Origin of the sequence: Polaribacter haliotis (genome assembly GCF_014784055.1) — a bacterium.
GTDB lineage: Bacteria > Bacteroidota > Bacteroidia > Flavobacteriales > Flavobacteriaceae > Polaribacter > Polaribacter haliotis.
On sequence record NZ_CP061813.1, the window covers coordinates 3520832 to 3636174 of the forward strand.

The 115343-nt window shown below is 29.6% G+C and carries 91 protein-coding genes and 1 tRNA gene (2 of these 92 running past the window's edge); 59 read left to right on the forward strand and 33 right to left on the reverse strand.

Going from position 1 to position 115343, the window contains the following annotated elements:
* The 10 genes from H9I45_RS15170 to H9I45_RS15215 form a co-directional block, all read left to right on the forward strand.
* Positions 1-1135, forward strand: partial view of a beta strand repeat-containing protein gene (locus H9I45_RS15170; protein WP_088354283.1) — the end only. The gene continues 1982 nt to the left of window position 1, outside the view; the window shows 1135 of its 3117 coding nt (coding positions 1983-3117); its start codon lies beyond the left edge, outside the window; the stop codon is at positions 1133-1135.
* A gap of 54 nt (positions 1136-1189) precedes the next feature.
* Complete coding sequence (locus H9I45_RS15175; RefSeq protein ID WP_088354282.1) at positions 1190-1546, forward strand: hypothetical protein; 357 nt, start codon at positions 1190-1192, stop codon at positions 1544-1546.
* 4 nt (positions 1547-1550) lie between these two features.
* Entirely contained in the window at positions 1551-1814 is a 264-nt protein-coding gene (locus H9I45_RS15180) for a hypothetical protein (RefSeq protein WP_088354281.1), read from the forward strand.
* On the forward strand, positions 1798-2394 hold the full coding sequence (locus H9I45_RS15185; protein ID WP_088354280.1) for a hypothetical protein: 597 nt from the start codon (positions 1798-1800) through the stop codon (positions 2392-2394). Before H9I45_RS15180 ends, H9I45_RS15185 begins: the two co-directional genes overlap by 17 nt.
* Entirely contained in the window at positions 2387-2674 is a 288-nt protein-coding gene (locus tag H9I45_RS15190; RefSeq protein ID WP_088354279.1) for a hypothetical protein, read from the forward strand. Before H9I45_RS15185 ends, H9I45_RS15190 begins: the two co-directional genes overlap by 8 nt.
* 14 nt (positions 2675-2688) lie before the next feature.
* Positions 2689-3045 carry a M15 family metallopeptidase domain-containing protein gene (locus H9I45_RS15195; RefSeq protein ID WP_088354278.1) on the forward strand — a complete coding sequence of 119 codons (357 nt, stop codon included), beginning with the start codon at positions 2689-2691 and terminating at the stop codon, positions 3043-3045.
* A gap of 12 nt (positions 3046-3057) precedes the next feature.
* Positions 3058-3501: a hypothetical protein gene (locus H9I45_RS15200; protein WP_088354277.1), complete on the forward strand. Its 444-nt coding sequence runs from the start codon at positions 3058-3060 to the stop codon at positions 3499-3501.
* A gap of 373 nt (positions 3502-3874) precedes the next feature.
* Complete coding sequence (locus H9I45_RS15205) at positions 3875-5068, forward strand: site-specific integrase (RefSeq protein WP_088354276.1); 1194 nt, start codon at positions 3875-3877, stop codon at positions 5066-5068.
* Between the two features lie 213 nt (positions 5069-5281).
* Positions 5282-6088: a hypothetical protein gene (locus H9I45_RS15210; protein ID WP_140422758.1), complete on the forward strand. Its 807-nt coding sequence runs from the start codon at positions 5282-5284 to the stop codon at positions 6086-6088.
* A gap of 127 nt (positions 6089-6215) precedes the next feature.
* A complete protein-coding gene (locus tag H9I45_RS15215; protein ID WP_088354274.1) occupies positions 6216-6554 on the forward strand; it encodes a hypothetical protein in 339 nt (112 codons plus the stop codon).
* Positions 6555-6665: 111 nt separating this feature from the next.
* Here the strand turns inward: H9I45_RS15215 and H9I45_RS15220 are convergent, their stop codons facing one another.
* Positions 6666-6998: an HIRAN domain-containing protein gene (locus tag H9I45_RS15220; RefSeq protein ID WP_088354273.1), complete on the reverse strand. Its 333-nt coding sequence runs from the start codon at positions 6996-6998 to the stop codon at positions 6666-6668.
* A gap of 100 nt (positions 6999-7098) precedes the next feature.
* Between H9I45_RS15220 and H9I45_RS15225 the strand changes: the two genes are divergently transcribed.
* The 21 genes from H9I45_RS15225 (at position 7099) to H9I45_RS15325 (ending at position 36191) form a co-directional block, all read left to right on the forward strand.
* Positions 7099-8109 carry a helix-turn-helix transcriptional regulator gene (locus tag H9I45_RS15225; RefSeq protein WP_088354272.1) on the forward strand — a complete coding sequence of 337 codons (1011 nt, stop codon included), beginning with the start codon at positions 7099-7101 and terminating at the stop codon, positions 8107-8109.
* A gap of 84 nt (positions 8110-8193) precedes the next feature.
* Positions 8194-10704, forward strand: coding sequence for an N-6 DNA methylase (locus H9I45_RS15230; protein ID WP_088354271.1), 2511 nt, complete (start codon positions 8194-8196; stop codon positions 10702-10704).
* Positions 10705-10706: 2 nt separating this feature from the next.
* Positions 10707-11633 (forward strand): hypothetical protein, encoded by a 927-nt coding sequence (locus tag H9I45_RS15235; protein ID WP_088354270.1) that lies wholly within the window; start codon positions 10707-10709, stop codon positions 11631-11633.
* 72 nt (positions 11634-11705) lie between these two features.
* On the forward strand, positions 11706-13304 hold the full coding sequence (locus H9I45_RS15240; RefSeq protein WP_228454932.1) for a class I SAM-dependent DNA methyltransferase: 1599 nt from the start codon (positions 11706-11708) through the stop codon (positions 13302-13304).
* Between the two features lie 32 nt (positions 13305-13336).
* Positions 13337-14509, forward strand: a complete 1173-nt coding sequence (locus H9I45_RS15245) for a restriction endonuclease subunit S (protein WP_176397561.1) — start codon at positions 13337-13339, stop codon at positions 14507-14509.
* Positions 14510-14661: 152 nt separating this feature from the next.
* Positions 14662-17508 (forward strand): hypothetical protein, encoded by a 2847-nt coding sequence (locus H9I45_RS15250; protein WP_088354268.1) that lies wholly within the window; start codon positions 14662-14664, stop codon positions 17506-17508.
* 5 nt (positions 17509-17513) lie between these two features.
* Positions 17514-18773 (forward strand): PDDEXK-like family protein, encoded by a 1260-nt coding sequence (locus H9I45_RS15255; protein ID WP_088354267.1) that lies wholly within the window; start codon positions 17514-17516, stop codon positions 18771-18773.
* 8 nt (positions 18774-18781) lie between these two features.
* Positions 18782-19306, forward strand: coding sequence for a hypothetical protein (locus H9I45_RS15260; RefSeq protein ID WP_088354266.1), 525 nt, complete (start codon positions 18782-18784; stop codon positions 19304-19306).
* A 13-nt stretch (positions 19307-19319) separates the two neighbouring features.
* Positions 19320-20909: a hypothetical protein gene (locus tag H9I45_RS15265; RefSeq protein WP_088354265.1), complete on the forward strand. Its 1590-nt coding sequence runs from the start codon at positions 19320-19322 to the stop codon at positions 20907-20909.
* Positions 20906-23536 carry a phospholipase D-like domain-containing protein gene (locus H9I45_RS15270; protein ID WP_088354264.1) on the forward strand — a complete coding sequence of 877 codons (2631 nt, stop codon included), beginning with the start codon at positions 20906-20908 and terminating at the stop codon, positions 23534-23536. The genes H9I45_RS15265 and H9I45_RS15270 overlap by 4 nt, the downstream gene beginning before the upstream one ends.
* Positions 23537-23547: 11 nt before the next feature.
* Positions 23548-27000: a DEAD/DEAH box helicase family protein gene (locus H9I45_RS15275; protein ID WP_088354263.1), complete on the forward strand. Its 3453-nt coding sequence runs from the start codon at positions 23548-23550 to the stop codon at positions 26998-27000.
* Positions 27001-27195: 195 nt separating this feature from the next.
* Entirely contained in the window at positions 27196-27540 is a 345-nt protein-coding gene (locus tag H9I45_RS15280) for a hypothetical protein (protein ID WP_088354311.1), read from the forward strand.
* A gap of 80 nt (positions 27541-27620) precedes the next feature.
* Positions 27621-28523: an AAA family ATPase gene (locus H9I45_RS15285; protein WP_088354262.1), complete on the forward strand. Its 903-nt coding sequence runs from the start codon at positions 27621-27623 to the stop codon at positions 28521-28523.
* Positions 28486-29472 carry a DUF3871 family protein gene (locus H9I45_RS15290; protein WP_088354261.1) on the forward strand — a complete coding sequence of 329 codons (987 nt, stop codon included), beginning with the start codon at positions 28486-28488 and terminating at the stop codon, positions 29470-29472. The genes H9I45_RS15285 and H9I45_RS15290 overlap by 38 nt, the downstream gene beginning before the upstream one ends.
* Before the next feature lie 43 nt (positions 29473-29515).
* Entirely contained in the window at positions 29516-29773 is a 258-nt protein-coding gene (locus H9I45_RS15295) for a hypothetical protein (RefSeq protein ID WP_088354260.1), read from the forward strand.
* Between the two features lie 157 nt (positions 29774-29930).
* Positions 29931-30677, forward strand: a complete 747-nt coding sequence (locus H9I45_RS15300; RefSeq protein WP_088354259.1) for a hypothetical protein — start codon at positions 29931-29933, stop codon at positions 30675-30677.
* 171 nt (positions 30678-30848) lie between these two features.
* On the forward strand, positions 30849-32255 hold the full coding sequence (locus tag H9I45_RS15305; RefSeq protein ID WP_140422757.1) for a hypothetical protein: 1407 nt from the start codon (positions 30849-30851) through the stop codon (positions 32253-32255).
* Positions 32245-32937, forward strand: a complete 693-nt coding sequence (locus H9I45_RS15310) for a GIY-YIG nuclease family protein (protein WP_088354257.1) — start codon at positions 32245-32247, stop codon at positions 32935-32937. Before H9I45_RS15305 ends, H9I45_RS15310 begins: the two co-directional genes overlap by 11 nt.
* Entirely contained in the window at positions 32927-33412 is a 486-nt protein-coding gene (locus H9I45_RS15315; RefSeq protein WP_088354256.1) for a nucleotidyltransferase family protein, read from the forward strand. Before H9I45_RS15310 ends, H9I45_RS15315 begins: the two co-directional genes overlap by 11 nt.
* Before the next feature lie 385 nt (positions 33413-33797).
* Positions 33798-34979, forward strand: a complete 1182-nt coding sequence (locus tag H9I45_RS15320) for a glycoside hydrolase family 88 protein (protein WP_088354255.1) — start codon at positions 33798-33800, stop codon at positions 34977-34979.
* 6 nt (positions 34980-34985) lie between these two features.
* Complete coding sequence (locus H9I45_RS15325) at positions 34986-36191, forward strand: DUF2264 domain-containing protein (RefSeq protein ID WP_088354254.1); 1206 nt, start codon at positions 34986-34988, stop codon at positions 36189-36191.
* A gap of 95 nt (positions 36192-36286) precedes the next feature.
* Here the strand turns inward: H9I45_RS15325 and H9I45_RS15330 are convergent, their stop codons facing one another.
* From H9I45_RS15330 to H9I45_RS15350, 5 genes are all read right to left on the reverse strand, one after another.
* Entirely contained in the window at positions 36287-37750 is a 1464-nt protein-coding gene (locus tag H9I45_RS15330) for a glutamate synthase subunit beta (RefSeq protein WP_088354253.1), read from the reverse strand.
* 4 nt (positions 37751-37754) lie between these two features.
* Positions 37755-42266: a glutamate synthase large subunit gene (gltB, locus tag H9I45_RS15335; protein WP_088354252.1), complete on the reverse strand. Its 4512-nt coding sequence runs from the start codon at positions 42264-42266 to the stop codon at positions 37755-37757.
* 214 nt (positions 42267-42480) lie between these two features.
* Positions 42481-43707 (reverse strand): ammonium transporter, encoded by a 1227-nt coding sequence (locus H9I45_RS15340; protein ID WP_088354251.1) that lies wholly within the window; start codon positions 43705-43707, stop codon positions 42481-42483.
* A 6-nt stretch (positions 43708-43713) separates the two neighbouring features.
* Positions 43714-44064 carry a P-II family nitrogen regulator gene (locus tag H9I45_RS15345; RefSeq protein ID WP_088354250.1) on the reverse strand — a complete coding sequence of 117 codons (351 nt, stop codon included), beginning with the start codon at positions 44062-44064 and terminating at the stop codon, positions 43714-43716.
* Positions 44065-44092: 28 nt separating this feature from the next.
* On the reverse strand, positions 44093-45082 hold the full coding sequence (locus H9I45_RS15350) for an outer membrane beta-barrel protein (RefSeq protein WP_088354249.1): 990 nt from the start codon (positions 45080-45082) through the stop codon (positions 44093-44095).
* 269 nt (positions 45083-45351) lie between these two features.
* Here H9I45_RS15350 and H9I45_RS15355 point away from each other — a divergent pair, with 269 nt between their 5' ends.
* Positions 45352-46134, forward strand: a complete 783-nt coding sequence (locus H9I45_RS15355) for a tRNA pseudouridine synthase A (protein ID WP_088354248.1) — start codon at positions 45352-45354, stop codon at positions 46132-46134.
* Positions 46135-46297: 163 nt separating this feature from the next.
* On the opposite strand, the gene H9I45_RS15360 is transcribed toward H9I45_RS15355, so the two are convergent.
* Positions 46298-47440 (reverse strand): acyl-CoA dehydrogenase, encoded by a 1143-nt coding sequence (locus tag H9I45_RS15360; protein WP_088354247.1) that lies wholly within the window; start codon positions 47438-47440, stop codon positions 46298-46300.
* A 90-nt stretch (positions 47441-47530) separates the two neighbouring features.
* On the opposite strand from H9I45_RS15360, the gene H9I45_RS15365 reads away from it, so the two are divergent.
* From H9I45_RS15365 to H9I45_RS16490, 10 genes are all read left to right on the forward strand, one after another.
* Positions 47531-48589, forward strand: coding sequence for an anhydro-N-acetylmuramic acid kinase (locus H9I45_RS15365; RefSeq protein ID WP_088354246.1), 1059 nt, complete (start codon positions 47531-47533; stop codon positions 48587-48589).
* 181 nt (positions 48590-48770) lie between these two features.
* A complete protein-coding gene (locus H9I45_RS15370; protein WP_088354245.1) occupies positions 48771-50003 on the forward strand; it encodes a Glu/Leu/Phe/Val dehydrogenase dimerization domain-containing protein in 1233 nt (410 codons plus the stop codon).
* Positions 50004-50017: 14 nt separating this feature from the next.
* The gene (nhaD, locus tag H9I45_RS15375; protein ID WP_088354244.1) at positions 50018-51427 is read left to right on the forward strand and encodes a sodium:proton antiporter NhaD; all 1410 of its coding nucleotides are present in this window, start codon (positions 50018-50020) and stop codon (positions 51425-51427) included.
* 138 nt (positions 51428-51565) lie between these two features.
* Complete coding sequence (locus H9I45_RS15380; RefSeq protein WP_088354243.1) at positions 51566-52255, forward strand: MotA/TolQ/ExbB proton channel family protein; 690 nt, start codon at positions 51566-51568, stop codon at positions 52253-52255.
* An 88-nt stretch (positions 52256-52343) separates the two neighbouring features.
* Positions 52344-52739, forward strand: coding sequence for an ExbD/TolR family protein (locus tag H9I45_RS15385; protein WP_088354242.1), 396 nt, complete (start codon positions 52344-52346; stop codon positions 52737-52739).
* Between the two features lie 149 nt (positions 52740-52888).
* Positions 52889-53719, forward strand: a complete 831-nt coding sequence (locus tag H9I45_RS15390) for an energy transducer TonB (RefSeq protein WP_088354241.1) — start codon at positions 52889-52891, stop codon at positions 53717-53719.
* 64 nt (positions 53720-53783) lie between these two features.
* Entirely contained in the window at positions 53784-54215 is a 432-nt protein-coding gene (locus tag H9I45_RS15395; RefSeq protein WP_088354240.1) for an adenylyltransferase/cytidyltransferase family protein, read from the forward strand.
* A gap of 22 nt (positions 54216-54237) precedes the next feature.
* Entirely contained in the window at positions 54238-55446 is a 1209-nt protein-coding gene (locus H9I45_RS15400; RefSeq protein WP_088354239.1) for a bifunctional folylpolyglutamate synthase/dihydrofolate synthase, read from the forward strand.
* Between the two features lie 59 nt (positions 55447-55505).
* Positions 55506-55583, forward strand: a tRNA-Val gene (locus H9I45_RS15405).
* Positions 55584-55725: 142 nt separating this feature from the next.
* On the forward strand, positions 55726-55983 hold the full coding sequence (locus H9I45_RS16490) for a CBU_0592 family membrane protein (RefSeq protein WP_088354238.1): 258 nt from the start codon (positions 55726-55728) through the stop codon (positions 55981-55983).
* Here the strand turns inward: H9I45_RS16490 and H9I45_RS15410 are convergent.
* Positions 55980-56588: a TetR family transcriptional regulator gene (locus H9I45_RS15410; RefSeq protein ID WP_088354237.1), complete on the reverse strand. Its 609-nt coding sequence runs from the start codon at positions 56586-56588 to the stop codon at positions 55980-55982. The genes H9I45_RS16490 and H9I45_RS15410 overlap by 4 nt on opposite strands.
* A gap of 198 nt (positions 56589-56786) precedes the next feature.
* On the opposite strand from H9I45_RS15410, the gene H9I45_RS15415 reads away from it, so the two are divergent.
* From H9I45_RS15415 to dcm, 6 genes are all read left to right on the forward strand, one after another.
* On the forward strand, positions 56787-59999 hold the full coding sequence (locus tag H9I45_RS15415; RefSeq protein WP_228454936.1) for a SusC/RagA family TonB-linked outer membrane protein: 3213 nt from the start codon (positions 56787-56789) through the stop codon (positions 59997-59999).
* Positions 60000-60025: 26 nt separating this feature from the next.
* The gene (locus H9I45_RS15420; RefSeq protein ID WP_088354235.1) at positions 60026-61804 is read left to right on the forward strand and encodes a RagB/SusD family nutrient uptake outer membrane protein; all 1779 of its coding nucleotides are present in this window, start codon (positions 60026-60028) and stop codon (positions 61802-61804) included.
* A gap of 30 nt (positions 61805-61834) precedes the next feature.
* Positions 61835-62683: a Calx-beta domain-containing protein gene (locus H9I45_RS15425; RefSeq protein ID WP_088354234.1), complete on the forward strand. Its 849-nt coding sequence runs from the start codon at positions 61835-61837 to the stop codon at positions 62681-62683.
* Between the two features lie 94 nt (positions 62684-62777).
* Positions 62778-64007: an alkaline phosphatase family protein gene (locus H9I45_RS15430; RefSeq protein ID WP_088354310.1), complete on the forward strand. Its 1230-nt coding sequence runs from the start codon at positions 62778-62780 to the stop codon at positions 64005-64007.
* A gap of 10 nt (positions 64008-64017) precedes the next feature.
* Positions 64018-64944, forward strand: coding sequence for a metallophosphoesterase family protein (locus tag H9I45_RS15435; protein WP_088354233.1), 927 nt, complete (start codon positions 64018-64020; stop codon positions 64942-64944).
* A 451-nt stretch (positions 64945-65395) separates the two neighbouring features.
* Entirely contained in the window at positions 65396-66382 is a 987-nt protein-coding gene (dcm, locus tag H9I45_RS15440; RefSeq protein WP_088354232.1) for a DNA (cytosine-5-)-methyltransferase, read from the forward strand.
* A 65-nt stretch (positions 66383-66447) separates the two neighbouring features.
* On the opposite strand, the gene H9I45_RS15445 is transcribed toward dcm, so the two are convergent.
* On the reverse strand, positions 66448-67170 hold the full coding sequence (locus H9I45_RS15445) for a hypothetical protein (RefSeq protein ID WP_088354231.1): 723 nt from the start codon (positions 67168-67170) through the stop codon (positions 66448-66450).
* Between the two features lie 179 nt (positions 67171-67349).
* Here H9I45_RS15445 and H9I45_RS15450 point away from each other — a divergent pair, with 179 nt between their 5' ends.
* Genes H9I45_RS15450 through H9I45_RS15460 form a run of 3 tightly spaced genes read left to right on the forward strand, consistent with a single transcriptional unit; the run spans position 67350 to position 73519 of the window.
* A complete protein-coding gene (locus H9I45_RS15450; RefSeq protein WP_088354230.1) occupies positions 67350-69608 on the forward strand; it encodes a beta-galactosidase in 2259 nt (752 codons plus the stop codon).
* Between the two features lie 16 nt (positions 69609-69624).
* Positions 69625-71646 (forward strand): MGH1-like glycoside hydrolase domain-containing protein, encoded by a 2022-nt coding sequence (locus tag H9I45_RS15455; RefSeq protein WP_088354229.1) that lies wholly within the window; start codon positions 69625-69627, stop codon positions 71644-71646.
* Positions 71647-71656: 10 nt separating this feature from the next.
* The gene (locus tag H9I45_RS15460) at positions 71657-73519 is read left to right on the forward strand and encodes a right-handed parallel beta-helix repeat-containing protein (protein WP_088354228.1); all 1863 of its coding nucleotides are present in this window, start codon (positions 71657-71659) and stop codon (positions 73517-73519) included.
* 76 nt (positions 73520-73595) lie between these two features.
* On the opposite strand, the gene H9I45_RS15465 is transcribed toward H9I45_RS15460, so the two are convergent.
* From H9I45_RS15465 to H9I45_RS15520, 12 genes are all read right to left on the reverse strand, one after another.
* Complete coding sequence (locus H9I45_RS15465) at positions 73596-73859, reverse strand: hypothetical protein (protein ID WP_088354227.1); 264 nt, start codon at positions 73857-73859, stop codon at positions 73596-73598.
* Positions 73860-74116: 257 nt separating this feature from the next.
* Complete coding sequence (locus H9I45_RS15470) at positions 74117-75658, reverse strand: hypothetical protein (protein ID WP_088354226.1); 1542 nt, start codon at positions 75656-75658, stop codon at positions 74117-74119.
* Between the two features lies 1 nt (position 75659).
* Positions 75660-77951 (reverse strand): FdhF/YdeP family oxidoreductase, encoded by a 2292-nt coding sequence (locus tag H9I45_RS15475; protein ID WP_088354225.1) that lies wholly within the window; start codon positions 77949-77951, stop codon positions 75660-75662.
* Position 77952: 1 nt separating this feature from the next.
* The gene (fdhD, locus tag H9I45_RS15480; RefSeq protein ID WP_088354224.1) at positions 77953-78750 is read right to left on the reverse strand and encodes a formate dehydrogenase accessory sulfurtransferase FdhD; all 798 of its coding nucleotides are present in this window, start codon (positions 78748-78750) and stop codon (positions 77953-77955) included.
* Between the two features lie 202 nt (positions 78751-78952).
* The gene (locus tag H9I45_RS15485) at positions 78953-80128 is read right to left on the reverse strand and encodes a class I SAM-dependent methyltransferase (protein WP_088354223.1); all 1176 of its coding nucleotides are present in this window, start codon (positions 80126-80128) and stop codon (positions 78953-78955) included.
* Positions 80129-80133: 5 nt separating this feature from the next.
* A complete protein-coding gene (locus tag H9I45_RS15490; RefSeq protein ID WP_088354222.1) occupies positions 80134-81216 on the reverse strand; it encodes an AI-2E family transporter in 1083 nt (360 codons plus the stop codon).
* Complete coding sequence (locus H9I45_RS15495; RefSeq protein WP_088354221.1) at positions 81217-82494, reverse strand: hypothetical protein; 1278 nt, start codon at positions 82492-82494, stop codon at positions 81217-81219.
* 48 nt (positions 82495-82542) lie between these two features.
* Positions 82543-83202 carry a pyridoxamine 5'-phosphate oxidase family protein gene (locus H9I45_RS15500; protein WP_088354220.1) on the reverse strand — a complete coding sequence of 220 codons (660 nt, stop codon included), beginning with the start codon at positions 83200-83202 and terminating at the stop codon, positions 82543-82545.
* Positions 83203-83204: 2 nt separating this feature from the next.
* Positions 83205-83720 (reverse strand): GNAT family N-acetyltransferase, encoded by a 516-nt coding sequence (locus H9I45_RS15505; RefSeq protein WP_088354219.1) that lies wholly within the window; start codon positions 83718-83720, stop codon positions 83205-83207.
* 3 nt (positions 83721-83723) lie between these two features.
* Positions 83724-84014: a DUF1272 domain-containing protein gene (locus H9I45_RS15510; protein ID WP_088354218.1), complete on the reverse strand. Its 291-nt coding sequence runs from the start codon at positions 84012-84014 to the stop codon at positions 83724-83726.
* Entirely contained in the window at positions 84014-84532 is a 519-nt protein-coding gene (locus H9I45_RS15515; RefSeq protein ID WP_088354217.1) for a DinB family protein, read from the reverse strand. The genes H9I45_RS15510 and H9I45_RS15515 overlap by 1 nt, the downstream gene beginning before the upstream one ends.
* Before the next feature lie 25 nt (positions 84533-84557).
* Positions 84558-85064 (reverse strand): hypothetical protein, encoded by a 507-nt coding sequence (locus H9I45_RS15520; protein ID WP_140422756.1) that lies wholly within the window; start codon positions 85062-85064, stop codon positions 84558-84560.
* A gap of 93 nt (positions 85065-85157) precedes the next feature.
* Here H9I45_RS15520 and pdxR point away from each other — a divergent pair, with 93 nt between their 5' ends.
* Positions 85158-86633, forward strand: coding sequence for a MocR-like pyridoxine biosynthesis transcription factor PdxR (gene pdxR, locus H9I45_RS15525; protein WP_088354215.1), 1476 nt, complete (start codon positions 85158-85160; stop codon positions 86631-86633).
* Between the two features lie 130 nt (positions 86634-86763).
* Here the strand turns inward: pdxR and H9I45_RS15530 are convergent, their stop codons facing one another.
* The 5 genes from H9I45_RS15530 to dnaN all read right to left on the reverse strand — a co-directional run bounded on the left by H9I45_RS15530 (position 86764) and on the right by dnaN (position 92129).
* Positions 86764-87636 carry an RluA family pseudouridine synthase gene (locus H9I45_RS15530; protein WP_088354214.1) on the reverse strand — a complete coding sequence of 291 codons (873 nt, stop codon included), beginning with the start codon at positions 87634-87636 and terminating at the stop codon, positions 86764-86766.
* A 306-nt stretch (positions 87637-87942) separates the two neighbouring features.
* The gene (locus H9I45_RS15535) at positions 87943-88368 is read right to left on the reverse strand and encodes a VOC family protein (protein ID WP_088354212.1); all 426 of its coding nucleotides are present in this window, start codon (positions 88366-88368) and stop codon (positions 87943-87945) included.
* 176 nt (positions 88369-88544) lie between these two features.
* A complete protein-coding gene (gene ggt, locus H9I45_RS15540; protein WP_088354309.1) occupies positions 88545-90245 on the reverse strand; it encodes a gamma-glutamyltransferase in 1701 nt (566 codons plus the stop codon).
* Between the two features lie 89 nt (positions 90246-90334).
* Positions 90335-90892 carry an acyl carrier protein phosphodiesterase gene (locus H9I45_RS15545; protein WP_088354211.1) on the reverse strand — a complete coding sequence of 186 codons (558 nt, stop codon included), beginning with the start codon at positions 90890-90892 and terminating at the stop codon, positions 90335-90337.
* Positions 90893-91010: 118 nt separating this feature from the next.
* Positions 91011-92129, reverse strand: a complete 1119-nt coding sequence (gene dnaN, locus H9I45_RS15550) for a DNA polymerase III subunit beta (RefSeq protein WP_088354210.1) — start codon at positions 92127-92129, stop codon at positions 91011-91013.
* A gap of 177 nt (positions 92130-92306) precedes the next feature.
* Here dnaN and H9I45_RS15555 point away from each other — a divergent pair, with 177 nt between their 5' ends.
* The 3 genes from H9I45_RS15555 (at position 92307) to H9I45_RS15565 (ending at position 97841) form a co-directional block, all read left to right on the forward strand.
* On the forward strand, positions 92307-94805 hold the full coding sequence (locus H9I45_RS15555) for a PIG-L family deacetylase (RefSeq protein WP_088354209.1): 2499 nt from the start codon (positions 92307-92309) through the stop codon (positions 94803-94805).
* Positions 94806-95150: 345 nt separating this feature from the next.
* On the forward strand, positions 95151-96863 hold the full coding sequence (locus H9I45_RS15560) for a sodium:solute symporter family protein (protein ID WP_088354208.1): 1713 nt from the start codon (positions 95151-95153) through the stop codon (positions 96861-96863).
* Positions 96864-96875: 12 nt separating this feature from the next.
* On the forward strand, positions 96876-97841 hold the full coding sequence (locus H9I45_RS15565) for a Gfo/Idh/MocA family protein (RefSeq protein ID WP_088354207.1): 966 nt from the start codon (positions 96876-96878) through the stop codon (positions 97839-97841).
* Between the two features lie 20 nt (positions 97842-97861).
* On the opposite strand, the gene H9I45_RS15570 is transcribed toward H9I45_RS15565, so the two are convergent.
* The 5 genes from H9I45_RS15570 to tsaD all read right to left on the reverse strand — a co-directional run bounded on the left by H9I45_RS15570 (position 97862) and on the right by tsaD (position 104746).
* Positions 97862-99436, reverse strand: coding sequence for an MGH1-like glycoside hydrolase domain-containing protein (locus H9I45_RS15570; protein WP_088354206.1), 1575 nt, complete (start codon positions 99434-99436; stop codon positions 97862-97864).
* A 71-nt stretch (positions 99437-99507) separates the two neighbouring features.
* Entirely contained in the window at positions 99508-101004 is a 1497-nt protein-coding gene (locus tag H9I45_RS15575) for an alpha-L-fucosidase (RefSeq protein WP_176397560.1), read from the reverse strand.
* A 146-nt stretch (positions 101005-101150) separates the two neighbouring features.
* A complete protein-coding gene (locus H9I45_RS15580; RefSeq protein WP_088354205.1) occupies positions 101151-101792 on the reverse strand; it encodes a YdeI/OmpD-associated family protein in 642 nt (213 codons plus the stop codon).
* A gap of 45 nt (positions 101793-101837) precedes the next feature.
* Positions 101838-103694, reverse strand: coding sequence for an LTA synthase family protein (locus H9I45_RS15585; protein ID WP_088354204.1), 1857 nt, complete (start codon positions 103692-103694; stop codon positions 101838-101840).
* Between the two features lie 26 nt (positions 103695-103720).
* Complete coding sequence (gene tsaD / locus H9I45_RS15590) at positions 103721-104746, reverse strand: tRNA (adenosine(37)-N6)-threonylcarbamoyltransferase complex transferase subunit TsaD (RefSeq protein WP_088354203.1); 1026 nt, start codon at positions 104744-104746, stop codon at positions 103721-103723.
* Positions 104747-105003: 257 nt separating this feature from the next.
* On the opposite strand from tsaD, the gene H9I45_RS15595 reads away from it, so the two are divergent.
* The 3 genes from H9I45_RS15595 (at position 105004) to gap (ending at position 111620) form a co-directional block, all read left to right on the forward strand.
* Positions 105004-109371: a translocation/assembly module TamB domain-containing protein gene (locus tag H9I45_RS15595; protein ID WP_228454939.1), complete on the forward strand. Its 4368-nt coding sequence runs from the start codon at positions 105004-105006 to the stop codon at positions 109369-109371.
* A 232-nt stretch (positions 109372-109603) separates the two neighbouring features.
* Complete coding sequence (gene pfkA / locus H9I45_RS15600; RefSeq protein ID WP_217896859.1) at positions 109604-110590, forward strand: 6-phosphofructokinase; 987 nt, start codon at positions 109604-109606, stop codon at positions 110588-110590.
* Positions 110591-110618: 28 nt separating this feature from the next.
* Positions 110619-111620 (forward strand): type I glyceraldehyde-3-phosphate dehydrogenase, encoded by a 1002-nt coding sequence (gene gap, locus H9I45_RS15605; protein WP_088354200.1) that lies wholly within the window; start codon positions 110619-110621, stop codon positions 111618-111620.
* A gap of 117 nt (positions 111621-111737) precedes the next feature.
* On the opposite strand, the gene H9I45_RS15610 is transcribed toward gap, so the two are convergent.
* Together H9I45_RS15610 and H9I45_RS15615 are read right to left on the reverse strand one after the other, a co-directional pair.
* Positions 111738-112118 (reverse strand): Rid family detoxifying hydrolase, encoded by a 381-nt coding sequence (locus H9I45_RS15610; RefSeq protein ID WP_088354199.1) that lies wholly within the window; start codon positions 112116-112118, stop codon positions 111738-111740.
* 127 nt (positions 112119-112245) lie between these two features.
* Complete coding sequence (locus tag H9I45_RS15615) at positions 112246-114939, reverse strand: putative LPS assembly protein LptD (RefSeq protein WP_176397559.1); 2694 nt, start codon at positions 114937-114939, stop codon at positions 112246-112248.
* A 93-nt stretch (positions 114940-115032) separates the two neighbouring features.
* Between H9I45_RS15615 and H9I45_RS15620 the strand changes: the two genes are divergently transcribed.
* Positions 115033-115343: the 5' end (the start) of an N-acetylmuramoyl-L-alanine amidase family protein gene (locus tag H9I45_RS15620; protein ID WP_088354198.1), read on the forward strand. The gene runs 781 nt beyond the window's last position; 311 of the gene's 1092 nt are visible here — the first part of the coding sequence; its start codon is at positions 115033-115035; its stop codon lies off the right edge, out of view.

Consider the following 115343-nt stretch of genomic DNA (forward strand, 5'->3'; position numbering starts at 1 on the left):
TTCCCAATTGTTTAACGGCAATATTGGAATTGGCACTTCAACGTTAAATAAGTCTAAATTACATATTTCGAATGCAGGAAATAGCACTTTTACAGAATCTAACCAACATATAATTTTTGAAGATGAAGCAGAAACTTCTTTTTATGGAATAAGTTTAGATGAAAATAAATCTTTATCTTTTGTAGCGAGAGATGGTTCTAACTGGACGGAAACCTTGACGTTATCGCAATCAAATGGTGCAATTTTTTATGACAATGTATCAGCAATATCATTTTCAGGAAACGGAAGTCAATTAACAAATCTAACAAAATCGCAAATAACAGATTTTGGAACGTATGATAATTACGATTATTTTCAATTACAAACAAACTCAATTAACAGAAAGCAAATAGGTTCTGAAAACGTTTTAAACTTTATTGAAGGTGCTGGAATAGATATTACATATTCATCAAATGGAAGTGTAAATATTGCAACAAATTTTAATATTTCAGACTATTTTAAGAATGATGGTAGCACTTGGTTAACCGATGATTTAGTTTTTAATATTGGAGCATCTTTTACAACTTTAAAAGCACAAAATTTAGGAATTTCGGCTATTTCGCTAAACTTACCAACAACAAGTGGAACAATTGCGTTAACATCAGATATTCCAAGCCTATCTGGGTACGCAACAGAATCTTATGTAAATAGTCAAGGTTTTTTAACAACGCATCAAGATTTAAGTAATTATGCACTAACATCTTCTATACCAACCAACAACAATGCATTAACGAATGGTGCTAATTATATTACAAATTCTGCATTAAGTGGATTAGCTACAGAAACCTATGTAGATAATAAGATTAATAATGTTGTTCAATCAATATCGTCAAGCGCAACAATTTCAGCATCTACAAACGTAATAGATATTTCTGGAGGAACAGGAGATGTAATTATAACTGTTCCAAGTAATTTAGAAAATGAAAATATAAGAATAATTAACAGGCAGGGTTCTTACGTTAGTTTTAATGGTGCTTCTGGCGTTACTGTTTATTCCGATACTATGGACATAGGGAATGCGAATATAAATACGTCTTCTGTATTAGTGAAAATAGCTACAAATACTTATGTTGCTACAAATCAAATTGGGCTGTAGTGTAATACCAATGAAAAAACAAATATTTAATATTAATCAATTTATAATTATAAAATGGCAAAGAGTAAAGAAGTAAAACTATCAAAATTAATAGCATTATTCGAAGAGTTAAAGTTAATAATGTTAGATGTAACAAATGGCGAATTACGTTTTGAAATTTACGAACTTTTAGGAGAGTTAAAAGATAAAGTGGAGAATTTCAACAACACAAAAAACGACTTAGTAAAGCAGTTTGGAGAAGAAGTTGAAAAAGGAAACTACGAGGTAAAAGAAGATAAATTAAAAGATTTCTACGAAGCATTAAACCCAATTTTAGCAAAGGAATATGTATTAAATAACACGATAAATAAGGAGTTGTTAAAGAAATTAGAATCTAAGCATCCTTTATTGGTGTATGAATTTGTAAAGTAGAAAAATGAGCCAACAAAACAGTAAATGGATTAATAATATTGACAAGGTTAAAACAATGCACTTTATTAGTATTGTTTTAATTTCTGTTTACTTGGTGTTGTCATTTTATCAAACAGTTCAATTAGATATAAAAATAGAAAAAGGTTTAATTCAAGCTGAACAATACGAAAGGGCAGTAAGTGATATTAATAGAAATTTACTTGGTTTAGTTACCATTGTAATTTTATTCTTTTTTAAAGAGCGTTCAAAGAATGAAGAAGATAAGTAACGTAAAAGTTAATGTTATAAAATACTGTAAATTATTCTATGGTATTGAACTTAAATATTCAGTTGTTAGAATTGTAACAATAGCAAGTTTAGTTTATACTTTAACAAATTTAAGAACAGATAATATTGCAAAAAGCGTTGAAATTGCAGAGTTAAAAGCAGAAAACGATAATTTAAAAGATAATGTAATTTATAATTATTTAGAATTTGAAGATTCGCCTATTGAAACTTGGAGTAAAAAAGTAATTAGAAGAAATGGAAAGTTAAGATTTGTAGGAAATTACTTCAATCTAAGTTACGAGAAACAATGGGGGCATTATTTTGATTATGATAGAAACAACCTTTTAGGTAAAGATAATTTTTCTTTAGGTTATCCAAACGATATTGCTTGGAGCTATTGGCGAAATGATAGTCTTGTTTATGAGATTTTAAGAAGAAGAAAAGACACTTCAAACTTTAAACAAATAGAACACGCAAAAGATAGTTTAGGAATAATGAAATATTTCGAAACTTTAAAATACCCTATAAACAGAAGAAAAGACACGTTTATAGTGGGTAAAATATTAAAATATTATGACTGATTTTGTACAATATATAATTTCAAACTTTTTAAAATACGTTTTAGGATTAAGTTTTTTAGATTTCTTTGTAGTTCTAATTATTCCTTTTTCAACAAAAGAAGATATTAATTTTATTAGGTTGATGATTGCTTTTTTTAGTTTAATTATAGGGGTTTTAATAATGTATTATAAGATTAAAGACTATAAAATTAATAAAGAAACAAAAGACCTTATAAAGAAGCATAATGAAGAAAAAGACGTGTTTAGATACGTTAGGGATTATCGAGAAAAAGAAGATTAGATAAAATAGATATTATGAGATTATCAGAAAAACAAATAATATTTAGTAAGAATGTAGCGAGTTTAATAGTCTATGCAGATATGATAGGAATAGACTTAACTTTTGGGGATGCTTTTAGAAATGATTTCACGCAAAAACAATACGTTAAATTAGGTTTAAGTAAGACTTTAAATAGTTTACATAGAAAACGATTAGCAGTCGATTTTAATTTCTTTATAGATGGTAAGTTAACTTATGATTTTAATGATATTAAAGAACTTGGTAAATTTTGGTTAACACTTCATCCAAAAAATAGATGGGGCGGGGATTTCAATAAAAATAGTATTCAAGATGGGTTTGTAGATACTCCACATTTTGAAATGCAAGAGTAAAATATATATATTATGAAAAAAATATTACTACTTATTATCTTATTAATTCTTAATAGTTGCACTGCAAAAAAAACAGTTACAGAATATAAAGAACGTATTGTAAAAGACACTGTTAATGTATTTAAAGAACGTTTAGTAACAAAACAAGTTATAGACACCTTATTAATAGAAAAGCCGTGTGATAGCCTTGGAAACTTAAAAGACTTTGAAAAGGAAATAAGAACAGAAAAAGCAAAAGTTACTTTAAAATCTGTAAACGGAAATATTCAAGTAGATGTTAACCTTGATTCGATAGTTAATCAAAGAATTGCAGAATACAAAAGTACTTACAAATCCAAAGTAGATACAAAAGAAGTAGAGATTATAAAGTTCAGATATCCTTTGTGGCTGATTATTACTGCAATAGTATCAATTCTTTTAAACTTGGTTCTTTTAAGAATTAGACTAACTTTTTAAAACAATACAACTAAATGAGCACAGCTATTTCTTGATTGAATTTAGTGAGTTGTATTGTTTTTACGTGAAAAAAACGTGTAAAATTTATTTTAGTTTTTGTAGCATCCTTTTATTAATAGGTTTTTAAAAACTTATTTAATTGTATCTTCTAAGGAGGCGGTCGAAGGTTCGAATCCTTCAGGGCTCACTTAAAGCTTCACAGAAATGTGAGGCTTTTTTGTTTTCTGTAGGTTTTAAAGTGTTTGCAAGTAGTTTCTACATATTTCTTTACAATCACAACAATCAATTTATTAATCAATGTATGCCTTTTCTGGTGTACTTTTAGGTGTACCATTTTTTCTTCAGGTGTACCCTTTTATAAAACACTAAACATATGAATAACTATAAGTTAGCAATACTTTTTTTCTTAAAAAGAAATAAGATAAATAAAATGGGTAAATGTCCAATAAGATGCAGAATTACATTTTTAAAAAGTAGAAAAGAATTCTCTACAGGAATATTTATCAATCCAGATTATTGGCATAGTGGTAAACAGAAAGCTTTACCAGATAGCAAAGAAAACAACATTTTAAACAACAAATTAAGCCTTATTCGTCAACAGATAGATAAGGCTTTTTTAATGCTTCAAATCTTACCCAATAACTTTGATGTAGATGATATTTATAGAAAATATAAAGGAGAAGATTCTAAAGAAGAAATTACAATTTTAGGAGCATATGATTTACATAACCAGAAGACAGAAAAATTAATAGGTATAGACTTTAATAAGTTGTCTTGGAGTAGGTATGTGGAAAGTAGAAGAAAAGTAGCACTATTTATTACTAAATTCTACAAAAGAAAAGACGTAAGGTTAAAAGATTTAGATTTAAAGTTTATACAAGATCTAGAATATTTCTTTAAAACAGATTTAAAACTAAAACAAGCTACTGTTTATAGGAGTATTCAAAGAGTAAAGAAAATTATTCAGTTTGCTATTTCAGAAAATTATCTGAAGAAAGACCCATTTCACTTATATAAAAATAAGAAGTTTAAAACTGTAATTATTTATTTGACTGATGAAGAATTAAAAAAGTTAGAAAAGCATAATTTTAGTCAAGAGAGATTACAACAAGTAAAAGATTTGTTTATTTTTTGCTGTTATACAGGTTTAGCGTATACAGAAATGTCAACTTTGTCGACTAAAAATATTGAAATTGGTTTTGATGGTAAAGAGTGGATTCAGATGGTTCGTAAGAAAACTGGCAGAAAAATATCCATTCCAATTTTACCAAAAGCAAGAGAGGTTTTAGATAAATACAATGACAAGTTGCCAACTTTAAGTAACCAAAAGTTCAATTCTTATTTAAAGGAGATTTCGGAATTAATTGGAATTGATAAAAAATTGACACATCATACAGCGAGAAAGACCTTTGCAACAACAGTACTCTTATTTAATAATGTACCAATGGAAATTGTATCGGAATTATTGGGGCATTCTAATATGAATGTTACACAATCTCACTATGGTAAAGTTGTACAGAAGAAAGTTAGTGATGAGGTTGAGGTTCTTAAAAAACGGTTAAAATAAATTTTTATAAGTTATAATTTTTAATATTTTTACGGAAATCCGTAATATTTTTGTAGTGTTATTTTATAATATTACAAATTGAAAAGTTCAATTTAAAAATTGTAACTTTTCTTATAAAATAAAGGTGTTTACTTAATAATAAGTAGGAGAGCACACCTTTTTTATTTAACTAACAATTCTGTTAGCTTCTCCGCAGATAAAAACAATTTTATTATGAAAAAGATTTTTTTATTTACACTATTGCTATGTCTAATTTTATTTAATTCTTGTGGTAGCAGCGATGAAGACAACGAAATGGTTGAAAACTTACCTGATGTAGAAAAATTAATTACACAAATTACGAGTAAAGAAGGACAAAAATCTAGTTTTTACAATCCAGATAAATTTATTTATGAAAATGGTAAATTAGTGAAAGCATGGTTTTATGGATGTTCAGGAGCTTTATATGAGTTTGAATATGGTTCTAATGGCAAAATATCAACAGTTTATAGTCAAAATTCTGTAAGTTATTCAGATATAAACACTTCTATAAAAAGCACAGGGAACATAATTAAGCAGATTTATGACTCTAATGATAGGTTAATTAGTCTAACAGATTCTTCTGGTAAAGTTTTAGCTAGTTTAGATTATAATTCAGAAGGTGTATTTAACAAAATTGATATTAAAGATTTAATTATAGCAAAACCAGACACCTACATCTTTACAAACTTTGATACTAATGGAAACCCTGTAAAAAATAATTTTGGATTCACTTATAGTTATGATGATAAAATAAACCCTATTTATGTTTTATTTACACAGTTCGGTTTTTTTAATATTGAAATGTGTAACTCTTTAGATGAAAGGAGAGTATTTTATATTTCACCAAATAATGTAAAAGAAATTATAGATAATGACAATAATGATGAAGTTATTTTTAGTGCTATCTATACTTATGATTCTGATGGTTATCCTATTTCAAATAGTTACAATAGTAAATCTGGTGGTAATAATAGTGATGTAGAAAATTTCAGTTATTAAAAACAAAAAGCTCCATTTCTTACTAAAGAAGTGGAGTGATTTTTTTTGAAAAGATATATGTTTTTAATATAGTTGTTTCAAATTAAATAAATTTTTTACATCAATTTCACTTATTGTAATTTAAAAAATGAATCTAATACACAAATTAGCAAAAACATACAATAATTTAAACATCAAACACATAGAGGGTTTCTTGAGCAAAGATGTAATCTATGAAAGCCAGAATGTTTTAGAACCAATACAGGGAAGAGAGAATTTAATAAATTATTTGACTCAAAAATTTGAAACAATTAAAAAATCAAATAATTTGGTTTATGCAGAATTAGGGTATTTAGATGCACAGAAAGAAAAGGCTTGTATTATTCTGTCACAAGGAGAAAAAGAAAATGAAGGAGCTTTAGTTTTAATTGAATCCGCAGATAACCTTATCACCAGAATAGATATTTGTACAGTTGCACCTCATTGAAGTAAAGCAATAGGTACTAATGAATATCCAATGTAGAAAATTTAATTTCTGTAATAAAACTTGGCAATTTGGCAAAAGTCAAGATGCCAAGTTTTTTTTAAAATTTAATAGTTATTCTTCCTTTTCAATTTCAGTAATAATATATAGAATTACACCAATTTGGTTTTCTGGATGCTCATTTTTATGAATTTTTTGCACTCTGGCATCAAAAGGATTTATTCCATTTTTTAGCAATGCAGCAATTACTTTATTATCACATTTTGGTAAATAGCCTAATTTAAAATTCTTGTAGTAAATTTCTACAGCTTTTTTATCATAGATATTTGTTGGTTCTGGTTTTAAAGTGAGTTTGCTACCAATTTTTAATTTTTGAAATGCAATTGCACCTTCATAATAGGAGAAGCCTGCAATACTAAAACGCATTAAATAATCTCTTTTTTTCATTTTTTAAACATTTTTAAATTAGAACACAATATTATGCGTGACTAATGCACTCTATATGCACAGTATTTTTTATGTTTACAAAAAGAAACTTTAAAAAGCTATGTCTACTAACAAACACGCTATTATTAGATACCAAACATTAGATAAATGTTTTTCTAATAGTGGAAAGAGATATTACATAGAAGACCTATTAGAAGCCTGTAACGATGCTATTTACAATTTTGATGAATCTTCAAATGGAATTAAAAAAAGGCAATTGTACGACGATATTAAGTTTATGGAGTCAGAACAAGGTTGGTCTATTCCGTTGGAAAAAGTAAAAGATGGTAGAAGAGCATTTTATAGATATGAAGAAGCTACTTTTTCTATAAATAGCCAGCCATTAAATAATGCAGAAGCAGAACAGCTAAAATCTGCCATTTTAGTTTTAACAAGATTTAAAGGGTTGCCACAGTTTGAGTGGGTAAATGAACTAATCCCTAAATTAGACAAGACTTTTGGTTTGTATAATAAAAACAAAGAAATTATTAGTTTCGATAATAACCAGTTTTTAAAAGGTACAGAATTTATTACACCTTTATTTAAAGCTATACAGAATAAGCAAACACTAATTATCGAGTATAAGTCATTTAAAAGTAATGTTTCACAAAATATTGTTTTTCATTCTTACCATTTAAAACAATACAACAATCGTTGGTTTTTATTTGGCAAAAATGATGAATACAAAAACTTAACCAATTTAGCTTTAGATAGAATAGAAACTGTTGAACAAAATTCTAAACCTTTTGACGAAACTGAACTCGTAAATTTTGAAGAATATTTTGATGATTTTATAGGTGTTACAAAACCTATAAATGCAGTTTTAACAAAAATAATATTAAATGCAACTGTTGCTTTAGCTCCATATATAATTACAAAGCCTTTACATGGATCTCAAAGGAAAATAAAGCTTTCGGAGAAAAACTTTATTTTTTCAATTGATGTAATACCAAACTTTGAGTTAAAGAAACAACTTTTATCTTTTGGAAATGAAATTACAGTAATAGAACCACTTGAATTAAAAAATGAAATTGTAGAAATTCTAAATAAAAATATAGATAATTACAACTAATGCAGGTGTAGTGCATAGATCAATTCTATATTTGCAGAGTAATTAAAAAACAAAGTTTAGAATTTATAATAATTAGTAGTAAAAATGGATAAAAAATACACAGAAATTGTTTCAACTATACATACAGGATATAATGTCTATAGTGGTTTATTAAGTGATTATGACTATACTTTTTTTGTGTTATCTACAATTTTATTTAGGAAGTTGGGGTGTGTTGAACTGGATGACTCTGAACATATGTTTGATTTTTCGAAAATAAAAGATAAAGAGACTTTTATTTTTTTTATAAATGAATATGTAGAAAGGTTGAATTACCTTGATATGATTGAAAAAGTAGATTTTGAAGGTGAATCTATTTATGATGTAACAGAACTGACGACATATATTTTAAAATTAGAAGAAAAAGTCTTTGATAGATATTATATACAAATGGTTGAGGTTTGTTTATCAAAATATTTTTCGAGTCATACTTTAACTATCCAAGATTCTTTGCAACCGCAAGAATTAAATCAATTAATAAATTATTTTTTACCAGAAGATAAAAACATTAGTGTTTACAATCCGTTTGCAGGAATGTGTTCTTTAGGGATGAATTTGAGTGATAATACAAATTATCTCGCAGAAGAAATAAACCCTGATGTTGCAAAATTAGCTGAATTAAGGTTTTTAATTTCAGATAAAAAGAATTTTGAAATTAAAAATACCGACTCAATAAAAAGCTTAAATGAACCATTTAATTATAAATATGATTTTATAGTTTCTACTCCTCCATTTAGCATATTGGAGACCAAAAGTATTGCATCGAGAAATGCAGATATGGAAAGAAATGATATGAAACTTTTAAATGGTTTTCTTTTTAAAGAATCTCTTAATAATTTAAATAGAGATGGAAGGATAGTTTTTACTATTCCAGAGAGTTTGTTGTATTCTAAAATTAAAGGTAATTATCAATTAAGAAAACAACTAATTTCTAATAATAATATAGAAATTTTAATCAAACTACCTAATAATTTATTTAAGTCGTCGGCTATACCTACTTATCTTATTGTACTGAGAAAAAATAGAGAAAGTAATAAGTTAATTAGATTAATAGACGCCTCGAATTTTGTTTTGAAGTCAAAATCGAAGCAAAACAGACTTGATATTGAAAAGGTTTTTAGGGTTTTAAAAAATGAAAACGAAAAAGCTTTTTGTAAACGCATTACTGTTGAGGAGGTTGAACAGAATGATTATAATTTATTAGTTAATAGATATTTTGTAGAAGATTTAAATTTAACTGAAAAGGAAGCTTCTCATTTAATAAAGTTAAATAAATTAGTTACAATTGTAAAAAGAGAGAGAGTAATTAAAGAAAAAGGGAAACTTATAAGAATAAGTGATTTATCTAAAGATAAATTAGATTATACTAAAACTTTTGAGGATTTAGAAGAGAGAGATTTAAAAAATAGTCCAAATTTATTAAGACAAAACACGTTATTATTGTCTTCTATACATACAGATTTAAAGCCAACTGCATTTATTAAAACAGATAGTAAAATCTATTACCCCCCTAATTTTATAATGGCTTGTTTAGTGGATTATTCTAAAGTAGATTTAGATTACTTGGTTTTAGAACTTCATAAAGATTATGTAATTAATCAAATAAAAGCTAAAAGAATAGGTACTGCAATCCAAAGAATTACCAGAAAAGATCTTTTAGAAATAGAAATTGTACTACCTAATATGGCAGAACAATTAAAAAAGGTAGATTTGTACAGGTCTTCTATTATCACTAAAAAGCAGGAAGATTTTAAAAAATTAGTTAAAAGCTATGGTATTGATGTTGCAGATGAAAATAGTTTTTTAAGACATCAAATTGCAGGAACTCTTAAAAATGCAAGAGGAAGTTTTAAGGCTATAAAACAGATCATTTATGAACAGATAGTCCCAAAATTGCCAGGAACATTGGATATTAAAAGAAATGAACTTTTAGAAACTACTTTATTTGATTATATTAATGTTTTAGAGAGAGATATTTTAAATATTACAAATGCTGTAAATGTAGTTGGTAAAGAATACGAATTGAAAAGTGTTAATTTACAGAGTCTGGAAATTATTGAATTTTTAAAGAATTATGTAGATGAAGTAAAAAATAGAGAAAATAATATTTTTGAAATATCTTTAAATGTGGATGATGAATTATTATCTGAAGAAAGAGTTGATAATGTTTATATAAATGGAGATGAGAAATTTTTAAGAAGAGTTTTTAATAACATTATTGATAATGCAGAAAAGCATGGTTTTAATAATAAAAATGAATCAACAAATAAAATAGAAATAGATTTTTTGTATGATTTTGATAATTTAGAACTTCAAATTGAATTTGGAAATTCTGGTTACCCATTACCTGAAAATTATTCTCATGAAGAATTTATAAGAAAAGGAAGTAAAAAAGGAGATAACTCTGGAGAAGGAATTGGAGGTTGGTATATCAATGAAATAATGAGATTGCATAATGGCAGGTTTGGTTTTACTGATGAAACTGGACCAGAAGGAGTTGGTGGAGATATGGTAACAACAATAGAATTAATATTTCCTTTTGAAATAAAAGTATAAATATGTATAAAGTATTATGGTTTGATGATAAACCAGAAGAGAATTTAGTAGACAAAGAAAATGCATTACTTCAAGGTATAAAATGTATATGTTTTAAAAATGCTGAAACAGGTTTAAAAGAACTTATTGATAATTATAAAGATTATCAAGCAGTAATTTTAGATGGTTTGTTCTACAAAAAAGCAACAGATAAAGGTACTCCAGATGATAAAGCTTTTGGTGAGGTTGCTAAAATACTGGGTAATTTAAAGGCAAAAGGTACTATTATTCCTTGGTTTATTTATTCTGGTCAACCATCCTTTGCGAAGGAAAAAAGTTCCTTATTAGATGTTTTCTCTAAAGAAGCAAATGCGAGTGGCAAAGTTTTTGATAAAAATAATGATGATGATTTTATTGAACTTTGTAATCTAATAAAAATAGAAGCAGATAAGAATCCAATTACCCAAGCAAGAAGAACTTTTCCAGAAGTTTTTATCCCTTTTCAAAATGGAATTATTGATATAAAACATGAACATCTATTATTAGATATTCTAATAAATTATATGAACGGTGATTGTCGTAAAAAAAATGTAACTGTACAAAGAGATTTATTAGAAGCGATACTTAAATCTTTAAATAATCCAATTCCTTATTTAAAAAATGAATTCTTTGATGAAAGACAAAATGGAAGACCAAATTTGGAAAACTGTGTTAAATATATTGAAGATAAAAGAATTTTTATACAAAGAGTAGAATTTAGAACAGATAAAAGAATAAAGCAAACAATACAATCTGCATTTAGAATCTTAAAAGAATCTACAAGTGAGTTATCTCATTTGAATGATAATGAAATTGTAAAATACCCATTTCTAAATAATACTTTTTTACTTTTACAAATATTGATATGGCTTCCAGGATTTGTGGACGAGCATTATGAATATTACATTTAACCCAACCAATGCAAATACACTGCACAAGTGATAATTACTTTTACATCAGTAAAATAATAAAACACAAGTGCTATGAAACTAAACGAACAAATGATTACAGGAGAATTAAAAAGTAAGATTGATAAAATTTGGAATGACTTCTGGACAGGAGGCATCTCTAATCCATTAACAGTAATAGAACAATTTACGTATCTCATATTTTTAAAACAATTAGATGCCAGACAAACCTTGGCAGAAAAAACAGAGAATTTATTAGGGATTTCTAATACAGATAAACTGTACACAGAAGCACAAAGACCTTTACGTTGGAGTTCTTTTAAAGAAAAAGATCCAGAGGTAATGTTCGATTTGTTTACAAAACAACAAAGAGATTTAGATGATTTAACAGTATTCGACTTTATGAAGAATATTGGAACACAAGGTGGTGTGTTTGCTAAATATATGAAAGGTGCCATCTTTATGATTCAATCACCTAAATTGTTAGACAAGGTTGTACAACAAATAGATGTTTTAGAATTAGATAAAAAAGATGTAAAAGGAGATTTGTACGAGTATATGCTCTCTAAAATTGCAGAAGCAGGTACAAATGGGCAGTTTAGAACGCCACGTCATATAATTCGTATGATGGTAGAAATTACCAAACCAAAACAAGATGATGTTATTTGTGATCCAAGTGCAGGAACAGCTGGTTTTTTAGTTTCAGCAGGACAATATATTTACGATAAACACCAAGATTGGTTTCAAGAAAAAGAGTTTAGAAACCATTTTAATAATAAAATGTTTAATGGTATTGAGTTTGACCCAACAATGTTACGTATTGGTGCAATGAATATGCAATTGCACGGAATGGATAACCCAACTTTAATAGGTAAAGATGCATTAAGTGAAAGTAATGGAAATATTAATGAAGCGTATTCTTTAATCTTGGCAAACCCACCATTTAAAGGAAGTTTAGATTATGATGAGGTAGAAAGTAGTTTACTTAAAGTTACCAAAACTAAAAAAACAGAATTACTCTTTTTAGCCCTAATGTTACGAATGTTAAAAACAGGAGGTAGAGCAGCAGTAATTGTACCAGATGGCGTTTTATTTGGTAGTTCTAATGCACATAAAAGTATTAGAAAAGAATTGGTAGAAAACCAACAATTACAAGGTGTTATTTCTATGCCTTCTGGTGTATTTAAGCCTTATGCAGGTGTAAGTACCGCTATTTTATTCTTTACAAAAACCAATTCTGGAGGTACAGATAATGTTTGGTTTTACGATATGAAAGCAGATGGTTTAAGTTTAGATGATAAACGAAATTTATTAGTAAATGAAGATACTTTTGAACAATGTTTTACAGAACCAGAAAATGTAAAAGAAGAAGTAAAAGGCAAATGTGATATTGCACAAATTTTATTAGATGCCAATGAAATTCTAAACAACGCGTCATTGCGAGGCACGAAGCAATCTGTTTCTGATAAATACCAAGACAGAACCCAACAATCTTTTTTAGTGCCAAAACAAGAAATTATAGACAACGATTGGGACTTGTCTATAAACCGCTACAAAGAAATTATCTATAAAGAAATTACCTATGAAAAACCAGCAACTTTAATACAACAAATTAAAGAATTAGACAGCCAAAGAAATGATGCTTTGTTGAATTTAGAAAAGATGATGCAATAATGGAGTTCGTAGAATTAAAAAAACTTTGCTCTATGAAAAGTGGAGGAACACCATCAAGAAGAAAACCAGAGTTTTATGGTGGTGATTTTCCTTGGGCTAAAATTAGTGATTTGGAAAAAAGTGCTGATGGTTATGTTTATGATACTGTTGAAAAAATAACTAAAGAAGCTTTAGATTCAATCAATAATAGAGTTTTTGAAAAAGGTACACTTTTACTTGCAATGTATGGTTCCGTTGGTAAAACTGCAATTGCTGGGATAAAACTTACTTCTAATCAAGCAATTCTTGGTTTAAATATTTTAGATGATGAGATTTTGAATATTTTCTATTTGAAATATTGGTTTCAATTGACTAAAGAAATTTTATTAAATAGAGCTGTTGGTGGTACTTTACAGAATATTTCAAAAACAATAGTTAGTAACCTTAAAGTGCCTCTACCAAAATTAGAAACTCAAAAAAAGATAGCCGCTATTTTAGATGAAGCTGATAAACTACGTCAATTAAACAAAGAACTCATTGCAAAATATGATGTGTTAACAGAAAGTTTGTTTTTAGAAATGTTTGGTGACCCTGTTACAAATCATAAAGGTTGGGAATTTAAAACAATAGAAGAACTTGTTAAAAACAAAAAATATTCTTTAAAAAGAGGTCCTTTTGGTGGTGCTTTAAAAAAAGATTGTTTTGTTGAAAAAGGATATTTAGTTTATGAACAATATCATGCATTAAATAATGATTTTTCATTTAAAAGGTACTTTATTGATGATAAAAAATTCAATGAATTAAAAGCTTTTGAAGTAAAACCAAGAGATTTAATTATCAGTTGCTCTGGAGTTTATTTAGGTAAATTAGCAATGATACCAGAAAATGCAGATAAAGGAATTATAAATCAAGCTTTGTTAAAAGTTACTTTAGATGAAGGAAAAATGAGAAATGATTTTTTTATTTTTCATTTTACTCAAAAACATTTTAGAGAAACTTTTTTTGATGCTAATAGAGGTGCAGGAATTCCTAATTTTCCTCCAATGAAAGAGTTTAAAAGGTTTCCATTTATATCACCACCAATCGAACTCCAAAATCAATTTGCAGAAAGAGTAAAAATCATAGAAAAACAAAAGCAACAAGCACAAGAAAGTTTGCAAAAAAGTGAAGACTTGTTTAATAGTTTGTTGCAAAAAGCATTTAAAGGAGAGTTGGTTAAAGAATAAATAATTATATTTAGGGAGTAAATTGAAAAAAAAGAGAATCGCTATGAAAAACGTCACTTATAACTTCAATAATTAAATTTAAGAAAGTAACTTTTAAGTAATTTTAAGTTTCATAAATGATGTAGTTTTTTTAGCATTAAAAAGATAACTTAATGCGTGTTTCAAAACTTCTTAAAGAGCTAAATCTATCTTTTGATAGGCTAAAATTGTATGAACCTTATTTAGATGTAAAAATAGAAAGTTTAAATCAAGAACTTTCAGATTTAACACGCCTAAAGATTTTGAGTATACAGGTAAATGCTAAAATCCAAATAGAAATTACTTCACAGAATTCACAGACAAATAAGATAGACTTAAGTCAATTTGAAAAACCAAAAAGACTAAGAAAGCCAAGAGAAAAAATAGCACTAAATAATTTCGAGAAATTTATAGGAAACATAGATTGGTATTATAATCACGCTACACAAGATGAATATGGTTTTGTAAAACATAGAGAATTAGGGGGTGTTTATTTTAGAGGAGATGTTGTTATTGGTATTCATCCAGAACGTTTAAGAGAAAATGAACAAGTAATTTTTGAGTTACGAAGTAGAGATTTACATGGTAAAAGAAAAAGAGCCACAAAATTATACAGAATAGAAGAAGAAACAGATATTTTATTTTTAATATCTAATGGTTTGTCAAGCTATCCAGACTTTTTAAATTATGCGTTGGTTTTGGCAAGAAAAGATAATTTTGTTTTAAAAAAGCCACAAAAAGATGAAATTACAGCTATATTTAATAGGTTTTTAAACAAGTCAGAAAATCCTGTGGATTTTTCTAAAGCCTTAAAAGTACTTAATCTAATAGAAAAATTAGAGTTAAAATTAAATACAACTGCATTTTACAAAACTTTAAATTCGAGTGAGAAATTTGCTCTTTTCTGTAACACGAATTATACAATTTCAATAGACGATATTAAAGAAAATTTAATAACATACGTTTTAGAAGATTCACAAGATAATTATGCAATATTAGAGAAACTAAAACCAGAAGAGAGAAAGAATCTTTTAGAAATAGTTTATAATCGAATTTTAGAGGGTGCAAAAGTTAAGAGTACAATAAATCTTTTAGGGTACTTAAATACTTACATTAACATTAATTTTAATAAGTTTCCACCAGAGATATTATTAAAATTATGGACTGCAAATAAATTAGATTTTTTTCCTTTAGAAGCTATTTATAAACACATTTTAGAATGTAATGAAACTATACTTTATCAAAAAAAAGAAAATCAGCCTTATAAGTGGATAGAGATAGATTTAGATAATATTTTCAATAATTTATCAGAAGAAGAAAATAGAGAGCTTTTTTTTAGATGCCTTTACGAAATTGAAGAAATAAAAGAGGTTTCTATTTTTCAAGATATATTGTTTTTTGTAAATAAAACTAAATTCGAAGAGTTACAAAAAGAGTTTCATACAATTATTTTTAATAAGTCTTCAGAATTTATAAAGTTGTATTTATTTGTAGAAGATTACACAGATGAAATAGATTTTCATAATTCAGTAATTTATACAGGTTTTCTCTCTTCGGAACAGCAAAAAGTATTTTTTAAGAAAGTATTAATGTTAATAGAAACCAATGTTTTAAATCTAAATTTAGAAGATCTATCTAAAATTATAGTATTTGAATATCAAGATAATGTTCTTGCAAAAAGCATAGATGGAGTTAGTTTAGATTTTACGTTAAGTATTATTTTAAGAATTGCCAATGACTTAAAAAATAATACTATTACCAACCAACAAACAATGTTTGAAATCATTGCAAATCAGATTAAAACCCCACAAGATTTTTTAGAAATTAATGGGTTTTTTAGTGAGTGTAGTGGAAGAACAATTTCAGAAGCTGTATTTACAGAAGTAGATGGAGAAAAAGTAATAGATTATATTACTAAAAAAACGGATTACAAACCAAGGTTTGCAACTATTTGCGATGGTAGGAAAGCAATTCATAAAATTACAAATGAACCCGTTTTATCTACAAATGAACAATTTGAATTTTGGTGGTGTGAGAACTCGCCTTGTTTTAAAATTTGCAGACATAAAACTATTCCAGAAAATTGGCGTAATTACACGTTAGAAGATGTTTTAAGAATATTAAATGTGCCATTTAGCCAACATCAATACGAAGTAGTTTTAGGTGTTATAAATAAAGTAAATAGATTTTTAGAACATTTAAAATGTACTTCTTGCAAAACTATTTTAAGACCCAAAGGGAATTCAAATTATAGTTTTTACAGAGTTTCAGAATTTTCTTGTACAAATGAAAGTTGTGTAAACCCAGATAAAGATGTGTATCTAACTCATTGCTTAAATGGAAAATGTTTAGACATAATTGATAGTAGAACTACTGTGAAGTGTAAACCTAAAAGTTTAGAAAATGTAGATAATACAGATAATTGTGGTTGGTATATTTGTAATAATTGTTTGTCTTGTTGTAGTTCAGAAAAGTTGTTGGCAAGAAAATATAATAAAGAAAAGTTTGGCGGTAATTATAATTGCCACGAAAGAGGTCATAGAGATTTGGGAATTATATGTTGTCCAAAATGTGGTTCAGAAACAGAAGAAAAAGCAATTAATTTAGAGAAATACAATAAAACTTTAGATTGGTTTAAGTCCAAAATAGGTACTGTTGCCATAGAGAAATATGGACAAAGAGATGATGGAAAATGGTGGTTTAGATGGCGACAAGGAAATATAGATAGAGATACTTTTAGAAATACTTTATTGCAACTTAAAAATAATGGTTTTCAAGTACCAAATTATAATACTTCAGATGATGTACAATTTATTTCTGAACCCTTTAATACACTAAACACAATACCAAATAATTTTGAGTGCGGAAATTGCAACCATATCATAGATTTAACAGATAAAGAAGTTTTTGATGTTTCAAGAGTTAAAGCTGTAAAATCATTCCACAATAATATTTTTCCAACTCAAGAAAAGACTAATTAAAATAAATGATAGAAAAAGAAAAAATAAAAGCATTATTAAGAAATACCAAACGAATTGTAGACCATCAAAATGAAATGATGATTGCAAAAGGAGAGAATTTTAATATATTTTCTGTATTGAGGATAGAGACTAAAGAGGATAAAACACATTCCGCATTTATAGCAGAATTATTAAACCCAAAAGGTTCTCATAAAATGGGAGCTGTTTTTTTAGAGCTTTTTTTACAAGTAATAAGCCATAGAAATAATTTAGAAAAATTAAATAAAGCTAAAGAAAATTTTGAACCAACAGGAGCAAAAGTAACCACTGAATACTATATTGGAAATGTAGACCTTAAGAAAGAAAAAGGTGGTAGAATAGATGTTTTCTTAAAAGATAAAAAAGGAAATTTTATTAGCATAGAGAATAAAATCTACGCCAAAGACCAAAACCAACAAATAAAAAGATACTACAATTTTAAAACAAATAAAAATACTGTTTATTACTTAACGTTAGATGGTAAATCTCCTTCAGATGATAGTAAGTTGGGTTTAGAAGTAGATTTAGATTTTTTTAATATAAGTTATAAAGACCATATTATAAGTTGGTTGGAACTCTGTTTAAAAGAAGTGCCTAACTTTAGTAGTTTAAGAGAAAATATCAACCAATATATTTTACTAATTAAAAAATTAACCAACACTATGGATGATAAATACCAAACCGAATTATTAGACTTAATGATGTCTAATATAGAAGAGTCTAAATTTATAGCTACCAATTACGATAATGCTGTAATGAAATTAAAAAGTAATTTCAGGAAAGATTTAAAAGTAAAGTTAGAGGATGGTTTGGGAGAGAGTTATTTTTTAGATATAGGAGGACCAACAAAATCCAATAAGATTTCACAACTCTGGATTCATCTAAAAAGTAATCCAGACTTTATATTTGGTATAGAATCATTTAGTGGGTTTGGTCATAAAGAAGGAAATATGTTTGTAGGTTTAATTTCTAAACCCGGTAAACTTTCAGAAACATTAATGAACTTACCAGAAGAAAATAAAATAAGTGATTGGTGGAGGCAGGTAAGAGTGTTAAAAACAGAAGATTTAAACCCAATCAATTTAGCTCACAGTTATACCATTAAAATTTTAAATAATAAAGGGAAAGAAAACCAAAGTTCTTATAAAAAACTGCTAAACACTTGTTATGAACAAATAATTGGTTTTGTAAGAGATTACGAAAAAGTATTGCCAGAAGAACTGTTTGTAAATGTAGAGAAATTATAAAAGAATTATTGCACAAAATACAGGAACAGCAACTTAAAACATTTACAAGTTTAAATGATTTTAGAAGACAAAAACCTTTGCCTACAAAACGTAGAGGTTTGTATTGGTTTTGGACAAATTTAAGCAACGCAGAATTAGAGCAAACAATAACTTTAGAAAACACTAAAGAAGTTCCTATTGGTAAATTAGTGAAATATAGAAAAGGGTTGAGTTGTGTCGCAGATATTAAAAAATATGATTTTAAAATAGTTTACAATGGTATTGGTGGTTACAGAACACCAACAAAAGCATTTGGTTTAAGAGAACGTATAAACCAAGAAATAAGTTGTAATGATTATAGAACAGGTACTTTAAACCTGAACAGAATGTTTTCTTTAGAAAATTGGGCAATCTCTTATTTTGATTTTGATGACAAGGAAAATATAGAAATATTGAAAGTTTTAAATTCTAATGAAACGTATATAGAATTTGCCAAAGAATTAGAAAATTTATGGAGATTAGAATTTGGTACTCCAATTTTATGCAGACATTAAATAAGAAATAAATATGTACACAATAGAATCTTATAAACAACCATTTTGGGCAAAAAGTGGAAATTTTACCAGAGGTAGAGACCCTTTAGGAATTCAAAATAGTTCTATTGCAGTTTATAGTACATTATTACCAGGAATGACGAATCTAACTTTAAGATTACGTTATTATGGTTTTTATTTATGGTTGTTAGATAAGTACCATCAATTACCAGAAGCAGATATTTTTAAACAAAACTATATTGGTCAGTATACATTTATAAGAAGAGCAGAGTTGATTTTAGCGTATCTAATGAAAAATAAATTTCCAAACGAACAAAGTGTTATTGGAAGTAATTTTGCTGAATCACACATACAGCAAAATACAAATATTGGCTATTATGATATTGAATTAGGAGCAGATAAAACAAAAACTACAGAAAAAGGAAGTGTTTATTGGGATTATACTTCTGGTGCATTAGGTCAGTATTATGCAGGTTCATTAATAAATATGAATCTGATAAATATTAAAGAGAATTTTTTTGAAAGAACTGAAGAAAAAGGAAAAGAATTAGCAGAAGCTTATGGAGTTTCAATTTCAGAAAATTGTAGTCAATTATTATTAAAAAGAATAAAAGAAGGTAAATTATACAGTAATGACTTTGATATTTTAGAAGATATTGCTTTAAATCAGAATGTGGTGAATACACCAGAAGGAGATTTTTACATCAAAATGTTATTAAATAATGATGGAGGAAAAGGTAAAACAGCTTTAGACGCTATTTCAGAACAACGTAAGGAATCTATAAAACTATTTTTATGGATTATACAAAATACGAAGGAATATAAAATGTGGGAAAATATGCCACAGCTTTCTTACCTTATGTGTACTATTTCTAAAAAAGAAGAAGTTTCTGAAGCTACTTATGGTTGGTATTACTATTATTTAAATGAAGTTACACACCATAGTTTAGAAACTATTTTTTGGGGCTTATTAGTGGAGATGGAGTTTGGAAATTATTCCTTACAACAATTTTTAAATGAAATTACTGAAAAGGTGGTGCAGAATTTTAAATTGAAAAAGGTAATTCTTAAAGATTATATAGAACAATTAAATACAGAACCATCAAATGTATCTGATAATTTAGGGGATATTTCAAACGCAGTAAAAAAGAACCTTTCTGTTGAGGGTATTTGTTATGGTATAACAACTTTACTTCATTTGTACAAAGACAATATTCCGAATGCTAAAGAAATTTCTGATTATGCAGTAAATCATTTTTTAAATACCAAAAACGGAAATGTAATTGATGTTTTTGAGAGATATATTAGAAAGAACCAAGAGTTAGAATTTAAGGAGTTTATTAAAAAAATAATTCAAACAATTCTTAATGAACATATTGCAGTTGCTTATAAAAAAATGGGTGATGGAGAAAAAAATCTATTAAAATTTTTAATTGAAGATAACTATTTAGTCCATATTGAAACGATGGAGCCTAACTTTACAAGTCCTCGTTTAAAAACACTTTTTAACTTTACAAGAGATTTAGATTTGGTAAATGATAAGGAACAATTAACAATTACTGGAGAAACTATTTTAGAGCAATTAAATAATGTTGAGGTATGATTGAAAATAAACTATTTCATGAAATACCTAAAAATGCAGATTTTCATTCTGCAATAATGACAACATATTCGTTTGATTTTTATCATTTTGAATCGCAAGTATTAAAAACGCTAAAAAGTAAAGGAGTTACAAATATTTCTGTATTTGCAGATACAACAATGTTAGACCAGAGTATTGGGTTTGCTACGTCACATTTAAAATCATTAAGTACTTCTTATAGTGTTTGTGGTGTGCCTTGCAAAGGAGCATTTCACCCAAAAATAATATTATTAGCAGGAGAGGAAGAAGTAATGTTAATTCAAGGTTCTGGAAATATTACGAGTGGAGGACATGGAAAAAATCATGAATTATTTAATGTTTTTTATGCGAATAAAGATGATAAAAAACAATTACCATTAATTCAAGAAGCTTGGTTATATCTTAAAGAACTTAACAGAAATGTTGAAGGAATATCAAAAGAAAAACTGAATTGGGTGAGTTCAAATTGCAATTTATTAAAGAAAAGTATAAAGGTAAAACATAAGTTTTATACAATTTCAGATAGTTTTAGAGCTGCACTTTTATATAATTCAGAATCTGGTATTTGGAATCAATTAAACAAATTAATTTCTTTAAAAAGAGCTACAAAGATTCATGTATTTAGTCCTTTTTATGATGAAAATGGAGCTTTGTTAAAGAAGTTTTTTGAAGCGAATAATACAATCTCAATCAACGCATTTTTACAGCCAAATAAAGGAATTCATCCTTTTAAAATGGATCAAGGAGAAAATATTCACTTTTATTCTTGGGAAAGTACTACAAGATCAAAGAAGCGTATAAATAAAATTCAAGACAGAAAATTACATAGTAAAGTGTTTCATTTTGTGATAGATGAAGAGGTTTATCTATTATTTGGAAGCCCAAATGCTACAATTTCTGCTTTTGGGAGTGAAAATTATAGAGGAATAAATGATGAGTTTGCAGTTTTAATTCATTTAAACGATAAGACAATTTTAGAAGAGTTGGGTTTAAATGGAGTTTACGAAAATGTAAAACCACAAGACAATAAACAAGCTGTTTTAGTTGAATCTGAAATTGAAGAAGAACAAAAAGAGAATCAACGTAAAATAAAACTTTTAGGAGTAGACAATAATAGAGGTGATTTAACTGTGTTTATTTATAATTCTACCGAACATGAAAAAGCAATGTTAGCAATTTATAATCATTGGGGAGAAATACTTGAAAAACATACGATAAGTCTTAAAAAAGATAAAATTAAAATTACACTTGATAAAAAAAATAATACCAATACCTCTGGTTATGTGCAGTTTTTAAATGAAGAAAATGTTATAATATCTAATAAACAAGTTATAAATAATCTTCAAGATTTATGGAATACCAACCCATCAGTAGAAAATAGAAAATTGATGAAGTTAAGTAGTTTATTAGAAACTGGAGATAATAAAGTTTTTGATGTAATTAATTTTTTCAATGATATTCATTCAAATAGGCAGACTAAAAGGAAAGAAATTGTAAATGATTCAGGGGGCATTGAAGAAAAAGAGGAAGAACATTCGCCTTCAGATATGACTTATGAACAGGCTATAGCTTTTAATGAAGAGAGCCAAAAAAACAAAGAAGTATTATCTCAACATAATACAGTTAAAGTTTGGGATGCAATTGAAAAACATTTTAGCGATCTAACTTTAAGTGAGTCTGAAGATGATATGGATGATGAGGAAGAAGCCGATGCTACTGACAGTAGGGAAAGAAAAGGCAAAAAAGAAAGAACTTCTCCTATTGAGCAGAATTCAATAAAAGTATTAGAAAATAATAGAAAGAATATTAGTAGATTTTTTGATAATTATATTATTGCTTTAAAAAAGATTAGTGCTTCAGAAAATTATGAGGTTGGTATTGTAGATTATGCAATGTTGCTAATTGTTTTAAATCATCTAATGCAGTATTCTGGCAGAAAAGTAATTTTAAAAAAGGAAGTGAAATTTGGTGGTAGCGATTTAGAAATGTTACCAACTTTAGGTAATTTATCTCAATTAGATAATTTTTCTGGAGCATTGTTAAATATTTTAGGTGCTTATGTAAATGTGTTTTCAAAATCTCAATTTAAAGTATATGATGATGATTTCCATAAGAAAAAAGCACAGCATTATATGCAGTTAGTAAAGAACAATATGTTATTTTTACTATCAATTTTTAAAAAACGTTATACTAAACATAGTAATGCAGAGCTTTGGGGAGACGTTTTAGCGTATAATATTTTAAATAAGTTTGGTGAATTAGATGTTGATTATGCAGATTCTTTAACCGAATTTTATAAAAATATAAGTATCAAAGAAGTTAATCATAATGATTCTTTAGCCGTTTTAAAGAATTGGCATATAGATTATAAAAATAATTATTCGTCAGATAATTTTTACGATTGTAAAGATTTAGGGTTGTGTTTAGTAAATAAATTTTTACCTACAAATGATAATAAGAAATTTATTAAAATAGTTAGACCAGGTTTTGATTTTGATGATGATGAAAAAGATTTCATTTTAAAAGAGTTGTATCAAATTGATACAGGCAAACTAATGATGTCTAAACAAGAACACAACAAAAGCAAGATAAAAAAAATAAGTATTTAGGGTAAATTAATATGAGCAACTTTAGTTTTCTAAAAGAAGAATTTTTACAACTCTATTACGAGTCAGCAATTGCAGAAAAATATACATTTACTGCACCAAAATACGCTGCATTACAATGTAGAATTACATTAGAGTTGGGTATTAATTGGTTATATGATAATGATGTAGAAATGGAGCGTCCTTATGATACTACTTTGTCTGCATTATTACATCATCAATCTTTTAGAAATACAATTAATAGAATGTTATTTCAAGAACTAAACTTAGTTCGTAAAATAGGGAATAACGCTGCACATGGTAAAAAAGTTTCTACTAAAGAAGCTTTAGTTTGTTTAAGAAGTATTTTTAGATTCACTACATACATCAGTAAATATTACAGTCAGTTAAATCCAGAAATTGATGTTTTTAATGAAAATTTTATAGGGAAACCAGAAGGAGCTATAAATGACAAAACTACAAAAGAATTAAAAGCCAGAGCAGAACAAGCAGAAGCAAAACTAAAAGAACTTAAAGAAGCCAAAGAAAAGCAAGAAGAGTTACAGAAAGAAAATGAACTCTTAAAATTGCAACTTAAACAACAGCAAGAGAAATTACTTGTAAGAAAACAAGAACGTACTAAAGCAATTGTTCAAGAAACAGCAATACCAATTCTTACACCAGAGTTAGAAACACGTAAGTTATTTATAGATGTTTTACTAAAAGAAGCAGGTTTTACTAATTTTAAAAACGGAGTAGATATTGAGTTTCCTGTTACAGGAATGCCAAAAGTTACAAATCCTTCAGGCGTTGGTTATGTAGATTATGTTTTATGGGGGAATAATGGTTTGCCTTTAGCAGTTGTGGAAGCTAAAAGTACATTACATAATGCAGCAAAGGGAAAACATCAAGCATTTTTATATGCAAACTGTTTAGAAAAAATGACAGGGCAAAGACCTATTATTTTCTATTCTAATGGTTTTGAAACCTTTATTTGGGATGATACTTTTTACCCATCAAGAGAAGTTTCTGGTTTTTATACAAAAGCAGAATTAGAGTTTTTAATTGAAAAAAGAAAGTCCAGAGAAGACATTAGAAATTTTACAGTAAATACAGATATAGCGGGAAGACCTTATCAATTAGAAGCAATTAAAAGAATAGGAGAATCTTTAGTAATTACAAAAGACGGAGATTTAAAAGGAAGAAACAGAGAGTCTTTATTAGTAATGGCTACAGGAAGTGGTAAAACAAGAACAGCTGCTGCTGCTGTAGATATGTTTATAAAATCTAATTGGGCAAAAAGAATTTTGTTTTTAGCAGATAGAAATGCATTAGTAACTCAAGCAAAGAATGCTTTTAAAGAGCATTTGCCACATTTATCTGCCATAGATTTAACTAAAGAAAAAGAAGATACAGGTACACGTTTGGTGTTTTCTACTTATCCAACTATCATGAATAAAATTGATAGTTTAAAAAATGAAGATGGTAGGTTTTATGGAGTTGGTCATTTTGATGTTATTATTATAGATGAAGCGCACAGATCTGTGTATCAAAAATATGGTGCAATATTTGATTATTTCGACGCTATTCTTTTAGGGTTAACAGCTACACCAAAAAAAGATATAGACCATAACACCTATTCTTTATTTGGAATTGAAGATGATGACCCAACTTTTGCTTATGAATTAACACAAGCCGTAAATGATAAGTTTTTAGTGCCTCCAAAAGCAATAGATGTTCCTGTAAAGTTTTTGCACGAAGGTATTAAATACAACCAATTATCAGAAAAAGACAAACGTAAATTTGAAGAGAAATTTGGAGATTTTACTATAGACGATACTGATGACGAAAATCCACAAATTCATAAAGGACAATTAAATAAATTTTTATTTAATACTAAAACTGTAGATACTGTTTTAGATTATGTAATGTCTAATGGTATAAAAGTAAATGGTGGAGATATGTTAGGTAAAACTATCATTTTTGCTAAAAATCATACACACGCAATTTTTATTGAAGATAGATTTAATAAAAATTATCCAGAATACAGTGGTAACTTTTTAAGAGTTATTGATAATTATGAATCTAAAGCACAAGATTTATTAGAGAAATTCTGTGATGATAAACAACACCAAATGCCACAGATAGCAGTTTCTGTAGATATGATGGATACAGGTGTAGATGCTCCACAAGTGGTTAATTTAGTGTTCTTTAAGCAAGTAAGGTCATATTCAAAATATTGGCAAATGATTGGGCGTGGAACACGTTTAAGACCTAATTTATTTGGACCAGAAAAAGATAAATCTAATTTTGTAATATTTGATTTCTGTTCCAATTTCGATTATTTTGATGAATTTCCTGATGGAATAAACCCAAGTACTGCAAAAACAATATCTCAAAATATTTTTGAAACAAAATTGCATATTATTGAAGCAATTAGAAATAGTGATGTTTCCACAGAACAAAATGATGCGTTAGCAGTAGTTTACACAAATGAATTACATAGTGATATTAATGCCCTAAACAAAGAGAGATTTGAAGTAAGAAAACATTTAAGATTAGTTACAGAGTTTAAAAGCAGAGAAAGATGGAGTAATTTATCTGTAGGTGATATTGTAGATATTTGTGCAAATTTATCCAACTTATCTGCGAAGAAAAATGAAGATGATGAATTAGCTAAACGTTTTGATTTATTGGCATTACGTTTACAATTAGCAATTTTAAAGAATGCTACATCACAAGAGAATTATATTACCAGAATACACGATATTGGTATTAAGCTTCATAAAAAAAGAAATATTCCTGTAGTAGCAGATAAACTGCCGTTAATTAATCAGATTAAAGAATTTCAATTCTGGTCAAGTGTAGATATTCAGCAAATAGAACACATTAGAATTGAATTAAGAGAACTTATAAAATTTATAGATAAAGACAGTATTGCACCTATGTATACAGATTTTGAAGATGAATTGTATGATTTGCAAGTAAGCGAAAAAGACATTTTACCAACTTATACAAGATTACAGAGTTACAAAGACAGAGTAGAATCTTTTATCAGGAAAAATAAATCTCATTTAGTAATAGATAAACTTCACAAAAACATTCCTATTACAGAAAGAGAATTAGATTTATTAGAATCTTTATTATTTGATGAAGAAAATAGAACAAAAGAAGATTACCAGAAGGAGTATGGGGAATTACCTCTAGGTAAATTTATTAGAAGTATTGTAGGTTTAGATATAGAAGTTGTAAATACGTTATTTGCAAATTATATTCAAAATGAAAATTTACAACCTGCACAAATTTCTTTTGTAAATAAATTAATTACTTACTTAAATTCAAACGGAACTCTTGATAAATCTTTACTTGTAAAACCTCCATTTACAGAAACGCACGATAATGGTATTATTGGTGTTTTTACTAATGAGGAAGATGTAAGAAAAATTATCTCTATAGTAGATTTGGTAAATAGTAATGTAATCGCATAACTCTAAAAAATACTTTCAGTAAAAAACCTGTCAACTTCACTATAGCCTAAAAGCCAACTTTATTCTCAAAAAAAATATTTTTCAATTTTTTTGAGAACTTTTCTATTTCCATAAATAATATTTAATGAGCACGACACCCCTCCCTGAATTTGCAGAGTGGGATAGTCCCCTGTGCTAAATTTAAAATTATTAAAAATGGTAACAGTAAAAGATTACAAACAAAGAGAATCTAAGGATGGCGAGAAATTTTTTGTGTTAGTTCTTCAAGGAGGAGTTTCACCTGTTAAATCTAACAAAACAGGTAGAATGTATTTTACTTCTAAAACAGCAACAGTTCCTTCCACATTTGATGAAAGTACTTGTCAGTCTATTGTAGGAGCACAATTTCCAGGAAGAATTGTAAAAGTTGAATCAGAACCTTATGAATTCACCATTAAAGAAACTGGTGAAGTAGTTAATTTAAGCCATCGTTGGGAATATCAAGATGATGTAGAAGAGGAAATTACTGAAAAAGTAATTAGTGATAGTTTAGTAAATTAATAGACTGTCAATAGTAGTAAAAAGAGCCTTTTAGGCTCTTTTTTATTTATATAAAATTAAAAATAATTCAATTCAAAATTATGAAATTACAAAAAGCTCAAAAGGAGCAGGTTAAATTAAGAGTTGGTATTAGTGGAGCATCTGGATTTGGTAAAACCTATTCTGCTTTACTATTAGCTTACGGAATGACAAATGATTGGAATAAAATAGCAGTTATAGATACAGAAAACGGTTCTGCAAATCTATATTCAGAATTAGGGAATTATAATACAGTAAATCTGCAACCACCTTATTCTCCAGAAAGATATATTGAAGCCATAGAACTGTGTGAAAAGTCGAATATTGAAGTTGTTATTGTCGATTCAATAACCCACGAGTGGAGTGGGAAAGGAGGGTGTTTACAAATTCATGAACAATTAGGTGGCAAATTTCAAGATTGGGCAAAAGTTTCTCCTCGTCATCAATCTTTTATTGATAAGATTTTACAGTCTAAATCTCATATCATAACTACTGTAAGAAGAAAAGTAGATTATTCTATGGATAAAGACCAAAGTGGAAGAACAAAAGTCACTAAACATGGTACTAAAGAGATTACTCGCGAGGGTTTTGAGTACGAATTGACAGTGAATTTTGAAATTATAAATGATAATCATTTAACACTTGCAAGTAAAGACAGAACTGGATTATTTATGAATAAACCTGAATTTATTCTTTCTTCTGGTACAGGAAAAAAACTATTGGACTGGTGCAACAATGGCAGAACTATAGATGATATTAAAACGGAAATTAAATCTTGCACAACTTTGGAAGGTTTAAGACATATCTATAGTAAGTACCCAAATCTACAAAGTAGTATTAAAGAAATCATTTTATCTCGAAAAAGAGAAATTGAAAATGTAGTAATACCAAATAAAGAAATAATAGAAACCATAAAACCAAGTAAAAATGGAATTAGCATTAACGCAGACTCAAAACCAGAGTAGAGTAATTGTACCAGAATATTATGAAGGAGATTTAAATAAAAATCATTTTATCGAAGCAAATACTAATTCAGTAACTCTTGAACATCTTACAAATGATACAATATTACCTGTATTCTCTAAAGATAATGAAGTTACTATTAGTCACGCAGAATTTATAAATGCGACACAAGAAGCTTTAAGAAATGTGTTTCCTTTTCATCAACAGACAGCTCCAAATATTAGAGTTTCTCATATAATTAAGGGAAGAGTTCCAAGTGCAATCGGGAAGCAAAAAAGCGAGTTGTTAGATGAAGATAAAACTATTTATTATGAAAGAATGGCTTTTGTGATTGGTTTGCCACAAATACAACAAGAAGTAAATGGGAATAAATTGTCTCTTGTTGTAGGTGGAGTTAGAGCTTACAATAACGAAAATCTCTATAGTAGAAAATCTATAGAGAAATTTAAGGTTTTTATTGGTTTCTCTAATTTTGTTTGTACAAACTTATGTATTTCTACTGATGGTTTTAAAGATGAAATTAGAGTAAGTAACAAAAATGAACTTGTAAGCAGAATTACAGAATTGTTTAGTAGCTATGACCAAGACAAACATCTTGGGAATATGGAAAGAATGAGTAAATTTTTTCTTACACCAGAGCAAGTTGCTCATTTGTTGGGGAAAATGAAAATGTATCAATTTTTAAGTAATGCAAGAAAAAAAGAATTATTTCCTTTAAATATAAATGATTCACAGATTAACACAATAGCCAAAAGCTATTTTAAAGATGATAATTTTAAAGTTACTACTGAGGGTGTTGTAAATCTTTGGCAATTGTATAATTTATTTACAGGTGCGGTTAAAAGTAGTTATATAGATTCTTTTTTACAACGTGAAGCCTGTGCTTACGAGTTTATCCAAGACCTATCTAATTCACTGCAAAATGAAGAATCCAATTTCTTTTTAATTTAAATACATAGCTAAAACTTACTACATAAATTTAAAATTTAAGCAGATGCCAGAAGAAGAAATTATTTCTTTTAATCAATATTATAGTCCAAATAGAATTCTTGTTATAACTTATTTTAATAAATTAGTTGAGTTGCATTGCCCATTTCCTGTTATTTTTAAGGAAAATACTTTAAATTTTAAAAAAAATGAGATTGTATATGTGACAGAAACAGGACTTACAAAAAGTGGAGATTATGTTTTTAAAATACAGAATAAATGGTTTGATCCGAAGCATTTTAAAATTTTATGTTACCAATTGTAAAGGTTTTAGCTATAAATTAAAAGAAAAGGAGTTTATATTGTATTTTGATATCCAACTTTTGAGACTGTTTTCTCCTTTATCAAAAAACTTCTGAAAACGTTAGCTAATTATTAACACAGTAATAATTATATTGCTGTGTTACTTTAATTTTATAATTATGAATGATTTAGAACTTTTTGATTTTTTTAATTTTTTTAAAAAAGATAATTTTATTGAACATTTATACGATAAGTTTGTAAGCCAAGGAGAACTTTTAAAGAATGAAAAAAATAAGGCTGTATTCAGAACGCCTGGAAATCATTTTATTGATGAAACCACAGGAGTGGAAAGTATAGTTTATCCCACAGAACGAGTTTTAGATTTTCAGAATGATTTTATTCCTAAACTTATTGAAATTAATGCAGAAAAATATTTGAATTTTTGTAAAAAAATGGAAATTAAATTATTAAACAATTTATCATCATGGTATTATTTTCTTGACTCATTAGCAGAAAACTTATTTAACGACAAACTTTTTTTTAAGCAATCAAAAAACTTAAATAATTATCCATCAATAAGAAAAAAGTTATTAGAAACAATAGAAGGATTATTGTTGAATTTTAACTCTAAGTTAGAACCTCCAACTGAAATCCATAAGATAAAATTGGGACTAAAAAAAACTGAAATTTGTTTTTTATTTTATTGGATGTTGGAAGCGGGTTATTTCCCAGAAAAGTTTGGAATAGAAAAATTGTCAAAAATTCTTCAGACGAATTTTATGCGAAAAGCTTCAATAGATAAGGATGTTTATCTGGAGATGAAAGACTCTACTTCAGAACTTTCAAAAATTAAAAAAGGTGAAATTATACCTTCTGAAAGGCTAATAAAATTTTTGAAAGATATAATTAATAAGCATGACAAATAATTCACTAAATTTTTTCTCAACTTTTTTGTTGGGTTTTTAGAACTTAATTTGATAAGGATAAGGTTATAATTTTCCAATATTTGCAATGTGATTCAGTCGCATTTTCACAAAAACAAATCTTAATGCTGTCTGAAAAGATTTAAATTTTTATTAATATAAACAATTTAAATTATGAATGTACAATCGAGCATATTTTGGTCTTTAGATGATAAGGGCAAAATCACTATCAATCAGAGTAAATTAACCAACTTTTTATCGGAATCAGGATTCAGTAAATCTATAATGCCAGATGGCAATATAATTTATTTAAAAGAAAAAGGAAATATAGTTTCTGAAGTTTATGATTCAGATATCATAGATTTTGTAAGTGAGCACCTCAAGAAAATTAAAAAGGAAGATGTTTTAGAAACATTCTCAAAAGGAGTATCAACATATTTAAGTCCAAGTAAATTAAAGTTGCTGAATACGATTTCTTTGTTGAACGATAGAGATAAAAAAAATTACAGTTTCTTTCATTTTAGAAATCAAAGTTGTCAAGTTGGCAATGGTAAAATTATTTCGACTGAATACGAAATGTTAAAAAACAAAATTTGGGATAGAAGAATTATACAAAGAGATTATACTCCTCTTCAGAGAAATGATACTTCTCAATTTGAAAGATTTTGCTTTAATATTTCAGGAAAAAATGAAGATCGTTATTTAGCTTTAAAAACTATTATAGGTTATTTATTACACAGATATCAAGACCCTAAAAATACAAAAGCAATCATTTTAGTTGATGAGAAAATTTCATTTGATGGAGAAGCAAATGGTGGTACTGGTAAAACTTTACTTATTAAAGCTATTGGTAAATGTAGAGAGATAATTATTATGAATGGAAAAGGTCTTAAATCTAAAAGTTGGTTTAAAAATCAAAGAATTGAACATACGACAGATTTAGTTTTCTATGATGATGTAAACAAAGAATTTAGTCTTGAAGAGCTGTATTCAGAAATTACAACAGGAATGGTTGTTGAGAAAAAATATAAAGGAGAATTATATATTAAACCAGAAGATTCTCCAAAATTGGTAATTTCAAGTAATTATGTGGTAAAAGGTACAGGTGGAAATACAGATGCAAGAAGAAGGTGCGATTTTGAAATTGCTAATCATTATAGTGGAGATTTAACACCTTTTGATGAGTTTGGAAACAATTTTTTTGATGACTGGGATTCAGATGAATGGAATGCATTTTATACATTTATGATTAAATGTGTTTTAGAGTACTTTGAGCATGGATTGATTACAGCCAAACCAATTAACTTAAAAATGAATGGTTTAATATATTCTACAAACCTTGAGTTTTTTTCTTTTTTAGAAACGGGTATTGTCGAACTAAATAAGTGGGAGTGTAAAAAAACTGTATTAGCATTATTTATTGAACAATATCCATTTTATAAAAATTTATCTCCACATAAGTTCACCAAATGGATGAAAATATATGCTAAAAGTGAAGGACATGTTTATGAAGATAAAAGTTCTGGAGGAAAATACACATTTTATTTAAAAACGGTTAAGGAGGTGAAAGATGAAAAATAGTAAAAAAGGTTTTGTCTACACTGTAGTTGACAAAAAAACAGATAAGGTGGTTTATGTAGGTATTACTAAAGACACCTTAAAATCTCGGAAAAATGACCACATTAAGAAGTCAAGAAGAGAAAAAAAATACCCTTTTCAAAATGCAATTGCGACTTTAGGAGTAGATGCATTTAAATGGGAAGCAAATACAACTTTACTAAATAATGATGAATTAGCAGAAAAAGAAAAAGAGTTAATTTCCCAATATATATTAAAAGGGAATAAACTTTATAATATTGATTCTGGTGGTGGAATTCAAAAAACAATTTATAAATACAAAATTGATGACGGTAGTTTATTAAAAACATTTGATTCCTTGGAAGAAGCTTCTAAAACTGTAAATTCAACAAAACAAAGTATTTCTAAAGCGTGCTTAAGTTCTACTTATAAACATCGTGGTTATTTATGGTCTTATAAATTTAAGGTGCCATTTATACAGGGTAAAGATTTAAGAAAAAAAAGAGTTGAAAAATTATCTCTTCATTCTGGTGAAATTATTGAAACATATAATTCAGTTGCTGATGCATCTAAAAAAACAGGTATTAATAAAACTTCTATTGCTAAAGTTTGTAGAGGTGAAAGAGTTTCTGCTGGTGGGTATAAATGGACTTTTTGCTTAAAAGATAAAGGTTATGGAATATGAGAAAGCTTTAAAAATAGCAACTAAAGTTAAAGAACAATTGGCTCCTCATTGCTACAGAATTGAGATTGCAGGCAGTATAAGACGGAAGAAAGCTGAAGTAAATGATATAGAAATAGTAGCAATTGCTAAAACATATGATGTAGGACTATTTCATAGTGGTATAGCGTCTATTATTAATGGATGGGTTAAAATTAAAGGCGAATTACCATGTAAATACACCCAAAGAATGTTGCCAGAAGGAATTAAATTAGATATTTTCTTTGCAGAAGAACATACTTGGGGAATGGTTTACGCATTAAGAACTGGTAGTGCAAGATTTAGCCACAAAGTATTAGCTAATTCTTGGGTAAGAAAAGGATTTAAGAGTGTAGGAAATTATTTATGGAAAGGGGAATACACTCGTGGATTTAGAGAGGAACAAGAATTATTTGATTTTTTGAAAATACCATTTATAGAACCAGAAAATAGAAATTAAAAACAATTTTGTCGTGGTAAAGGCACACTTTTAGGCACATCAAAAATAATGTAGTAACTTTACCTCTTGAAGGCAATAAGAAAACAAAAGAAGGTTCGAATCCTTCAGGGCTCACTTAAAGCTTCACAGAAATGTGAGGCTTTTTTGTTTTTATAGGTTTTGTAAGGGGTTACAGTGCTTCGCAACAATTTGTCATAATACTTCATTTTAACTAAAACCTTTAATAAAAGGGTAACTTTTAGGAGAACATTAAAAAAATATTTGTACATTTTTCTTATTTTATTTTAAACTTCAATTATTCTTTTATTCTATAACATATAATATATATAGTTATATTGTTTTATGTATTTTTATTTTCTTAAATTATTAAAATAAAATATATTATATGAAAAAAACAAAACTTGTTTTAATCGCCTCTTTTGTCTTAATTTTATTAAATAGTTGTAAGGAAGACTCAATTGCTAAAAAATCTATTCTAGAAAAAATTGAAACCCAATATTCTCAACTTTATGATTCTGCAACGACTAAATTTGATGATAACCTATTTTTACCTAAAACAATTAAAGACAATAAGCTTCGTCTTGTATCTAGTTATGAATGGACAAGTGGTTTTTACCCAGGATCACTTTGGTATTTGTATGAACTTACGAAAGATTCCAAATGGAAAGATAGAGCATTAGCTTATACTAAAAAACTAGATACGATTCAATATTGGGAGGGAAACCATGATGTTGGTTTTATTATAGAATGTAGTTATGGAAATGCAATAAAAGATACACCTTCTAAAGATTTTGATAAAATTATTGTACAAACAGCAAAATCACTTTCAACAAGATTTCGTCCTAGAGCAGGTATAATTCAGTCCTGGAAGAAAAGTAGTAAATGGGATTGTCCAGTTATTATTGATAATATGATGAATTTAGAACTCTTATTTCATGCGACTAAAATTTCAGGAGATTCTACATATTATAATATAGCAGTATCTCATGCAGATACTACAATAAAAAATCATTTTCGAAAGGACTATAGTACTTATCACGTGTTAGATTACGACAGAGAAACAGGTGGAATAGTTGCTAAGAAAACAGCGCAAGGTTATTCAGATGAATCTGCATGGGCTAGAGGACAAGCTTGGGGATTGTATGGTTATACAGTTTGCTATAGAGAAACAAAGTATCCAAAATATTTAGAACAAGCTATTAAAATTGCTGATTACCTAATAAATCATAAAAATTTACCAAATGATAAAATTCCATATTGGGATTATGATGTTCCTGTAGAAAAAGATACTCCTAGAGATGCATCAGCAGCATCAATTACAGCATCAGCTTTATATGAATTAGGTCATTTTACAAAAGATAATAAACAGTTGTATTTATCTTTCGCAGATGAAATAATGAAGAGTTTAAATTCTCCAGATTACTTTGCAGAGGAAGGAACCAATAAAGGCTTTTTATTAAAACATTCTGTAGGTAGTATCCCTCATGGAGTTGAAATAGATGTGCCACTAAATTATGCTGATTATTATTATTTAGAAGCACTTTATCGTAGTAAAAATTTAAAATAATTTATAATGAAAGTTTTAATAATTTTATTTACAATATTTACTTTTTCATACACATCAAATGCACAAACAGATAGAGATATTTGGGTTAAGGAGTTAGTAAAAATGGCTGATCCAATTCTTAGTAATTTGAGTAATAATCAATTAAAAGAAAAAATGCCTGTTGAACAAGCAGATTCTAAATCTACTGATAGAGCATTATTTGTGCATTTAGAAGGATTTGGAAGATTAATGGCAGGAATAGCACCTTGGTTAGAATTGGGTGTCGATAACACCATTGAAGGACAATTGCGTAAAAAATATTTAGATTATTCGCATAAAGCAATTTATAATGCTGTAAATCCTGAATCTGAAGACTACATGAATTTTTCTAAAGGAAAACAACCTTTAGTGGATGCAGCTTTTCTTGCACAAGCTTTTTTAAGAGCTCCTGAACAGTTGTGGAATAATTTACCAAAAACAACTAAACAATTAGTAATTGATGCTTTTAAAAAGACCTTTACAATTTCTGATATACCTTACAGTAATTGGCTTTTATTTTCTGGAACTATAGAGGCTTTTCTAATTAAGAATTCCGATTATAACGATTTTACTCGAATTGAGTTTGCTTTAAGAAAACATTTCGAATGGTATGTAGGTGATGGTCTCTATTCTGATGGTAAGTATTATCATTGGGATTACTATAATTCTTTTGTAATTCACCCAATGTTATTAGATATATTGGATGTTTTAAAAACAACAAATCATCGTTTAAAATCGATGAGTGATGTAACCTTAAAAAGAGCACAGAGATATGGAATTATTCTTGAAAGACAAATATCACCAGAAGGAACGTTTCCTGTTGTTGGTAGATCTTCAATCTATAGATTTGGTGCATTTCAAGTCTTAGCACAGCTTGCACTTATGGAAAAATTACCAAAAGAGCTTTCTAATGGACAGGTTAGAGCAGGTTTAACTGCAGTAATGAAAAGATTACATCAGGCAAAAGGGACTTACGACGATAATGGTTGGTTAAAAATTGGTGTTGTTGGAAGTCAACCTAAAATGGCAGAATCCTATATTTGTACAGGTAGTTTGTATTTAACTTCATTAGGTTTTTTACCTCTAGGTTTACCTAGTAATCACCCTTTTTGGACTTCTGAACCAAAGGAATGGACCATGGTTAAAATATGGGGAGGAAATCCTTCCGTAAAGAAAGATCATTATACGAATTAAAAATTATTGAATAGATTTTTTTAAAATTTATATAAATAAAAACACAGTGTTTAATTAACACTGTGTTTTTATTTATATAAATTAATTAATACTTTTTACATAGCAACTAAATCTCCAGAAACATCTTTTGATGGTAATTCTGATTTACCCATTAAGTAAATATCTACTTGTCTTGCAGCTTCTCTTCCTTCAGAAATTGCCCAAACAATTAAAGATTGTCCTCTTCTCATATCACCAGCAGCAAAAATATTAGGAACATTTGTTTGGTATTTTCCATATTCAGCTTTGTAATTTGAACGAGCGTCTTTGTTGATTCCTAATTTATCTGCTAAAGTACTTTCTGGACCTGTAAAACCAAGAGCAAGTAATGCTAAATCACATGGCCAAGTTTTTTCTGTTCCTTCAATTTCTATCAATTGAGGCCTTTGTCCTGGAACCATTTTCCACTCAACATTTACTGTTTTTAAAGCAGTTAACTTTCCATTTTCATCTTTTACAAATTCTTTTGTATTAATCAACCAATTACGTTCTGCACCTTCTTTATGAGAAGATGAAGTCTTTAATTGTAAAGGCCAAAAAGGCCAAGGAGTTGTTGGCGAACGATGCCCTGGAGGTTTTGGCATAATTTCAAAATTAACCACAGATTTTGCTCCATGTCTATTTGAAGTACCAATACAATCCGACCCTGTATCTCCACCACCAATTACAATTACATTTTTATCAGTAGCCATTACTTGGTCTTTTACTTCTTTCCCAAATAATACTTTTGTTTGTTGTGTTAAGAAATCCATTGCCTGTACAACACCATCTGCATCAATTCCTGGAGTTGGTAAACTTCTTCTTTCAGTTGCTCCACCACATAAAACTACGGAATCGAAACTTTTTAAATCTTCAACTTTATAATTTACCCCAACATTTACATTGGTTTTAAAAATAATTCCTTCTGCTTCTAGAATAGCAATTCTTCTATCGATAATTCCTTTTTCCATTTTAAAATTCGGAATTCCATATCGTAGCAAACCACCAACTTCATCATCTCTTTCAAAAACAGTAACTGTATGACCAGCTCTATTTAATTGTTGTGCTGCTGCTAAACCTGCAGGTCCAGAACCAACAACAGCAATAGTTTTTCCTGTTCTTGATTTTGGAGGTTGTGGTTTAATCCAACCTTCTTTAAAAGCACGTTCTACAATATTTTTTTCGATATTTTCAATAGAAACAGGGTCTTCTATAATACCTAAAACACATGATTGTTCACATGGAGCAGGACACAAACGACCTGTAAATTCTGGAAAATTGTTTGTTGAATGTAATATCCAGGACGCTTTTTTCCATTCACCTTGATGCACCATGTGATTGAAATCTGGAATTAGATTTCCTAATGGACAACCACTGTGACAAAATGGAATTCCACAATCCATACAACGTGAACCTTGTTTTGTCAATTCTTTCTCTGAAAGAGGAACTGTAAACTCTTTATAATTTTTTACACGATCTTTTACAGAAGTGTATTTTTCATCTTGTCTTTCAAACTCTTTAAATCCTGTTATTTTTCCCATGACATTATGCTTTTGTTAATTCTTCGAACATTGGTTCTTCTGTTTCTAAACGTTCTAATGCTTTTTTGTATTCTGTTGGCATTACTTTTACAAAGTTTTTTAAACTTGCATCCCAATCTGCTAATAAAGAAGCACCTTTTTTACTATCTGTATATAAAACGTGTTTTTCTATTGTTGTCTTTAAATCTAATGCATCCATATCTGAAATTTCTTCAAATTCGATGGTTTCAGTATTACAAAGACCGTTTACAAATTTGTTTTCTGGATCATATACATATGCAATTCCACCACTCATACCAGCTGCGAAATTTCTTCCTGTTTTTCCTAAAACAATTACTTTTCCACCAGTCATATATTCACAACAGTGATCTCCTACACCTTCAACAACTGTTCTTGCTCCAGAATTACGAACTGCAAAACGTTCTCCTGCAATTCCGTTTATATATGCTTCACCATCAACAGCACCAAACAAACAAACGTTACCGATAATGATATTGTTTTCCGCAATAAAATCTGCTTTTGCTGGTTTTTTGATGATTAATTTAGCTCCTGATAAACCTTTTCCTAAATAATCATTTGTATTTCCATCTAAAATAAATGTCAATCCATGAGCACCAAAAGCTCCGAAACTTTGTCCTGCAGAACCTGTGAAATTGATATTCAATGTATCTTCAGGCAAACCTAGATGACCGTAAATTTTAGAAATTTCATTACTAACAATGGCACCAACAGTTCTGTCTGTATTTTTTATAGGATAAGAAAGATTCATTTTTTCTTTTCTATACAAAGCTCTGTGAGAATCTTTTAAAATAGTAAAATCTAATACGTCTTCTAAATTATGATCTTGTTGTTCTGTATTTCTTACAGGAAGATGATTATAACCAACTGGTCTATGTAAAATACTCGATAAATCTAAACCTTTTGCTTTATAATGCTTAATCGCTTTATTTGCATTGATTTTATGCGTCTGACCAACCATTTCAGCTAACGTTCTGAAACCAAGTTCTGCCATTATTTTTCTTAACTCTTCAGCAATATAATAGAAGAAATTAATTACATGTTCTGGAGTTCCTTTAAAGTTTTTACGCAATTCTTTATCTTGAGTTGCGATACCAACTGGACACGTATTTAGATGACATTTACGCATCATAATACAACCAGAAGCCACTAAAGGAGCCGTTGCAAAACCAAATTCTTCAGCACCTAATAACGCTGCAATTGCAACATCTCTACCTGTTTTTAATTGTCCATCACATTCAACAACAATTCTACTTCTTAAATTATTCATTACCAAAGTTTGTTGTGCTTCAGACAAACCAAGTTCCCAAGGTAAACCTGCGTGTTTTAATGATGTTAAAGGAGAAGCTCCTGTTCCACCATCATAACCAGCAATTAGAACAACATCTGCTTTTGCTTTTGCAACACCTGCTGCAATTGTACCAACACCAACTTCAGAAACTAATTTTACATTAATTCTTGCTTCACGATTTGCATTTTTTAAATCGTAAATTAATTGTGCTAAATCTTCAATTGAATAAATATCGTGATGTGGAGGAGGAGAAATCAATCCTACAAAAGGCGTTGAATTTCTCGCATTTGCAATCCATGGTAAAACTTTGTAGCCAGGTAATTGACCACCTTCACCAGGTTTTGCACCTTGTGCCATTTTAATTTGAATTTCTCTCGCGTTTGTTAAATAGTGAGAAGTAACTCCAAATCTACCAGAAGCAACTTGCTTAATCGCAGAATTTCTACTATCACCATTTATATCTTTTTGGAAACGTTTTCTATCTTCACCACCTTCACCAGAATTAGATTTTCCACCAATTCTATTCATTGCAATCGCTAAATTTTCGTGTGCTTCTCTGGAAATTGATCCATAAGACATGGCACCAGTTTTAAAACGTTTTACAATTTCTGTCCAAGGTTCTACTTCGTCTAAAGGAATTGGATCTAAATTATCAAACTGAAATAAACCACGAATTGTCATTAAACTTTCCGCTTGTTCATTTATGGTTTTTGCATATACATCATAACTTGCTTGGTCGCTTAAACGAACTGCTTGTTGTAATTTTGCAACGGTAGTTGGGTTGAATAAATGACGTTCGCCATTTCTTCTCCATCTATAATCCCCACCAATATTTAAACTTAAATTTTTATCAATTTGATTATTTGGGTATGCTTGTTTATAACGTTGGTCTATTTCTTTTTCAATTTCATATAAACCAATACCTTCTATTCTTGAAGCAGTGTAAGGGAAATATTTTTCTACAAATTGAGAATTAAAACCAACAATTTCGAAAATTTGAGAACCTCTATAAGAATGTAAAGTTGAGATTCCTATTTTGTTCATCACTTTTAGGATTCCTTTTCCGATTGCTTTGTTGAAATTATCGACAGCTTGTTGCTCATCCATATCAACAATAAAACCTTCTTTTACTTGCGCTCTAATAATTTCGTTTACCATATATGGGTTGATCGCACTTGCGCCATAACCAAATAAAGTAGCAAAATGATGTGGTTCACGTGGTTCTGCAGATTCAATTATGATATCGAAAAAAGAACGTTTTCTTAAACGATTTAATTGATGATTCACAAAAGAACACGCTAACAAAGCAGGAATTGGAGCAAATTCTTGATTTACACCTCTGTCTGAAAGGATGATGATATTATTTTTGTTTTGAATTGCTTTTTCAACCTGAATAATAATGTTATCTAAAGCATCTTCTAAACCATTTAAACCTTGCGCTTTTGGATATAAAATATTGATTGTTGTTGCTTTAAAGCTTTCAATATCTATACTTCTAATTTTTTCTAAATCGGCATTAGAAATAACAGGGTTTTTAATATTTAATTTTCTACACTGCCTTTCTGTAATGCTGAAAATATTTCTATCTTTTCCTAAATTTAAACTAATATCTGTTACAATTTCTTCACGAATTCCATCTAAAGGTGGGTTTGTAACTTGTGCAAATAGTTGTTTGAAATAGTTTGAAATTAATTGAGGCCTGTCAGATAAAACTGCCAAAGGAGTATCAATTCCCATAGAGCCTAAAGCTTCTTTACCAACTTGTGCCATTGGTGTAATTACTTCTTGAATATCTTCAAATGTGTAATTAAATAAACGCTGACGTGTTTTAATATCAATCGTTTCAATTGGGCAAGTATCGCCAGTATAAGGAACATCTTTTAAATGCAAACGCGTTTTATCTAACCATTCTTGATAAGGTCTTTCTAAAACAATTTTTGCTTTTATTTCTTCATCTTCAATAATTCTACCTTCATTCATATCTACCAAGAACATTTTTCCTGGCTCTAATCTACCGTGTTTTTTTACGTCTTCTGGAGCGATATCAACCACACCAATTTCAGATGACATAATTAATTTTCCGCTTTTTGTAACGGTATATCTTGAGGGTCTTAAACCATTTCTATCTAATAAAGCACCAATGTAATCTCCATCTGTAAAAGGAACAGAAGCAGGACCATCCCAAGGTTCCATAATACAACTGTTGTATTCGTAAAAAGCTTTACGCTCCTTAGACATAGTTTTATGTTTTTCCCAAGCTTCAGGAATCATCATCATCATAATTTCTGGTAATGAACGACCTGTGTGTGTTAATAATTCTACCACCATATCCATTGAAGCAGAATCTGATTTTCCTGGTAAAATAATTGGGAATAATTCTTCGATTTGAGAGCCAAAAACGTCACTTTTCATGATTTCTTCACGCACACGCATTCTACTTACGTTTCCACGTAAAGTATTAATTTCTCCATTCTGACACATGTGCCTAAATGGTTGTGCTAGCTCCCAAGTTGGCATTGTGTTAGTTGAAAAACGTTGGTGAACTAACGCCAAACGTGTTACCAAATCTTTTTCTTGAAGATCTTTATAATAAGGACCAATATCTTCAGGCATAATAATACCTTTATATATAATGGTTGTTATCGATAAACTTGAAACGTAAAAATAACCGCTTTCAGAAGTTTTAGATTGTCTTATTTTGTGTTCTGCTATTTTACGAGCAGCATATAATTTTGCTTTAAAAGTAGCTTCATCTTCACTTTTATTTTTACCAACAAAAATTTGTTCGATATTTGGTTCAGAAGCTAATGCGATTGGTCCTAATTGGGTAGAGTCTACAGGAACATCTCTCCATCCTAAAATAGAAAGCCCTTGTGCTTTTATTTCGTTTGTAAAAGTAGATTTACAAAAATTGTATTGGTTTTTTGCTTTTGGTAAAAAAACCATTCCAACAGCATATTCTCTTTGTTCAGGAAGGTTAAAGTCACAAACTCTTTGGAAGTATTTATGAGGAATATCTATTAATAAACCAGCTCCATCTCCTGTTTTTCCATCCGAACTAACACCACCTCTATGTTCTAACTTTACTAAAATCTCTAAAGCGTCGTGAATAATTTGATTTGTCTTGTCTCCATTTAAATTACAGATGAATCCTGCACCGCAATTTTCGTGTTCAAATTCTGGTAAATATAAGCCCTGTTTCTCCATATTATAATAAATTATATCTGCTAAATTATATTTTTTATTAAGAAAAACTTAATGTTTTAATGTTTTTAATATAATTTTTATGATGAAACTAAAATTTAACTACAAATAGTTAAATTATAATAATTAAACCTTTTTATTTTGAGAAATTGATAATAAACAGAAAAACCTGCAAACTTTTTAAGGTTTGCAGGTGAAATATTCTTTTTTGTAATTTTTAGTGTTCGTTTAAACGGAAATCTGGATAAGCATCCATACCATGTTCATGAGCATCTAAACCTTCTAATTCTTCTTTTTCACTAACACGTATTCCCACTGTTTTCTTCAATGTAAATATAATAATAAATGAAGAAACAATACAGAAGCCAGCATAACAAGCAACTCCAATTAATTGTGTTAAGAAATTGTGTTCTGGGTTTGTAGAGAAAATACCTACAGCTAACGTACCCCAAATACCACAAATTAAGTGAACTGCAATTGCACCAACTGGGTCGTCTAATTTAATAGCGTCAACAAAGCTTACAGCAAAAACAATTAATGCACCAGCTATTGCTCCAATAATAATTGCACTTTCTGGAGTCATAACATCTGCACCAGCAGTAATACCAACTAAACCACCTAAAATACCATTTAAAAACATAGTTAAATCTAAGTTTTTATATTTTATGAAAGATACAATAGCTGCAACAACCCCACCAGCAGCAGCAGCTAAACAGGTAGTAACTAAAGTTAAAGAAGTTAATTCTGGGTCTGCAGATAAAACTGAACCACCATTAAAACCAAACCATCCTAGCCAAAGAATTAAAACTCCTGCAGTTGCTATTGGAATATTGTGTCCTGGTATTGCTTGTGGTTTTCCGTTCTTGAATTTTCCAATACGTGAACCTAATAAATATACTGCAACTAAAGCAGCCCATCCACCAACAGAGTGTACTAACGTTGAACCAGCAAAGTCATAGAATCCCATTTGGTCTAAGAAACCTCCACCCCATTTCCAAGAACCTGCAATTGGGTAAACTAAACCAACATATATTAATGTAAAAATCATAAAAGGTCCAATTTTCATTCTTTCAGCTACTGCACCAGAAACTATTGTTGCAGCTGTAGCAGCAAACATTCCTTGAAACAAGAAGTCTGTCCACCAAGTGTAGCCACCATCTGCATATTCTGGTGTCATTCCGTTTTCTGGAGGAGCAATACCAAAGCCAGCGAAATCAATAATTCCAGCAGATCCTTCTGCAAAACCAGGGTACATTAAATTAAAACCAACTAAATAGTATAGTAATAAACCAGAAGTTATTATAAATATGTTTTTAAATAAGATATTAATAGTATTTTTTTGTCTTGTTAAACCAATTTCTAAAAATGCAAAACCAGTATGCATAAAGAAAACTAGTGCAGTACAGATCATCATCCATACATTATTTGTTGTAAGTAATTCCATATTGTTTTATTTTGATATTTTCTTTAAAGTTTCACCCCCTTTTTCTCCGGTTCTAATTCTGTATGCTTCGTTAATGTCAGATACAAAAATTTTACCATCACCAACTTCTCCAGTAGCTGCAGATTTTAGCAAAGCGTTTATGGTAATTTGTTCAAAATCATCATTAACTACTATAGATAAATGTCTTCTTTGAATATCGCTAGTACTATAGCTAATTCCTCTGTAGACATGACCTTCTTTTTCATTCCCTAAACCTGTAACATCCCAATAAGAGAAGAAGTTTACATCTACGTCATGTAATGCCTCTTTTACGGCTGAAAATTTTGATTTTCTTATAATTGCTTCTATTTTTTTCATTAGTAATAAATTTTAGTTAGTTAATTTTTTAGAAAGAATAAACTGCTGCAAATGTTACTCCAGTCATACTGTCTTGAGCAGGTAATCCAGGAATAATCATATCGTCTGAAGAGTCGTATCTAATTTCAGGAATAAAATTTAAGCTTTCTGTTAGGGTGATGTTTCCAGATAAAGTAAATGCAGTTACACTTGCGTCTCCAGTTGCAGATGTTGTTTGATAATATTCCGGTCTTAGTCCTAAAGAAAATTTTTCGCTGAAAGAGTTCTGTAGATACAAAGCTACACCTTGGTAACCAGCATCTGCATCGCTAGAATTAGAATATGCCGCATTAATTCCTAAGAAAAATGAGTCTGATAAATCAAAACCACCTGTATAATCTAAATATAACACGTCGTTAAATCCGAATCCGTCAGCACCATAAGCAAGATTAAAATACTGTCCTTTATAACCTGTCTGAAAACCTAATTGATAATTTGTGCTCGGGTTTGCACCAGCAGTTATTCCATGAGGATTTGTAACTGCTAGCATAAAAGATAAATCTTCTGAAGCTGCATAATCCATTTTTAAACCAGTATGAGAAAAAGGTCCTGCATTAAATAGGTAAGATACAGAATAGTTAAAGTTTCCAGCTGGAGAAATAACTTCATATCCATAAAACGTATTAAATTGTCCTAGTGTAAAAGTTATTTTTTCTGACGCTTTGTAATATACGTACAATTGATTGATTGCTCCTTCATATGCGTTTGCTGCATTTGCTCTTGGTCCGTAAGCTAAATCAGCTACAACTCCTGCTTTTCCTTTTTCGTAAGAAAAAATAGTGTTTGCCATTCCTAAACCAAATCCGTTTGCTGCTCCACTTCCTCCATATAATACACCTACACTTCCTAAAGAGTTGTCTTTAAGGTTACTTGTGTAGTAAGTATCTACTGTTCCACTAACTGTAAATGTCCCTTTTTCTTCTTGTGCAGTTGCTGTTAAGCTTGTTGCTACTAATAAAGTTAAAATGATTTTTTTCATGATAATCGTTCTTTTAGTTGTTTTTTTAGTTTTATTGAACGGGTCAAATGTAGATATTAAATTTATATAAACAAGGGGGTGTAATTCTTAAAACACGTTAATTTTTGATGATACCCTCAAAAAAAGAGGGGTAAAATTGAAAATAATATATTTTTTGTTTTTTGAAGTACTCGAAAAAGGAGGTTTCAAAATTTAAGACTGGTAATTTTGTGATATCAATAAAAATGCACTTTTTGAAAAAAAAGTTCATTTTGTTGTATTTTTGAAGTATGAGATACCCATTTTCTTACATTATTAAGCTTCAGTTTCTTGGATTTAGATTTTCTGGTTGGCAAAAACAGACAAATGCGAAGACTTTGCATGATATGGTTGATAAAACCATTTCTTTTGTAATTGAAAAAGGGACTTATAAAACAATAGGTGTTGGTAGAACAGATGCGAAAGTATCTGCAAATTCTTATTATTTACAGCTTTTTACAGTTGATGAAATTGAAAAATGTGAATTTTTAAGTTCTTTAAATTCAAACTTTTCTGCTGATTTTAGAGCGCTTTCTATAAATAAAGTTGAAAGAAATTACAATATTATTAATGCTCCTAAAGTAAAGGAGTATCATTATTACTTTGCTTTTGGTGAGAAAAGTCACCCTTTTTCTGCGCCTTTCATGGTTTCTTTAGAAGAAGATTTAGATATTGAAACCATGCAAAAAGCTGCAAAACTCTTTGAGGGAGAGCATTATTTTCATAAATATTGTACAAAACCATCAGAAAACACAATTCTTAAAAGAACGATTGATTCTTGCGAAATTGTAAAAAATGATATTTTAACGGCTAATTTCTTTCCTGAAAAAAGTTATGTTTTAAAAGTAAAGGGAAAAGGATTTTTAAGATATCAGATTCGTTTAATGATGGCTACTTTTTTTGAAGTTGGAAAAGGAAATCTCGATTTAAACTTTATTGAAGCTTCTTTAAAAGAAGATAATGATAGAATGTTTATGCGAAATATTGCACCTTCTTCTGGTTTGCAATTATTTGACATCGAATTAGAAGATTAGCTAATAGATAAGCCTGCGCAAAGGATTGTAGCAATTGTTTGAGCTCTTTTTTGTTTTTCACAAAAAAAGCGAGTGCGAAAAGCCTGACCTGAAAGGTTGCGCCCAAAAGAAAAATCCACCTTTTAAAAAGATGGATTTTTATACTTTATATATAATGAGTAATTTATCCTTTGATAACGCCTCTCGAAATTACGATTTTTTGAATTTCTGAAGTTCCTTCGTAAATCTGTGTAATTTTTGCATCTCGCATTAAACGTTCTACATGATATTCTTTTACGAAACCATTTCCACCATGAATTTGCACAGCTTCTACAGTTTGTTCCATGGCAACTTTAGATGCGTATAATTTTGCCATAGCAGAAGACATATCGTAATTATTACCTTGGTCTTTGTCCCAGGCAGCTTTCATTACTAACATTCTTGCAGCTTCAATTTCTGTGTACATGTCTGCCAATTTAAAAGCAATTGCTTGATGATTACAAATTTCTGTACCAAAAGCTTTACGTTCTTTTGAGTATTTTAAAGCCAACTCATAACCTCCAGCAGCGATTCCTAAAGCTTGTGCAGCAATACCAATTCTACCACCAGAAAGTGTTTTCATTGCGAATTTAAAACCAAATCCATCTTCGCCAATTCTATTTTCTTTAGGCACTTTTACATCATTAAATTGTAAAGTGTGTGTGTCTGAACCACGAATTCCTAATTTGTCTTCTTTTGGGCCAACATGAAAACCTTCTGTTCCTTTTTCAACTATAAAAGCATTTATTCCTCTGTGTCCTTTTGCTCTATCTGTTTGCGCAATTACTAAATAAACATCTGCTCTTCCACCACTTGTAATCCAGTTTTTTGTTCCGTTAATTACATAATGATCGCCTTTGTCTTCTGCAGTTGTTGCTTGCGAAGTTGCGTCTGAACCAGCTTCTGGCTCACTTAAACAAAATGCACCCACAAATTCTCCTGTTGCTAATTTTGTTAAATATTTTTGTTTTTGTTCTTCGGAAGCGTAAGCTTCTAATCCGTAACAAACCAATGAATTGTTTACAGAAACAATTACTGAAGCAGAAGCATCTATTTTAGAAAGTTCTTCCATTATTAATACATAAGAAATGGCATCCATTCCACTTCCTCCGTATTTTGGATCTACCATAATTCCCATAAAACCTAAATCGCCCATTTTTTTGACCAATTCATTTGGAAATTCTTGCTTGTTATCTCTTTCAATAACTCCTGGTAATAATTCTGTTTGTGCAAAATCTCTTGCAGCATCGCGAATCATTATGTGTTCTTCTGTTAAACTAAAATCCATTGTATATATATTGTTATATTCGTAATTTAAGAGTGTAAAGATATCGATTTCGTAACATATTTTCAATAGACTTTTATTATTTTTACAGATATGAATAAAAAAGAAGTTTTTTCAATAGGAGTAATGTCTGGAACGTCATTGGATGGTGTAGATTTGGTCTATGTGAAGTTTGAAAAAGGCAATTACAGCGATTTTGAGATTTTACAGGCGACAACAATTCCATATTCGTTAGAATGGAAGCAATTTTTGCAAAATGCAATACATTCTTCAGAAAAAGAATTAGAAGATTTAGATGTTGTTTATGGAAAATATTTAGGGGGAATTATAAATAATTTCGTTTCTAATTTTAAAATTGAAAATATAGATTTTATTGCTTCTCATGGGCATACAATTTTGCATCAACCAGAAAAAGGAATCACATTACAGGTTGGTTCTGGTAAAGAAATTGCAAAAATTACAAAACAAAAAGTAGTTTGCGATTTTAGAACACAAGATGTGAAATTAGGTGGACAAGGAGCACCATTAGTTCCTATAGGAGATGAGTTATTATTTTCTGAATATGATTATTGCTTAAACCTTGGAGGTTTTGCAAATATCTCTTACAAACAAGATGATAAAAGAATTGCTTTCGATATTTGTCCTGTTAATATTGTGTTGAATAAATACGCACAAAAATTAGGTTTTGACTATGATGATAAAGGAAAAATAGCATCTAATGGAACTTTTTTAATGCAATTAGAAGCAGATTTAAGGATGTTGGAATTTTACAAAGAAAAACCACCAAAGTCTTTAGGGTTGGAATGGGTTCAAAAAGAAATTTTTCCAAGATTAGAATCATCTACAAGAAAACCAGAAGATTTATTAAGAACATTTACAGATCACATTGCTTGGGCTATCGCAAAAGTGATTACAAAAGATGCTAAAGTTTTGGTTACTGGAGGTGGCGCTTTTAATGAATATTTAATATCAAAAATAAAACAAATGAAAAAGGCAGAATTAATTGTGCCTTCAAAACAAATAATAAACTTTAAAGAAGCTTTAATTTTTGCTTTTTTGGGATTGTTAAAGATTGATAATCAGGTTAATTGTTTAAAGTCGGTAACTGGAGCTGAAAAAGATCATTCATCAGGTGTAATTTTTACACCATAGTTTTTAGTTTAAAAAATTTATAAAATCATTTTTTTACATTAAGTTTGTAAGTAGTAGTTTAATAATAATCAAAATAAATTTTTAAAATGAATCAACTTTAACTTCTCTAATATTAAAATTAAGTAGAAAATTGCTGAAAAAAGTATTATTGAAATTAAGTTGAAAACATCAAAATTTAAAAATGAAAGAATTATTAAAAAGATACGAAAATAAACAACCAGAAATCGTTTTTCATTGGAAAGACCAAGAAACAGATGCAGAAGGTTGGACAGTTATAAACTCATTAAGAGGTGGTGCTGCAGGTGGTGGAACAAGAATGAGGAAAGGTTTAGACCAAAACGAAGTAATGTCTTTGGCCAAAACAATGGAAGTGAAATTTACAGTTTCTGGACCAGCAATTGGTGGTGCAAAATCGGGTATTAATTTCGATCCAAATGATCCAAGAAAAAGAGGTGTTTTAGAACGTTGGTATAAAGCTGTTACTCCGCTTTTAAAACATTATTATGGAACTGGAGGAGATTTGAATGTAGATGCAGATAAAGATGTAATTCCAATTACAGAAGATTGTGGTGTTTGGCATCCGCAAGAAGGAATTTTTAACGGACATTTTAAACCAACAGAAGCAGATAAAATTAATAGAATTGGTCAATTACGTTTAGGAGTTATTAAAGTAATTGAAGACAAACAATATTCGCCAGATTTATCTAGAAAATATACAGTTGCAGATATGTTAACTGGTTATGGAGTGGCAGAAGCTGTAAAACATTATTATGATATTTATGGTGGTAGAATAGAAGGAAAACGTGCAATTGTGCAAGGTTTTGGAAATGTAGGTTCTGCAGCAGCTTATTATTTAACGCAGTTAGGCGCAAAAGTTGTTGGAATAATAGATAGACAAGGTGGAGTAATTAATGAGAAAGGTTTCACTAAAAATGAGATGACAGAATTATTTTTATCGAAAGATGGAAACCAGTTGTCAACAAAAAATATGATTCCTTTTGAAGAAATAAATGAGAGGATTTGGAGTTTGCCCGCAGAAATTTTTGTTCCTGCTGCAGCTTCAAGATTGGTTTCTCAAAATCAGGTGCAACAAATGATTGATACTGGATTGGAAGTAATTTCTCCAGGAGCAAATGTGCCTTTTGCAGATAAAGAAATTTTCTTTGGGCCAATTATGGAATATACAGATAGTCATTTAAGTTTGTTACCAGATTTTATATCTAACTGTGGAATTGCCAGAGTTTTTGCATATTTAATGGAAGCAAGAGTAACATTACCAATGCAAGACAAAGCAATTTTTGATGATACATCGAATATCATTAAAAAAGCATTGCAAAAGACATTCGCCAAAAGTGCATCAAAAACAAATATATGCTCAACAGCATTCGAAATAGCATTAAAACAATTAATATAAACTAAATTAAAAGTATGGAATCAATAATTATAATCGTATTCGTAATGGGGTATTTAGCCATTACATTAGAGCACAACATAAAATTAGATAAGTTAATACCGGCCTTAATTATGATGGCTGTTTGTTGGGCTTTGGTTGCACTTGGTGTAGATAATTTTACAACTTGGTTCGATTCTAGTAAACATGCTTTAGTGGATGGTTTTGGCAGTATGGTTCATGATGATAAATTGCATTTAGTTGAAGAAACTTTATTGCATCATCTTGGGAAAACTGCAGAGATATTAGTGTTCTTATTAGGAGCAATGACAATTGTAGAAATTATTGATTATTTCGATGGTTTTTCAACCATTAAAAGCTTTATAAAAACCAAAAAGAAGACGAAAATCTTATGGATTTTTTCAATCTTGGCTTTTATTTTATCAGCTATAATCGATAACTTAACAGCAACAATTGTATTAATTTCTATTCTTCAGAAAATTGTTAAAAATAGAGACGAAAGAATCTGGTTTGCAGGTTTAATTATTATCGCCGCAAACGCAGGTGGAGCTTGGTCGCCAATTGGAGACGTTACTACAACAATGCTTTGGATTGGTAAAAAAGTAACTACTTTAAAATTGATAGAGTATTTATTACTACCTTCTTTATTATGTATGATAGTTCCAGCATTTATTGCTTCTTTCTTACCAGCTTTTAAAGGAGAAATAGATTTTGAAGAAGAGGCAGATAAGCCAAAAAGTCCACATAGTGGAAGAATGTTATATTTAGGTTTAGGAGCTATTGTTTTTGTACCAATATTTAAAACAATTACACATTTACCACCTTATGTTGGTATGATGTTATCTTTAGCAGTTGTAGCAACATTTGCAGAGATTTATAGTAACTCTAAATTCTCAATTTCAAGTGTAGAAGGAGAAGAAGCAGAAGAGCATGCTTTAGGAGCACATCACAGTCCTGTACACGCATCATTATCTAAAATTGAAATGCCAAGTATTTTATTCTTCTTGGGAATTTTAATGGCAGTTGCTGCATTAGAATCATTAGGAATTTTATTCAATTTTGCATCTACTTTACAAGAAACAATACCAATGATGGGTACAGAAATGCATACTGCAGGAACTGCTGGAGTATCAGATTTAGTAGTTATGTTATTAGGAGTTGGTTCTGCTGTAATAGATAATGTGCCTTTAGTTGCAGCGAGTTTAGGAATGTTTTCTGAACCAATTGACAACGAATTATGGCATTTTATTGCATTTTCTGCTGGAACAGGAGGTTCTATGTTAATTATTGGTTCTGCTGCTGGAGTTGTAGCAATGGGAATGGAAAAAATAGATTTCTTCTGGTATTTCAAAAAAATATCTTGGCTGGCTTTAATCGGTTTTGTTGTTGGTTCTGCAACGTTTATGATTACAAGAACACTATTTTAATTATATAAAAATAAATTTAAAAATGTCATTTCATCTTTCCTTTGAAATGACATTTTTTATGCGATATAAATTGATTCGTAAAATGAAACAATTTTAAAAAAGATTAGTCGTTAATATAAAGAACATAAAAAAATATTCATGTTATCATTTTTTCAAGAAAATAAAGAATTGTTAGAAGAAACAGTTTCTGAAGAAAAAACATTATCCATCTACAAATTAATTATGGATGGTGGTTTAGGAGGGCAAATAATAATCGCCATACTTTTTGTTTTATTAGCAGTCGCTATTTATATTTATTTCGAACGATTTTTTGCAATTAAAGCCGCTTCGAAAGTCGATAAAAACTTTATGAATCAAATAAAGGATTATGTTTCTAACGGAAAATTAGAATCTGCAGATGCATTGTGTAAGAGTAAAAATACGCCAACTGCAAGGTTAATTGGAAAAGGAATCTCAAGAATAGGGAAACCATTAAATGATATAAGTACAGCCATTGAAACAGCAGGTAAATTAGAGGTTTATCAACTTGAGAAAAATGTTTCTGTTTTGGCAACAATTGCTGGAGCTGCACCAATGATTGGGTTTTTAGGAACTGTAATTGGAATGATAGTTGCAATTCACGAAATCGCAAATGCAGGTGGACAAATAGATATAAAAATGCTTTCAGACGGATTATATACAGCCATGACAACCACAGTTGCAGGTTTAATTGTGGGTATTATTGCTTACATTACATACAATCATTTAGTGGTTAGAACAGATAAAGTAGTCTATCAAATGGAAGCGAAATCTGTGGAGTTTTTAGACTTGTTAAACGAACCAGTATAAATAAGTTTAAGGTTTAAAGTTTAGAATTCAAAGTTTCCAGCCGAATCCTAAACCTTAAATATTGAATTTTAAATTTTGAATACGAAGCATGAATTTACGCGGAAGAAATAAAGTAGATCCAACATTCAATATGTCGTCCATGACAGATATTGTTTTCTTATTGTTGATATTTTTTATGTTAACATCCACTTTGGTAACAGTAAGTGCCATTGATGTTTTGCTACCAAAAGCAGGAGGGAAAACAGAAAACAGCACATCTGTAGCAGTAACAATTACTAATAAATCGCTGTTTTATATCGATAAAACAAAGGTAAGTTCATCAGAATTAGAAAGTGCGATTTTAAATAAAGTGGGGACAGATAAAAAGAAAACGATTGTAATTAGAGGAGATAAAGATGTGCCTTATAAAAATGTGATGAAAGTAATAGACATCGCAAATAAGAACAAATTAAAAATGATTTTAGCCGTAAAAGGAGGTAAATAATTTTTTGGGCGTTTTAACGGGCTTTCATTACTCGCTTTTTTTGAGAAAAACAAAAAAGAGCTCAAACATGCCATTCAATCCCTAACGCAAGTGCCTATTTAATAAAAAAGGTATAAACCAAATAAGACAATAATTCTTTATTAAAGAGAATGAAAATATTAGAAACAAGACATAAACGTAAATCAGCAGTAATCACAGCAATAATTTTAATGTTGTTGGTATTTGCAATTTTCAATTATGGAATGCAATATTTAGATCCGCCAGAAGAATATGGTTTAGCAATAAATTTTGGAGACTCTAATGTTGGAATGGGAGAACCTATTGTAAATTCAAAAAAAACAGCACCAAAAGTTGTAGAGAAAAAAGAAGAGGTTGTAGAAGAAGTAAAGGAAACTCCGAAAGAAATTATTAAAGAAGAAATTATTACAGAAGACACTACAGAAGATGTTCCTGTGGTTGAAAAAGTAAAAGAAAAGAAGAAAGAACCTGTAAAAGAAGTCGTTAAAAAGGAAGTAAAGCCTAAAGAAAAACCGAAGCCAAAACCGTCGAAAGAAAATCAAGATGCGTTAAATAAATTATTAAACGGAAATTCTTCTGATGGAGAACCAAAAGGTGAAGGAGATGATAATATAGAAGGGGTAAAAGGTAAAGAAGGAGGAGACCCAACTTCTTCTAAATATTATGGAAACACAGGAAGTGGTTCAGGAGGGAATTATAATTTAGCAGGAAGAAAAGCCTTGTCAAAACCAAAAGAACAACCAGATTGCCAAGAAGAAGGTATAGTAGTTGTAAGAATAACAGTAGATAAAAACGGAAAAGTAATTAGTGCAAGAGCTGGAGTTAAAGGTTCTACAAATACAGCTCCTTGTTTATTAAAACCAGCAAAAGAGGCTGCTTTAAAAACAAAATGGAATTCAGACTCTAAAGCACCGTCAAAACAAACAGGAACTATTATTTATAAGTTTTCTTTGTCCAAATAATATTTAATTTCATTATTTTTAGTTTTTATAATACCAAAATATTCTTTTAAGATAAATTAAAAATATGAAAATAGGAATTACTTTTAGTGCATTCGATTTATTACATGCTGGCCATATTACCATGTTAGAAGATGCAAAGCGTCAATGCGATTATTTAATTTGTGGATTACAAACAGACCCTACAATAGATAGGCCAGAAAAGAATAGACCAGTACAATCTGTTGTAGAACGCTATATACAGTTAAAAGGGTGCAGGTTCGTAGACGAAATAGTGCCATATGCAACAGAACAAGATTTAGAAGATGTTTTGCGTTCTTTTAAAATTGATATAAGGGTCATTGGAGAAGAATATGCAAGTAAGCAATTTTCAGGAAGAAAATACTGTGAAGAGAAAGGTATAGATTTGTACTTCAATAAAAGAGAACATCGTTTTTCAAGTACTTCATTACGTAAAGAAGTTCAAGAAAAAGAAAATTTGAAAAAGAAAGACAAATAAGCTCCAGTTTTCTAATAACTATATGACTTACAAAGAAACTTTAGATTGGATGTTTGCGCAACTTCCAATGTATCAAAGAGAAGGGAAAACAGCTTTCAAAAAAGACTTAACCAATATTTTAGCATTTTCCAAAGAATTAAATTTTCCAGAAAAAAAGTTTAAAACCATTCATGTTGGAGGAACCAATGGAAAAGGTTCTACAAGCCATATGTTGGCTTCTATTTTACAAGAGGCAGGCTATAAAGTTGGCTTATATACTTCTCCACACTTAAAAAACTTTACAGAAAGAATACGAATTAACGGAAAAGAAATTACGAAACGAAAAGTTTCTTCATTCATTAATAAAAACAAAGTATTTTTAGAAAAACAAAAATTGTCTTTTTTTGAAATGACAGTTGGTTTAGCTTTTGATTATTTCGCTAAAGAAAAAGTAGATATTGCAATTATTGAAGTTGGTTTAGGAGGAAAATTAGATTCCACAAACATAATCACTCCAGAAGTTTCTGTAATTACAAATATAGGTTTAGATCATACGCAGTTTTTAGGTGAAACATTACCTGAAATAGCATTTGAAAAAGCTGGAATTATTAAAAACAATATTCCAGTTGTAATAGGGGAGGAACAAGAAGAAGTAAAACAAGTTTTTTTGAAAAAAGTAAAAGAAACAAGTTCTGATATTATTTTTGCTTCAGATATTAAAGAATCCTACAAAACGGATTTATTAGGCGACTATCAACAAAAAAACACAAAAACTGCTGTTGTTGCAATTCAACAACTAAAAGATTTTACAATTTCCCAAGAAAACATCAAAAACGGTTTACTAAAAGTTGTAGAGAATACTAATTTAAAAGGAAGATGGCAGATTTTGCAAGAAGAACCAAAGATTATTTGTGATACAGCACATAATAAAGAAGGTTTACAAATTGTTTTAAATCAGCTTGAAAAAGAAAAATATGAAAAACTTCATATTGTTTTAGGAGTAGTATCAGATAAAAAAGTAGAAGAAATATTTCCTTTATTTCCCAAAGATGCAATTTATTATTTTTGTAAGCCAAACATCCCAAGAGGGCTTTCTGAAGAAGTTTTACAAGAAAAAGCAAAAGAATTTAATTTATTTGGAAAAAAATATTCTTCAGTAGAAAAAGCATATTCTTATGCGTTAAACAATGCAAATCAACAAGATATAATTTATGTTGGAGGAAGTACATTTGTAGTTGCAGAAATAATTTAAAATAAAAGTCATTTTTATTTTGGAGATATTAAATTCTGTGTTATATTTGCACCCGCTAAGGGCAATTAGCTCAGTTGGTTCAGAGCACCTCGTTTACACCGAGGGGGTCGGGGGTTCGAATCCCTCATTGCCCACCAAAGTAAAATCCTACATAATTTGTGTAGGATTTTTTGTTTTTAATAGTTTTTTAGAACTAATTTAATTAAGAATGTTATCGATATAATTTACAATTGTTAAATTTCTAAGTATCTTTCCAAACAAACTAAAACTTAATTAAACTTGAATATTTTTGAAATCATAGGTTGGATTGGATCTGCTCTTTTTATTGTTTCATATTTTCTCTTAAGTATAAATAAATTAAAGGCAGATAACATACCTTACCAATTAATGAATATATTAGGTGGTTTATGTCTTGTAGTATCTGCATATAGTACAAAAGATCGCCCAAACTTATTTACAAATGTCGTCTGGATGTTTATTGGACTTTTTGCTGTAATACAGATTTTAAAAAAGAAGGAAAGAAAAAAAAATAATTAAAATACTGGTGTTTTAGTTAGTTTTAGTAGGTCTAACGCAGTTTTTTTATAATGATTTAGTTTCACTAGATAATCTTCGTCGATATCATATAAAGACAAATAATAATATGCACCTTCAACAATGATAAAAATTAGATCTGCTGTTTTTTTTGCATCCTGTATATTTACTTCTCCATTTATTTTAGCTTCTTCAATTACTTTGCTTAGTAATAACCTTAAATTATCATGAAGTTCTCTATAAGCTGTTTTAATTTTTTTATTTCTAAAAATTAATGCAAATGAACTATAAAATACGCTATCATCAATCAGCTCATTCCACTCTCGTGAAAATAAATTATCTACTAAACGTAAAATACGAGATTCTCCTTTTTCTATACAACTAGCGGATAAGTAAATTTGATGGTATCTTTCTAAAATATAATTGATTAGTCCAAATATGAGGTCGTCTTTAGAATTGAAATAATGTAACACTAAGCTGGTGTTAACTCCCATTTCTTTAGCTACTTTTGCTAACGAGGCATTTTCTAACCCTTCTTTTTGAGCTACAACATAAAAAGCTTCTATAATCTCTTTTTGCCTAATATCCTTTAAACTTTTTCTTCCCATATTTTACAAACTTAACATAAACTTTACAATAATAGTGCTTTTTTTTTAAATTGACTGAACGTTCAATCAAAATATTTTATTACATTAGCCGCATATTATTTATTTAAATAACAGAAATGTAACTGTTTAAATTAAAAAGTTAACAAATCAACCTTAATAATTTTTTTTATGAAAAGAGTAACTAAGTTTTACGTCCTCTTGAAATGTAGAAGTAACATTAAAGTAATAAGTTTTTTATTTCTGTTACTATTTGCCCAACAAGGTTGGGCACAGTCAATTAATATTACTGGTAGTATTAAAGATGCCGAAACAAATGACCCATTACCTGGAGCCAGTATTTTAATTAAAGGAACTACAAATGGTGTAGTTGCAGATTTTGACGGTAATTATAAGATTACTGTTCCTTCAAAAGAGTCGATACTTAAATTTTCATTTGTAAGTTTTGAAACCCAAGAAATTGTAGTTGGAGATAAAACTACAATAGATGTAAGGATGCAAGTAGATTCTCAATCTTTGGATGAAATTGTTGTAGTTGGTTATGGTACACAAAAAAAAGTAAATTTATCCGGTTCAGTTGAGGTGGTAGATATGCAAAAATTAGAAGATAGACCAACTGCAAACGTATCACAAGGATTACAAGGTACTGTCGCTAACCTTAATATTACATTTGCAAATGGATCTCCAGGAGGTAGTGCAAGTATAAATATTCGTGGTTTTACTTCTATTAATGGAGGTAGCCCATTGGTTTTAATTGATGGTGTTCCTTCTTCTGAGGACGATTTAACTCGTATGAATCCAGACGATATTGCATCAATCTCTGTTTTAAAGGATGCTTCTTCAGCCGCTATCTATGGTGCAAGAGCTGCATTTGGTGTTTTATTAGTAACGACTAAAGCTGGAGGTAAAAGTAAGATTACCTATTCCAATTCTTTAATTTGGGGTAAACCAACTATTACACCAGATCCTATTACAGATCCTTATATATTTTCTAGATTATTAGATATTTCAACGAATAACACACCATGGGATTATGTAAACTATTCAGATGAAACTTATGCTTGGGCTAGAGATAGATCGAATGATCCAACAGTACCAAATGTAAGATTAGATCCACAGAACCCAGACAGATGGCAATATATGGGAGACACTAATTGGAATGAATATTTTTTCAATAAGTCTTCTTTTTCGCAAAATCATAATGTTTCTATGAGTGGTAAAGTACAAATAAATCCTGAAGAAGATAGTTCAAAATCTATTGGTTATTATTTATCAGCAAATCATACAGTTGAGAACGGATTAAATAGATTAGCCGAAGATTCTTGGGAGCGTAATGCAATTCGTAGTAAAATTAATATAGCACCTTACGAGTGGATGGATTTTGAAAATAATACATTCTTAACCTTCACGAGTAGAAATCTTCCTACATATGGACTTACTAATGTATATAATTTAAGACCAACTGATGTTGCAAAAAATCCTGATGGAAGCTGGGCCAATACTAGTGCTGGACGTGCAGCAGCAAGAATGATTGATGGAGGTAAAACTAGAATTGATGATACTGGAATACAAACAACTAATAAATTAAATTTTTATTTATTTAATAAAGATTTAAAACTATCTGCAGAGTATACTTATAAAAAAGATACAGACAGAAGACATTGGGATGGTACAAAATATAAAATTGGATATGGGCCAAATGATATTAGAGAGCAAGTAAATGAAGATTACGCTTATGAAGCCTTAAGAGAAAATTCTTATAGTGTTTTAAATCTTTTTGCTACTTATACTAAAGAAATAAACAAACATAATTTTACTGGACTTATTGGTTACAATAAAGAGGTAAATAAATTCGAATTTTTTACTGCTAACAGAGACGATTTAATTTCTTCGGATTTGCCAAATATTGCACTAGCAACAGGAGAACAAACTGTAAGTTGGGGATATTCTGATTGGGCTTTGAACGGAATTTTCGGAAGATTAAATTATATTTATAACGATAGATATATCGTAGAACTTAATGGAAGATATGATGGTTCATCAAGATTTCCAAAATCTAATCGATATGGTTTTTTCCCTTCTATTTCTCTAGCATGGATTGCAAGTAAAGATCTAGACCAGTCGATTACAGATGTAATGAATCAATTAAAATTTAGAGTTTCTAAAGGATCTTTAGGAAATCAGAATGTTGGTAATTACGGATATATTAACTCTTTAAGTACTGGGCAATCGAGCTATTTAATAGATGGAGATTATCCAAAAGCAGTATATGCACCTGGGTTAGGTGTAAATCCAGATAATTATACATGGGAAAAAGTTGTTACCACAAACTTTGGAGTTGATATGAGCTTTTTTAATAGCGCATTTAATGCATCATTTGATTATTACACACGTAATACAATAGGCATGCTTACTCCAAGTCAAGAATTGCCAGGTGTTTTGGGTACAAGTGCACCATTTGCAAATGCTGCAGATCTTCAAACAAAAGGATGGGAACTTACATTAGGCTATAAACATGTTACAGAATTAGATGGGAGTTTATTCAATTTTGGGGCATCTTTAATTTTATCCGATAGTAAAGCTAAAATAACTAGATTCGATAATGATGGGCAACTTTTTTCTCAATGGAGAGAGGGACAAGATATAGGTGAAATTTGGGGATTAGAAAATGATGGGCTTTTTGAAACACAAGAAGAAATTGATAATTTAGATCAATCATCAATTATACCATGGGGAGCTTTAACTATCGTGCCAGGTTGGCCAAGATATGTAGATCAAGATGGAGATGGGAAAATTACTAGAGGTCAATCATCTGCAGATCCAAAAGATTTAAAACTAATAGGAAATACACAACCAAGATATCAAATAGGTTTCAACATGAATGCATCTTGGAAAGGTTTTGATTTCAGTAGTTTTTTACAAGGTATTGGAAAAAGGGATTACTATCCAACAAATTATTTATTCTGGGGAGCATATCAGCAGCCATATGCTAATATGTATCCACATTTACTTGATTTCTATAGAGGTACTGGAGATAGTGATGCTTTACGTGCTCAACATTCACAATCATATATTGATGCTGGTTTAGCCGATGCAAATACGAATTCTGAATATCCAGTATTACAAAGTTGGTTAGCAGATTCAAACTATGGTGCAGGGTTAGATATTCCGCAAACTAAATATTTAAAAAGTGCAGCATATTTAAGAGTTAAAAATATTACGATTGGTTACACAATTCCAGAAAATATTTTAAAGAGAATAAAACTTTCTCAATTACGATTTTTTGTTACAGGTGAAAATTTATATGAATGGTCAAATATTAAAAAGTTTGTAGATCCAGAGGCTACTGGAAGTCGTGGCTTTGCTTATCCATTTCACCGAAAATTATCTGTAGGTATGAATATTACTTTTTAAATTTTTACATCTTAAAAAACAAAACAATGAAAAATAAACAATTAATATTACTAATAACTTTAGGACTATTCATTATAAGTTGTAATGATAATTTCCTAGATACAGCTCCTGAGGCTCAAATTTCTAAAGAGAATTTCTTTAATTCGGAATCCGACTTGCAGTTGTACATTAACGGAATACATACCCTTCCTAGTGGTGGAGCTCTTTTTCAAGGAGATCAAGGTACAGATGACATGGCTACAACAGGAGCTGTGGAAATTAAAAACATAATGGTTGGTACACCAAGTGCAGAAACAATAACTTCTGGATGGTTCTGGGGTGGATTAAGAAGTATTAACTTTTTTTTAGAAAACTTTGAAAAAGCCGATGTAGAAGACAATGTTAAAAATCACTTCGAAGGTTTGGCAAAGTATTATAGAGCTAATTTTTATTTCACAAAAGTAAAAAGATATTCAGACGTACCTTGGTACTCTAAAACATTAAACCCAGAAGACGAAGATTTATTTAAACCAAGAGACCCTAGAACAATGGTTGTAGATAGTCTTATGAGTGATATTCGTTTTGCTTCAGAAAATATTAGAGAAAATGTAGATCTTGGAGGTATACATAAATGGGCTGCATTAATGTTAGAAGCGAGAATAGCTTTATATGAAGGAAGCTTTAGAAAATACCACCCAGAATTAGGTTTAGAAGGAACTGCTAATAAATATTTTGAAATTGCAAGAAATGCTGTTCAAGAATTAATGGATTCTGGAGAATTTCAAATTTATAATACAGGTAACCCAAATACAGATTATGAGGCGTTGTTTCAATCAGAAAATTTAGCTGGTAACCCTGAGGCAATTTTAATAAATGTTTACGATGTTGAAAAAAACAGAAACAGTGGATGGGGAAATGCATTTGGTAATTACGAACAAAGTCCTTCAAAAGCATTAATGAATAGCTATTTAATGAATGATGGAAGTAGGTTTAGTGATAAAATAGGCTACAATACACTACCATTTGTAGAGGAGTTTAAAGATAGAGATCCAAGACTTGCACAAACTTTTGTTTTTCCAGGTTGGGTTAGAGCTGGAGGTTCATCTGCATACGTTCAGGAGTTAAATAAAAACTTTACAGGATATCACCAGCATAAAGGTATAAATAACACAGTAGAAAGCGCTGGAGTTGATGTTGCTGTTTTTAGATATGCAGAAGCCCTGTTAATTTTTGCAGAAGCTAAAGCAGAATTAGGAACTCTAACTCAAGCAGATTTAGATTTAACGGTTAATAAAATTAGAGAAAGAGTAGCGTTACCAAATATGAACTTGGTAATGGCAAATGCCAATATAGACCCTATTTTAGAAGGTAACTATCCTAATGTAAGTGGAGCTAATAAGGGAGTTATTTTAGAGATTAGAAGAGAAAGAAGAGTAGAATTTGCAGCAGAAGGATTTAGGTTTGATGATGTGATGAGATGGCATGCTGGAAAAATTTTAGAGGAAATACCACAAGGAATGTACTTTCCAGCTTTGGGCAAATACGACATGACTGGAGATGGAGTTGACGATATTCATATTTTAGCAAGTGGTGATGATATTCCAGTACCAAAAGAAACAAATTCTTTAGGGGCAGATTTAATTTACTACAAAGCAGGAGCATTTGGAGATCCAGCAGCAAGCCTTCTATTAAGCAATGGTACCTCTGGTTATATGGTAACAGGAACAACTCCTCAAAATTTCGAAGAGCCTAAGTATTATTATCGTCCAATACCAGTGCATCAAGTTGCCCTAAACCCGGAGTTAAAACAAATAATGGGTTGGTAATATTTTTTAATAATAATAAATTTAAAAAAAATGAAAACTATTAAACTAATAATAATTTTATTTATAGCTATAATAAGCGTTAGTTGCCAGAATGACGTAGAACAATATGATTTTGAGCGATATAAATTCGTTTCTTTTATAGATACCGAGATTTCTATTCCAGAAACATATACTGCCGATAATGCATCAGACTATCCTATATATTTAAGATATGATGGAAGTGTTCTGGATGAAGATTTTAGTGTAAACTTAAAGGTAACTGGAAATAATGCCAATGAAGGCGAAGATTATTCTGTAAGTAATACCGAAGTAATTTTTAAGGCTGGTGAAATAAAATCGGAACCTTTTAACCTTACACTTATAGATGATTTACTAAATAGTGAAAATGAAAGAAGTCTAGAAATTACCATTGAAAGTGTAAGTTTATCAAATGTTGATATTGGTGTAGGTATAAAAAATCAAAGTAATAAATCAATTATTATAAACATATTAGATAATGAATGTAGTGAGACAATAGATATTTTTAATACATCAAGTGTTGCAAACTCTGCAGGTAATACTACAGTTACTGGTAGTGTTTCTGGGTCAGTTGTGTCGTTAACAGGAAATCTAGTAAATTACGGATCTTTCCCTAATGCTAATTTAGAAATAACGCTTACCCCAACAATTGCTGGTGCAACTACTGGTGCAGCTACTTTTAATGATTTTGATGCAGGTACAGATAATGATGGTTATGTTTATCAACTTAGACAAAATGGAGAGGGAACATATGATATATGTAAGGGAGAAATTTCTGTTAGTATTTATGTTTACTATCAAAGTGGAGGTAGTTGGGTATATTGGAAAACAACTACAAATGTTTTTTCTGTTGGAGAATAAAATTAAAATTGGTTTGAGTTAATTTATTGTTTTGGAAAAGGGAAAAGATGCAAGTCATTCCCTTTTCTTTGTTTTTGTAATTAAAGTATTTAAAATGAATAAGATTTTTTTTGTGTTATTAGTGGTTTTGAGTATTCAAGTAAGTCATACTCAAAAGAATAAAAAAAAAGTTCTCTTTGTAATTGTTGATGGTATTTCTGCAGATGTTATAGAAAAAGTATTTACACCAAATTTAGATATTATTGCTAAAGAAGGCGACTATACACGTGCCTATGTTGGAGGTTTAAAAGATGGTTATTCGCAAACTCCAACAATTTCTGCAGTTGGTTATAATAGTTTATTAACAGGTACTTGGGCTAATAAACACAATGTTTGGGGAAATAGTATTAAGGCTCCTAATTATAATTATTGGACCATTTTTAGATTTGCAAAAGAAAATAGACCTGAATTAAAAACCGCTATTTTTTCTACTTGGTTAGATAATCGAACCAAATTGGTAGGAGAAAATCTTTCAACAACAGGTAACATACAACTAGACTATCATTTTGATGGTTTTGAGAAAGATACATTAACTTTTCCTCATAACGATGATAGATTATTTATCCACAAAATAGATGAACATGTTGTAAATGAAACTACACGATATATTAAAAAAAATGCACCAGATCTTTCCTGGGTCTATTTAGAATATACAGATGATATTGGCCATAAATTTGGAGATGGAGAGAAATTTTACAATGCAGTAAAAACAATGGATAACCAAATAGGTCGTGTTTGGGAAGCAATAAGCTATAGAGAAAAATTCCATAAGGAAAAGTGGGAAATTTATATAACAACAGATCATGGAAGAAACATTGAAACAGGAAGAGGACATGGAGGTCAAAGTGACAGAGAACGTCTTACTTGGATAGTAACAAATGCAAAAGTGAACTCCTATTTTAAAACGAAAAAACCTGCAATTGTCGATATAATGCCAACAATGTTACGAAGTCTTAACTTAAAACCAGAAAAAGAGCAACTCTGGGAAATTGATGGCATTCCACTTAATGGAAAAGTTTCAATAGCCAATGCTACTTCAAAAATTAAAGAAAAAAAACTTCATATTAATTGGGAGGTACTAAATAAAAAGGGTAAAGTAAAGGTCTATATAGCTACTACCAATAACTTCTCCAAAGGAAATAAAGAATATTATACTTTAATTGAAAAGGTTAAACCTAATAAAAAGGAAGTAGTAATTGATATTTCTAAATATCAGTCAAACTTTTATAAAGTTGTTTTAGAGGGGAAATATAATACCATTAACACTTGGGTAACCAATAAATAATTTAATACTTATGGAAGAAATTAAAAATTCGAAAAGAAGACAATTTATTAAAGACATTGGTTTAGTAGCAGGTGCATCAGCATTAGCTCCTATTATATTATCTGCCCAAAGTTGTACTAATAAAAATGAATCAAAAAGAGTTCTAAGAGTTGCACATGTTACAGATATTCATATGTCAGACGATAATGATGCACCCAATCGTTTTAAAAAATGTATAGCAGACGTAAAAAAACATAATGTAGACTTTTTTCTTAATGGTGGAGATACAATTATGGCTGCAGATTATGGTAATATTACTCGTGAAAGAGTACTAGAACAATGGAAACTTTGGGACGAATTAAAGGGCGAATTTAAAGGTTACGAAATGTACAGCTGTCTAGGAAATCATGATATGTGGTGGGCTGCTCCAGATAAAACAGATCCTATGCATGGAAAAGACTATGTAATTAAAAGGATGGAAATGCAAAGCAGGTATTATAGTTTTACCAAAAAAGGTTGGTATTTTATAGTATTAGATAGTAATAATTCTAGTGCAGGTTCTTTAGACCAAGAGCAACGTACCTGGTTAGAAAATGAATTGAATAGAATACCGAAAGATGCTTCAGTATTGGTTATGAGTCACTATCCAATTTTAGCAGTTAGTACCATTCCTTATGGAGGAAGTCATACAGATAGTAAGTATATTACTAAATTGTTTTATAAGCATCCAGAAAAAAAGATACATTGTATTAGTGGGCACATGCATTTGTTAGATACAGCAGTTTATAATAATGTTAATTATTACTGTAATGGTTCTCTAAGTGGATTTTGGTGGGGAGAAGGAGATAAAGATTCTGCAGGTAAATGTTGGTATCACGAAACACCTCCTGGATATTCAATTATCGATTTTTTTGAAGATGGTTCTGTAAGTAATATATATTATCCACATGGATATTAATTTAAGTATTTTTATTTGGCTGTAATGGAAGCTATATTTTACTATTTACAACAAAAAAACCTTTACAAATTGTAAAGGTTTTTTTGTTTTTAAAATCTTCGTTCTATAATAATTAAACGACAATCTTAGAACTATCACATTAAGTTGTAAAAATTTCTGAAGAAACACTTATAATTCGATTATTAAAGAAGTTAATCGAATTTGCATTAATAAACAATTGAAGCTAGTATTTAGTAAACAGATTAAACTTAGCTTAATTTATTATTAAACACCACAAAAGAGAAAATGTATATTGTTTTATAATACATATAATTAAAATATGGTTTTAATTAAATTATCACAAAAATAATTAACTATAGAATAGCTAAATTTGAATTAATATATTTGCAATTATATACTACAACATTAATATATATTATAATAACCAATTAAAAAATCGAAAAATAGAGTAATGAATAATAAATATACTGTTGGAAGTTTATATGCTGGTGTGGGTGGAATATGTATGGGTTTCGAAAAATCTGGATTTATTTTAAAATGGGCAAATGAGTTCGATAAAAATGCATGTGTAACTTATAGAGAGAACTTTAAACACGATTTAATTGAAGGTGATGTAATGGAGATTAATGAGTCTAAATTACCAAAAGTCGATATTTTAACAGCAGGATTTCCATGTCAACCTTTTTCTGTAGCAGGCTATAGAAAGGGTTTTGATGATAATAGAGGAAATCACTTTTTTAAAATTTTAGATTTTGTAGATGAAATGAGACCAAAAGTTTTATTTCTAGAAAATGTTAAAAATTTGGTAGGCCATGATAAAGGAAAAACATTTAAAATCATTGAAAAAGAAATCCGAGAAAGAGGATATACTTTTGATTCTAAGGTATTAAACACGAAAGATTTTGGGAATATTCCTCATAATAGAGAAAGGATTTTTATAATTGCTTTCGATAAAGAATTTGTAGCTGATGAAAATTTTAAATTTAACTTTCCTGATAAGGATAAGCTCACAAAAAAAATAAAAGATATTTTAATTAAAGACGAGGTTGATTCTAAATTTTATTATGGCGAAGATAAATATATGTATTCTATGTTAAAGGAGTCTATGAAAAGAGACGATACAGTTTATCAGTTTAGAAGACAATATGTTAGAGAGAATAAATCGAATGTATGTCCAACTTTAACAGCAAATATGGGAACAGGTGGGCATAATGTTCCCTTAGTAAAAACAGATTATGGATTTAGAAAATTAACACCAAGAGAGTGTTTTAGATTTCAAGGGTTTCCAGATTCCTTTAAATTACCAAAAATAGCTAATTCACATTTATATAAACAATCGGGAAATTCCGTAAGTATGCCAGTGATATATAGGTTGGCAAATCAAATAAAAGTTGTTATTGAAAACATAGAACAAAGAGTTGTAAAGCCTACAATATAAATTTTCAGTAAATATTTATAGCATCAGGTCTGTTCAACTCAATTATAGTAATAAAAGTCTCGAATTTAAAGTTCGTTAATTAGATAATTTAGATTTTTTAAATCGCCAGATTGAATGTAATAATTCTCGGCGTCCATTTTTATTTTACCATTTAGTAAGGAGTTTTTAGGTAAAATATATTCTTTATTAATCACATAAATTAAAGTATCTAAACTACAACACCCTACTATATCAAAAAACCAATTTTGTGTGTAAATTTCTTTTCTCAAAATTTCTTTTTCTGATCCATTTTCAAATAAAGAATTAGTATTTGGTTTAATTCTAACAAAAATAAAATAATCATATTTATTTGAAGAGTTTTTATTTGTGATATTTGGAATATAATTTCCGTTAGAGTTCCAATCTGCTGTTTCTAATAAAAGTAAATTAGAGAAATATGCGGCTGACTTAATGCTAATTTTTTTATTATTAACTATTAAATCACAGTCGTCCCAAATTCCTTTTTCAGAAATAGAAAAGTCTATTTTTTCACATATAAATTTATTTTTTATAAAGAAGTTGTAGACTACTATTTCTGCTAATTTACCTTGTAAAGTATTTCTAAAAATATTAATTGGAGTTCTTACTTCATTTCCACCACTTCTAATAGCTCTATGATAGCCTTTTCCAAATGCCATTTCGAAGGCAAAATTAAAAGCATTTTCTAAATCTTTTTTTTCAATACTTTTTCCACTAAATTTTTTTTTATTGTTAATGAAAAACGAATTTTTTATTTTTTCTAGTTTCATAACATAAATGTAGTAAAATACTTTAGAAGATTAATATTTAGGATATTACAATATATTTTTTTAAAACTAGGTCTTTAGACCTAATTTTGTATATTTATCATTAAAATTTAATTTAAAAAAGTGTCTTATAATTTATTAGTAAAATAGATTGTAAATTAATTAATACATCCTTTATTAAAATGAAAACATATTACCTTTCCTTTATTTTAATGTTTTTTACCATTATTTTATGTGGGCAAGAAAATATTTATAAACTTGATATTACCAAAGGGGAAAACAGAAGTATAGACAGTTGGTTAAAAGCTGGTGGGGAAAATTCAGATGGACTTCGACTTGGCGTAAATTCTTTATTTTGGACAAAAGATGGTAAACCTTGGCTTCCAATTATGGGAGAATTTCATTTTGTAAGATATCCTCAAAAATATTGGGAAGATGAACTACTTAAAATGAAAGCGGCAGGAATTTCAATTGTTTCAGTATATGTTTTTTGGGTAAATCACGAGGTTACTCCAGGAAATTACAATTGGAAAGGCAACAACGATTTACGTCAATTTTTAAAACTTTGTAAAAAGCACGAACTTTTTGTGTGGTTACGTCCTGGGCCATATATTAATGCAGAAGCAAAAAATGGAGGTTTCCCAGATTGGATTAATAAAAAAGGAAAGCGTTCTAATGCGCCTTGGTATTTGGCAGCATCTAAAAAATATTATATAGAAGTTGCAAAACAAACAAAAGGATTCTATTTTAAAGATGGTGGCCCAATAATTGGTTTTCAAGTAGATAATGAGTTGGCACACGATACTAAAAAAACACATCTAACTTCTTTGTTAAATATGGCAAAGGAATTAGGTATGATTACTCCCTTTTATTCAGCAACAAATAATAGTAAACACTTTTATGAAAAAGGCGATATTATTCCAATGCAAGGCGCTTATCCTTATCGTGGATGGATGGAGCCAGAACCTACTATCGATTTTTTGTATTCTACAGACGAATGGGGAGCCATGAAAAACATTGGAGGTTTACCTTACGATGGTACAAAATTTCCAAGAGGAATGTGCGAATTAGGTGTTGGTTGTTGGCAATCTTATAACAACCGATTTGTTGTGCCTAGTTACGATTCCGAAGGACATGCACAAAACGCATTGGGAAGAGGAATTAATTTAATGGGGTATTTTATGTTCCAAGGAGGAACTCAAAAAGAAGGTTATCAAGGAAATAACCACCCACTGAATTACGATTTTCAAGCACCAATTGGCGAATATGGTCAAATAAGAGATTCTTATAAAAAAATTAAAGTAATTCATAATTTTATTACAGATTTTGGTTCAGAATTAGCCACAATGCAACCTGCGAGAGTAATACAGCCAATTAAAGACCCAACAGACGTGAAAACATTGCGTTACGTAGGTAGATTTAAAGACGAAAAAGGTTTTCTGTTTTTAACAACAACACAAGGTTGGGTAGATATGAAGCCTCAAGAAAATGTACAAATTGAGCTAAAACTGAAAGGGGAAAAACTTCTTTTCCCTGAAGCACCAATTACAATAAAGGAAAATACAAGTCCTATTTTTCCAATAAATTTAGATATAAATGGAGCGCAATTAAAATATGCAACTGCACAATTATTAGCTAAAGTAGAGGGTAATAATGGCGTTCCAAATTATTTTTTCTTCAAACTGCCGGGTGTAAATCCGGAGTTTGCTTTTAATGATAATACGTTTAAAAAGTTGACTTCAACTGCGGAAACAATCAATAAAAATGGAAGAACTTATATAAAACCAGTACCAGGAATGGGCCAAACTATTGAGATTATTGATAATAATGGTAAAAAAGCCATAATTGTAGTATTAACTCGTGAGCAAGCAGAACAAAGTTGGAGGCTTCATTATAAAGGAAAAGAGCGTTTATTTTTAAGCAATGCGAATTTGTTAATAGATAAAGGGCATTTGGAGCTTTTTTCAGAATCTAACAAAATGAATTTATTAACTTTTCCTGCGATTGATAATAAATTAAATAGCGTAAGAAGTAAAAATAACGGGGTATTTAGCGAGCATGTTTTTGAAACTCCAGAAACGAATTTAGACATCAAAATAAATAAAAAATCAACTAATAATTGGGTATTTAATACACCCAAAAAACTGCCTAAACACGTTAGAAATATTTTTGCTTATGTAGATTATATTGGGAGCAAAGCCGGTATTTTAGAAAATGGTAAAAATTATAGCGACGATTTTTTCAATGGAACTATTTGGGATATCGGATTAAGAAGATTTATGAATAATGGAAGATCAGAAATTACAATTAAAATTTCTGAATGGGACGATAAAGTAAAAGGAATTCCTAAAAATAAAGCTCCTAAAAACGATACTGAACGTAAAGGTTTAATTAGAGAAATTAAATTTAAACCAGAATACACAATCTCTTTAGGAAAGTAATTTTCAAAAATATATTATGATGAAAATATGTAAATATTTAGCAATATTAGTCGGTTTAATCTTTGCGAGTTGTGCAGGAGGAAAAAAAGAAGTTAAAGTGGAGGAAACTTTAGCAGAAAAAATGATGCATATTGAAGGGATGATTAATGTGGAAGCTGGAAAACCAAACAATTTCACTTTTACAGATTTAGGTGCTTGGCATGGCTATGGAATCACAAAAAAAGAAATCGAAAATAAAGAGATTTCTTTTCGAGGACCTATTTTTTTAGTGAATGGAGGATATTTCTACGAAAATAAAAACCAATCTGGACTTGTTAAATTATCTGTTGTAGCAAAAGAAGTTCCATTAAAATTCGAAAGAAAAAAAGCAACTCACACACCAGGAATATTGCAACAAGTTTTTCAAAATGAAAAATTAAAAATCTCACAAAGATTAATTTATATTTCTTCGGATAAATCTTTAACGGAAACTATTATTGAAAATGTTGGAGACCAAAAAAACACCCTCAATTTAAAGTGGAATATGGTGCCTTATACTGTAGATAAGGAGGTTTTTAAAACGAAAGGTAAAACTTTAATTATGAATACAAATCCGCATGGAGCTTATGGATTAGAATTTAATAATGATAAAATAAAGTTGAATATTACCGAAAATGGAACAGGAAAAGCTGTACTAAACAATGTTGATTTAAAACCAAATGAAAAGAAAACGTTCTATTTTGTTGAAACATTTTTAGCAGATGAAAAAATAGATTCCGAACGTTTTTTAAATCAATTAGAAACATCTCCTGTAAAAGAGGGGAAATCAGAAATTGAACTATTTGCAGAAAATAGAAAACGTTGGCTAAATTATTTTAATGAGATTACCAAACCAAATACAAAATGGTTAAAAGATGAAAATAATCAACGAATTGCAGCGAAATCTTTACAAACATTAATAACAAATTGGAGAACTCCAGCAGGAAACTTAGAAGGCGAAGGCATTTATCCTTGTCTTGGTTATTTTAATGGATATTGGGCTTGGGATTCTTGGAAACATGCAGCTGCACTTGTAGATATTGCCCCTGATTTGGCAAAAAAGCAAATAGAAGGTATGTTTATGTTTCAAAATGAAGCAGGAATGGTTGGCGATGTTGTTCGTTATTATAAAAGAGATGATAATTGGAGAGATTCAAAACCACCTTTGGCTGGTTGGGCTGTATGGCTTGCTTATGAAGCAACTAACGATAAAGATTTTTTAGAAAAAATCTATCCAAAATTAGTAAAATACCATAATTGGTGGTACAAAGAACGTGATGCTAACAAAAACGGACTTTGTGAATATGGTTCAACTGATGGTACACACCAAGCAGCAGCTTGGGAAAGTGGTATGGATAATGCAGCTCGTTTTGACGATGCTAAAGTTGTAAAACAAACATATGGAGGTACTTATAATCAAGAATCTGTAGATTTGAATACGTATCTATGGCAAGAAAAAGGGTTTTTGTCTAAAATGGCAAAGGCTTTAGGAAAACAACAAGATGCTGCCAATTTCAGTAAAGAAGCAAACGAATTAAAAGACAAAATAAATGACCGTTTTTGGGATGAAAAAGATGGTTATTTCTATGATTGGTCTTTAAGCAATAAAAAAATGATTAAAATTGTGGGCTCTGAAGGTTGGACTCCTTTATTTGCAAATCTTGCAAGTGAAGATCAAGCAAAACGTGTAAAAGATGTAATGCTAAACCCTGAGATGTTTAATACTTATGTGCCTTTGGGAACTCTTGCTGTAAATGATTCTAAATATGAAAAAGATGGTTATTGGAAAGGCTCTATTTGGGTAGATCAAATTTATTTTGGGGTAAAAGCTTTGCGAAATTATGGCTATAATAAAGAAGCAGATGAGCTTCAAGAAAGAACTTTAAAAAATCTTGAAGGAATTAGTGAACCAGGAGTTCCAATTCGAGAAAATTACGATCCACTTTCAGGAATAGGTTATAGAGGTGTTCAATTTAGTTGGTCTGCTGGGCATCTTTTAATGCTTTTAATGAATAAATAAAATTATAAAGATGAATAGAAAACTCTTATCTGTACTTGTTTTTTGTGTAGGATTTCTATCTTTTTTTGGATGTGGCAACAATCAAAAATCAGCATTCATAAAAAATAATTATCCTGAAGTAAGTGAACGAACACTTGCAGAAGCAAACACAACTTTTTTTATAAATCCTAATTCTGGAGACGATTCTAATTTGGGAACTTCAAAGGAAAAGCCATGGAAAACCTTTAAAAGAATCAATCAATTACATTTAACAGAAGGTAACACCATTGAAATTTTATCGGCAGGAGATTTTAAAGAATCTTTATTTGTAACAGGAAAAGGAACTGAAGAAAATCCAATAACTATAAATTTTTCAGTAGGAATTTATAATTTTTATCCTGAAAATGCTTATAAAAATCAGTTTCAAATTTCCAATACGAACGATGCTCCAAAGGATTTTAAAGCAGTAGCATTTTATTTTTTAGAAGCAGAAAATGTTCGTTTAAACGGAAATGGCGCAGAAATTATGTTTCGAGGAAAAGTAATGGAAACAGGAATTAGATATTCTAAAAACATTACTATAGAAAACTTAACTTTCGATTATTATAGACCCACTGTTTCTGAATTAAAAGTGATTAAAACAAACAATAGTTATGCAGATGTTGAAATACATGCAGATTCGAAATATAAAATTATTGATAGCACTTTAACTTGGGTTGGTGAAGGTTGGAAACACAAACCACAATCGCTTTGGCAGGCATTTAACCCAGAAACAGATAAAGTTGCAAGAACTTCTTTACCTGTAAATAATTTAAGTTTTTCAAAAATTGGCGACCAAAAAGTTCGTATTCATTTTGATAAAAATCCAGGATTAAAAGAAGGAATTATCTATCAAAATAGGAATACTTTTAGAGATTATGCTGCTGTTTTTTCTGAAAGAAGTAGCAATATTATTTGGAAAAATGTAACCGTACATTTTATGCACGGAATGGGTTTTGTTAGTCAGTTTTGTGAAAATATTACTTTTGATAATCTTTCCGTAAAACCAAGTGAAAAATCTGGAAGAACTTGTGCAGCTTGGGCAGATATTCTTCATTTTTCGAGTTGTAAGGGAAATATTGAAATTAAAAACTCGTATTTATCTGCAGCTAATGACGATGCTGTGAATGTACATGGAACTCATTTAAGAATTACAGAAAAACTGTCTAACAAAAAAATAAGAGTCCGTTTTATGCACCCACAAACCTTTGGTTTTGAAGCTTTTTTTGCTGGAGATAGTGTCGAGTTTGTTAGTAACACCAGTTTGCTTTCTTATTCAAAAAATAAAGTAGTATCAGCAAAAATGCTGAATGAAAAAGAAATGGAACTTGAGTTAAAACAGCCAGTTCCACATAATATAAACCCGAAAGACGTAATTGAAAATACAACTTGGACACCCAACTTAACGATTACAAATACAAAAATAGCTCACATTCCTACAAGAGGAGTTTTAATAACGACAAGAGCGAAAGTTCGTATTGAAAATAATGAATTTAATAAACCCACAATGAGTGGAGTTTTAATTGCAGATGATGCAAATGGGTGGTTTGAGTCTGGTCCTGTAAAAAACGTAATCATTAAAAATAATAAGTTTATAGATTGTGGTTCGCCAGTAATTAATATTCATCCAGAAAATAAAGTAGTTGTTTCTGGTGCTTTTGTTCACGAAAATATTAAAATTTCGAAAAATCTATTCAGCATAAATAGTGGAAAGATATTATTTGCAAAAAGTACTCGAAACATTCAGTTTACAAATAATACTATCGAAGCTAAAAAACGTTTTCTAATTGAAGATTTCTTAACGTTTAAAGAATCTGATGCTATAAAAATTGAAAATAATAAACAAATTTTTTAAAAAAAAAGCAACCAAAAAATGGTTGCTTTAATTACGTTAATATTAAACGTGTTATAAACGTACTTGTGGGGAGTAGTTATCTTATTGAAATTTTTGAAAATACTTTTAAAGTATCTCTTTTTACAATTTTTGCATTGTCTAAAGTCACTTTAATAACATGCTCTGGATTAGATACCTGAAACACATAACTAAACTGTCTAAATGATGTAACATGATAGTTTGGAAACTCTTTTTCAACAACAGTTTTGTTAGACTCGTAATGTTCTAATTCTGTTTTTACTGGTTGACAACTCATTAGTAAACTCCCTACAAATGTTAAAGTTAATAACACTTTTTTCATAATAAATAATTTAAATAATTTTAATAAAAAACTATTATTTAATTTTCAGAGACTAACTTTTGTAGGGATTGAAGTTATGGTTATTCTGAAACTATTAAAATAATAGAACAAAAATACGCGTAAAGTTAGGGTGCTTTAATTGTATTATAATAAATAATTGCAACTAAAAATTAATTTAGCCAAATTGTTGAACTTATTATAAATTGTAAAAAGGGAGTAACAATTATTTCTAATTGAGATTGCAAAGATACATAAAATTATTTCAACTTTAAAAATGAAAAATTATATTTTATTCCAAAATTAATAAAAGGATTGCTAAGACTGCCTCCTTTAGCTTTTACATACCCAGCAGAACTACGTAAGCTTAAAGTGTTATTTAATTGGTAATCAACACCTAAGCTTGGTTTTATAATAAGGCCTTCTCCTGTGCTAATATTTCCTCCTCCTGCAGCTCCTCCTAAAATTTGTGTATAAAAAGTAATATTATCATGTAATATGGGGTTAGTTCTTATTCCAACACCAACCAAACCTTCTGCATAAGCACCTGCGTCTCCAAAATTTGCAAATGAGGTTTGTCCTGCAACAAATATATTTTTATTAATATCTAAATTAACTTGTAAAGATATTTGGTGCATATCTTCAGTAGGATTCGTTATTCTTTTTGCTTTAAAATACCAATCTTGTTTTACGATTACTTCAAATCCTTTAAAAACAGCGTTATTAAAATTAGAAGTATCATTATAAGTACCATTTCTTTCAATATAATATTTTAATCCTGCTCCAAAGGAAGAAGTTGCGAAATACTTATTAGGAGTTAATAAAAAACCTTTATTTACAGATAAGTAGAGGTCTTTATATATTTTTTGTTCAAAGGAAATATCGGGATATAATAAGAAACCACCTTGTGTATCTACACCACCACCACCACCAGCTCCTATTCCGAATTTTGCTTGAATATTAGTACGGTTTTTATTCATAGATAAGTGATATCCACCACCTAAAAACACATCCATATAACCAGCTCTTATTCCACTGTAAGCGCCATCTACTTTTAAAAATGCAAACCAGTTTTTATTGATATAAGAAGCGAGTTCAAAACCTGCTAAACGAATTGTTTTTCCATTTAAAACTTCTCCAGTTGTAGCATCTGCTTCACTTGTAACTCTTAAATTATTTAAATGAAGCATTAAAGAAGTTCTATTTGTTTTTTGATTCCAGCTAGATTCTTTTAAATCTGTAACCGAAAACTCTTTTTCTGAGGCTTTATAATTAGAGTATTCAAAATCTAAAGGAATTTCTAAAGCGACATTTAATTGATGGCCAGATATATTTCCTCCATCGAAAAAATCGACATAACTCCAACCACCATTCAAGGTGAAATCTTTAAAATCATAACCTAAATTTACATGGGGTAAAATAAAGGCGCCTCCACCATCTGGAGCTGAAGCACCTCCACCACCACCAAAATGGAAGCCAGCATCGAGATATAAAGTTTTATTTAAATATTTTTTTATTCCTGCATTTACACCAAGTGTAAAAAAACCTCCTTTATTACCTGTTACTGCACCGTAAATTCCAAAACCTGCATATGCCCAATCGTTTAACATTAAATTGTAATGAATACCAGTAAAACCCATATTTGGGTCATCTATACCTAATGGATTAATAGGTAAGTCTAAAGACTGAAAATCTATTCTAGCAAATGCTTTTTGAGTAATTTTATTTGGAATAATATCAGACTGCGAAAAAATAATTTGATTTAAAAAAAGTATTGTAAATAATAATAGATGTTTTTTCATGTTATCTTTTTTGAATAGAAATAACTACAGTTTTTGAAGCTGGTGTATTACTAATTTTGGCCACACTTTTAATAGGAACCAATACGTTTGCTTCAGGGAAATAGGTAGCTGTACATTGCTTTGGAATATTATATGGAATTGCTAGAAAACTTTTCGCTTCTCGTTTTTCATCATTAAAATGACTTGTTAAATTCACTAAATCTAATTTTTTTAAACCTTGTTGTTTCATGTCTTCTTCATTCATAAAGATAACTCTTCTTTCGTTTAGAACACCTCTGTAACGATCGTTTAAACCATAAATTGTGGTATTATATTGGTCGTGCGTTCGAATTGTCATCATTAAAAATTGATTTTTTTTCAATATAATATCCGAAGGTAAGTTTTTACTAAAATTCGCTTTACCAGTTGAGGTTGGTTCAAAATTATTAATTCTAGCATTGTTTGGTAAATAAAAACCTCCTTTTATACGCGCTCTTTTATTGTAATTCTCGAAACCAGGAATTGTCGCTTCAATTTTATTACGAATTAAATCGTAATTATCTGTAAGTTTCGTCCAATTTACTGTAGAGTTTTTTAAAGTTGCAATTGCAATTCCTGCAACAATTTTTGGTTCGCTTAATAATTTGTTTGAATGTGGTGCTAAATGTCCATGAGATTGATGCACAACTCCCATTGAATTTTCTACAGTTACAAACTGTTCACCTGAAGATTGAAAGTCTTTTTCAGAACGACCCAAACAAGGTAAGATTAACGCTTTTTTTCCATGAATTAAATGACTTCTATTCAGTTTTGTGGATATATGAACCGTTAAATTACAATTGCGTAAAGCATCTGCAGTAAATTCTGTATCTGGTGTTGCAGAAATAAAATTACCTCCCATACCAAAGAATATTTTCGCTTTTTCATTATGCATTGCCTCAATAGAGTTTACAACGTCAAAACCATGTTTTCTGGGCGATTTAAAATTAAACTCATTATCTAATTTATCTAAAAAAGAATCTGGAGATTTCTCCCAAATTCCCATGGTTCTATCTCCTTGTACATTAGAATGACCACGAACTGGACAGGTTCCAGCTCCTTTTTTACCAATGCTTCCTTTTAATAATAGAATGTTTACGAGCTCACGGATATTATCCACTGAATTTTTATGTTGTGTTAAACCCATTGCCCAACAAATAATAATCTTTTCATTGTTGATGATAAGTTCGGTTGCTTTTTCTATTTCTTCAAATTCAATACCTGTTTGTGGAAGTAACTCTTCTATTGAATAATTATCTAAATCATTCAACATTTCGTCAATTCCAGCTGTTTTTTCTTTTATAAAATCATGATTGAAAATAGCACCAGGATTTTCAATTTCCTTTTGCTTCATTAATTTTAAAATGATTTTTAGTAAGGCAACATCTCCGTTTATTTTTACTTGAAGAAACAAGTCTGTTAAATCTTGCCCAGAACCAATCCATTTTAATGGATTTTGCGGATCTTTATAATTTAGTAAACCAACTTCTGGTAGTGGATTTATAGTAATAATTTTTCCGCCATTATTTTTGGTTTCACCTAATGCAGTTAACATTCTTGGATGATTTGTTCCTGGATTTTGCCCAATAACAATCACTAAATCTGCGTGATTAAAATCATCTAAAGTTACAGATCCTTTTCCTATTCCTAAAGTTTCTGATAGTGCAGCACCACTAGATTCATGACACATATTAGAACAATCTGGTAAATTATTTGTTCCAAATTGTCTAACAAAAAGTTGATATAAAAAGGCAGCTTCATTACTTGTTCTTCCTGATGTATAAAAAATAGCTTCATCAGGTGAATCTAAAGAATTTAATTCTTCACCAATTAAATTAAAAGCATCTTCCCAAGAAATTTCTTCATAATTATCTTTTCCTTCAGGCAAATACATTGGTTGGGTAATTCTTCCACTTTTACCAATTTCGTAATCGGATAATTTTGCCAATTCTTGTACAGAATGTGTTGCAAAAAATAAAGGCGAGACTTTGTTTTTTGTAGCTTCTTCTGCAACAGCTTTTGCTCCATTTTCGCAATATTCTGCTAAAAAAGCACGCTTTGCATCTGGATCTGGCCAAGCACAACCTGGGCAATCAAAACCATCTTTTTGATTTAAGTTTTTAAGTAAACCAATCCCTTTTATAAGTCCAACTTCTGAAGTAATATGATTTATTGAAGATTTAATAGCTTTAAAACCAACAGCAGAATCTGGAATTTCTTTTAATTGAATTCCAGTTAATTTTTCTGGTGGTTGTGCATTTGATTTTTCAGACATATTAACTCAATTTTATATAACTTGGGTTTGCATAAATGGTCATTTTACCTTCTCGAGTAAAACCAATTAAACAAATTCCGAATTCTTTTGCAAAATCTACAGCCAAGGAAGAGCAAGCAGAAACTGCAACAATTATAGGTATTTTAGCAATAAATGCTTTGGATACAATTTCGTAAGAAACACGACCACTTACAAGTAAATAATTGGCGTTTTTTAAACTATTTTTTAACAATAAATCTCCTACTGTTTTATCGACTGCATTGTGTCTGCCAATATCTTCTTTAATGGTTAAAAGTTCGTTTTTTTTATTGAAAACTGCAGCTGCATGACTTCCTCCAGATTCTTTAAATGTATCTTGGAAAGTATTCATTTCAACATACATTTTATGAATAATTTCTGATGAAAAAGTAGCTTTATTAATTAACTTTTCTCCTTCAACTTCTATGTCTTTTAACTCTTGTTTTCCACAAATTCCACATGAAGAAACAGAAAGTAAAGTTCTTTTGTTTAAATATCCTTTTCCTAACTTTTCTCTGGGAATTAATACGTTAATTATAGTAGGAATTTCATTTTCTTTTTTATCAATTTGTATATCGAAATTGATAGAATTTTTATAAATATCTTCAGCAAAAAGCAAACCTCTTATCAGTTCTAAATCATTATCAGGAGTTCTCATAACAACAGTATACGCCTCATTATTAATGTTAATTTGAAGTGGTGCTTCTACCACCAAAACATCATTAATTGTTGCTTGTTTTTTATGAGTGATTTTTATTCCCTGATAAACTAAAGTTTGCATAAACGAGAAAATTAAGCTTTCTATACAAACTTACTGAAAAAGTAGTTGTGTAAAAAAACAAAAGTCTCGAAAATTAATCCGAGACTTTTTTTAAGTGTTTTATACCCCTAATAATAAAACACTTAATCTGTTACAAATATAATTATATTAACAGTATAAAATTTATTTTAGTATATATAATTTATTAACAATAAGTTAAAGCTTAAACTTTTGAACCTAAAATAACAATTAATTGATTTTCTGAATTAGTTGTAAGAAACAAATAAGCATTTCCACCATCTTTAATTTTGGTTTCTTTTCTAATTTGAGCAACCGTTTTTGGAAAATTTCTAGTAGTAATATTTGCTTTTCTTTCTGATAAAAGTTTACTTACTTTCTTTTTGTCGTATGAAATTACATTTTCGATTTTAAAAATTCTACCTGGAAAATCTACTACTTTTTTTGATGTATATAAATGCGAATGTTGCTGAAGTTTGAATACATTTAACTGATTTGTAATTTGATGAAATCCGCCAGATTTTAATATGGCTGAATTTGGTTCATACAAATAGGAGAGAGGTTCTGAATAATTAGAAAACACTTCTTCTTTATAATTAAAATTAAACGTTTCTGTTTCCTCTTTTTTTATGTTTATTGTTTTAATTTCAATTATATTTTCATAATTTTTTTCTAATAAAAACAAGACTTCTTTTACCTCATTTTTAAGTGCAATAACATGAATTTCTTTTACAAATTTTAACTCATTAATAGCACTTGTAATATCTAAAATGGGTGAGTTTTTAAGAAGAATTTGATTGGTTTTAGTAAATAAAAAATCAATATTTTCTGGCACATTGGGTAAACAATCTTTTAGTAAGAAAACTTTTCCTTTAACGTCATTTCTTCTTGATGGATCTATGTAAATACAATCGAAAGTTTCTGTAGAATTTCTTAAAAACTGTAATCCATCACCAGAAAAAGTGACAATATTTTTTATGTTTAATTGTTGATAATTGTGTTTTACAACTGCTGATAATTCTTCATTAATTTCACAATGAAAAACGTTTTTAAAATGCTTCGAAAAATAGAAACAATCTACTCCAAAACCACCAGTAATATCTATAATTGAATCTCCAGAAATAATTTCTGACTTGTATTTTGCAGTAATTTCTGACGAAGTTTGCTCGATACTAATTTTCTCTGGATAATAAATATTTTCAGTAGAAAACCAAGTTGGTAACTTGGTAAATGATTTTTGTTTTGCCAAAATCTGATTCGCAATTTCTTGAACAGAAATACCCTCAAAAGGACTTCCTTTAAAAATCAATTTTGTGATATCTGATTTTAAATTTTCAGATATAAATTGCTGAATTTTAGTGTTTAGAATTTTATTATTCAAAAAAACTAAATGTTTTTAGTTAACGATTTTACAATTTTATTTTCAGATAAAAACTCCTTTAAAATCACTTTTAAAGCAGTATATAATGGAACTGCTGTTATCATACCCACAATACCAAAAAGTAAACCACCAATAATAATAATCAAGAAAATTTCTAATGGATGAGATTTTGTAGTTTTTGAAAAAATAACAGGCTGACTCACAAAATTGTCAATAATTTGAGCAATAAAGTAACCAATCATCACATAAATGGTAGTTGGTAAAATATCATTTTGAAAATCTAAACCAATATTACTTGTCATCGATAAAATAAACATAATTACTGCTCCAATCATTGGTCCAACATACGGAATCAAGTTTAATAAAGCGCATAAAAATGCTATTACAACTGCGTTATCTATTCCGAAAATTAATAAAATAATAGTGTATAAAACAAAAAGAATGGTAATTTGTAATATCAAACCAATAAAATATCTTGATAATAAATCGTTAATGGTTTCTAATGATTTTGAGAATCTTCCTTCAGTTTTATTCGGAATAATTGTCATGACTCCATTTTTTAATAATCTGCTATCTTTCATAAAGAAAAAAGAGATGAATAATACTGAAAATAAACCAACACTTAAAGAGCCTAATGTGCCTAAAACAGAGTTTAATAAATTAGGAATTTCTTTAAATTGAGAAGTAAAGTCAATGCTTTTTAATTCACCTAAAACATCAATTCCTTTTGAAGAAAAATACGCAGTAATTTGATTAAAAATATTCTGAATATTTGCTTGTAATTCATCACTTTGTAATAGCGATAAACTTTTACCTTGTTCTGTAATAAGTGGAATAAATAAAATGATTATTCCTGTTATAATTCCCAAGAAAAGTACCATTGTAGTTACAACAGATAAAGTATTTGGGAATTTTAATTTTCTTCTTAAAAGTAAAATAATAGGTCTAGCAATTAATGAGATTACACCTGCAATAATTATATAAACGATTACAGATTGAATGGTATATAAGAAATAACCTAATAGAAAAATTCCTAATAGAACCCCTAAAGCTCTTAAAATTCCGTTTGATAAAGTTTTTGCCGTCATTTAATTATATCCTTTTACTTCTCCCATACTCAACTTTCCTCCATTACCAAATGTATGATTTGTTGGTAATAATGTTCCGCTTTCTGTGGTAATCCAATCTTCCCAAGTTGCTGGTGTACCATTCATTCTTCCGTTTTTTAAATACATTTTGTAACTTTTAGGAACAAAATTTTCATCTAAAATCCATAAATAAGAATCTCCAGGAGTTGTGCCACCAGTTGTGTATTTAACTAACAAAGCATCTTTACCATCTTCTTTTTGAATGGTTCTAATAATTCCGTTTTCGAATAATTTATGAGGAGCAACCAACCAAAAAGAATCATTATTAAAAATATCCCAAGCTTTTTTAACGATTGTTGAGTCTGCAATTTCTTGTAGTTTTTCATTGAAGAAAACAGTACTTTTTTCTTTATTTTGAGGATGTAAATTCACACGAATAGAATCCCAAGAAACATCTGCAATGTGTTTTTCTTTGTCCCATTTAAAACTTCTTCTTCCACCAAAACTCCATTCTAAATAACGTGTGTTTTTATAATTTTCGTGTTTAATAGCTTTTAAAATTTTGTTAGCCAATTCGTTCGCTTTAGGATTGTATGCTTTTACATTTCCAATTTCCATTTCCAAACCAAATAAAGAAAGTGCGTGTTTTGTTGGTAACCTTATTCCAGATTCTGTGGTTTTTAAATCATTCCAAGTTGCAGAAATTCCGCCAATAGGAATAATTCCTACCCACATTTTATAAGAAATTGGTACATAATTATCGTCTAAAATCCATAAATAGGAATCTCCAGGAGTAGAACCTCCAGAATTATAGGTAATTAAAAGCGCATCTTTTCCTTCGTAATTTACAATTCTTCTTTCTGTACCAGCATCAAAAATTTTATAAGGTGCCACTAACCAAAAAGAATCATTGTTAAAAAAATCGGTCGCTTTTTTAATTAAATCAGGATTATTGGTTTCTTCTTCATTCACTAAAACTTTAGATTTTTCAAGAGATTTTGTATTCAAAATCACTTTATTATCATCCCAAGAAACGTGAACAATGTTTTCTTGTTTTAGCCATTTGTAATGATGTTCGTTTCTAAAACTCCATTCTATAACTTCTGTGTTTTCAAAAGCATCGTTATTTATCGCATTAAACATTTTAATAGCTAAAGCATCTGCCTCTTTGCCTTGTTTTCCTTCAGGAAATTCTTCATTTTTTGCAAAATAAAAAATTGTTCCAGCAACACTTAATAATAAAATAATGACTCCTAAAAACTTAAAAAATTGCTTCATTTATAAAATTTAAAATAAAGAAGCTAATTTATTACATTTTAAAGGAATTTATTTGTTTTGCTCGTAATAATCTAAAATGTGTTTCGGAATTTCCATTTTTTCTGGCTCACCTTTATCTGCAATAGGATATTCTGCAACTTGTTTTATTGGTACAATTCCTGCCCAAATTGGTAACTCATAATCTTCTGGTTCATCTGCAACACCAACATCTCTAACTTTTGCTGATGCAGTTTCTATAGTAAACTCCACAACTAAAGTTCTGTCTAATTCTTTCTTATACATTGGTCTTAAAGAATCCCAATGATTTGGCACCATTTGATTGACAATCCATTTTAAAATTTCTGTTTTTTCGTCATCACTTTCAACCTTTTTTAAGCTTCCAAAAAGTGTTGCAGATCTGTAATTTACAGAGTGGTGTAAACCAGAACGTGCTAAAACCAATCCGTCTAAATGCATTACTGTTATAGAGGTTTCTTCACTTTCTAATATTGATAATAACATTCTATTTGCGGTAGAACCATGAATGTAAATTTTATCTTCTCTTCTGGTGTAAGCCATAGGAATTGTAATCGGTTTTCCCTCATAGATATAACCAACATAGCATAAAAAACCAGCATCTAATATGGTGTTTATTTTTTCAACATCATAAGTGGCTCTATTTGCGCCTCTTTTTACGCGGTTTAATTTTGATTTTTCGTATTCACTCATCACTATAATTTTTTACTAAATATTAAATTTTCATAATTTGTTTTTCCCACAAAAAAATCGATGCTTCCAACTTGTTGAAAACCATATTTTTGATAAAATTTTAATCCTTTTGTGTTTTTATAATAGGCTGTTAGCCAAATGCTTTCAAATTTTAAATCGATTGCAGTTTTTAAGATGATTTCTTGAAGTTGAGAACCAATTTTATGACCGATAAAATCATTCAAAATATATAATCTTTGCAGTTTACAAGATTTACTTTTATCAAGTTTAGAAAAATTTTCATTCAAAGAAAGTTTTGCAAAACCTATTGGTAACTCATCAAAAAACACAATCCAAAAGATATTTTCTGCATCATTTAATTCTTCTCTTATTTTAGAAACTGAATAATTAGTATCGTAAAATTTCAATAAATCTTCTTTTTCTTCGATATAATCTCCATGCGATTCTGTGTAGGTAATTCGTCCTAATAAAGCTATATGAGTTGCATCAGAAGCTTTTGCTTTTCTAATTTCTACCATAATTTATCTTTCTGAAGGATGAATTTCTTTGAATTGATTGCTCTTTGTTTTCGCTTCTTCTAAATCTTTTGGTTTAAAAACGCTCTTTTTAGAAGCTGGATATTTCTCTTTATATTTTGATGGACGAATTGGACGTTTCACAAAATTGCCTGTACAAGTTGGGCAAACATTTTCGAAAACTTCTAAAGCACAGGTCTTACAATACGTGCACTCGAAAGAGCAAATCATTGCTTCTGTAGATGTATTTGGTAAATCTTTGTTGCAATGCTCGCAGTTTTGTCTAATTTCTAACATTATAAATATCTTTCTTTAATAACTTCTATATGCCAAATACTGTGTCCTAAAAGGATAAAAGCACAAGCTCTTGCAGAAATTGTTGAACCACTTGCTGTTCCTAAATTCTTTAAATTTTCATCAGAAATACTATTTATTAAATTGATGGAATACAAGCGTGTAATTGTAAACTCGTTTATTAATTCTTCCAAAGATTTTTGGTTTGCTTCAGAAGGATCAACATAGTCATCTTGCTCATAACCAGCCAAAGCAGTTGTATCTTTTCTTGCAATTCGCAATAAACGATACATAAAAATGCGTTCAGTATCTACAATATGTTGTAACATTTCTTTAATTGTCCATTTTTCAGGTTGATATCGATATTCTAATTTCTCTTTTGGGATTGATGAAAAGAAATCAATAACCATTTTTTTATCTTCTTTAAAACCAGGAATTAATTTTGTGTTGTTAGAAACTTTATTAATATAACGGGCAAAGTATTCGTTGTATTCTGTTATTTTTAAGGTCCCTTTTTTCATAATATAATTTATTAAAGTTAATTTGTTAAATATTTAATTGATAAAGACTTGTTGATTGATTTTTAATTTTAAATATTTGTTTAGGTTGATTTTTTAATGTTGAATAACCACTAAATGTAAATCCACATTTTTTAAAATTAGCGATTATTTTTTTGTTCTCGCTATTGGTGTGAATTTTAATAGTATCTATTTTTTTAAAACCTACAAAATCTTGAATCCAGTTAATAATTTCAGAAAAAATAGTACAGTAATTACATTCTGGGCTTATAGTTATTCTGTTTATATAAACTGATGAGCAATTATTCTTTTCCATCCATATTAATGAGTTTTTAAAAGAGAGTGAAAACACACACATTATTTTTTTATTGATTGTAACTTTCCATTGCTGCTTATTTTTAATTTCTAAAAGCATTAGTATTTTTTCTATTTTAAGATGATGTCTTGTGGCACATACTCTATTTAAATTAGCTGTACTTTCATATAGTTTCAAAATTTCATTTATATCAATAAAAAGGGTGTGTTCTACTTCCATCTGATAAAATTTTAACTTCCTGTTAGGAACAAAATTACTATATTTATGGACTCTTTTAATCATCCAGAATTAAAATAAATAATAGTCCAGATTATGTTTCCAAATAAAACGATTTTAAAAATAGATAGAAAAAGCAAACAAGCATTGTATTTGCAATTATCAAACACATTTATAGAGCTGATTAAAAGCAGAAAATTATTACCGGAAACAAAATTACCAAGTAGCAGAGCTTTAGCTGAAAATTTAAATGTACACAGAAAAACTGTGGTAGCTTGCTATGAAGAGTTATTATTACAAGGTTGGGTAGAAAGTATAGCCAAAAAAGGAACTTTTGTAAATGCCAATTTACCAGAATTAAATGTACAAGATTTTAAGTTTGATAATCAGGGAAAAGGAACAAATACAACTGGTTTTAGTTTTTATAAAAATGAAGAATTGGCAAGAAAATATCCAAAAATGAAGGATGGTTTTATGTATTTGAATGATGGAATTTCTGATGCAAGATTAACACCAACAGAAGACATAGCAAGAATTTACAGAAGAATTTGTAGTAGAAAACACATTTATAAAGAAATGTCTTACGGTTCTTTATTTGGAAACGAAAAACTGCGAAAAACCTTGGCCAATTACTTGAATAAAACACGAGGTTTATCTGTTTCCTATGAAAATATTTTAATAACCAGAGGAAGTCAAATGGGAATATATTTGTCTTCTAAATTATTGTTGAAAAAGTATGACTTCATTGTAATTGGTGAAACAAATTATACATCTGCAGATTCCACATTTTTACAAAGTGAAGCAAATTTAGCAAGAGTATCTGTGGATGAAAATGGTTTAAAGATTCAAGAAATTGAAGAAATTTGTAAAAAGAAATCCATAAAAGCTGTTTATGTTACTTCTCATCATCATCATCCAACAACTGTAACTTTGTCTGCGGAAAGAAGAATTCACTTATTGAATTTAGCCCAAAAATATAGTTTTGCAATTATTGAAGATGATTACGATTACGATTTTAATTACAATCATTCGCCAATTTTACCTTTGGCAAGTCACGATGCAAATGGAAACGTAATTTATATTGGTTCTGTTTGTAAAACAGTAGCACCAGTTTTTAGAGTTGGTTATTTAATTGCGTCAAAAGAGTTTGTAAATGAAGCATCAAATCAACGAAGGTTTATAGACAGACAAGGAGATGCATTATTAGAATTAACTTTTGAAGAGTTTATTAAAAACGGCGATCTAGACAGACATGTTAAAAAAGTAATGAAGGTTTATAAAACGAGAAGAGATTTGTTTTGCAGGCTTTTAGAAGATAAATTTAAAGATGTTTTTCATTTTGAAATTCCAAAAGGAGGAATGGCTGTTTGGTTGACTTTAAACAAAAAGTATTCTTGGAAAACGATTGCTGAAATCGCTCAAAAACACAAATTAGAAATAGGAGAGTGGCAACGTTATGACGCTTCAAATTCTGGGCACAATTCCATAAGAATGGGTTTTGCTACTTATAACGAAGAAGAAATTTATGAATTGATAAATAGACTTTCGAAAACTATGAATGAAGTTAAATGACTTTGTCATTCCTGCGAAGGCAGGAATCTAAACTAACTTTTTTAAATACACGTAAAACCAACTATTAAAAGATTTAATTGCTTAAATAAGTTATTAAGGGATGGTTTATTTGTCAATTATGGATTCCTGCCTACGCAGGAATGACAGGCTTGAAAATCTTTGTGAACTTTTTGGGCAATTCTTTAGAAATTAAAACTATCTCTTTTGTAAAAGGATGCACAAATTCTAATGTTGAAGCATGTAAATACAACCCTTTTCCGTTTAAAACTTTTCCTTCTAAATAATGTTCTCTATCTCCTAAAATAGGATTTCCAATAGTTAATAAATGTTTTCTTAATTGATGTTTTCTTCCTGTTTTCGGGTTTAATTTAACCAGGTTTAAAAACTCAAAACGTTCCGATTTTACGGTTTGTAAGACAGTGTATTTTGTAATTGATTCTTTTTCGTTAATTGGAGAATTGATAACTCCTTCGGAATTCATTAACCCAATTGTAATTGCGAAATAGGTTTTACTAATTTCTTTATTTTTAAACAGATTTCCTAATTCGAGAATTGCAGAACTTGTTTTTCCGATTAATAAAAGTCCGCTTGTTGGGTAATCTAATCTGTGAATTGGTTGTGGCTTTACAGCATCTTGCTGATTACTTTTTTGTAAGTTTTGTGCCAATCCATTTGCAATGGTTACAAACTTATTTCCACTAACTAATATTCCTGCAGGTTTGTAAATAATTGCTAAAAAATCGTCTTCAAATAAAACTTCAATATCTAATTTTAGTCTTTCGAAAGTAGAAGATTTTTCTGATTCGAACAATTCTATTTTTTCTCCTCCAGAAATAAATTTTGATGTTGTTGCTAAAACTCCATCAATAAAAATAAGCTCTTTTTTGATGGCTTTTTTAATGGCAGATTTTGTTGGAATTGTTTTAAAAATGCCAACACCATATTCTTGAAAACGAATAGGTTTCTCTAATTTTTTGGCAATATGAGTTTCTGATAATTTCATTTATTTAAATAAACCATTTCCAAGGTTCAATGAAAATTAAAAAGATAGAAATTAATACCAATAAGGTTGAAAATACCTTTAATTTTCTATTGTCATTAGATATTAATATGAAAAGAAGAGTGAAAGTTTCTACAATAAGTATATAAATTACGTAAAAGTTCTTTATGTATTGTAAGCCATATAAAGCTCTTTTTTTACCATCTGCAAAGATGTATTCAATATATAAATCGTAATTAATTTTCACGAAAATTAAATTCGAGATTATTAGAAACGTAATAATTATAATATTTATATTTTTCCTTAACGTCATTTCGCAAATAATTGCCCAATATCTTTAAACGCCTTAAATTCCAACGCATTATTTTCTGGATCCATGAAAAACATAGTCGCTTGTTCTCCCACTTTTCCTTTGAAGCGAATGCAAGGTTCTATTTCAAATTTTGTGTTGGCTTCTTTTAATCTATCAGCTAAAGAGTTCCAATCTTCCCAAGTTAAAACAACACCAAAATGCGGAACAGGAACATTATGTCCGTCAACTGAATTTGAAATTCTTTGCGGTTTAAAGTCTTCTTTTACGTGAATTACCAATTGATGCCCAAAGAAATTAAAATCTACCCAATCTTCTGTTGAACGACCTTCTTCGCAGTTTAGAATATCTCTGTAAAAAGTTCTACATTTTTCTAAATCTTGGACAGGAATTGCAAGATGGAATGGTTGTATGTTTGTTTTCACAAGTTTAAAATTTTATATTCAAAGTTAAGAAAATTTATTAGTCTTAATTTCCGTTTGAGTTTTGTTTTGAGTGAGTGCGTTAGGGATTGAAGTGGAAATCCTTTTGCCTTTTTTAAGGCAAAAGATTGTAGCGAAAAGCCCGCTCGAACGCCCAAAAAAATAATCAGAATAATTTTCTAAAATCCAACTGCGGAATCGTCTCCACGTTTGTCTGCGCCAGCTTCTAATTTTCCGTTTGGTAAAACCAAAATAGCATCGACTCTACCAATAATTAAAGAATTTCTCTCCAAAATTTCATAACCCAAAGTTTCGAGTTTGCTTATCGTTTGTGCGTTAAATCCATTTGGTTCCATTCGAATAACGTCTGGCAACCATTGGTGATGAAATCTCGGTTTATCTACAGATTCTTGCATTCCCATATTAAATTCGGTAACATTTAAGATGTTTTGTAGCACAGAAGTAATAATTGTGGAGCCTCCAGGAGTTCCTAAAACCATTTTCAATTTTCCATTTTGCTCAACAATAGTAGGCGTCATAGAACTTAACATTCGTTTTTCTGGAGCAATTGCATTGGCTTTAGAACCGACCAAACCATAAACATTTGGCACACCAGGTTTGCTGGAAAAATCGTCCATTTCGTTGTTTAAAATAAAACCTGCGCCTTTTACAACCACTTTAGAGCCATAACCAGTATTTAATGTTGTAGTTACAGAAACTGCGTTTCCAAATTGATCTACAATCGAATAATGCGTGGTTTCGTTGCTTTCATAACCCAAAATTTTTCCGTGAGAAATTTCTGATGAAGGTGTTGCTTTGTCCCAAGAAAAAGAACTCATTCTTTTATTGATGTAATTTTGGTCTGTTAAACTGTCAATAGGGACTTTTACAAAATCGATATCGCCTAAATAATTGGCTCTATCTGCATAAGATCTTCTTTCTGCTTCTGTTAATAATTGAACGTATTCTGTGGAATTATGTTCAAGTTTTGAAACATCAAATGGTTCGATAGTTTTTAAAATTTGTGCCAAACAAATGCCTCCACTTGAAGGCAAAGTCATGGTGTTTATTGTATAATCTTTATAGTTGAATGAAATTGGTTTGCGCCAAATTGCTTGGTATTTTTCTAAATCTTCGTGAGTGATAATTCCACCTAATTCTGTAACGTAGTTTACCAATAAATCTGCGGTTTTGCCTTTGTAGAATCCGTCTTTACCAAAATCTCGAATGCGCTCTAAAGTTTGTGCTAATTCTTCTTGTTTTAAAACGTCTCCTTCTTGCCAATCTTCATTAAAAACACTTTTATAATTGTTGACTTTATCGAATCTTTCTTTCGCATTTTCTAAATCGCTTTGTTGCTTTTTGGTGATTGTTATTCCGTTTCTTGCTAAATTAATTGCAGGCTGAATTAAATCTTTAAAAGGTAAACTTCCGAATTTTTCGTGAACCTCAAACAATCCAGCAACTGAACCTGGAATGCCAACTGCATGTGCTCCTAAAACACTTTTATTTTCAATTACGTTTCCCTCAGCATCTAAATACATGTCTTTATGAGCAATAATTGGTGCTTTTTCTCTAAAGTCTAAAGCGCCTTTTGTGCCATCAGTATTTCTGTAAATCATAAAACCACCACCACCAATATTTCCTGCAACAGGATACACAACAGCCAAAGCTAAATGCGTTGCAACCATTGCATCATAAGCATTTCCGCCTTTTTGTAAAATATCTGAACCAATTTTAGATGCTTCCATTCTTGCAGAAACAACCATTGCTTTTTCGGATATTTTACCGATAATTTTCTCTTTCTTTTCTGATGTTTTACAGGAAATTATTAATAAAGAAAGGAATAGGAATGTTATAAAGATGTTTCTTGTTTTCATTTTTTGATGGTTTTTAATTCCAATTGTCATTTCGACTTTATGGAGAAATCTTAAGAGAATAACTTAATAAATAAGATTTCTCAACTCCACTACGTTTCGTTCGAAATGACAGTTAATTCTTTGAATTTCTGATTAGAAAATTCAATTAAATCTTTAAAAAAGAGTGTAAAATCTTCTTGCAATTCATCTTCTAATTCTCGTAAATCTTCAATAGCTAAATTCATTTGAGATTTGCCTTTGGTTCTGTTGTTCATTCCGTTTAAAACCTTTTCAATTCCTTCTTCAAATTGATAATTGTAAAGAATGTTATATTCTATCATATATTTGATGAAATTTTGAGATTTTAGAGGTAATTCAGGAGATTTTTCTAAAAATAATTTATTAACTGAATCTGTAAATACATTCAATGGAATTGCAGAATAATCTGCCCAATTTTTAGCTAAAAAATAATCGTAAAAAATATCGATAATTACACCATCATAATGTCTGTAACGTGCGTGTAATCTTCGTTTACTTTTTCTTACAATTTCATGCGCATCTGTAAATGTGTCTATCTCTCTGTGCAAGAATATTCCTTGCTGAATTTCTTTTGAAAAATTTGTGTAATTATTTCCTCTAATATGGTCTGCAATAAAATTGCCAATCATAATATTGGTATCGTTTTGTGATAGGTATAAATGGGCGAGGAAGTTCATAAAAGTAAATGTAAACAAAAAACCACAATCAAATGATTGTGGTTTTTAAATATTTATAAGTGATTTCGTTTTAGTTATTCAACATTACTGGCATAACTAACATTGTAATTTTTTCACCTTCGTCTGTTCCATCAATTGGAGTTAAAATTCCTGCTCTGTTTGGTAGCGACATTTCAATTAAAACTTCGTTTGAACTTAAGTTGTTTAACATTTCGCTTAAAAAACGAGAGTTGAAACCAATTTGCATGTCATCACCTTGATAATCGCAACTTAAACGCTCGTCAGCTTTGTTGGCAAAATCTAAATCTTCCGCAGAAATATTTAGTTCAGTTCCAGCCATTTTCAAACGAATTTGGTGTGTAGTTTTACTTGAGAAAATAGAAACACGTCTTACAGAATTTAAAAAAGAAGCTCTATCTACTGTTAATTTATTCGGATTTTCCTTTGGAATAACCGCTTCGTAATTTGGATATTTCCCATCAATTAAACGACAAACTAAAACCACATTGTCAAAAGTGAATTTTGCATTTGCATCATTATATTCAATAGTTACATCGCTATCAGAACCACCTAAAATTCCTTTTAATAAATTTAAAGGTTTCTTTGGCATAATAAATTCTGCTGTTTGATCTGCAGTAACATCTGTTCTGGAATATTTAACCAATTTATGAGCATCAGTAGCCACAAACGTTAAACTTTGAGAACTAAACTGAAAGAAAACTCCACTCATAACTGGACGTAAATCGTCGTTTCCAGCAGCAAAAATAGTTTTCGAAATTGCAGTTCCTAAAATATGTGCAGGAACAACTGTTTGGCTTGGAGATGGTAAAGAAACCGCTTTTGGGAATTCATCACCACCAAAATATGCCATATCGTATTTTCCTTGGTCAGAGCTAATTTCAATTGTATTGTCTCCTTCCGTTTTAAATGTTAAAGGTTGGTCTGGAAACGTCTTTAAAGTATCTAACAATAAACGTGCAGAAACAGCAATAGAACCTTCGCTATCACTTTCTACATCTACAACAGAACTCATTGTAGTTTCTAAATCTGATGCAGAAACTTTTAGTTGATTTTCAGACAATTCAAACAAAAAGTTGTCTAAAATTGGTAATGTATTATTACTATTTATAACGCCACCTAAAACCTGTAATTGTTTTAGTAATTGCGAACTCGATACAATAAATTTCATTGATTTTCTTATCTTAATTAGTATTACAAATATAACCTTAATATGTTATTCTGAAAATTAATTTATCAACAGGTTATGAGCAATTTTGTTGATGATTTTACAAACGTTATAATTATGTTAATTCGCTTATTTTGGTTGATAAAAAAAGTACATTTGTTTGCTTACTAAACCGTTAAAATGAAGAGAATTCTACCAATATTATCAGTTTTTTTGCTGATTTCTACTACAATATTTGCACAAAAGCCAGCCAAATTAACGTCAAATCAGATTTACGAGAAAGTTCAAAAACTAAACTTTTTAGGAACTGCTTTATACATTGCTGCACATCCAGATGATGAAAATACACGTTTAATTGCTTATTTAGCTAACAATGTAAAAGCAAGAACTGGTTATTTGTCTTTAACAAGAGGAGATGGAGGTCAGAATTTAATTGGTCCCGAAATTAGAGAATTGTTAGGCGTAATTAGAACGCAAGAATTATTAGCAGCAAGAAGAGTTGATGGAGGTGAACAATTATTTACAAGAGCGAATGATTTTGGATATTCTAAACATCCAGATGAAACTTTAGAAATTTGGAATAAAAATGAAGTTTTAAGCGATGTTGTTTGGGCGATTCGAACATTTAAGCCAGATGTAATTATCAACAGATTTGATCACAGAACTCCAGGAACAACTCATGGACATCATACAAGTTCTGCAATTTTAAGTGTAGAAGCTTTCGATAAAGTTGGCGATAAAACACAATTTCCAGAGCAACTAAAATATACAGAAACTTGGCAACCAAAAAGATTGTTTCACAACACTTCTTCATGGTTTTACAGAGATAAAGAGAAATTTGAAGAAATTGCAAAAGATTTTACAAAATTCGATATTGGTGTCTATTATCCACTAAAAGGTTTGTCTAATAACGAATTAGCATCCATGGCAAGTAGCCAACATTTGTGCCAAGGTTTTGGAAGATTAACAACAAGAGGAGAACAAACAGAATATGCAGAGTTCTTAAAAGGTGACAAACCAAAGGATAAAAACGATATTTTTTCAGGAATAAATACCACTTGGAATCGTTTAGAAAATGGTGGGGAAATTGGCGATATTTTATATGAAGTTGAAGAAAAATTCGATTTTGTAAATCCGTCTAAACATTTGCCAATGTTGTTGGAGGCGTATCAGAAAATACAGAAATTACAAGACAATCATTGGAGAAAAATTAAAGAAAAGCAGATTTTAGATATTATTGAAGCTTGTGCAGGATTGTATTTAGAAGTTTCTGCAGAAAGCAGTTCTACAAGTTTTAATTCCACAATTAATTTAGATTTTGAAGTTTTAAATAGAAGTGAAGCAAAAATTAGTTTAGACGCTATTGAAATTTTCCCAAGTAATAATGGTGAAGGAGTTATCGGTAGAAATATTAATTTAACTAATAATAGGAAAATTAATTTTAAAGAATCAATTTCGATTGGAAAAGTAAATTATACATCACCATATTGGCTGAATGATAAAGCTACATTAGGAATGTATAATGTTGAAAATCAAAATTTAATAGGAAAAGCTGAAACACCAAGGTTGGTTAAAGTTGATTTTATTTTGAGTATTAATAATCAAAAAATTTTTATAAGAAAAGAGGTTGTTAGAAGATATGCTGAAAGAGACAAAGGAGAAATTTACGAGCCTTTTGAAATTCTGCCAAAAGTAACTACAAAACTAAAAGATAAAGTCATTATTTTTTCTGATGATATTCCACAAAAGGTGTTGGTGGAAGTGAGGGCAGGAGAAAATAATGTTTCAGGAAAAGTACATTTAAAAGTTCCAACCAATTGGTATGTTTCACCGAAAGAAATCAATTTTACAATTCAACAAAAGAACGACAAACAAACAGTTGAATTTTTAGTAAATCCGCCTAAAAATCAATCTGAAGGAAAATTGGAAGTAATTGCAACTTCGAATGGAAAGAATTTTACAAAGGAATTGGTGGAAATCAATTACAATCACATTCCAAAACAATCTGTTTTATTAAATTCTGAAGCAAAAATTGTTCGCTTAAATATTGAAAAAGTTGGGAATAATATTGGATATATAAAAGGAGCAGGAGATACTGTACCAGATAATTTACGTCAGATTGGGTATACTGTTGAAGAAATAAATCCATTAGAAATAAATGCTGAAAATTTACAAAAATATGATGCCATTGTTTTAGGAATTAGAGCTTACAATGTGGTAAAAGAATTAAAATTTAAGCAGAAATATTTGTTAGCATACGTTAAAAATGGCGGAAATATGATTGTGCAATACAATACAAACAGAGGAGTTGATGTAGCACCACCATTTCCATTACAATTATCCAGAGATAGAGTTACAGACGAATTTGCAGAAATAAGAATTTTAGATAAAAACAATTCTTTATTGAACTTTCCTAATAAAATTACACCAAAAGATTTTAAAGGTTGGGTACAAGAAAGAGGTTTGTATTTTCCAAGTTCTTGGGATGCAAATTATACACCAATTTTATCGATGAATGATAAAGGAGAAACCCCAAAAAACGGAAGTTTATTAATAGCAAAATACGGGAAAGGAAATTACATTTATACAGGTTTAAGTTTCTTTAGAGAATTACCTGCTGGAGTTTCTGGTGCGTATAAATTGTTTGCGAATATGTTGTCTGTGGGGAAAGGGAAATAGTTTCAAAGTTTAAGGTTTCAGGTTTAAAGTTCAGGATTCGTGCTGTCATTCCTGCGTAGGCAGGAATCCATAATAAGTGATTTTATAATTTTATATGTTCAATAATGAATTAAGCTGGCAAACAAGTTTAGCCCTGATTGAGCGGTCTGTTTGAGCTCTTTTTTAGTTTTTTGTTTAAAAAAATAAAAAAAGCGAGTAGCGAAAGCAGGAAATAGCTTCAAAAAAATAATACAAAATGAAAGAACAAAAATACGTTTGGAAAAAAGTGTATACACTGGTTTTGGTGGCAAATTTGGTGTATTTGATTGCGTTTTATTTAATTACTAATTATTTTACAGTTTAGTTATGGAAATAGAAAGTAAATTAGCCACAGTAGATTGGATTGTACTCTCGATAACGCTTTTATTTATAGTTGCTTATGGGACGTATGTAACGCGAAAAAGTAAAAACGTAACTGACTATATAAAAGGCGGAAGTGACTCCAAATGGTGGACAATCGGATTGTCAGTTATGGCAACACAGGCGAGTGCAATTACGTTTTTGTCGACACCAGGACAAGCGTTTCATAGTGGAATGGGATTTGTGCAATTCTACTTCGGTTTGCCAATTGCCATGATTATAATTTGCGTGGTTTTTATACCTATTTATCACAAATTGAAGGTTTACACAGCCTACGAATTTTTAGAAGGAAGATTCGATTTAAAAACAAGAAGTTTGGCAGCGATTTTGTTTTTAATTCAGCGTGGTTTGGCAGCAGGAATTACCATTTTTGCGCCTGCAATTATTTTAAGCGCAGTTTTAGGTTGGGATTTATTAACGCTGAATATTATTATTGGTTTTTTGGTGATTATTTACACAGTTTCTGGAGGAACAAAAGCAGTAAATGTTACGCAGAAACAACAAATGATTATCATTTTTTGTGGAATGGTAATCGCTTTTTATATGATTATGAGTCAACTTCCTGCTGATATTACGTTTACAAAAGCATTGAAAATCGCAGGTGCAAGCGGAAAAATGGAAGTGTTAGATTTCTCTTTCGATTTGAGTAATCGTTACACAGTTTGGACAGGGATTTTAGGTGGAACCTTTTTAATGTTGTCTTATTTTGGGACAGACCAAAGTCAGGTACAGCGTTATTTGTCAGGGAAATCTGTTCGTGAAAGTCAGTTGGGTTTAATTTTTAACGGACTTTTAAAAGTGCCAATGCAATTCTTTATTTTGCTGATTGGTGTAATGGTTTTTGTGTTTTATCAATTTAATCCTTCGCCTTTAAATTTTAATCCTGGCGCAAATGAAGAAGTTATAAAATCTAAATATGCGAATGAATATCAGCAATTACAAGACGAACATATTAAAATTGAAAACGCTAAAAAAATAATTTTTGCTGATGGTTTTCAGCCAGAAGAAAAACAACAAATTTTAGATTTAAACACTAGAGATTTGGATTTAAAAGCAAAATCGAAAGTAATTATCGATAAAATTGACGAAGAAAATACGCTTGATAAAATAGAGTCGAATGACAAAGATTATGTGTTTATCCATTTTATTTTAAACAACTTGCCAAGAGGTTTGATTGGGCTTTTACTAGCCGTGATTTTGTCTGCAGCAATGTCTTCAACAGCATCTGAATTAAATGCGTTGGCGAGCACAACTGCAATGGATTTATACAAGCGAAATGTAAAAGGAGAAAAGAGCGATGAACATTTTGTAAAAGCATCTAAATGGTTCACTTTAGCTTGGGGAATTATTGCCATTTCTGTGGCTTGTATTGCCAATTTGTTTGATAATTTAATTCAGCTTGTAAATATTATTGGTTCTATTTTTTATGGAAATGTACTAGGAATTTTCTTACTCGCATTTTTTATAAAATTTGTAAAAGGAAATGCTGTTTTTATTGCAGCTTTAATTACACAAGCAATTATTATTGCTGTGTACTTTTTAGATTGGTTGCCATATTTATGGTTGAATTTATTAGGTTGTGCGTTGGTAATGGGAATTGCGATTGTAATTCAATCTTTTTTACCAAAAGAGCCAAAATTAAAATTGAGTGAAGTTTAAAAAAAAGATAAAATGAAAAAGATTAAATGGGGAATAATTGGTTTAGGAAAAATCGCCAATAAATTTGCAGAAGATTTAGGAACAATTAAAGATGTAGAATTAGTTGCAGTAGCTTCTCGAAGCATGGATAATGCAAACGAATTTGCAAAGAAATTCAATGCAAAAAAAGCTTATAATTCTTATGAAGATTTAGCAAAAGACCCAGAAGTGGAAGCTATTTACATTGCAACTCCACATAGTTTTCATAAAGAACATGCTGTACTTTGTTTGCAAAATAAAAAAGCAGTTTTATGTGAGAAACCATTTGCAATGAACTTAAAAGAAGTTGCTGAAATGATTGCAGTAGCCAAAGAAAATAATACTTTGTTAATGGAGGCTTTGTGGACTTATTTTTTGCCACACTATAAATTTGCTTTAGAATTTTTGCAACAAGAAAAATTAGGTAAAGTAATTGAATTACAAGCCGATTTTGGTTTCCATCCAACCTACAATGAAGAGAGCAGAGTTTTTAAGAAAGAAGTTGGTGGAGGAAGTTTGTTAGATATTGGAATTTATCCAATTTTTGCAGCTTTATCAACTTTAGGAAACCCAAAAAATATAAAAGCAAATGCAACTTTTTTCGAAAATGGAGCAGACTCCACTTGTTCTATGGTTTTTGAATATGAAAATTCAAAAGCAATTTTAAAAAGTACGTTGTTAGAAGAAACAAAAACAGAAGCTATTTTTACTTGCGAAAAAGGAAAACTAATTATTAACAGACAATTTCACGCACCAAGTTCTGTAACCATTATTTCAGAAGGAAAAGAAGAAACTATTCAGTTTGAAAATAAAACCAATGGTTATAATTTCGAAACAGAACATTTTAATCAGCTTATAAGAGATGGTAAAAAAGAAAGCAATATTATGACTTTCGATTTTTCTAAAAACTTAATGAAAACCTTGGATGATGTTAGAGGTGTTATTGGTTTGAAGTATTAATCTTTATTCTATTAAAGTTATTATGATTCAGTAAGTGTTATTTCAACAGTAATTTTTCCTTCTAAATCTTTAGATAAAAAGAAATCATCGCTTTTTTTTCCATTCACAGAAAACTGTTCAATTTTGTTTCCTGAACCAGAAATATGAATGTCTATAATTGAATTTCTATATTTCAATCCTAAAAATTCGACATCATTAATTTCTTTTGGTAAAAATGGACTGAATGTAATTCCTTTTTCAGAAAAATCCATTCCAATTATATTTTTGAAAATCATGCTTAAATAAGCAGTTGCACTCCAACTTTGACGCTCTGCACAAAACCAAGTTGTCCATTCTTTTAGATGAGGTTCTTGGATGCCTCCATAAGCAGTTTCTTTGGTGGGGTGATAAATTTCTACAAATTGAAAATCTCGTAAAGCGTGTCTCGTTAACGCATTAAATTCATGTAAAAAGATTTCTGGTTTATTATTTTTCATGGCAGCATCTGCCCAAAAACCTTGTATGTGTGGCCAAACAGTTCCACTATGTCTACCATAACTATCTAATTTTTCATTTCTAAATCTTTTAAAAGTTGGGTAGACACATGGTATTCCAGCAGGTTCTATTTTTGTGTTTTTAAAAATTTTATCAATGTTATTTTTCTCAGTAATATCAAATAATAAAGAGAAAGAAATTCCCATACTTTCTTGAGCATCACTGTTTCCAAAAGGATCTACTAAATAATTATAGTTGTTTTTCTTTTCGTTCCAAAAATTCTTATTAATAGCTTTTTTTAGTTTTTCTGCCTTTGTTTTCCAAGATTTATTTGGTTCTTTATTTAGTTCAGTTTCTATTTTAGACATTAAACTATAAACTTGATAATAGACTGCGTTGGTTGATAAAGCGTGCATTGGAATTCCAAATCCTTTAGGGAATTTTAAATCTTTATTTTCTTCTGGCCACTGATAAATTCCTGAATAAGACCCGTTTTTACTTTTATCTTGACTTCGAGTATATATTTTTGGATAAGCTGCAACTCCATCACCATAAACAGCAGGACCACGAAATAATCCAAATTCCTCAGAAAATTCATTTTCTTCAAGTTGGTTAAGCGTGTTTTGTGTCACTTTATATATGTCTAATAAAAATTCGGTATCACCAGAATATAAATAGTAATTCCAGGCACCAATTGTCCAAATAATTTTATCCCAATATTGCCCGATAATTGTAGTTTCTCCATTTTCGCTCTTTTCTAATTGAGCTAACAATGTGTTTTTTGAAACTTCAGGAGAAAGTAAACCGAAACCATTCCAAACATTAATTGCAGCATCACGTGTCCAAGGTTTTCCATAAATTAATCCTGCATAAAGGCAAGGTTCTTTTTGCTCTAAAACACCAGATTTATGGTATTGTATATTCCCAGAAACGTCTCCAATTGCTATTCTATATGCCTTTACAATATCATGAGTATTCTTACCATTAATAATTAAAGAAGGAATTGTAATTGTATTTGTTGATGAAATAGTTTGTATTGTTTGTTTTTTAGCTGTTTCATTGGGTTTACAATGCAATAAAATTCCGGAAATTAATACGAGCAATAATAATCTGGTTTTCATTATAAAATGTAATTAAGGCTGATTTTTTTTTGGTTTTATGTTTTTAAAGTAAAGTATTGAAATTAAACCTCCTACAAACTCACACTTCTAAATCCTTTTGTTTTATTGTTGGCGATAGAAATATGACTAATAGATGGATTTTCTTTAGATTTAAGAATATTAAGTCTAATTTTTTCTGCTGTAATTTCTACTGGAAGATTAATTATTTTACAAGCTCCAATTATTTCACCTTTATAAAAAGTATCCCATTTTCCATTACTATAAGTTTGCAACTCATATTCCTGAACATTAAAATCTCTTATAGATGAAAATCCGTCTCCCAAACTTCGCATTTTTGCTTTTTCGAATAAACTAATCCTATCGAAAGTTATTTCTTTTTCGAAATCAATTTCTAAATTTGCAATAGAATCATTAGCTGTCCAATACGTTTCTAAGCTAAAATCGATAGCTTTTTCAGCATTGTGTTTATCAACTTGCGAACTTGCAATTATCTTTTTATTAAATATTAAGTTTTCGGGACCTTTTGGTAATTTGTTTGTTCCACCCCTGATATTTAATCGGTCTGCTAATTCTAAAATTCTAAGCTTTTCGTTAGTTCTAATTTTTCCAGTTAAATCTGGTGGAACATTTACAATCATAATATTATCGTTAGAAGTTCCCCAATAGAAAAGTTCTTCCAATTCATCTAATGGTCTTGCAGCTAATACATTTTTCTTTTGAAACCAGTTCCATCTATCAGAAATACAAATCGTATGTTCAAAAGCTAAATAATGTTCTTTTCCATCTCTATTGTAATATTTTGGATCGTTCCAACGTGCTAAATTTGGGTCTTTTATTCTAAAGTCTACTGGAAAATAACGAATAGGATCTCCTTTTGTATAATTTTTTGGTTGTCTAATAGCACTATGGTTTTCTGGTTTTCCAATGGTATGATTTACTGTAATTAAACAGTTTGGTTGCATTTCTTTTACGTATTTATAAATTTCGGGTAAATTCCATTCATCATCTTTTTTGTCCCAACCTCCATCGAACCAAAGTTCGCAGATATCTCCATAATTGGTCATTAATTCTGTTAGTTGGTTTTTCATGTAACCATTATAAGCTTCAGTATTTTTATAGGAAGGTTCATGCCTATCCCAAAGTGAATAATAAAGGCCTAATTTTATTCCATATTTTTTACATGCTTTTGCAACTTCTGCAACAACATCTGTTTTAACTGGAGAAGAAGCAACATCGTAATCGGTATATTTACTGTCCCATAAACTAAAACCATCATGATGTTTTGTAACTAAAATCACATATCTAAAACCTGCATCTTTTGCAATTTTTATCCATTGGTCGCAATCTAAATCTGTAGGTTTGTATGACGATGCTGGTAATTTTCCATTCGACCATTCTGTTTCGTTAAATGTATTTACTCCAAAATGAATAAACATTCCATAGCCACGTTCTATTTGGTCGATTTGAGTTTTAGATAAAATGTTAGTTTCTATTTCTTTACCTTCTTTTTTAAAACAAGAAAACAAGGTTAAAATTAAAAGGAAACTAAGTGTTTTTAATTTAATCATCTTTATTTTTTATAGTAAATACATCTTATAAGCTAAGTTATATTTTTTGATGATTATAAAAAAATGTTATACTAAAACTGACGAATTAATAACATTAAACTGATGAATTTAATACAAAAAATATTAAATATATATAGAAAGTAACTTTAGATATTTTGCTTTTTCTTATAAGCATCGTGCATACCTTCTCCTTTTAAAATTTTACCTACACACTTATTTATTCTTGAAGCTCTTGTTTTAGTTTGTTTTGGAGCAGAAAAATGAAGGATATAGCCTCTTTGCCTTCCTTTTGTTAATGCATAAAATGCGGATTTTATAATTGGATCCTCTTCAAACTTTTCTTCTAATTCTTTAGGAATTGGTTCTGGGTTTTTATTTAAAGTTACTTTTAAACCTGCTTTTTCATTCTCTAAAGTTTCAAAAATATAGGTTTTTATTTTATCTTTAATTTTTAGGACTTCTTCTGGTTTTCGGAATTTTATTAAACGAGCAGATTGCGTGTTTTCTCCAGCTTTTTCTAAAATATTCAAAGGGTCTTTCAGTAATACACCTTTTAAGAAATTTAGGGAACAGAACTCTTTAAAAGCGCTTAAAATTAAAATGTTTTTTTGCTGAAAAGTATAGCATGGAACGCCCCATTTTATTTCTTCAGTTAAACCACAATCTAGTATAATTTCTCGAAGTAATTTTAACTCTGTTGCCCAAGTATAAACTTTACAATCTGGTGTTCCTCCAAGCGAACAGCGTCCACAACCTTCTAGGAAATAATTATCTACATTCTTTTGCATTAAAGATTTTAATTGAAAATTATACTTTTTAAATGTATAAAAAATCTATTTCCTATCCAAAAAATCTTGATACGCTTCTTGGGAAATAGCCTTTCCTAAAGAATCTAATTGAAAAACTGCTTTTCCTTTTTTTAATATAGATTTTTTACTTGTAAAATCATACACGAACAAACCGTTTTTAGAGAAAGTTCCAAAACCATTATTAAAAATATAATGTGCATATTGTTTGCTAGAATTATTAAAAATATTTTTGCTAAAGCTGAAGTTGGTCTTGTCTCCATCCAATAAATCTAACAAGGTAAAAGGTAAATCTATTTGCGAAGAAATATTATCGATTTCGATTCCTTTTTGTTGCAAAGCACCACCCAACCACAACATTGGAATTTTAAATTTTTTCGGAGAATTAAAAACACCTTCGTGTTTTGGGGAACGATGTCCATGATCTGAAATAATAATAATTAAGGTGTTTTTATACCAAGGTTGTTGCTTTGCGTCTTCTATAAAATCTCCAATTACCTGGTCTGTATAAGCATGTGCGCTTCTAAATTTATTTTCGTCTGTATCTTTTCCGAATTTGTAATCGCCAATTATTTCGTACGGTTCGTGACTCGTGAGTGTTAAAGCAATTTTGAAAAAAGGTTCTTTCTGCAAACCTTTTAAATCATTAGCAAAACGTTTCATAAAAATATGATCGTGAGCGCCCCATTTCGAGTTCCAATCTTTTTTATCGAAATCGTCTCCATCTACAAAGTGTGTAATTCCCGAATTTCGTAAATACGTATTCATATTTCCGAAGTTTAAATCTCCTCCATGATAAAAGGAAGTTTTGTAGCCCAAATCAATCATTTTTTGAGGTAACATTGGTAAACTCCTTGTTTTATTTGGCATTTTCATAATGCTCTTTGTAGCTTGTGGATAATAACCACTTAAGATAGCAGGAATTCCTTTGTCTGTTCTATCTCCATTTGCATAGAAATTTGTAAATAAAATCCCTTCTTTAGAAAGTCGATTCAAATTTTCAGTAACATTTGGTTCTCCACCTAAAGAGCCAACAACTTTGGCTGTTAAACTTTCCCAAATAATTAAAATTACGTTTGGTTTTTTGGTGTTTAAAATGCTGTCTTTTGTAGCTGTTAAAAGAGAATTTCTTCTTTTTGAAATGATTTTTTTTGCAATATTTTTATCAAAATACTTATAAGGATTTCCAGTATCCGATTTATGAGAAAGGACATTAAAAAAGTTCCAAATAAAATTATTAGCAGCATGATTTGCGAACATTTTATTAGAAAAATAAACATTGCTTTGGTTTACAGGAATGGTTTGTAAACCACCTCTTAATGGAATAATTAGAATTCCAGTTATTATTAAAAACAAAGGTATTTGTAACCAACTTCCTTTGTTAATTTTTTTCATTTTTAAATGAATATTTTTTTGAAACCATTTGATAAAAATGAAAGAAAAAACTCCTAAAAATAACACTCCTAAGATTATTTGAAAAGTAGAAACAGAAGCCAGCATAACTTCAGGAGTATTTAAATAGGTAAAGAAAGAAGTGTCTAAACGAACACCCCAAGCTTCATACAAACCAACATCTAGCAATAGGAAAATGGTAATTAAAACAATTATAATGTACGAATACCATTTTATAATTCTCTCGATTATTTTAGGCTGAAGAAATATCGTAAAAATAATCAGCAAAAAAGGAATGATACTTAAATAGGAAGCAAAAGAACAATCTAAACGTAAACCATAAACAAATGTTTTAAAAATTGTTACAAAGTCTAGCTCTTTGGTTTTATCAAAATTAAAAAGCAGAAAAAATAAACGCGCAAATACAAAATAACCTACCCAAAGAAAAAAGTAAGTAAAGTTGAATTGAAGTCTGTTTTTTATGCTTTTCATAAATAAATTAGAAGATGTTTTTAGGGTTATTCAGTCACTTTTAGGCGCGCTTTTGCAGTTACAGAAACGTCGGAATAATCTTCGTTTAAAAATTTTAAATACCCAGTAATGGCAATCATTGCAGCATTATCTGTTGTGTATTCGAATTTTGGAATGTAGGTTGTCCAACCAAAATGTTTTTCAGCTAACTGTAAACGTGTTCTAATTTCCGAATTTGCAGAAACACCACCAGCAATAGCAATGTGTTTTATCCCAGTTTTTTTAACTGAATTTTTTAGCTTTTCCATTAAAATTTCTACAATTGTATATTGGATGGAAGCACAAATATCATCTAAATTTTCTTCGATAAAATTTGGGTTTATACGCTGTTGTTTTTGAATAAAATATAAAATACCTGTTTTTAATCCACTAAAACTAAAATCTAAATCGCCTACTTTTGGTTTTGTAAAAGGAAACGCTTTTGGGTTTCCTAATTTTGCATGTTTATCTATTAAGGGTCCTCCAGGATAAGGTAAACCTAAAATTTTTGCAGATTTATCAAAAGCTTCTCCAACAGCATCGTCTATAGTTTCGCCTAGAATTTCCATTTCAAAATAATTAGAAATCTTTACAATTTGTGTATGCCCACCACTAATAGTTAGGCAAATAAAAGGAAAAGGAGGAGTTTTGTTTTCACCATCATTTATAAAATGAGCTAAAATATGCGCCTGCATATGGTTTACATCTATCAAAGGAATTTCTAAACCCAAAGCCAAAGATTTTGCAAAAGAAGTTCCTACCAATAAAGAGCCCATTAAACCAGGGCCTCTTGTAAATGCAATTGCAGATAAATCTTTCTTAGTAATATTCGCATTTTCTATGGCTTGTTGTACTACAGGAACAATATTTTGTTGATGTGCTCTAGAAGCCAATTCAGGAACTACTCCACCATATTTGGAATGTACTTCTTGGTTTGCAACCACATTGCTTAAAACTTTTCCATCACAAATTACAGATGCACTTGTATCGTCGCAAGAAGATTCTATTCCTAAAATGTAAACCGGTTTTTTCATAAAATAAATAATGAAATACAAAATTAAGTATTATTTTAGGTTGAAGTTACTTTTTTAAGATTAGAAATTTAATTCTTTGTTAAATTTGCACGTTCTTTGTAAGAATTGGCAATATTTTTGATTAAAAATCATTCAATATATTGTAATTACTTTTAAAATAAATTGTTATTAAACGAGCTGGAAAAAAAATACTAAAATGGTTAGGGTACATTGTGCTCTTTTTGTTGTTGCTTAGTGTTTTATTATCAACTTCTTACGTGCAAACTAAGTTAGGGAGATATGCTACAAATAGAATTAACGACGATTTTGGAACCAACTTAACGATTGGAAAAATAAATTTATCTTTTTTAGGAAGTGTAGAGTTAAAAGATGTAAAAATTAAAGACCATCATAAAGACACTTTAATTTTTGTAAATAGTTTAAGTACTTCTATTTTAAATGCTAAAAAAGTACTAAACAGCGAAATTTTATTGGGCGATATTACTATAGAAGGTGCTCATTATCATATGAAAACTTATAAAGGAGAAAAAGATGATAATATGGCTGTTTTTATGGATAGCTTTAAAGCTAATAAGCCAAAAGACTCCCTTTCTCCGACATTTATATTAAAAGCGAAAAATGTATATGTAAGCAATTTAGATTTTAAATTGATGGATTTAAATAGTAAAGATTCCTTAACTTTTTCGGCATCTAAAACTGGAGGAAATTTACAAGATCTTTCTATTTATGGTGCTAATTTTTCTACAAACACAAGAGGTTTATATTTTGTAACCAATTTAGGAGTAGAAGTTACCAACTTAACTACTAATTATACATTTACAAAAACTGCAATGAAATTTGCAAATACTACTTTAAAAACTCAGGAATCGAATGTATATGGAGATATTCTTTTCAGTTATAAAAGGGAAGATTTAACAAGTTTTAAGGACAAAGTAAAAATAACAGCAGATTTTAAGAAAAGCGATTTAAAAGTATCCGATTTAAAGAAGTTTTACAATGAAGTAAGTGGAAACGATTTAATAACTTTTAAAACAAATATGGTTGGAACTTTAAATAATTTTGAATTGAAAAATTTAAAATTAGCCACCCAAAAAGGCATTCGAGTGTATGGAGATTTGTCTTTTGTAAACGCTGTAAATGTTGATAGAGGTTTTGTTTTCGAAGGAGATTTAAACAATTTAACAGGGACTTATAGAAACTTAAAAAATATAATGCCAAATGTTTTGGGTAAAAATATACCCACAGAATTCGATAAGTTTGGTCGATTTGTAGCCAAAGGAAAAGTAAAAGTAACACCTACTCAAATGACAGCTACTGTTACTATGAATTCACAAATTGGAGGTGTTGTAACAGATTTAGAAATAGATAACATAGATGCAATAGATACTGCAAGTTATGCTGGAAGTTTGCAATTATTAGGTTTCGATATGGGGAAATTTTTAAACGACCCACTTTTTGGAAAAGTTTCTTTAGAAGGAGATGTAAATGGAAATGGATTTAAATTATCGAATATCGATACTCGATTTATTGGTAAAATTTCTGAATTCAACTTTAAAGATTATACCTATAAAAATATTGTTGCCAATGGCCAATATCAAAATAATAAGTTCGATGGAGATTTGTTAATTAACGATGAGAATTTTAAGATGGATTTTAAAGGTTTGGCAGATTTATCTTCGGAAGTTCATAAGTTCGACTTTAAATCGGACATTTCCTATCTAAATTTAAAACAAACAAACCTTTTTACAAGAGACAGTATTTCTGTTGTAAAAGGAAACATAACTTTAGATGTCGAAGGTAACGATTTAGACGATATTGTTGGTAAAGCAACTTTTAGAAACGTATTGTACACCAACGAAAATAAAGAATATACATTTAAAGAATTCGATGTTACATCTTCTTTAAAAGACAGTATAAAAACAATAGAAGTAGTTTCCGAAGACATTGCAAGTGGTGCTATTTCTGGTAAGTTTTCTTTTGAAGAATTACCAAAAGTAGCGCAAAATGCTTTGGGAAGTATTTATACAAATTATAAACCATATTCTGTTGCTTCAAACCAATATTTAGATTTTAATTTTACGGTTTTTAATAAAATTGTAAATGTGTTTTTTCCTTCGATTTCTATTGATGATAATACCAAATTAAAAGGGAAAATAAATTCTGATAAAGATCTTTTTAAACTTACAGTTTCCTCTCCAAGAATAGATGCTTATGGGAACGAAATGAAAGAAATTTTACTGAGAACAGACAATCAAAACCCGCTTTATAATACACATTTAACGGCTGCAGAAGTAAACACACCATATTATAACGTTTCTAAATTAAATTTATTAAATAGAACCGAAAATGATACGTTGTATTTCAAATCAGTTTTTAAAGGAGGAAATAAGAAAAATGAAGATTTTAATCTCGATTTTTTCTACACATTTAATCCTGAAGGAAAATCTGTGGTAGGTTTTGAAAAATCTTCATTCATTTATAAAGAAAATACGTGGAATATTAATCCAGATCAACAAAATACAGATAAAATTACCTTCGATTTAAAAAAGAACGAGTTTAATTTTAGTCAATTTAAACTTGTTTCTGGAGAACAAAAAGTAGAGTTTACAGGTAGTTTAAAAGGGAATGACGAAAAAATATTATTGGCAGACTTTACAAAGGTAAATTTAGAAAGTTTTCTCCCTAAAATAGATAGTTTGGCTTTAAAAGGAATACTATCTGGAAATCTAGATTTTGTACAAAAAGAAGGAGATTATAGTCCTGAAGCAACTTTAATGGTTAAAGATTTTCAGGTAAATGATTTTAAACAAGGAAATTTATCTATCAATGTAAAAGGAGATAATTCGTATGAAAAGTACAATGTAAATTTATCCATAGAAAATAAAGATGTAAAAAGTATTGCCGCTACTGGTTCTTTAGATTTTTCATCAGAAAGGCCTATTATAGATTTAAATGTGTTTTTGGAAGAGTTTAAGCTAGAGGCATTTAGTCCATTGGGTCAAGATGTTTTATCCTCCTTAAGAGGAAGTGCTACTGGAGATTTTACCTTAAGAGGTTTTTTAAGCAACCCAGATATGGATGGAAGCTTAATTTTGAAAAACGCAGGTTTAAAATTTCCTTATTTAAATGTAGATTACGATTTCGAAGGAGAATCTGTAATTTCACTAATGCAACAATCATTTATTTTAGAAGATTTTAAATTATTAGATACCAAACATAAATCTAGAGGGGTATTTAAAGGAAGTATCTCTCACTTTAATTTTAAACAGTGGTTTTTAGATTTAAGAATAGAAAGTGATAATCTGTTAGTATTAGATACAAAAAATACAGAAGAAGCGTTGTATTATGGTAGTGCTTATATAGATGGTTCTGCAAGTATTACTGGTTTAACAGACAGACTTACGATAGATGTAAATGCAAAAACAAATCCAGGAACACTTTTTGTTGTTCCTTTAAAAGATGTAGAAACTGTAGATAGTTATAATTTAATTCACTTTAAAACAAAGGAAATTAAAGCAAAAGACCGTCAAAAAGAAATTGCTTTAGAAGCATTAAAAGGGTTAGAGTTAAACATCGATTTAGAGGTTACAAAAGATGCAGTTGCACAAATAGTTATAGACGAGGTATATGGAAGTCAATTAAAAGGGAGAGGTTCTGGAAATTTGCGTATCGAAATAGACACTAGAGGAAAGTTTAACATGTTTGGCGATTATTTAGTAAATAGCGGAGTTTACGATTTTAAGTACGGAGGTATTGTAAATAAACCATTTGCTATCCAAAGAGGTGGAACAGTTTCTTGGAATGGAAACCCTGCAGATGCAAATTTAGATGTTACAGCCATATACAAAGCAAAGGCAAACCCAGGAGTTTTATTAGAGAACTTTAATTCTAATAGAAATATCGAAGTAGATTTGGTAGCCAAAATTACAGGAGGTTTATTCAATTCTAAACAAGAATTGGGTATAGAACTTACTAACGTAGATCCAACAATTGCAAACGAACTAGAATTTATTTTAAATGATAATAACGTAAACGAGAAAACTACACAATTTATTTCGTTATTAGCATTTGGTAATTTTACCAACCCAGATAAAGTAAATTTCGACGCAAATGCAACAATTACCAATACAGCTTCAAGTGCGATTGCAGCAGCTTTTTCAAGTTTGTTAAATAGTCCCGATAGTAAATTTCAATTAGGGGTAGATTATCAACAAGGGCAGTCAGATAGTGATGTAGATCGTTTAAATATCGATAACCAAGTAGATTTGTCTGTAAGTACAAAAGTTAGCGATCGAGTTATTATTAATGGAAAAGTAGGAGTTCCAGTAGGAACAAAAACACAGTCGAGCGTTATTGGAGAAGTAAAGGTAGAAATCTTACTAAATGAAGAAGGAAACTTTAGAGGTGTAATTTTTAATCGTCAGAACGAAATTCAGTATACAATCGAAGACCAAGGTTATACACAAGGAGTTGGACTTTCTTATCAAGTTAATTTTAATACATTATCTGAATTGTTGCAGAAATTAAATTGGAAAAAGAAAAAAGTAAAACCAAAGAAGAAAGATCTAGTAAAAGATTCCCTAATAAAAGTTAACAAAGACTTAATAAATTTTGAAGGAAATTAACTTGTTTTTTCCTTAATTTTAAAATATGTTTTTTTTTGAGAAAATAACTATCTTATAATTTTATGAATTTTTTTTTTGATGAAAAATATGATGTAAAAAAACATACTGAAAACGTTTTAATTTTTATAGATGATATTCTAAAAAATAGAATATAAATAAAGGAAAAAGCCTAAAACGATTTCGTAGTTTTTTTATTTTAAATGCCCAAAAAGCAGTAATTTTACGATATATAATTATGAAGAAAATAAAAAAAATAGCAGTAATGACTTCTGGGGGAGATGCTCCTGGAATGAATGCAGCAATTAGGTCTGTGGTTAGAGCATGTGCTTATTACAGAGTTAGTTGTGTTGGTATATATAGAGGTTATGAAGGTCTTATTGAAGGCGATTTTATTGAGTTAACAGCAAGAAGCGTTAACAATATAATCAATAAAGGAGGAACTATTTTAAAATCTGCAAGATCAAAAGAATTTAGAACCAAAGAAGGTAGAGCCAAAGCTTACGAGCATTTGAAAGAAAATAACATTGAAGCAATGGTTGTTATTGGTGGAGATGGTTCTTTTACAGGAGCAGTAATTTTTAACGAAGAATACAAATTTCCGGTAATTGGAATTCCAGGAACTATCGATAATGATATTTTTGGAACTACCCATACTTTAGGGTATGATACAGCTTTAAATACAGCTGTAGAAGCAATCGATAAAATTAGAGATACTGCATCTTCTCACAACAGATTATTTTTTGTTGAAGTAATGGGTAGAGATGCTGGTTTTATTGCATTAAACGCAGGTGTTGGAGCAGGAGCAGAAGAAATTTTAATTCCTGAAGAAGACTTAGGTTTAGAAAGAATGTTAGAATCTCTTAAAAAGAGTAGAAGAACAGGAAAGTCTTCTAGTATTGTTGTTGTTGCAGAAGGAGATAAATCTGGTAAAAATGTTTACGAATTAGCACAATATGTAGAGGAAAACTTACCAGAATATGACGTAAGAGTTTCTGTATTAGGACACATGCAAAGAGGAGGTTCACCTTCTTGTTTCGATAGAGTTTTAGCAAGTAGATTAGGTGTAAAGTCTGTAGAATTATTATTAGACGGACAAACAAATTTAATGGTTGGTTTAAAAAACAACGAAGTAATAAGTACAAGTATTGCAGAAGCAATAAAAGGAGGTCATTCAATAAATCAGGAACTTTTAAGAGTTTCAGATATCATGACTACATAATATTAATAAGTAATTAAAGAGTAAAAAAATGATAAAAGTAGGAATTAACGGATTTGGTAGAATTGGAAGATTAGCATTTAGATCTACAGTTAACAGACCAGGTGTACAAGTAGTAGCAATTAATGATTTATTAGATGTAGATTATTTAGCATATATGTTAAAGTATGATTCAGTTCATGGTAAATTCGATGGAACTGTTGATGTAAAAGATGGTAAATTAGTTGTAAACGGAAACGAAATTAGAATTACTGCAGAAAGAGATCCTGCAAATTTAAAGTGGGATGAAGTAGATGCAGAATATGTAATCGAATCTACTGGTTTTTTCTTAACTGAAGAAACTGCTGGAAAGCATTTAGAAGCAGGAGCTAAAAAAGTTGTTTTATCTGCACCTTCTAAAGATCATACACCAATGTTTGTTATGGGTGTAAATAATACAGAATTAAAAGCAGATCAAAAGATTTTTTCTAATGCATCTTGTACTACAAACTGTTTATCTCCTATTGCAAAAGTATTAAATGACAATTGGGGAATATCTGAAGGTTTAATGACAACTGTACACGCAGCAACTGCAACTCAAAAAACTGTTGATGGTCCTTCTATGAAAGACTGGAGAGGTGGACGTTCTGCAATTGGTAACGTAATTCCTTCTTCTACTGGAGCAGCAAAAGCTGTTGGGAAAGTAATTCCTGCATTAAACGGAAAATTAACTGGTATGGCTTTTAGAATTCCTACTATGGATGTTTCTGTTGTAGATTTAACAGTAAAATTAGAAAAACCAGCTACTTATGCAGAAATTTGTGCTGCTATGAAAGCTGCTTCTGAAAGTGGACCAATGAAAGGTGTTTTAGGATACACTGAAGATTTAGTAGTTTCTCAAGACTTTGTTGGAGATACTCGTACTTCTATATTCGATGCAAACGCAGGAATTGCATTAAACGATAACTTTGTAAAAGTTGTTTCTTGGTATGATAACGAAATAGGTTATTCAACTAAAATCGTAGATTTAATTGAATACGCAGATACTTTATAGTATTTAAAATATAGTAAAAGTAAAAACCTGATAGATTTGTTTCTATCAGGTTTTTTTATTTTTGAATACTGAATACTGAATACTGAATACTGAATACTGAATACTGAATACTGAATACTATTTCACAGCTATCACACTAATTTCTACATTCACAAACTTAGGCAAGTTCGCAACTTCTACAGTTTCTCTTGCAGGCGCAGTTTCATTATCGAAATATTCTCCGTAAACTGTATTTATTTCAGCAAAATTATTCATATCAGAAATAAAAATAGAAGCTTTTATAACATTTTCGAAAGTCATTTTTGCAGCGGCTAAAACTTCTTTTAAGTTTTCCATTACTTGTTTTGTTTCTAAAGTAATACTGTCTAGAACCAATTCTCCCGAATTCGGATTTATAGCTATTTGTCCAGAAGTGTACAAAGTATTTCCAGTTAATACAGCTTGGTTATATGGTCCAATAGGAGCAGGTGCGTGTTTGGTTGTGATTATTGTTTTCATTGTTTATTAGTTTTTTATTTTTAAGTTTCAATATTAAGATTTCTCCATAAAGTCGAAATGACAATTGCGAACTTACTTTTCCTTCTTCCAGCTTCACGCTTCCATCTTTACAACTTCCAACTTCTTTCTAAAACAACCTTCTATCTGGTGGCTTATTTTTATCCCATTTTAAATCTGCTAAAACAGAAGATTTTACACCAATAAAAAACGTGTAAGAAGAGTTTGTTCCAAAAGGAACCCAGTTAAAATTGAACTGCCAGCTATCTAAATCTCTCGAAAAATTAAATCTCGAAAATGTAAATGCACCACCTTTAAAATCGTAACCAGAAGAATAACCAACTTTCCATTTTGGAGATAATTCTAAATTACCACTAAACATTAAACTTTGTACCCCAATTTCACCAGGATCGACACCATTATTTATATAGTTTGTGGAATATGCTAAATTAATAGACCAAGGAATATCTGAGTTGAATAATTTGGCAGTTTTATTTTTATCTTCTTTACTTGAATTAGCATTATTTCTTGGACCAAACCTATCTGTTGGATTTATATCTGCGCCAATAACATCTGGTGGATTGTTAGCAGAATTTGTATTACTGTTTTTATCTTCTTTATTACCCTTTTTAAAATCGGCACTAGAAATAGAGTAGTTTGCAGTTATACTTGCGTTTGTTAATCTTGGTAAACCTGCATTAAACTCATCTATTCTTATAATAGATCCATTCGATTCAACTGTTTTATATGGATCTAAAGAACCACTTAAATTAACGGCTAACTTATCTTTAAAGAAACGAGTTCCTGCAGAAAAGCTAATAGGAGACCATCGTAAACTATCTGCAGCAATGTTGTAGGAAGTATTAAAGTTTAAGTTGTTTAAAAGTGTTATTTTCTTATCTTCTTCATCACTATCTGGGTCATCTGAGGCGACTTTTGCCTCTAAAACATTATTTAAAGAAATTCCAATTGAATTACTTAATCCTGCAGATGGTGCTCTGTATAAACTATTATCAAAAATAGTATAATTTTCAAAATCTAAGGGGTCTGCACTTTTTCGGACTTGTTTTATGTACTGGCTTCCAAAATCTGGTCTATAAGAATAAGAGATAGAGGGTCTAAATGTGTGTCTAATCGTTTTTAATTTCCCTTTTTTAAAGTTGAAAGTACCATATATATTTGTAGATAAGCTAACCCCTAAATTATAGGTTCTAAAAGATTTAAATCCAATTAAAGAATCGGTTCTAATTTCGGCATTAATTGGATCATATTCTTTTTCTATATAATTAAAGTTCCAAGATTCTTCGTAATTGGCACTTGGCGAAATTGTAAAGTATTTAAAAGCTTTTAAATTGGTGTTTGTACCTGTTTTATGTTGCATTCCAGATCTTGCAGTTTCAAACATTTTTGCTGTTAAAAAATCGTCTTCATTTGTATTTATTAAATACTGTCCTTGCAAAGTATAGTTAAAACCCATTTTTTGAATTGGGTTTTTCTTAACACCTCCTTTACCTGCGAATGGATAAATACGATTCATATTTACTGTTAAAGAAGGCAAAGTCATTGTAATTTCGTTTGTATTCGTGTTTTGTTGATGTGTTGCTGTTACATTCATATTAAATGGTGTACCAACAAAAGTTTTACTATAATTTACAGAAGAATTAAAAGTGTTTGTTTGCGATTGAGAAATATTAACCTGATTTAAAGACTCTCTAAAAAAACGACTACTTCCTAAATTTACAGAAGCTGTAAACCTGGAGTTTGGACTCGCTTTAGAATCTTGATTATGTGACCAACGTAAATTAAAGTTATTAGATTTAGAAAAATCGTCGAAACCACGAATACCACTAATTATATTTTCGAAATTAAAACTAAAGGAACCATTAAAGCGATATCTTTTATTGTAGTTGGAATTTGCTCGAAAACCCCAAGTTCCATTAGAATAAACATCGCCAGTAATACCAAGGTCTATATAATCGCTAATTGCAAAATAATAACCACCATTTTGAAAACCAATTCCTCTAGAGGAGCTACCAGTATCGAATGCAGGAATTAAAAAACCAGAAACACTTGTTTCTGATAATGGAAAATAAGCAAAAGGTAAAATAATTGGAGTTGGTATATCTGCTAAAACTAAATTACTAGAACCTACAATAATCTTTTTCCCAGGTACTAATTTTGCTTTATTTGTTGCAATATAATAGTCTGGGTTTTCTTTTTCTGAAGTTGTAAAACGTATTTTTCGTACATAAATAGTAGAATCATTTACTCTTTTGGTTTTTTCGCCATAAGTAAACATTTCTCCTTGCTTTGTTTTTAAACCGTAAATTAAAGCTCTTTTAGATTTAAAATTATATACAATAGAATCTTGTTCGGTTTCTTCGCTTCCTTGTTTAAAAATAGGACGTTGTACATATCCTGTACTATCTTTTATTCCTTTAGCAAATAGTGTGTTTTTTTTATAATCTACAATTATAATTCCTGCTTTTAAGTCTATATCAGTATAAGTAATATTAGCTTCATTATACAAAGTAACCGTTTTGTTTTTTGCATCCTGTATTGTGTAGTCTGTAGCAACATGTGTAATAACATCCTCTATACTTTCCTTAGGTTTTATAGTGTCTAAAGAAATAGTATCCTTTTTTTTAAGTAAAAAAGTGTCTTTTTTAAGGGGTAGAATCGTATCTTTTTTGGGCGGAGATATTGTATCTCTTATGCCAAGAGGAACAACCGTTTTTTTAATTGGTTTTATATCTTGAGAAAACCCTAACTTTATAAAAAAGAAGCAGCAAAATAAAAGTATGTATGATAGGTTTGTTTGCAATGCTTTAAATACTATTTTTGTATGCGAGTAAAAATATGGCTCAATAATTGAAGTTCCAAATTAATAGACGCCAAAATTAGTTAAATTTTATTGATGCAATCCCAACAAAAACACAAAAATCTAAATAAAAAGAAAAATCTTTTTCTTTTATTCGTATTACTCTTTTTTTTAAGCGGTATAAATACACTTGTAGCACAAAAACAATATACTGTAGTTTTAGATGCTGGCCATGGAGGAAAAGATCCTGGTAACTTAGGAAATGGTTTTAAAGAAAAGAATATCGCATTAAAGGTAGCTCTATTGGTAGGTAAAAAATTAAAGAGTAAAAAAGATGTAAAAGTAATTTTTACTCGAAATAAAGATGTTTTTATAGATTTATGGAAAAGAGGAGACATTGCAAATAA

What these genes read in the sequence shown, in the direction of transcription:
- H9I45_RS15175 (WP_088354282.1), top strand. Translation starts at nt 1,190, where the DNA reads ATGGCAAAGAGTAAAGAAGTAAAACTATCAAAATTAATAGCATTATTC.
- H9I45_RS15180 (WP_088354281.1), top strand. Translation starts at nt 1,551, where the DNA reads ATGAGCCAACAAAACAGTAAATGGATTAATAATATTGACAAGGTTAAA.
- H9I45_RS15185 (WP_088354280.1), top strand. Translation starts at nt 1,798, where the DNA reads ATGAAGAAGATAAGTAACGTAAAAGTTAATGTTATAAAATACTGTAAA.
- H9I45_RS15190 (WP_088354279.1), top strand. Translation starts at nt 2,387, where the DNA reads ATGACTGATTTTGTACAATATATAATTTCAAACTTTTTAAAATACGTT.
- H9I45_RS15195 (WP_088354278.1), top strand. Translation starts at nt 2,689, where the DNA reads ATGAGATTATCAGAAAAACAAATAATATTTAGTAAGAATGTAGCGAGT.
- H9I45_RS15200 (WP_088354277.1), top strand. Translation starts at nt 3,058, where the DNA reads ATGAAAAAAATATTACTACTTATTATCTTATTAATTCTTAATAGTTGC.
- H9I45_RS15205 (WP_088354276.1), top strand. Translation starts at nt 3,875, where the DNA reads ATGAATAACTATAAGTTAGCAATACTTTTTTTCTTAAAAAGAAATAAG.
- H9I45_RS15210 (WP_140422758.1), top strand. Translation starts at nt 5,282, where the DNA reads ATGAAAAAGATTTTTTTATTTACACTATTGCTATGTCTAATTTTATTT.
- H9I45_RS15215 (WP_088354274.1), top strand. Translation starts at nt 6,216, where the DNA reads ATGAATCTAATACACAAATTAGCAAAAACATACAATAATTTAAACATC.
- H9I45_RS15220 (WP_088354273.1), bottom strand. Translation starts at nt 6,998, where the DNA reads ATGAAAAAAAGAGATTATTTAATGCGTTTTAGTATTGCAGGCTTCTCC.
- H9I45_RS15225 (WP_088354272.1), top strand. Translation starts at nt 7,099, where the DNA reads ATGTCTACTAACAAACACGCTATTATTAGATACCAAACATTAGATAAA.
- H9I45_RS15230 (WP_088354271.1), top strand. Translation starts at nt 8,194, where the DNA reads ATGGATAAAAAATACACAGAAATTGTTTCAACTATACATACAGGATAT.
- H9I45_RS15235 (WP_088354270.1), top strand. Translation starts at nt 10,707, where the DNA reads ATGTATAAAGTATTATGGTTTGATGATAAACCAGAAGAGAATTTAGTA.
- H9I45_RS15240 (WP_228454932.1), top strand. Translation starts at nt 11,706, where the DNA reads ATGAAACTAAACGAACAAATGATTACAGGAGAATTAAAAAGTAAGATT.
- H9I45_RS15245 (WP_176397561.1), top strand. Translation starts at nt 13,337, where the DNA reads ATGAAAAGTGGAGGAACACCATCAAGAAGAAAACCAGAGTTTTATGGT.
- H9I45_RS15250 (WP_088354268.1), top strand. Translation starts at nt 14,662, where the DNA reads ATGCGTGTTTCAAAACTTCTTAAAGAGCTAAATCTATCTTTTGATAGG.
- H9I45_RS15255 (WP_088354267.1), top strand. Translation starts at nt 17,514, where the DNA reads ATGATAGAAAAAGAAAAAATAAAAGCATTATTAAGAAATACCAAACGA.
- H9I45_RS15265 (WP_088354265.1), top strand. Translation starts at nt 19,320, where the DNA reads ATGTACACAATAGAATCTTATAAACAACCATTTTGGGCAAAAAGTGGA.
- H9I45_RS15270 (WP_088354264.1), top strand. Translation starts at nt 20,906, where the DNA reads ATGATTGAAAATAAACTATTTCATGAAATACCTAAAAATGCAGATTTT.
- H9I45_RS15275 (WP_088354263.1), top strand. Translation starts at nt 23,548, where the DNA reads ATGAGCAACTTTAGTTTTCTAAAAGAAGAATTTTTACAACTCTATTAC.
- H9I45_RS15280 (WP_088354311.1), top strand. Translation starts at nt 27,196, where the DNA reads ATGGTAACAGTAAAAGATTACAAACAAAGAGAATCTAAGGATGGCGAG.
- H9I45_RS15285 (WP_088354262.1), top strand. Translation starts at nt 27,621, where the DNA reads ATGAAATTACAAAAAGCTCAAAAGGAGCAGGTTAAATTAAGAGTTGGT.
- H9I45_RS15290 (WP_088354261.1), top strand. Translation starts at nt 28,486, where the DNA reads ATGGAATTAGCATTAACGCAGACTCAAAACCAGAGTAGAGTAATTGTA.
- H9I45_RS15295 (WP_088354260.1), top strand. Translation starts at nt 29,516, where the DNA reads ATGCCAGAAGAAGAAATTATTTCTTTTAATCAATATTATAGTCCAAAT.
- H9I45_RS15300 (WP_088354259.1), top strand. Translation starts at nt 29,931, where the DNA reads ATGAATGATTTAGAACTTTTTGATTTTTTTAATTTTTTTAAAAAAGAT.
- H9I45_RS15305 (WP_140422757.1), top strand. Translation starts at nt 30,849, where the DNA reads ATGAATGTACAATCGAGCATATTTTGGTCTTTAGATGATAAGGGCAAA.
- H9I45_RS15310 (WP_088354257.1), top strand. Translation starts at nt 32,245, where the DNA reads ATGAAAAATAGTAAAAAAGGTTTTGTCTACACTGTAGTTGACAAAAAA.
- H9I45_RS15315 (WP_088354256.1), top strand. Translation starts at nt 32,927, where the DNA reads ATGGAATATGAGAAAGCTTTAAAAATAGCAACTAAAGTTAAAGAACAA.
- H9I45_RS15320 (WP_088354255.1), top strand. Translation starts at nt 33,798, where the DNA reads ATGAAAAAAACAAAACTTGTTTTAATCGCCTCTTTTGTCTTAATTTTA.
- H9I45_RS15325 (WP_088354254.1), top strand. Translation starts at nt 34,986, where the DNA reads ATGAAAGTTTTAATAATTTTATTTACAATATTTACTTTTTCATACACA.
- H9I45_RS15330 (WP_088354253.1), bottom strand. Translation starts at nt 37,750, where the DNA reads ATGGGAAAAATAACAGGATTTAAAGAGTTTGAAAGACAAGATGAAAAA.
- gltB (WP_088354252.1), bottom strand. Translation starts at nt 42,266, where the DNA reads ATGGAGAAACAGGGCTTATATTTACCAGAATTTGAACACGAAAATTGC.
- H9I45_RS15340 (WP_088354251.1), bottom strand. Translation starts at nt 43,707, where the DNA reads ATGGAATTACTTACAACAAATAATGTATGGATGATGATCTGTACTGCA.
- H9I45_RS15345 (WP_088354250.1), bottom strand. Translation starts at nt 44,064, where the DNA reads ATGAAAAAAATAGAAGCAATTATAAGAAAATCAAAATTTTCAGCCGTA.
- H9I45_RS15350 (WP_088354249.1), bottom strand. Translation starts at nt 45,082, where the DNA reads ATGAAAAAAATCATTTTAACTTTATTAGTAGCAACAAGCTTAACAGCA.
- H9I45_RS15355 (WP_088354248.1), top strand. Translation starts at nt 45,352, where the DNA reads ATGAGATACCCATTTTCTTACATTATTAAGCTTCAGTTTCTTGGATTT.
- H9I45_RS15360 (WP_088354247.1), bottom strand. Translation starts at nt 47,440, where the DNA reads ATGGATTTTAGTTTAACAGAAGAACACATAATGATTCGCGATGCTGCA.
- H9I45_RS15365 (WP_088354246.1), top strand. Translation starts at nt 47,531, where the DNA reads ATGAATAAAAAAGAAGTTTTTTCAATAGGAGTAATGTCTGGAACGTCA.
- H9I45_RS15370 (WP_088354245.1), top strand. Translation starts at nt 48,771, where the DNA reads ATGAAAGAATTATTAAAAAGATACGAAAATAAACAACCAGAAATCGTT.
- nhaD (WP_088354244.1), top strand. Translation starts at nt 50,018, where the DNA reads ATGGAATCAATAATTATAATCGTATTCGTAATGGGGTATTTAGCCATT.
- H9I45_RS15380 (WP_088354243.1), top strand. Translation starts at nt 51,566, where the DNA reads ATGTTATCATTTTTTCAAGAAAATAAAGAATTGTTAGAAGAAACAGTT.
- H9I45_RS15385 (WP_088354242.1), top strand. Translation starts at nt 52,344, where the DNA reads ATGAATTTACGCGGAAGAAATAAAGTAGATCCAACATTCAATATGTCG.
- H9I45_RS15390 (WP_088354241.1), top strand. Translation starts at nt 52,889, where the DNA reads ATGAAAATATTAGAAACAAGACATAAACGTAAATCAGCAGTAATCACA.
- H9I45_RS15395 (WP_088354240.1), top strand. Translation starts at nt 53,784, where the DNA reads ATGAAAATAGGAATTACTTTTAGTGCATTCGATTTATTACATGCTGGC.
- H9I45_RS15400 (WP_088354239.1), top strand. Translation starts at nt 54,238, where the DNA reads ATGACTTACAAAGAAACTTTAGATTGGATGTTTGCGCAACTTCCAATG.
- H9I45_RS15410 (WP_088354237.1), bottom strand. Translation starts at nt 56,588, where the DNA reads ATGGGAAGAAAAAGTTTAAAGGATATTAGGCAAAAAGAGATTATAGAA.
- H9I45_RS15420 (WP_088354235.1), top strand. Translation starts at nt 60,026, where the DNA reads ATGAAAAATAAACAATTAATATTACTAATAACTTTAGGACTATTCATT.
- H9I45_RS15425 (WP_088354234.1), top strand. Translation starts at nt 61,835, where the DNA reads ATGAAAACTATTAAACTAATAATAATTTTATTTATAGCTATAATAAGC.
- H9I45_RS15430 (WP_088354310.1), top strand. Translation starts at nt 62,778, where the DNA reads ATGAATAAGATTTTTTTTGTGTTATTAGTGGTTTTGAGTATTCAAGTA.
- H9I45_RS15435 (WP_088354233.1), top strand. Translation starts at nt 64,018, where the DNA reads ATGGAAGAAATTAAAAATTCGAAAAGAAGACAATTTATTAAAGACATT.
- dcm (WP_088354232.1), top strand. Translation starts at nt 65,396, where the DNA reads ATGAATAATAAATATACTGTTGGAAGTTTATATGCTGGTGTGGGTGGA.
- H9I45_RS15445 (WP_088354231.1), bottom strand. Translation starts at nt 67,170, where the DNA reads ATGAAACTAGAAAAAATAAAAAATTCGTTTTTCATTAACAATAAAAAA.
- H9I45_RS15450 (WP_088354230.1), top strand. Translation starts at nt 67,350, where the DNA reads ATGAAAACATATTACCTTTCCTTTATTTTAATGTTTTTTACCATTATT.
- H9I45_RS15455 (WP_088354229.1), top strand. Translation starts at nt 69,625, where the DNA reads ATGATGAAAATATGTAAATATTTAGCAATATTAGTCGGTTTAATCTTT.
- H9I45_RS15460 (WP_088354228.1), top strand. Translation starts at nt 71,657, where the DNA reads ATGAATAGAAAACTCTTATCTGTACTTGTTTTTTGTGTAGGATTTCTA.
- H9I45_RS15465 (WP_088354227.1), bottom strand. Translation starts at nt 73,859, where the DNA reads ATGAAAAAAGTGTTATTAACTTTAACATTTGTAGGGAGTTTACTAATG.
- H9I45_RS15470 (WP_088354226.1), bottom strand. Translation starts at nt 75,658, where the DNA reads ATGAAAAAACATCTATTATTATTTACAATACTTTTTTTAAATCAAATT.
- H9I45_RS15475 (WP_088354225.1), bottom strand. Translation starts at nt 77,951, where the DNA reads ATGTCTGAAAAATCAAATGCACAACCACCAGAAAAATTAACTGGAATT.
- fdhD (WP_088354224.1), bottom strand. Translation starts at nt 78,750, where the DNA reads ATGCAAACTTTAGTTTATCAGGGAATAAAAATCACTCATAAAAAACAA.
- H9I45_RS15490 (WP_088354222.1), bottom strand. Translation starts at nt 81,216, where the DNA reads ATGACGGCAAAAACTTTATCAAACGGAATTTTAAGAGCTTTAGGGGTT.
- H9I45_RS15495 (WP_088354221.1), bottom strand. Translation starts at nt 82,494, where the DNA reads ATGAAGCAATTTTTTAAGTTTTTAGGAGTCATTATTTTATTATTAAGT.
- H9I45_RS15500 (WP_088354220.1), bottom strand. Translation starts at nt 83,202, where the DNA reads ATGAGTGAATACGAAAAATCAAAATTAAACCGCGTAAAAAGAGGCGCA.
- H9I45_RS15505 (WP_088354219.1), bottom strand. Translation starts at nt 83,720, where the DNA reads ATGGTAGAAATTAGAAAAGCAAAAGCTTCTGATGCAACTCATATAGCT.
- H9I45_RS15510 (WP_088354218.1), bottom strand. Translation starts at nt 84,014, where the DNA reads ATGTTAGAAATTAGACAAAACTGCGAGCATTGCAACAAAGATTTACCA.
- H9I45_RS15515 (WP_088354217.1), bottom strand. Translation starts at nt 84,532, where the DNA reads ATGAAAAAAGGGACCTTAAAAATAACAGAATACAACGAATACTTTGCC.
- H9I45_RS15520 (WP_140422756.1), bottom strand. Translation starts at nt 85,064, where the DNA reads ATGGAAGTAGAACACACCCTTTTTATTGATATAAATGAAATTTTGAAA.
- pdxR (WP_088354215.1), top strand. Translation starts at nt 85,158, where the DNA reads ATGTTTCCAAATAAAACGATTTTAAAAATAGATAGAAAAAGCAAACAA.
- H9I45_RS15530 (WP_088354214.1), bottom strand. Translation starts at nt 87,636, where the DNA reads ATGAAATTATCAGAAACTCATATTGCCAAAAAATTAGAGAAACCTATT.
- ggt (WP_088354309.1), bottom strand. Translation starts at nt 90,245, where the DNA reads ATGAAAACAAGAAACATCTTTATAACATTCCTATTCCTTTCTTTATTA.
- H9I45_RS15545 (WP_088354211.1), bottom strand. Translation starts at nt 90,892, where the DNA reads ATGATTGGCAATTTTATTGCAGACCATATTAGAGGAAATAATTACACA.
- dnaN (WP_088354210.1), bottom strand. Translation starts at nt 92,129, where the DNA reads ATGAAATTTATTGTATCGAGTTCGCAATTACTAAAACAATTACAGGTT.
- H9I45_RS15555 (WP_088354209.1), top strand. Translation starts at nt 92,307, where the DNA reads ATGAAGAGAATTCTACCAATATTATCAGTTTTTTTGCTGATTTCTACT.
- H9I45_RS15560 (WP_088354208.1), top strand. Translation starts at nt 95,151, where the DNA reads ATGGAAATAGAAAGTAAATTAGCCACAGTAGATTGGATTGTACTCTCG.
- H9I45_RS15565 (WP_088354207.1), top strand. Translation starts at nt 96,876, where the DNA reads ATGAAAAAGATTAAATGGGGAATAATTGGTTTAGGAAAAATCGCCAAT.
- H9I45_RS15570 (WP_088354206.1), bottom strand. Translation starts at nt 99,436, where the DNA reads ATGAAAACCAGATTATTATTGCTCGTATTAATTTCCGGAATTTTATTG.
- H9I45_RS15575 (WP_176397560.1), bottom strand. Translation starts at nt 101,004, where the DNA reads ATGATTAAATTAAAAACACTTAGTTTCCTTTTAATTTTAACCTTGTTT.
- H9I45_RS15580 (WP_088354205.1), bottom strand. Translation starts at nt 101,792, where the DNA reads ATGCAAAAGAATGTAGATAATTATTTCCTAGAAGGTTGTGGACGCTGT.
- H9I45_RS15585 (WP_088354204.1), bottom strand. Translation starts at nt 103,694, where the DNA reads ATGAAAAGCATAAAAAACAGACTTCAATTCAACTTTACTTACTTTTTT.
- tsaD (WP_088354203.1), bottom strand. Translation starts at nt 104,746, where the DNA reads ATGAAAAAACCGGTTTACATTTTAGGAATAGAATCTTCTTGCGACGAT.
- gap (WP_088354200.1), top strand. Translation starts at nt 110,619, where the DNA reads ATGATAAAAGTAGGAATTAACGGATTTGGTAGAATTGGAAGATTAGCA.
- H9I45_RS15610 (WP_088354199.1), bottom strand. Translation starts at nt 112,118, where the DNA reads ATGAAAACAATAATCACAACCAAACACGCACCTGCTCCTATTGGACCA.